This is a genomic window from Mesorhizobium sp. WSM4844 (assembly GCF_055811775.1).
The window spans coordinates 127,517-242,859 of record NZ_JBVVQB010000002.1 but is presented as its reverse complement, the minus strand read 5'-3'; the positions used below and the strand labels follow the sequence as shown (position 1 = coordinate 242,859).

Annotated in this window: 97 protein-coding genes, 1 tRNA gene and 2 pseudogenes (1 of these 100 cut by a window edge); 60 read left to right on the top strand and 40 right to left on the bottom strand. The window is 63.7% G+C overall.

The window, feature by feature from the left end:
- Nucleotides 1–264: the 5' portion of a sodium:solute symporter family protein gene (locus AC0L2A_RS03310; protein WP_473607493.1), read on the bottom strand. It extends 1,602 nt beyond the left edge of the window; the window shows 264 of its 1,866 coding nt (coding positions 1–264); its start codon is at nucleotides 262–264; the stop codon falls past the left edge of the window.
- Between the two features lie 14 nt (nucleotides 265–278).
- Nucleotides 279–533 carry a DUF4212 domain-containing protein gene (locus tag AC0L2A_RS03305; protein ID WP_473517142.1) on the bottom strand — a complete coding sequence of 85 codons (255 nt, stop codon included), beginning with the start codon at nucleotides 531–533 and terminating at the stop codon, nucleotides 279–281.
- Nucleotides 534–835: 302 nt separating this feature from the next.
- On the opposite strand from AC0L2A_RS03305, the gene AC0L2A_RS03300 reads away from it, so the two are divergent.
- Nucleotides 836–1,468: a hypothetical protein gene (locus AC0L2A_RS03300; RefSeq protein WP_473607491.1), complete on the top strand. Its 633-nt coding sequence runs from the start codon at nucleotides 836–838 to the stop codon at nucleotides 1,466–1,468.
- 6 nt (nucleotides 1,469–1,474) lie between these two features.
- Here the strand turns inward: AC0L2A_RS03300 and AC0L2A_RS03295 are convergent, their stop codons facing one another.
- Nucleotides 1,475–3,625 carry a DUF294 nucleotidyltransferase-like domain-containing protein gene (locus AC0L2A_RS03295; RefSeq protein WP_473607490.1) on the bottom strand — a complete coding sequence of 717 codons (2,151 nt, stop codon included), beginning with the start codon at nucleotides 3,623–3,625 and terminating at the stop codon, nucleotides 1,475–1,477.
- Between the two features lie 271 nt (nucleotides 3,626–3,896).
- Here AC0L2A_RS03295 and AC0L2A_RS03290 point away from each other — a divergent pair, with 271 nt between their 5' ends.
- The 3 genes from AC0L2A_RS03290 to AC0L2A_RS03280 all read left to right on the top strand — a co-directional run bounded on the left by AC0L2A_RS03290 (nucleotide 3,897) and on the right by AC0L2A_RS03280 (nucleotide 5,716).
- The gene (locus AC0L2A_RS03290) at nucleotides 3,897–4,289 is read left to right on the top strand and encodes a hypothetical protein (protein WP_023800517.1); all 393 of its coding nucleotides are present in this window, start codon (nucleotides 3,897–3,899) and stop codon (nucleotides 4,287–4,289) included.
- Between the two features lie 201 nt (nucleotides 4,290–4,490).
- Complete coding sequence (locus tag AC0L2A_RS03285) at nucleotides 4,491–4,646, top strand: hypothetical protein (RefSeq protein WP_473607489.1); 156 nt, start codon at nucleotides 4,491–4,493, stop codon at nucleotides 4,644–4,646.
- A gap of 131 nt (nucleotides 4,647–4,777) precedes the next feature.
- Nucleotides 4,778–5,716 carry an LLM class flavin-dependent oxidoreductase gene (locus AC0L2A_RS03280; RefSeq protein ID WP_473517180.1) on the top strand — a complete coding sequence of 313 codons (939 nt, stop codon included), beginning with the start codon at nucleotides 4,778–4,780 and terminating at the stop codon, nucleotides 5,714–5,716.
- A gap of 52 nt (nucleotides 5,717–5,768) precedes the next feature.
- Here the strand turns inward: AC0L2A_RS03280 and fhuB are convergent, their stop codons facing one another.
- The 3 genes from fhuB to AC0L2A_RS03265 are packed head-to-tail and all read right to left on the bottom strand — an operon-like array spanning nucleotide 5,769 to nucleotide 10,835.
- Nucleotides 5,769–7,775 carry a Fe(3+)-hydroxamate ABC transporter permease FhuB gene (gene fhuB, locus AC0L2A_RS03275; protein ID WP_473607487.1) on the bottom strand — a complete coding sequence of 669 codons (2,007 nt, stop codon included), beginning with the start codon at nucleotides 7,773–7,775 and terminating at the stop codon, nucleotides 5,769–5,771.
- The gene (locus AC0L2A_RS03270; RefSeq protein WP_473607486.1) at nucleotides 7,772–8,653 is read right to left on the bottom strand and encodes an ABC transporter substrate-binding protein; all 882 of its coding nucleotides are present in this window, start codon (nucleotides 8,651–8,653) and stop codon (nucleotides 7,772–7,774) included. Before AC0L2A_RS03270 ends, fhuB begins: the two co-directional genes overlap by 4 nt.
- A 7-nt stretch (nucleotides 8,654–8,660) precedes the next feature.
- Complete coding sequence (locus AC0L2A_RS03265) at nucleotides 8,661–10,835, bottom strand: TonB-dependent siderophore receptor (RefSeq protein ID WP_473607485.1); 2,175 nt, start codon at nucleotides 10,833–10,835, stop codon at nucleotides 8,661–8,663.
- Nucleotides 10,836–11,065: 230 nt separating this feature from the next.
- On the opposite strand from AC0L2A_RS03265, the gene AC0L2A_RS03260 reads away from it, so the two are divergent.
- The 4 genes from AC0L2A_RS03260 to AC0L2A_RS03245 are packed head-to-tail and all read left to right on the top strand — an operon-like array spanning nucleotide 11,066 to nucleotide 14,300.
- Nucleotides 11,066–11,857 carry an ATP-binding cassette domain-containing protein gene (locus AC0L2A_RS03260; RefSeq protein WP_473607483.1) on the top strand — a complete coding sequence of 264 codons (792 nt, stop codon included), beginning with the start codon at nucleotides 11,066–11,068 and terminating at the stop codon, nucleotides 11,855–11,857.
- Between the two features lie 29 nt (nucleotides 11,858–11,886).
- Nucleotides 11,887–12,855, top strand: a complete 969-nt coding sequence (gene exbB, locus AC0L2A_RS03255) for a tonB-system energizer ExbB (protein ID WP_473607482.1) — start codon at nucleotides 11,887–11,889, stop codon at nucleotides 12,853–12,855.
- Between the two features lie 15 nt (nucleotides 12,856–12,870).
- Nucleotides 12,871–13,329 (top strand): TonB system transport protein ExbD, encoded by a 459-nt coding sequence (gene exbD / locus AC0L2A_RS03250; RefSeq protein WP_473607480.1) that lies wholly within the window; start codon nucleotides 12,871–12,873, stop codon nucleotides 13,327–13,329.
- A complete protein-coding gene (locus AC0L2A_RS03245) occupies nucleotides 13,329–14,300 on the top strand; it encodes an energy transducer TonB (RefSeq protein ID WP_473607479.1) in 972 nt (323 codons plus the stop codon). The genes exbD and AC0L2A_RS03245 overlap by 1 nt, the downstream gene beginning before the upstream one ends.
- 50 nt (nucleotides 14,301–14,350) lie before the next feature.
- Here the strand turns inward: AC0L2A_RS03245 and AC0L2A_RS03240 are convergent, their stop codons facing one another.
- Nucleotides 14,351–15,601, bottom strand: a complete 1,251-nt coding sequence (locus tag AC0L2A_RS03240; protein WP_473607478.1) for an ATP-binding protein — start codon at nucleotides 15,599–15,601, stop codon at nucleotides 14,351–14,353.
- Nucleotides 15,598–16,323, bottom strand: coding sequence for a response regulator (locus AC0L2A_RS03235; protein ID WP_473607534.1), 726 nt, complete (start codon nucleotides 16,321–16,323; stop codon nucleotides 15,598–15,600). Before AC0L2A_RS03235 ends, AC0L2A_RS03240 begins: the two co-directional genes overlap by 4 nt.
- A gap of 229 nt (nucleotides 16,324–16,552) precedes the next feature.
- Between AC0L2A_RS03235 and AC0L2A_RS03230 the strand changes: the two genes are divergently transcribed.
- The 21 genes and pseudogenes from AC0L2A_RS03230 to AC0L2A_RS03130 form a co-directional block, all read left to right on the top strand.
- Nucleotides 16,553–17,461 (top strand): hypothetical protein, encoded by a 909-nt coding sequence (locus AC0L2A_RS03230; RefSeq protein ID WP_473607477.1) that lies wholly within the window; start codon nucleotides 16,553–16,555, stop codon nucleotides 17,459–17,461.
- Between the two features lie 32 nt (nucleotides 17,462–17,493).
- A complete protein-coding gene (locus AC0L2A_RS03225) occupies nucleotides 17,494–18,666 on the top strand; it encodes an efflux RND transporter periplasmic adaptor subunit (RefSeq protein WP_473607476.1) in 1,173 nt (390 codons plus the stop codon).
- A complete protein-coding gene (locus AC0L2A_RS03220) occupies nucleotides 18,663–21,794 on the top strand; it encodes an efflux RND transporter permease subunit (RefSeq protein ID WP_473607475.1) in 3,132 nt (1,043 codons plus the stop codon). Before AC0L2A_RS03225 ends, AC0L2A_RS03220 begins: the two co-directional genes overlap by 4 nt.
- A gap of 126 nt (nucleotides 21,795–21,920) precedes the next feature.
- Nucleotides 21,921–22,103, top strand: coding sequence for a hypothetical protein (locus tag AC0L2A_RS03215; RefSeq protein ID WP_473607473.1), 183 nt, complete (start codon nucleotides 21,921–21,923; stop codon nucleotides 22,101–22,103).
- Nucleotides 22,104–22,278: 175 nt separating this feature from the next.
- Entirely contained in the window at nucleotides 22,279–22,611 is a 333-nt protein-coding gene (locus tag AC0L2A_RS03210) for an ArsR/SmtB family transcription factor (RefSeq protein WP_077380823.1), read from the top strand.
- A gap of 16 nt (nucleotides 22,612–22,627) precedes the next feature.
- Entirely contained in the window at nucleotides 22,628–23,134 is a 507-nt protein-coding gene (locus AC0L2A_RS03205) for an arsenate reductase ArsC (protein WP_287122344.1), read from the top strand.
- A 4-nt stretch (nucleotides 23,135–23,138) separates the two neighbouring features.
- A complete protein-coding gene (locus AC0L2A_RS03200) occupies nucleotides 23,139–23,828 on the top strand; it encodes an aquaporin (RefSeq protein ID WP_287122346.1) in 690 nt (229 codons plus the stop codon).
- Nucleotides 23,825–24,247, top strand: a complete 423-nt coding sequence (arsC, locus tag AC0L2A_RS03195; RefSeq protein WP_473607472.1) for an arsenate reductase (glutaredoxin) — start codon at nucleotides 23,825–23,827, stop codon at nucleotides 24,245–24,247. Before AC0L2A_RS03200 ends, arsC begins: the two co-directional genes overlap by 4 nt.
- Entirely contained in the window at nucleotides 24,222–24,968 is a 747-nt protein-coding gene (arsH, locus tag AC0L2A_RS03190) for an arsenical resistance protein ArsH (RefSeq protein WP_473607471.1), read from the top strand. Before arsC ends, arsH begins: the two co-directional genes overlap by 26 nt.
- Before the next feature lie 87 nt (nucleotides 24,969–25,055).
- Nucleotides 25,056–25,376: an ArsR/SmtB family transcription factor gene (locus tag AC0L2A_RS03185; RefSeq protein ID WP_473517155.1), complete on the top strand. Its 321-nt coding sequence runs from the start codon at nucleotides 25,056–25,058 to the stop codon at nucleotides 25,374–25,376.
- A gap of 50 nt (nucleotides 25,377–25,426) precedes the next feature.
- Entirely contained in the window at nucleotides 25,427–26,815 is a 1,389-nt protein-coding gene (locus AC0L2A_RS03180; protein ID WP_473607469.1) for an NAD(P)-binding domain-containing protein, read from the top strand.
- Nucleotides 26,812–28,077 (top strand): MFS transporter, encoded by a 1,266-nt coding sequence (locus AC0L2A_RS03175; protein ID WP_473607468.1) that lies wholly within the window; start codon nucleotides 26,812–26,814, stop codon nucleotides 28,075–28,077. Before AC0L2A_RS03180 ends, AC0L2A_RS03175 begins: the two co-directional genes overlap by 4 nt.
- A 214-nt stretch (nucleotides 28,078–28,291) precedes the next feature.
- Nucleotides 28,292–29,791, top strand: coding sequence for a helicase HerA domain-containing protein (locus AC0L2A_RS03170; RefSeq protein ID WP_473607466.1), 1,500 nt, complete (start codon nucleotides 28,292–28,294; stop codon nucleotides 29,789–29,791).
- Nucleotides 29,792–30,276: 485 nt separating this feature from the next.
- Nucleotides 30,277–31,401, top strand: a complete 1,125-nt coding sequence (ampH, locus tag AC0L2A_RS03165) for a D-alanyl-D-alanine-carboxypeptidase/endopeptidase AmpH (protein WP_473607465.1) — start codon at nucleotides 30,277–30,279, stop codon at nucleotides 31,399–31,401.
- 315 nt (nucleotides 31,402–31,716) lie between these two features.
- Nucleotides 31,717–32,265, top strand: a complete 549-nt coding sequence (locus tag AC0L2A_RS03160) for a sugar dehydrogenase complex small subunit (protein ID WP_091592345.1) — start codon at nucleotides 31,717–31,719, stop codon at nucleotides 32,263–32,265.
- Complete coding sequence (locus AC0L2A_RS03155) at nucleotides 32,262–33,875, top strand: GMC family oxidoreductase (protein WP_473607464.1); 1,614 nt, start codon at nucleotides 32,262–32,264, stop codon at nucleotides 33,873–33,875. The genes AC0L2A_RS03160 and AC0L2A_RS03155 overlap by 4 nt, the downstream gene beginning before the upstream one ends.
- 5 nt (nucleotides 33,876–33,880) lie before the next feature.
- On the top strand, nucleotides 33,881–34,705 hold the full coding sequence (coxB, locus tag AC0L2A_RS03150) for a cytochrome c oxidase subunit II (RefSeq protein ID WP_473607462.1): 825 nt from the start codon (nucleotides 33,881–33,883) through the stop codon (nucleotides 34,703–34,705).
- Nucleotides 34,702–36,276 carry a cytochrome c oxidase subunit I gene (locus tag AC0L2A_RS03145; RefSeq protein WP_473607461.1) on the top strand — a complete coding sequence of 525 codons (1,575 nt, stop codon included), beginning with the start codon at nucleotides 34,702–34,704 and terminating at the stop codon, nucleotides 36,274–36,276. Before coxB ends, AC0L2A_RS03145 begins: the two co-directional genes overlap by 4 nt.
- Nucleotides 36,273–37,079: a cytochrome c oxidase subunit 3 gene (locus AC0L2A_RS03140; protein ID WP_473607459.1), complete on the top strand. Its 807-nt coding sequence runs from the start codon at nucleotides 36,273–36,275 to the stop codon at nucleotides 37,077–37,079. Before AC0L2A_RS03145 ends, AC0L2A_RS03140 begins: the two co-directional genes overlap by 4 nt.
- 800 nt (nucleotides 37,080–37,879) lie before the next feature.
- Nucleotides 37,880–38,314, top strand: coding sequence for an FKBP-type peptidyl-prolyl cis-trans isomerase (locus AC0L2A_RS03135; RefSeq protein ID WP_473607458.1), 435 nt, complete (start codon nucleotides 37,880–37,882; stop codon nucleotides 38,312–38,314).
- Between the two features lie 103 nt (nucleotides 38,315–38,417).
- A pseudogene (locus AC0L2A_RS03130) lies at nucleotides 38,418–38,702 on the top strand (ATP-binding protein); the annotation flags it as partial.
- Between the two features lie 147 nt (nucleotides 38,703–38,849).
- Here AC0L2A_RS03130 and AC0L2A_RS03125 read toward each other — a convergent pair.
- The 8 genes from AC0L2A_RS03125 to AC0L2A_RS03090 all read right to left on the bottom strand — a co-directional run bounded on the left by AC0L2A_RS03125 (nucleotide 38,850) and on the right by AC0L2A_RS03090 (nucleotide 51,558).
- Nucleotides 38,850–42,038: a sacsin N-terminal ATP-binding-like domain-containing protein gene (locus tag AC0L2A_RS03125; protein WP_473607456.1), complete on the bottom strand. Its 3,189-nt coding sequence runs from the start codon at nucleotides 42,036–42,038 to the stop codon at nucleotides 38,850–38,852.
- Nucleotides 42,035–44,794: an ATP-dependent helicase gene (locus AC0L2A_RS03120; protein WP_473607455.1), complete on the bottom strand. Its 2,760-nt coding sequence runs from the start codon at nucleotides 44,792–44,794 to the stop codon at nucleotides 42,035–42,037. The genes AC0L2A_RS03125 and AC0L2A_RS03120 overlap by 4 nt, the downstream gene beginning before the upstream one ends.
- Before the next feature lie 225 nt (nucleotides 44,795–45,019).
- On the bottom strand, nucleotides 45,020–46,000 hold the full coding sequence (locus tag AC0L2A_RS03115; protein WP_023800493.1) for an ABC transporter permease: 981 nt from the start codon (nucleotides 45,998–46,000) through the stop codon (nucleotides 45,020–45,022).
- A gap of 256 nt (nucleotides 46,001–46,256) precedes the next feature.
- Nucleotides 46,257–47,225: an ABC transporter permease gene (locus AC0L2A_RS03110; protein WP_473607454.1), complete on the bottom strand. Its 969-nt coding sequence runs from the start codon at nucleotides 47,223–47,225 to the stop codon at nucleotides 46,257–46,259.
- On the bottom strand, nucleotides 47,222–48,760 hold the full coding sequence (locus AC0L2A_RS03105) for a sugar ABC transporter ATP-binding protein (protein ID WP_473607452.1): 1,539 nt from the start codon (nucleotides 48,758–48,760) through the stop codon (nucleotides 47,222–47,224). Before AC0L2A_RS03105 ends, AC0L2A_RS03110 begins: the two co-directional genes overlap by 4 nt.
- Before the next feature lie 210 nt (nucleotides 48,761–48,970).
- The gene (locus tag AC0L2A_RS03100) at nucleotides 48,971–50,005 is read right to left on the bottom strand and encodes an ABC transporter substrate-binding protein (RefSeq protein WP_473607451.1); all 1,035 of its coding nucleotides are present in this window, start codon (nucleotides 50,003–50,005) and stop codon (nucleotides 48,971–48,973) included.
- A gap of 46 nt (nucleotides 50,006–50,051) precedes the next feature.
- Nucleotides 50,052–50,966, bottom strand: coding sequence for a sugar phosphate isomerase/epimerase family protein (locus AC0L2A_RS03095; protein WP_473607450.1), 915 nt, complete (start codon nucleotides 50,964–50,966; stop codon nucleotides 50,052–50,054).
- A gap of 516 nt (nucleotides 50,967–51,482) precedes the next feature.
- Nucleotides 51,483–51,558, bottom strand: a tRNA-Ala gene (locus tag AC0L2A_RS03090).
- Between the two features lie 161 nt (nucleotides 51,559–51,719).
- Between AC0L2A_RS03090 and AC0L2A_RS03085 the strand changes: the two genes are divergently transcribed.
- The 3 genes from AC0L2A_RS03085 (at nucleotide 51,720) to AC0L2A_RS03075 (ending at nucleotide 53,502) form a co-directional block, all read left to right on the top strand.
- A complete protein-coding gene (locus AC0L2A_RS03085; protein WP_473485835.1) occupies nucleotides 51,720–52,007 on the top strand; it encodes a YggT family protein in 288 nt (95 codons plus the stop codon).
- A gap of 11 nt (nucleotides 52,008–52,018) precedes the next feature.
- On the top strand, nucleotides 52,019–52,333 hold the full coding sequence (locus AC0L2A_RS03080) for a DUF167 family protein (RefSeq protein ID WP_473607448.1): 315 nt from the start codon (nucleotides 52,019–52,021) through the stop codon (nucleotides 52,331–52,333).
- Between the two features lie 179 nt (nucleotides 52,334–52,512).
- The gene (locus AC0L2A_RS03075) at nucleotides 52,513–53,502 is read left to right on the top strand and encodes a DUF2806 domain-containing protein (protein ID WP_473607447.1); all 990 of its coding nucleotides are present in this window, start codon (nucleotides 52,513–52,515) and stop codon (nucleotides 53,500–53,502) included.
- Between the two features lie 81 nt (nucleotides 53,503–53,583).
- On the opposite strand, the gene AC0L2A_RS03070 is transcribed toward AC0L2A_RS03075, so the two are convergent.
- From AC0L2A_RS03070 to AC0L2A_RS03045, 6 genes are all read right to left on the bottom strand, one after another.
- Entirely contained in the window at nucleotides 53,584–55,638 is a 2,055-nt protein-coding gene (locus AC0L2A_RS03070; RefSeq protein ID WP_473607446.1) for a M3 family metallopeptidase, read from the bottom strand.
- A gap of 95 nt (nucleotides 55,639–55,733) precedes the next feature.
- Nucleotides 55,734–56,144, bottom strand: coding sequence for a nuclear transport factor 2 family protein (locus AC0L2A_RS03065; RefSeq protein WP_473607445.1), 411 nt, complete (start codon nucleotides 56,142–56,144; stop codon nucleotides 55,734–55,736).
- 9 nt (nucleotides 56,145–56,153) lie between these two features.
- A complete protein-coding gene (locus AC0L2A_RS03060) occupies nucleotides 56,154–56,798 on the bottom strand; it encodes a carbonic anhydrase (RefSeq protein WP_473607444.1) in 645 nt (214 codons plus the stop codon).
- Nucleotides 56,799–56,952: 154 nt separating this feature from the next.
- Complete coding sequence (locus tag AC0L2A_RS03055) at nucleotides 56,953–57,729, bottom strand: DUF429 domain-containing protein (RefSeq protein ID WP_473607442.1); 777 nt, start codon at nucleotides 57,727–57,729, stop codon at nucleotides 56,953–56,955.
- Nucleotides 57,726–58,610, bottom strand: coding sequence for a pyridoxal kinase PdxY (gene pdxY, locus AC0L2A_RS03050; RefSeq protein WP_473607440.1), 885 nt, complete (start codon nucleotides 58,608–58,610; stop codon nucleotides 57,726–57,728). Before pdxY ends, AC0L2A_RS03055 begins: the two co-directional genes overlap by 4 nt.
- Before the next feature lie 7 nt (nucleotides 58,611–58,617).
- A complete protein-coding gene (locus AC0L2A_RS03045) occupies nucleotides 58,618–58,845 on the bottom strand; it encodes a hypothetical protein (RefSeq protein WP_473607439.1) in 228 nt (75 codons plus the stop codon).
- Between the two features lie 162 nt (nucleotides 58,846–59,007).
- Between AC0L2A_RS03045 and AC0L2A_RS03040 the strand changes: the two genes are divergently transcribed.
- The 5 genes from AC0L2A_RS03040 (at nucleotide 59,008) to ppa (ending at nucleotide 62,421) form a co-directional block, all read left to right on the top strand.
- A complete protein-coding gene (locus tag AC0L2A_RS03040; protein ID WP_473607438.1) occupies nucleotides 59,008–59,640 on the top strand; it encodes a LemA family protein in 633 nt (210 codons plus the stop codon).
- Nucleotides 59,641–59,656: 16 nt separating this feature from the next.
- Nucleotides 59,657–60,505 (top strand): TPM domain-containing protein, encoded by an 849-nt coding sequence (locus AC0L2A_RS03035; protein ID WP_473607533.1) that lies wholly within the window; start codon nucleotides 59,657–59,659, stop codon nucleotides 60,503–60,505.
- An 8-nt stretch (nucleotides 60,506–60,513) separates the two neighbouring features.
- On the top strand, nucleotides 60,514–61,152 hold the full coding sequence (locus AC0L2A_RS03030; protein WP_473607436.1) for a TPM domain-containing protein: 639 nt from the start codon (nucleotides 60,514–60,516) through the stop codon (nucleotides 61,150–61,152).
- A 117-nt stretch (nucleotides 61,153–61,269) separates the two neighbouring features.
- Entirely contained in the window at nucleotides 61,270–61,776 is a 507-nt protein-coding gene (locus tag AC0L2A_RS03025) for a GNAT family N-acetyltransferase (RefSeq protein ID WP_023800479.1), read from the top strand.
- A gap of 111 nt (nucleotides 61,777–61,887) precedes the next feature.
- Nucleotides 61,888–62,421 (top strand): inorganic diphosphatase, encoded by a 534-nt coding sequence (gene ppa, locus AC0L2A_RS03020; RefSeq protein WP_023800478.1) that lies wholly within the window; start codon nucleotides 61,888–61,890, stop codon nucleotides 62,419–62,421.
- Between the two features lie 238 nt (nucleotides 62,422–62,659).
- Here ppa and AC0L2A_RS03015 read toward each other — a convergent pair whose 3' ends face one another.
- The gene (locus tag AC0L2A_RS03015) at nucleotides 62,660–63,253 is read right to left on the bottom strand and encodes a hypothetical protein (protein ID WP_473607435.1); all 594 of its coding nucleotides are present in this window, start codon (nucleotides 63,251–63,253) and stop codon (nucleotides 62,660–62,662) included.
- 45 nt (nucleotides 63,254–63,298) lie between these two features.
- Nucleotides 63,299–63,898 (bottom strand): TetR/AcrR family transcriptional regulator, encoded by a 600-nt coding sequence (locus tag AC0L2A_RS03010; RefSeq protein WP_027154597.1) that lies wholly within the window; start codon nucleotides 63,896–63,898, stop codon nucleotides 63,299–63,301.
- Between the two features lie 82 nt (nucleotides 63,899–63,980).
- Between AC0L2A_RS03010 and AC0L2A_RS03005 the strand changes: the two genes are divergently transcribed.
- Nucleotides 63,981–65,264 (top strand): MFS transporter, encoded by a 1,284-nt coding sequence (locus AC0L2A_RS03005; protein WP_473607433.1) that lies wholly within the window; start codon nucleotides 63,981–63,983, stop codon nucleotides 65,262–65,264.
- 279 nt (nucleotides 65,265–65,543) lie between these two features.
- The gene (locus AC0L2A_RS03000; RefSeq protein ID WP_473607432.1) at nucleotides 65,544–67,112 is read left to right on the top strand and encodes an alkaline phosphatase D family protein; all 1,569 of its coding nucleotides are present in this window, start codon (nucleotides 65,544–65,546) and stop codon (nucleotides 67,110–67,112) included.
- 252 nt (nucleotides 67,113–67,364) lie between these two features.
- On the opposite strand, the gene AC0L2A_RS02995 is transcribed toward AC0L2A_RS03000, so the two are convergent.
- Nucleotides 67,365–67,640 carry a hypothetical protein gene (locus AC0L2A_RS02995; protein WP_128168604.1) on the bottom strand — a complete coding sequence of 92 codons (276 nt, stop codon included), beginning with the start codon at nucleotides 67,638–67,640 and terminating at the stop codon, nucleotides 67,365–67,367.
- 200 nt (nucleotides 67,641–67,840) lie between these two features.
- On the opposite strand from AC0L2A_RS02995, the gene typA reads away from it, so the two are divergent.
- Nucleotides 67,841–69,670 carry a translational GTPase TypA gene (typA, locus tag AC0L2A_RS02990; RefSeq protein ID WP_473492470.1) on the top strand — a complete coding sequence of 610 codons (1,830 nt, stop codon included), beginning with the start codon at nucleotides 67,841–67,843 and terminating at the stop codon, nucleotides 69,668–69,670.
- A 61-nt stretch (nucleotides 69,671–69,731) separates the two neighbouring features.
- On the opposite strand, the gene AC0L2A_RS02985 is transcribed toward typA, so the two are convergent.
- Nucleotides 69,732–70,358 (bottom strand): DUF1062 domain-containing protein, encoded by a 627-nt coding sequence (locus tag AC0L2A_RS02985; RefSeq protein WP_473607431.1) that lies wholly within the window; start codon nucleotides 70,356–70,358, stop codon nucleotides 69,732–69,734.
- Nucleotides 70,359–70,754: 396 nt separating this feature from the next.
- On the opposite strand from AC0L2A_RS02985, the gene AC0L2A_RS02980 reads away from it, so the two are divergent.
- Entirely contained in the window at nucleotides 70,755–71,369 is a 615-nt protein-coding gene (locus AC0L2A_RS02980; protein ID WP_023800471.1) for a LysE family translocator, read from the top strand.
- 9 nt (nucleotides 71,370–71,378) lie between these two features.
- Here AC0L2A_RS02980 and AC0L2A_RS02975 read toward each other — a convergent pair whose 3' ends face one another.
- Both AC0L2A_RS02975 and AC0L2A_RS02970 read right to left on the bottom strand, forming a co-directional pair.
- Nucleotides 71,379–71,702 (bottom strand): YciI family protein, encoded by a 324-nt coding sequence (locus AC0L2A_RS02975; protein WP_091592503.1) that lies wholly within the window; start codon nucleotides 71,700–71,702, stop codon nucleotides 71,379–71,381.
- Between the two features lie 159 nt (nucleotides 71,703–71,861).
- Nucleotides 71,862–72,029 (bottom strand): annotated as a pseudogene (locus AC0L2A_RS02970) (peroxidase-related enzyme); the annotation flags it as partial.
- Nucleotides 72,030–72,165: 136 nt separating this feature from the next.
- Here AC0L2A_RS02970 and AC0L2A_RS02965 point away from each other — a divergent pair.
- Complete coding sequence (locus AC0L2A_RS02965) at nucleotides 72,166–76,974, top strand: NAD-glutamate dehydrogenase (RefSeq protein ID WP_473607429.1); 4,809 nt, start codon at nucleotides 72,166–72,168, stop codon at nucleotides 76,972–76,974.
- A gap of 91 nt (nucleotides 76,975–77,065) precedes the next feature.
- Nucleotides 77,066–78,511, top strand: a complete 1,446-nt coding sequence (locus AC0L2A_RS02960; RefSeq protein ID WP_473607428.1) for an MFS transporter — start codon at nucleotides 77,066–77,068, stop codon at nucleotides 78,509–78,511.
- A 140-nt stretch (nucleotides 78,512–78,651) separates the two neighbouring features.
- Here the strand turns inward: AC0L2A_RS02960 and purH are convergent, their stop codons facing one another.
- The 4 genes from purH to htpX all read right to left on the bottom strand — a co-directional run bounded on the left by purH (nucleotide 78,652) and on the right by htpX (nucleotide 84,622).
- Nucleotides 78,652–80,268: a bifunctional phosphoribosylaminoimidazolecarboxamide formyltransferase/IMP cyclohydrolase gene (gene purH, locus AC0L2A_RS02955; RefSeq protein ID WP_473607427.1), complete on the bottom strand. Its 1,617-nt coding sequence runs from the start codon at nucleotides 80,266–80,268 to the stop codon at nucleotides 78,652–78,654.
- A 91-nt stretch (nucleotides 80,269–80,359) separates the two neighbouring features.
- Nucleotides 80,360–82,084: a heparinase II/III family protein gene (locus AC0L2A_RS02950; protein ID WP_473607425.1), complete on the bottom strand. Its 1,725-nt coding sequence runs from the start codon at nucleotides 82,082–82,084 to the stop codon at nucleotides 80,360–80,362.
- A 133-nt stretch (nucleotides 82,085–82,217) separates the two neighbouring features.
- The gene (locus AC0L2A_RS02945; protein ID WP_473607424.1) at nucleotides 82,218–83,618 is read right to left on the bottom strand and encodes an RsmB/NOP family class I SAM-dependent RNA methyltransferase; all 1,401 of its coding nucleotides are present in this window, start codon (nucleotides 83,616–83,618) and stop codon (nucleotides 82,218–82,220) included.
- On the bottom strand, nucleotides 83,609–84,622 hold the full coding sequence (gene htpX, locus AC0L2A_RS02940) for a zinc metalloprotease HtpX (protein WP_091592400.1): 1,014 nt from the start codon (nucleotides 84,620–84,622) through the stop codon (nucleotides 83,609–83,611). The genes AC0L2A_RS02945 and htpX overlap by 10 nt, the downstream gene beginning before the upstream one ends.
- 123 nt (nucleotides 84,623–84,745) lie before the next feature.
- On the opposite strand from htpX, the gene AC0L2A_RS02935 reads away from it, so the two are divergent.
- A complete protein-coding gene (locus AC0L2A_RS02935; RefSeq protein WP_287063409.1) occupies nucleotides 84,746–84,985 on the top strand; it encodes a DUF1674 domain-containing protein in 240 nt (79 codons plus the stop codon).
- Between the two features lie 180 nt (nucleotides 84,986–85,165).
- Here the strand turns inward: AC0L2A_RS02935 and AC0L2A_RS02930 are convergent, their stop codons facing one another.
- Nucleotides 85,166–85,831, bottom strand: a complete 666-nt coding sequence (locus AC0L2A_RS02930) for an HAD-IA family hydrolase (protein ID WP_128173621.1) — start codon at nucleotides 85,829–85,831, stop codon at nucleotides 85,166–85,168.
- A 172-nt stretch (nucleotides 85,832–86,003) separates the two neighbouring features.
- On the opposite strand from AC0L2A_RS02930, the gene AC0L2A_RS02925 reads away from it, so the two are divergent.
- The 3 genes from AC0L2A_RS02925 to AC0L2A_RS02915 all read left to right on the top strand — a co-directional run bounded on the left by AC0L2A_RS02925 (nucleotide 86,004) and on the right by AC0L2A_RS02915 (nucleotide 90,275).
- The gene (locus AC0L2A_RS02925) at nucleotides 86,004–86,873 is read left to right on the top strand and encodes a transglutaminase-like domain-containing protein (RefSeq protein WP_128181402.1); all 870 of its coding nucleotides are present in this window, start codon (nucleotides 86,004–86,006) and stop codon (nucleotides 86,871–86,873) included.
- A 340-nt stretch (nucleotides 86,874–87,213) separates the two neighbouring features.
- Nucleotides 87,214–88,575 carry a pilus assembly protein TadG-related protein gene (locus tag AC0L2A_RS02920; protein ID WP_473607423.1) on the top strand — a complete coding sequence of 454 codons (1,362 nt, stop codon included), beginning with the start codon at nucleotides 87,214–87,216 and terminating at the stop codon, nucleotides 88,573–88,575.
- A gap of 431 nt (nucleotides 88,576–89,006) precedes the next feature.
- A complete protein-coding gene (locus tag AC0L2A_RS02915; protein WP_023800100.1) occupies nucleotides 89,007–90,275 on the top strand; it encodes an SAM-dependent methyltransferase in 1,269 nt (422 codons plus the stop codon).
- 60 nt (nucleotides 90,276–90,335) lie between these two features.
- Here the strand turns inward: AC0L2A_RS02915 and acs are convergent, their stop codons facing one another.
- Nucleotides 90,336–92,291: an acetate--CoA ligase gene (gene acs, locus AC0L2A_RS02910; protein ID WP_473607421.1), complete on the bottom strand. Its 1,956-nt coding sequence runs from the start codon at nucleotides 92,289–92,291 to the stop codon at nucleotides 90,336–90,338.
- A gap of 305 nt (nucleotides 92,292–92,596) precedes the next feature.
- Between acs and AC0L2A_RS02905 the strand changes: the two genes are divergently transcribed.
- On the top strand, nucleotides 92,597–92,869 hold the full coding sequence (locus AC0L2A_RS02905; protein ID WP_027154578.1) for an usg protein: 273 nt from the start codon (nucleotides 92,597–92,599) through the stop codon (nucleotides 92,867–92,869).
- 150 nt (nucleotides 92,870–93,019) lie between these two features.
- On the opposite strand, the gene AC0L2A_RS02900 is transcribed toward AC0L2A_RS02905, so the two are convergent.
- Both AC0L2A_RS02900 and AC0L2A_RS02895 read right to left on the bottom strand, forming a co-directional pair.
- Nucleotides 93,020–94,054, bottom strand: a complete 1,035-nt coding sequence (locus AC0L2A_RS02900) for an aldo/keto reductase (protein ID WP_473607420.1) — start codon at nucleotides 94,052–94,054, stop codon at nucleotides 93,020–93,022.
- 40 nt (nucleotides 94,055–94,094) lie between these two features.
- Nucleotides 94,095–95,273, bottom strand: coding sequence for an MFS transporter (locus AC0L2A_RS02895; RefSeq protein ID WP_473607419.1), 1,179 nt, complete (start codon nucleotides 95,271–95,273; stop codon nucleotides 94,095–94,097).
- 137 nt (nucleotides 95,274–95,410) lie between these two features.
- On the opposite strand from AC0L2A_RS02895, the gene AC0L2A_RS02890 reads away from it, so the two are divergent.
- Entirely contained in the window at nucleotides 95,411–96,319 is a 909-nt protein-coding gene (locus AC0L2A_RS02890; protein WP_473607417.1) for a LysR family transcriptional regulator, read from the top strand.
- Between the two features lie 49 nt (nucleotides 96,320–96,368).
- Here AC0L2A_RS02890 and AC0L2A_RS02885 read toward each other — a convergent pair whose 3' ends face one another.
- Both AC0L2A_RS02885 and AC0L2A_RS02880 read right to left on the bottom strand, forming a co-directional pair.
- A complete protein-coding gene (locus AC0L2A_RS02885; protein WP_473607416.1) occupies nucleotides 96,369–97,418 on the bottom strand; it encodes an aldo/keto reductase in 1,050 nt (349 codons plus the stop codon).
- A 217-nt stretch (nucleotides 97,419–97,635) separates the two neighbouring features.
- Complete coding sequence (locus AC0L2A_RS02880) at nucleotides 97,636–98,298, bottom strand: YggS family pyridoxal phosphate-dependent enzyme (protein WP_473607415.1); 663 nt, start codon at nucleotides 98,296–98,298, stop codon at nucleotides 97,636–97,638.
- 146 nt (nucleotides 98,299–98,444) lie between these two features.
- Between AC0L2A_RS02880 and leuS the strand changes: the two genes are divergently transcribed.
- Together leuS and AC0L2A_RS02870 are read left to right on the top strand one after the other, a co-directional pair.
- Nucleotides 98,445–101,069, top strand: a complete 2,625-nt coding sequence (gene leuS, locus AC0L2A_RS02875; protein ID WP_473607413.1) for a leucine--tRNA ligase — start codon at nucleotides 98,445–98,447, stop codon at nucleotides 101,067–101,069.
- Nucleotides 101,056–101,643: an LPS assembly lipoprotein LptE gene (locus AC0L2A_RS02870; RefSeq protein ID WP_473607412.1), complete on the top strand. Its 588-nt coding sequence runs from the start codon at nucleotides 101,056–101,058 to the stop codon at nucleotides 101,641–101,643. The genes leuS and AC0L2A_RS02870 overlap by 14 nt, the downstream gene beginning before the upstream one ends.
- A 127-nt stretch (nucleotides 101,644–101,770) precedes the next feature.
- On the opposite strand, the gene fsa is transcribed toward AC0L2A_RS02870, so the two are convergent.
- Nucleotides 101,771–102,424: a fructose-6-phosphate aldolase gene (fsa, locus tag AC0L2A_RS02865; RefSeq protein ID WP_236384724.1), complete on the bottom strand. Its 654-nt coding sequence runs from the start codon at nucleotides 102,422–102,424 to the stop codon at nucleotides 101,771–101,773.
- 189 nt (nucleotides 102,425–102,613) lie between these two features.
- On the opposite strand from fsa, the gene AC0L2A_RS02860 reads away from it, so the two are divergent.
- The 7 genes from AC0L2A_RS02860 (at nucleotide 102,614) to AC0L2A_RS02830 (ending at nucleotide 110,920) form a co-directional block, all read left to right on the top strand.
- Nucleotides 102,614–104,797: a primosomal protein N' gene (locus AC0L2A_RS02860; protein ID WP_473607411.1), complete on the top strand. Its 2,184-nt coding sequence runs from the start codon at nucleotides 102,614–102,616 to the stop codon at nucleotides 104,795–104,797.
- Between the two features lie 292 nt (nucleotides 104,798–105,089).
- Complete coding sequence (locus AC0L2A_RS02855) at nucleotides 105,090–105,485, top strand: AGROH133_08824 family phage infection protein (protein WP_287323507.1); 396 nt, start codon at nucleotides 105,090–105,092, stop codon at nucleotides 105,483–105,485.
- Between the two features lie 246 nt (nucleotides 105,486–105,731).
- Nucleotides 105,732–106,292, top strand: coding sequence for a F0F1 ATP synthase subunit delta (locus tag AC0L2A_RS02850; protein ID WP_473607410.1), 561 nt, complete (start codon nucleotides 105,732–105,734; stop codon nucleotides 106,290–106,292).
- On the top strand, nucleotides 106,292–107,821 hold the full coding sequence (atpA, locus tag AC0L2A_RS02845) for a F0F1 ATP synthase subunit alpha (RefSeq protein WP_023800086.1): 1,530 nt from the start codon (nucleotides 106,292–106,294) through the stop codon (nucleotides 107,819–107,821). Before AC0L2A_RS02850 ends, atpA begins: the two co-directional genes overlap by 1 nt.
- A gap of 34 nt (nucleotides 107,822–107,855) precedes the next feature.
- Nucleotides 107,856–108,740, top strand: coding sequence for a F0F1 ATP synthase subunit gamma (locus AC0L2A_RS02840; RefSeq protein ID WP_473607408.1), 885 nt, complete (start codon nucleotides 107,856–107,858; stop codon nucleotides 108,738–108,740).
- 73 nt (nucleotides 108,741–108,813) lie between these two features.
- Complete coding sequence (atpD, locus tag AC0L2A_RS02835; protein ID WP_027154564.1) at nucleotides 108,814–110,397, top strand: F0F1 ATP synthase subunit beta; 1,584 nt, start codon at nucleotides 108,814–108,816, stop codon at nucleotides 110,395–110,397.
- Between the two features lie 115 nt (nucleotides 110,398–110,512).
- Complete coding sequence (locus tag AC0L2A_RS02830) at nucleotides 110,513–110,920, top strand: F0F1 ATP synthase subunit epsilon (RefSeq protein WP_027154563.1); 408 nt, start codon at nucleotides 110,513–110,515, stop codon at nucleotides 110,918–110,920.
- 224 nt (nucleotides 110,921–111,144) lie between these two features.
- On the opposite strand, the gene AC0L2A_RS02825 is transcribed toward AC0L2A_RS02830, so the two are convergent.
- A complete protein-coding gene (locus AC0L2A_RS02825) occupies nucleotides 111,145–112,629 on the bottom strand; it encodes a mannitol dehydrogenase family protein (RefSeq protein ID WP_473607407.1) in 1,485 nt (494 codons plus the stop codon).
- Between the two features lie 176 nt (nucleotides 112,630–112,805).
- On the opposite strand from AC0L2A_RS02825, the gene uxaC reads away from it, so the two are divergent.
- A complete protein-coding gene (gene uxaC, locus AC0L2A_RS02820) occupies nucleotides 112,806–114,215 on the top strand; it encodes a glucuronate isomerase (RefSeq protein ID WP_473607406.1) in 1,410 nt (469 codons plus the stop codon).
- A gap of 36 nt (nucleotides 114,216–114,251) precedes the next feature.
- A complete protein-coding gene (locus AC0L2A_RS02815; protein ID WP_027154560.1) occupies nucleotides 114,252–115,229 on the top strand; it encodes a TRAP transporter substrate-binding protein in 978 nt (325 codons plus the stop codon).
- Nucleotides 115,230–115,343 lie beyond the last annotated feature (114 nt).

The following is a 115,343-nucleotide window of genomic DNA, read 5'->3' as shown; positions in this document are numbered from 1 at the left end:
GTTGTAGAGCGCCGGTACGCGACGCCCGGCGACGTAATATTCGCCGACGTGCATGGTGCGGCTCAGGATGCCGATCACCGCGTAGATGACGATGGTAAAGCCCATGAACAGGTAGCCGATTACAACATTTTCGACGCCCATGGCGCTCAAGATGGCCATCAAGATGATGAAGGCTATGAAGCCGCCGGTGTAGATGCCGTAGATGCGGCCGAGATTGGAGGTGAAATCGCCTCCGCCTGCGGTGGTAGATGTCGTGTTAGCCATTGACGTTCCCCCGATCAATCTTCATGGACGCCATGCTCTTCGTCGATCGCGTTCTGGCGCCGTGCGAACCAGAACAGCATGACGACGAAGGCGATGAGCGAACCCTGAGCGGCCATGTAGAAGCCGAGCGGAAAACCAAAAATGACGATGCTGTTGAGTTGCTCCACGAACATGTGGATGACGTAACCGAAGAATACCCACAGGCCCAGCATGGTGAACATGAGGCCCTTGGTCTTGTTCCAATAACTTACGCGGTCTGGCGTCGCCATAGCTTGAACCCTCCCTTGGTTGGCAGCTTGCGAACCGTCTTGACCGCAAGGCGCCGTTTAACGCTTGCCTCTTCCGCTGACGCGGAAGCCCTCCGGCATATGTCGCGGCCAGGTATAGAATCAGCCGACCGTAACTTTGTAGGAGTATCACTTCTTGTCGCGCCTGTTCATACGACTTTAGAATCGGTGAGAGGACTGGAGAATCGGTGAGAGGACTTGAATCGGTAAGAGGGCTGGCGGTGCGGCGTCGCGAGGGCTAAACGGTCAATATCGGTTGGAAACAAGACCGAAGGGAGAGCGCCATGGGCCTGCTGAACAATTTGTTGCCCGAGTTCCTGCGCAAGCCGCAGCCGATCGTCAGCGTCGGCGAACTGGCTGACTTCATGGATTCTCGCGCCGCCTTCCTGGCCCAGAAAAGCATCGTCGAGTTCTGCCGCGTCAGGGCAGGAGTCTACTGGCAGAAGCTGTTCAGCGAGAAGGAGTTCCAGGCGGCGCTCAACCATTCACGCTGGCGCGCCTACCCTGCGTGTTACGCCATGATGGCGGAAATGGTGGAGGGTGCGCTGCGCGAACCCGCCGGCTTGCGCCAGCGAGGCCTGCCAGCGGCGCTGGAAAAAGTCGCCTTGGCAAGCTTCTCCAAATATGCCGTTCCGGCGGGCTCGCCCGCCACTTTCTGGGAGGACGCCGCCGAGCTTACACATCAGCGCCTCGCCGCCACCCAGATCGGCCCGCCGCGCCCGGTGCGCGAGATCCCCGAGCCCCTGGCGCGAACGGTTTTCGAGATGGTACCGATCCACCCCAATCTGCTGACCAACGACTACGACTATATCTTCAACTTTCTGAGAATGAATCTTCTGCGCGCGCATGAGGATTTCCTGGTGCAGGCCGACCGCAGCGCCCTTGTCGATGAACTGCTTGGCGCCGCGCGCAGCTGAGTTTGTTTACTGTCCGAGCGTCGCCGGCGATGCGAACATCAGGTCCCGCACCAGGTCGGGTGCCGACTGAAGGCGCTTGATGAGTGTCTTGAGATGCGCCTGCTGCTCGCGCGCCAGCGCATTGATCTCGACGCGGTTGGATACCGGTATACCGGAGTAGATGTCACGCGTCTGCTGAGCGAGCAGCAAGCCGACCAGCATGGCGTGGCCGGCCAGCATCGCCTCCATGTCGGGCCCGCCGCCAATATCCAGGGCGATCAGTCGCTCGAGCCGGGCACGCGTGCTTCGCTCGCGGATGCCGTGGCGAATTGCAAGCGTGCGTGCGGTCGCGACGATTGGAAAAAGGCCATGCTTCTTGATGTCCAGCCGGCCATTTTCAAGCTGAAGGCCGCCAAAGACAGTGAAGGGATTGCCGGTCGTCATCTGCTCGCCGAGCAGCTTCGCGAACACCGGCTCGGCGTGGGCGCGGTCATACGCATATTCGACGAACTGCGCGGCCAGCGTCGTGTCGCCATGCACCGGTCGCAGGTCGTAGACGATATCGACGTTGAGCAGGTCCTCAGGCCGCAGGCGGCGAACCCAATCCTCGACGCGCCCCTTCCAGCTGGAGAGGCTACCGCGGAATGCGGCATTCGAGGCCATTACCCCGCCTTTGCAATACGGCACGCCTGAGATGTCGAGCATGTCGGCGAGCCTGGCCCCGAGATTCTTGAACCAGCGATCTTCGGGCCCATCCGGCTCGCCATCTGCAAAGACGATTGCGTTGTCCTGGTCGGGGGCCATCAGGCTTTCGCCACGGCCGCCTGAGCCGAGCACGAGCACGGCGTAGGTGCAGGGCGGCGGGCCGTGGCCTTCGATCTGCATCTGCTGTTCGGCAAGCACGGCGGCGCGGCGGGTAAGCGAGCAAAGTTCGTCGCTGATGATTTCCGCCACCACGCGCGGGTCGATTGCTTCGCCGAGGAGCGAACGTACCACGCCCGGCAGCATCGACCAACTGGCCGCCAGTTCGGCGGCATCCCTGGCATGTTCGATCGTGTCGTCGAGATCGATGGCAGCGGCGGCGCGGAGCCTCAACAGGTCGCGCGCCGAAAGCACGCCGACCAGCATGCCACCGTCGTCGCGGACGGCGAGGTGGCGGACATTCAGCCGATCCATGCGGCCGATCGCCCGGTAAGCGAAGGCGGCGGCGCGGATGCTTATCAGCGGTCGCGTTGCGATGTTTCCGACCGGCATGTCAAAAGCCAACTCGGCGTCGGACGACATGCGGCGCAGCAGGTCACGCTCGGTAACGATGCCATACGCCTCGATCGGTTGATCCGGCGTTCCACGCTCGGACACGAGGACCGAGCTGATCTTGCGCTTGACCATGAGGTCGATGACCTGCCTTGTCGGTTTGGTCGACTTCACCACAATTGGCGGGCTGCTCATGAGGCTGCCGACGCGATGGCGATAGGCATAGGGATCAACCGGCTGAAACGCGGGAGCCTGGGGTCGCGACACCGGCTCGGCCCAGCCGGCGCGATGGCCGGCTTCGAGAGCGTCCGAAAGGGCAAGGCAGGCAACCTCGGCCTCTCCAAGTGTTCGGATGTTGCGCTTGCGCAACTCCGGAATCAACGCGGCAAAGATGTCTCCGGCCGCAATCGCATCGCCCAGAGCCGAATGCCGGCCGGTTATCTCCAGGCGAAGCCATCCGGCGATCGTTTCCAGCGAATGGTCTGCCAGATTGGGATTTGCTATGGTTGCAAGAAGCCGGACGCACAGCGCCCGAGGCTTTTTCCAGGGCAAGCGGGCGCGTCGGCATTCGCGCTCCAATACCGCCAGGTCGAAGCCGATCGAATGGCCGACGAGGATGCGGTCGCCGACGAACTCCTGGAATTGTGCCCATGCATCCGGGAAGCTGCCGGCTCCGTCAACATCGGCATCGGTGATGCCGTGGACGAGCGAAGCCTCGGACGGGATTGCTTCACCGGGATCGATGAGGAGATCGAGCTGAGTTTCCCGGATGACCTTGCCATGCGCGATGCCGATCGCGCCAATCTGGACCAGGCGCGCCTTGGTGGCGTCGGGCCCGGTTGTTTCGGTGTCGACGGCGGCAGCCGCAATTGCTATCAGCGGTGTCGCGCCGCTCGCCGGCTTCAATTCCGTCTCCTTCGGCATAGCCAATAGCCTTCCTCTGCCGGATGTCTCGCCCAGACAACGCCTGTCCGAGGCAGCGCCTGTCGATGCCGGAAAGGTTCGATTCTGCTTTGCCATGCAACATAGAGCGCGCCGGCGGGCCGCGTCGATGGCCGAAGTCAGGCTATGGCGTTCGCAATGTTGCGCGGGGGAGTTGCGCGCCTGCACGTCCAGGCGGCACATTCGCCTTAAAGTGATTTGATACGGTCGCAGCGCTCGCACATTGTCGGCGAGCTTGCTGCCGAGGGCGCCGATGGATGAGATCAGGCGGGTTGCTGTGGGGTGCATCGGGCGCGCCGTCATGTTCGGCTCGCTTGCCATTGGCTGTGTCATGGTCGGATTCTCCTTCAACCCGGTGTCTGCATTTCGCTCCGGCGCGTTCCTCACGCTGACCATGGTTCTGGCGCTGATGTGGAAAGCCACGACCGCAGCCTTCAAAAATCCCAAGCACACCGAAGTCTGGCTCTACCTCGATGAGAAATCGCGCCCAGCCGATGCCTCGGCACGACGGGTGTTCGGCACCATCATGGGCGACGTTTACAGACTCTACGCCCGGATCGCGCTCGGCGTCGCGGTCGGGTTCTTCCTTGTGTCGCTCGTGCTGATGCTGTTCGGCCTGGAAGCTTACAGGCCGCCCGCCAACTAGGCCGCCGCTCCGCCCAATCCCTGCCCGCCCGCACGACCGGGCGTTTTGCCATCGAGCGATCGACCTCGGAAAGTGCCGCGCTAAGCAGCAAACAAACCAAATTGTCCTCAGGTTGAAGAAAAACATTCTAAGGATCGCTGGAAAATAGCACTCGACAAAGTCTACTGATTTAATAGATTAATTGCCGAGACGGAGGTCGATATGTCCTATTTCCAGAACGCCCACGCTGCCCGCAAAGGCCAAAGGCTCGGTTCTGACCAGACTTGGCGGCCAGCCTATGCGGGCGCCTTTGCCTATCTCGTCTTTGCCCTTGCGTTCGTGTTCACCGGGGCGGTCGTTCTGGGTTTTGTTCCCTGACTATGGAGCCCGCGAGTCATCGGGCCTGACTAAAGGGATAGCTGTCTGCCGTTTCGCGATATCGGAGTTGAATGAACCGAGTCCCGGTGCGCTTTCGCGCGCTTGACCCCAACGTGATGGAGGAGATGGCAATGCCGTTCGAGTTCACGCATGTTCCCGGTAAAACTCACCCGGCCGACCCAACCGCGCCGTTTTTCTACGATTTCGCGGAAACCGCGACAAAGCTGTCGCTGATCGAGGACATCGGTTTCCAGAAAATCGTCGTCGACGATCCGGCTGGGCTGCTGACCAATATGGATATTGCCGCCCGGGCGCTGGACCGCACTTCTTCGCTCGAGATCGTTCTCACGCATTGGGCTGGTGTGATCGACCCGACGGTGGCGGCACGGCAATTGGCGGCCCTCGACGCGAAAAGCGGCGGTCGGCTGTCGCTCAGGATGCTCAGCGAGCCGCTGAACGACGACGATGCCGAAACGCGTCCGGTCGGTCATACGGTCGTCTGGCAGCGCGTCGATGAATATCTGGTGCTGCTGAAACGGTTGTGGTCGAACGACAGGCCGTTCGACCATGAAGGCGCCTTCTACAGCGTCAGCGGCGGCTATGTGCCGCGCAAGGGGCCGCGTAGCGCCGGCGTGAGCGTCCGCATGGGGGGACGGTCCGGAACGGCGCTCAGGGTCGCCGGGCGGCATGCCGATGTCTTCGAGCTGACGCCGGGTTCGCTCGACGAGATCCGGCAACTGATGGAGCGGGTGCGCAATGCCGCCGCCGAACACGGTCGGGCCGGCAAGCTGCGTTTCGCGCTTCCCGTCCGGATCCGTTCGGAGGGCAACGCTTCCGGCCAGAAGGCGGTCGAATTTGTCGGACCGCCGGCACAAGTCGCGCTTTCCCTGCTTCCTTATGCTGCCCTGGGAATCGAGGAATTCATGATCGTCGGCGTCGACAGGCCACGCGAGATCGCAATGGCTGGCCGTGAAACGATCGCGCTGCTGCGCAACACTCTGGCGCGCCGCGAGGCTCCACCGCCCGGGGCGTTTGCGCCTCGCGTGATCCGCGAAGCACGCGCCGGCTGAGCGCGTACTATGCGCTTTGTGGCCGCCAACCCGAAGCGCGTGGCGGGGCCGCTCATTGCCGGCCTTTCCACATCAGCACCATGAAGTAAGGCCCGCCAACCAGGGCAGCTAGCAAACCCGCAGGAATCTGCCACGGGAAAATCAGCATCCGGCCGGCCCAGTCGGCGGAAACAAGCATCATGCCGCCAAGCATCGCCGATGCGAAAAGCTGCGGCAAGGCGCGTCGAAAGCCGAGCATGCGGGCCAGGTGCGGCGCCATCAATCCGACGAAGCTCAGCGGCCCGATGACCAGCGTGGCTATTGTCGTCGGCACCGAGATAAGCACCAGGAGCACGACCCGCACGCGAAACAGGCCAAGCCCGAGCCCGCGCGAGGCGGCTTCTCCAAGCGGCAGGATTTCCAGCCAGCGGCTGGTGAGGGGCACGATGGCGAGCAGAGCAGTCGCCGCCACGGCGGCGATTGTGGCATCGGCGGCGGTGGCCCGGTAGGTGGAGCCGGACAGCCAGCCGATCAGCGTATCGAGCCGAGGATCGCCGCTGGCGAGCATCACCGCCGAGAATGCCGACGCCATCGTCGCCACGGCGATGCCGGAAAGCAGCAACCGATCAGGCGCGAGGGGCTGCTGGCGGCCGGTCGGCGAAACCATCGCCAGGCTGACCAGCGCCCCGACGAGGCCGGCCGCGATCATCGCCGGACGGTTGACACCAGAAGTCGCGACGAAGAGCAGCAGTATGCCTAGCGAGGCGCCGCCTGAGATACCCAGCACCTCGGGCGCCGCCATCGGATTGCCGGTCATCCGCTGCATCAGCGTGCCGACCACGCCCAGCATCATACCCGCGCAAACCGCGACGACGATGCGAGGCGCCCTGAGCGGCAGCAGGTCGGCAAGTTCGGCGGCCGAGGCCACGTGCCAGCCGGTCGCGCCTCGCCCGACAACAAGCGCGGCGCAGAGAAGAAGCGCCATCGCGATGAGCCCGAGCAGCAGATAGGCCCACCCGCTGCGCCTGCGCACGGAAGCCAGCATGGTGCCGTCCCGGTCCGGGCTGGTGCGCAATTTCGGCAGGAGAAGAAACAGCAGCGGCGCACCGAGGAAAGCAGTCGCCACGCCTGCCGGGATTTCGGAGGTAAACGGCAGGACCTGCACCAGCCGGTCGGTCAGCCACAACAGCATGGCGCCCGCAAGCGGCGCCCAGATCATGCGCTGGCGCAGGGTCCGTGCGCCGGCGAGCCTGACCAGCGCCGGCGCCGCAAGCGCCACGAAGCTGATGACGCCGACGGCTGCGACCACCATGCTGCTCAGCCCGACGGCGACGGTCATCCCGGCCAGCCGTGTCACTACGGGTTTCGTGCCGAGGCTTTCGGCTCCCTCGTCGCTCAGGTCGAGAAGCCGCAGTGGCCGGAGCAGAAGGAAGGCAGCAATGCCGGCCGTCGCCAGCCATGGCGCGAACCCGAGCACCACGGCATCGCCGTTCTGGATCAGCGAACCGCTCTGCCAGATGAAGAGTTCCTCGGAATATTCGCGGTTGGCCGCCATCAGCAGGGCGCTCGCCGAACTGCATGTGAGGCTGACCACCAGGCCGGAAATGATGATTGCGACCGGCGAGAAACTCCGGCCCCGGGCCAGAGCCAAAACCGCCAGCGTCGACAGGGCGCCGCCGGCGAGCGCCACCCATTCGCGACCTTGCTCCAGCAGCCACGGCGCGTAGAGCGTGGCGATCGTCAGGGCGATGGTGGCGCCTGCATTGGTGCCGATGGTCGTCGGCTCGGCGAGCGGATTGCGCAGCAGTTGCTGGAGCAGCGTGCCGGTCAGGCCGAGCGCCGCGCCGGCCAGCAGGCTGATCGCCAGACGCGGCAGGAAGGCATGCCGGTAAAGCAGCTGCCGCGGATCGGCAAAGTCGGTCGCCCCGAGCGACTGCCACCACATGTCGGCGGGTAACAGGCGCAAAAGCCCGGCAGCGGTGAGATAGGCGGCGAGCATCGCCGGCACGCCGACGAGGGCGACGAGCATCCCTGCCTTGAAACGAGCACGATGGCCGGCCGTGGACTGCATGATGGTCATGCCCGGGCCAAAAACGTCGCAAAACGGGTAGCGGCGGCTAGCCCGCCAAACGGCCATACCGGCGGGATTGTCCTGACGTTGCCGCCTTTGACGCAGGGAAGGTTCGCCCAGAGGCTGCTCTGGTCGATCCTGATCTTCACATGCGGCGGGATCGGATCGAGCGAAATCACGCGGGCCTCGCCGATCGCAACCAGCTCTTCGATGCCCAGCATGGAAAAGCCCCAGCTATCGGTCGGCGCCGTCCAGGCGTTGGTGAGGCTCAACCTGTCGAGCACGTCCTGGAACAGACTGCCCTTGCCGTAGACACGGACGTGACGATCGTCGAACATGCTGACCACCGCGAGCGGCTGGTCTGCCCGCCCTGAAAACTGTGCCCTGATCTGGGCGATTGCCGCCGCCGTTTCCTGGACAAGGCGCAGAGCCTCAGCCTCGCGGCCGAGCTGTGAGCCAAGTTTCAGCGTCTCATTCTCGGCCTGGCGATAAGGCGCTTCGGTGCCATCGTAGAAGGGCACCGTATGCAGCGGCGCGATCCGCCTGAACGGAGCTTCGTCCAGCCCATAGCCATAGGCGCCGGTGATAAGATCGGGCTTGAGTTCCAGGAGCAGTTCGAGATTGGGCTCGCCGCGCGAGCCGAGATCGAGGCAGCCGGCAGGAAGAGCCGGTCCCCCGACCCAGTCGCGGTAACCTTTTGAGTCGGCGACCGCCACCGGGCCGATCCCGAGCGAGATGACCATCTCGGCCGAGGTCCATTCGAGGCAGGCGATGCGCGGCGGCGGAGCGGCATGCGCCGGGTCGCCGCGCAGGCCTAGGCTCGTCGCGGCCAGGCCGGCCAGGCACCGGCGCCGCGTCAGTGGCGCCAATTGGGTCCGGGCCTGCACGCGCGGGTCACCATGTGTACTTCACCGAGCCGTTGATCCGGCGACCCTCGCCATAAAAGCAGCCGAAGCTTTCCGCGTAGCAGGAGGCGACATAGCGCTTGTCGAACAGATTGCTGACATTGAGGTTCAACTCGGCGTTCCTCCATTCGTAGTGGAGTGCGGCATCGACAAGCGTGACTGCCGGCACTTTGAAAGTGTTGGCGTCGTCGCCGAAGGTCGAGCCGACATAGCGGATGCCGGCGCCGAGCCCGAAGCCTTCCAATTTGCCGCTGCCGACGGTGTAATTCGCCCACAGCGAGGCCGCATGCTCCGGCACGCCGAATGGGGTGTTGCCCTCATCGCTGATTGTCTCGCCACTATCGTCATCGACGGTGATCGAGGTGGCCTTGGTGATCTCGGTGTCGAGATAGGTATAGGCCGCCCGGAAATCGAAGCCTGAATCGAGGCTGGCAACAGCTTCCAGCTCGATGCCGCGCGAGCGGATCTCGCCGGTCTGGAAGATATCGTTGGGCGCGCCAACACCGCCATAGCGCACGACATTCTGCCGCGCCAGGTCGAACGCCGAAACGGTGACGAAAGCGTTCCAGCCGACCGGCTGGTATTTCAGCCCGACCTCGTACTGCTTGCCGGTTTCGGGCACGAGCGGATTGCCGTTGCTGTCGGGGCCGGACACCGGCTGGAACGATTCGGAATAGCTGACATAAGGGGCAAGGCCATTGTCGGCTAGATAAAGCAGACCGGCGCGGCTGGTGAAGGCGTTGTCCTTCTGGCGAGGATCGAAAGCGCCGGCCAGATTGTCGTGGACTTTCGCGTCGGCCCAGTCCTGGCGGCCGCCCAGCGTCAGCCGCCAGTTGCCCAGCTTGATCTGGTCCTGCGCGTAGAGGCCGACCTGCGATTGGGTGGTGTCGGTATCTGTATAGGGCGTCATTTCGCCGACCGGATAGCCATAGACCGGGTCGAAAATATTGAAATGATCGTCGATCATATCGTTGCTGGCGGCATAGTCGCGGTAGGTGTAGCGCTTATAGTCGAGGCCGAGAAGCAGCGTGTGGGCGAGCGGCCCGGTGTCGAAATCGGCCTGCGCCTGATTGTCGATGGTCACGCCGCTGAGCCTGCTGCCGCCGGCATCGGCATAGCGGGAATAGTCGCCCTCATCATTCAGAAGCCCACCGCCGAAGACGCCTTCCTCATAGTGCTTCAGATAGACGTAGCGGGCATGCTGGCGAACCTGCCATGTCTCGTTGAGGCGGTGATCCAACTCGTAACCGATCGACGCCTGGTCGTTGTCGTAGGTGTCGAAGCCCGGTTCGCCGACGAACATGCTGTTCGGCAGGTATTTTCCGTTCCTGCCCGGCCTGATCGTGCCGTATGCCGGCAGATACTGCATCGCCCAGCCGGACCGGTCGCGCTGATAGTTGGCGAGGATGGTCAGGCTAGTATCGGCATCGGGCTGCCAGGTCAGCGCCGGCGCGATGAAGATGCGGTCGTCCTCGACGAAGTCTGTCTGCGTATCGCCGGTGTGGGCGGCGCCGGTGAGGCGGAACAGCAGCGACTTGTCGGCGTTGACAGCCCCGCTGAAGTCGAACTTTCCTTCATAGCGGTCGAAGCTTCCGGCGCCGAGCTCAACCTCGCGGAGGGTCTCCTCGGTCGGACGCTTGCTAACATAGTTGATGATGCCGCCAGGACTTGCCTGGCCGTAAAGAACCGATGCCGGCCCGCGCAGGATTTCGTAGCGTTCGGCGCCGTAGGAATCGAGCGCCGTGAACAGCGTGAAATTGCTTTCCTTGAGCTGCAGCCCGTCCTTGTAGAAGACGCCGCTGGAGTTCGAAATGCCGCGCATCTGCAAGCCGTGGCCACGATTGTCGGTGCCGTAGAGATTGCCGGTTGCGCCTGGCGTATACCGCAGCGCGCTGTTCAGGCTGTCCACCGCCTGCGCTTCCATCTGGTCTTTGGTGATGACCGATATCGACTGCGGCGTCTCGATCAGCGGTGTTTCGGTCTTGGTAGCGGTGGAGCCCTGGGTGGCGACATAGCCGTCGACCGTCCCAAAGGCGCTTTCGACGCGTTCCTGAATATTGATCGGGTCGAGAGTGGTGGTCGCCTCCTGCGCGACGGCGTGACCGCCGCCAAGCAGCACCGGCAGCGACATCGCCGCGACCAGCAGGTTTCGGCGCGCAGTCACTTCGCTTTGAGTTCTTCCGCGACCTGAACCAACGACCATCTCGGCGCGCTCCACATTTCGTGTTTCGACGCAAATCCGGCGCGTCGCGACATTTTGTTGACTCAAAAAGTCATCTTCATTGTTGACTAGTAAACTCATGTTTCATAGTCAACCGGACATCGGCGCCCGCAAACCGGATTGCCGAAAACCGGATTTCGAAATGCGCGCAAAGCTGGAGTGAGGCCGAGACCGTGGCAGGAATTCATGCCCAGACTGCCTTCCATGTCGAAGCGGTGCGGTTCGCTGTCGGCGAGCGGACGCTGCTCGGTCCGGTTACACTCGAGTTGCAACGCTCGCGCGTCTATGGGCTGATCGGGCACAACGGCTCGGGCAAGTCGACGCTGATCAAGCTCCTGGCGCGCCAGCAGCCGGCAAGCTCGGGCGGCATAACCTTCGCGCAGCGGCCGCTGGTGCAATGGGGCGCGCGTGAACTGGCGCGCGCGCTCGCCTATCTGCCGCAGACGACGCCGGCGGCGACCGGCCTGACGGTGCGCGAACTGGCGACGCTCGGCCGCTATCCCTGGCATGGCGCGCTCGGTCGTTTCGGGCATGAGGACAGGCGCCATGTCGAGGAGGCGCTTGTCCTGACCGATATGGCTGACTTCACCGACCGGCTGGTCGACGAATTATCCGGCGGCGAGCGCCAGCGCGCATGGCTGGCCATGCTGGTGGCGCAGAATGCCGGCGTCATGCTGCTCGACGAGCCGATCTCGGCGCTCGACATCGCCCATCAGCTCGAGGTGCTGGGGCTGGTCAGGGACCTCAGCCGCAAGCGCGACCTGTGCGTCGTCGTCGTGCTGCACGATCCCAACATGGCGGCGCGCTACTGCGACGAATTGATCGCGCTGAAGGACGGCAGGCTGCTGACGCGCGGCACGCCGGACCAGATCATGCAGGGCGACGTGCTCAAAGGAATTTTCAGTGTCGAGATGGGCGTGTTTGCGCACCCTGTCACCGGCCAGCCCATCGGCTATGTGCAATGAGGCCACTCTTGAGAATAAGGAAGAAGCCCTTGTCCAGACATGGTTTGTTCGCGGCGTTGCTCGCATCCGCCATCCTGTCGGCCGGCGGCGCAGCCGCCCAGGAGCAACCGGGCGCAGCCGCCCAGGAGCAACCGGGCGCAGCCGCCCAGGAGCAACCGGGCGCGGCGCCGGCTCCAGTGCCTGGGCAGGCTGCGCCAGACGCCGCCGCGCCACCGGCGACGCAGCCCGGCGTGACAACACCTATCGAGACAACGCCTACCGAGACTGGCCCTTCGACGGCAACGTCCCTGACCCTGCCGCGTGACCTGTCGCCATGGGGCATGTTCATGGCGGCCGACATCGTCGTGAAAGCGGTGATGATCGGGTTGGCTTTTGCGTCCTTCGTCACCTGGACGATATGGCTGGCCAAATCGCTGGAGATCCTTGGCGGCAAGCTGCGCGCCCGCCGCGCGGCACAAGCGATCGGCAATGCCGCGACGTTGAACCAGGCCGGGCGCGCGCTTGGCCATAATAACGGTCCTGGCGCCCTGCTGGTGCGGGCAGCCGAGGAAGAGACCGCGCTTTCGGCCGGCTCGCTCGACCATGTGTCCGGCGACGGGTTGAAGGAACGGGTGACCTCGCGCCTGTCGCGCATCGAGGCGGCGGCGGCGCGGCGCATGTCGCGCGGCACCGGCGTGCTGGCGACAATCGGCTCGACCGCGCCCTTCGTCGGCCTGTTCGGCACCGTCTGGGGCATCATGAACGCCTTCATCGGCATCTCGCAGGCGCAGACCACCAACCTCGCCGTCGTTGCCCCGGGCATTGCGGAAGCCTTGCTGGCCACGGCGATGGGCCTTGTCGCGGCGATCCCGGCGGTGGTCATCTACAACGTCTTCGCGCGATCGATAGCCGGCTACAGGCAGATCCTCGCCGATGCGTCGGCAGGGGTCGAGCGGCTGGTCAGCCGGGATCTGGATTTCCGCACGGTCGCGCCGGCAAAGCAGATGGCCGCGGAATGAACACGGAGCGACGCCATGGCGGCTAGAATTCGAGAGAACATCGACGGCGATCTCGAGGAAAACCACGAGATCAACGTCACGCCGTTCATCGACGTGATCCTGGTCCTGCTGATCATCTTCATGGTCGCGGCGCCGCTGGCGACCGTGGATGTCAATGTCGACCTGCCGGCCTCGACCGCAACTCCTGCGCCTCGACCGGAGACGCCCCTGTTCCTGACGCTGAAGAACGATCTCAGCCTGGCGATCGGCAACGACAGCGTGCCGCGCGCAGCCTTCGCCGCTGCGCTGGTCGACAGGACAAAAGGCGACAGGCAGACGCGCATCTTCCTGCGCGCCGACAAGGCGGTCGGCTATGGCGAGCTGATGGAGGTGATGAACCTTTTGCGCGGCGCCGGCTATCTGAAGATCGCGCTGGTTGGCCTCGAGACCGCGCCCGGCGATGCCGCGGCGCCGCAAGTCGGAACCGGCCAATAATGTCGCCGGCGGCCGCCCTGCCGATGGCCGATCAGCGGCGTTTCGGCGCGCGCGAGATCGCCTGGTGGGCGGGCGCGGCTGCGCTGGTCCTGATGGCGCATGCCGCGGTCGGCTATGCGATGCAGAGCTGGCGCCCGGCCGAGCCCGATGGCGGGCCGCCGCAGGCGCAGGTGATCGAGCTGTCGCCAATGGCGCTCACGCCGGCCGAGCCGGCGCCGATATCGGATGAGATAGCGCCCGATCAGCCGGACCCGGCCGAGGAGCCCGAGATAACCGAAACGGAGCCTCCGCCCGAACCGCCCGTCGAGCAGGCCGAGCCGGTCACCGAGCCGTCGGAGGCCGCTCCGGCCGACACGGTCGAGCCGACCCCGCCGACAGTGGCCGAACGGGTCGACCAGCCGCCGCTCGAGGAGGTCGTGCCCGAAATTGCCGAAGCCGTCACGCCGGAAGTGGTCGTTCCGCTGCCGCAGCCGAAACCGGTCGACAAACCCGTCGAGGCCAAGCCAAAGAAACAGGCAAAGACTGAGGTAAAGGAGCCGGCTGAGGTTAAGGCGAAGAAGCCTGTCAAAGAAGCCAAAAAGCGTCCGAAAAAGGAAAAGGCCGCATCGCCGCGGACGACGGCCAGTGTCGCTGCGACATCCGCAGCCAGGGCGGCCGCCCCGAAATCGACCAAGGCAACGGCTGCGAGACGCGGGGACGCCAAGAAGTGGAACTCGCAACTGACAAGGTGGCTCAATCGGCACAAGCGCTATCCGAGGGCCGCGAAAGCCCGCCGTTCGGAAGGAACTGTGAGCGTCTCCTTCATGGTGGCCGGCTCCGGCCGAGTGACGTCCGTTCGCATCACCGGTTCGTCCGGCGACCCTGATCTCGACCGCAGTGTACTCGACCTGCTGCAGGGCGCTACAGTGCCGGCGCCGCCAGAAGGCGTTAGCTCACGCGTCAATGTGCCGTTGAGGTTCGACCTGCGGTAATCAGACGATACAGCGATGCCCTGCATTGAGAATGGCGCTAAACGGCTGAGTCAGGAAACAGTTTCGAAGACCACCCTCTGGGAAAGGCCGCCGCCGGTGCGGTTCTCCAGCGTGATGGCGCCGCCGTAGCGTTCGATGATTTCCTTGGCGATGGCGAGGCCGAGGCCGGCCCCCGGAATGGACTGCCTGCGGCCGGGATCGACGCGAAAGAAAGGCTCGAACGCCTTGCCGAGCAGTTCCGGCGGAATGCCGGGCCCGCGATCGGCGATGGTGAGGGTGGCGCGGTTGTCAGCTGCGGACAGCGAGATGCTGCAGCCCTTGCCATGCGTTGCGGCATTGACGATCAGATTGCGCAGTGCGCGGCGAAGGCCGAGCGCACCCGCCCTGACCGAGACCTTGTCGAGATGGCCGATCGAAACGGCGTGACCTAGCGAAATCATCTCGGCCTCGATGTCACGGACCAGTCTTTCGAAGTCGACCGGTTCGACGGCATCCTGGTCGACCTCCTCGCGCACCAGCCGGATGGCGCTGTCGGCGATGCGGTCGAGCTCCTCAAGATCGTGCAGCCATTTTTCGCGTTCTTCGTCCGCCAGGAACTCGGCACGCAGTCGCATGCGCGTCATCGGTGTTCTCAAATCATGGCCCGCCGCGGCGACGAGGCGCATGCGGCTTTCCATGGCCGATTTGAGCCGGGTCGAAAGCTGGTTCAGCGCACGCGCGGTGGCGCGCACCTCGCCGGAACCCTTCTCAGGCAAAGGGGCAAGAATGCCGTCCGGCCCGATGCGCGCTGCCGCGGATTCCAGCATGACTAGGGGCCTTGTCAGCACGGTCGCGAAGTAGAGCGAAACGGCGGTGGCGCCAAGCACGATGAGCGTAATCCAGCCGGACAAGACCAGCCAGCGGTCGGCCGGCGGCGAGAAGTCGGGAATATCGAGGGCCATCCAGCGGCCGTCCGGGAGTTGCACCGAGGCAACCATGCCCAGTTTGCCTTCGACCCGCACGACGATAGCGGGAAACGCTGCCCCGCTGTGTTCCAGCGCTCGGTTGAGAAAACGTGTTGCGCGCTCGTCCTTCTCACCTTTTGTCGGCTGATCTGCGAGTTCGAGTTTGACGTCGTCTGCCTGCGCAACATGGCCGGGAAGCGATTGCGCCAGCAGCAGGATCTGACGGGCGACTGGTTCTATCGTGGATTCAGGGTTGGGTCCACGCACGACGCTGACGACCGCCAGTGTCGCCAGAGCCACCACACCGACGATCGAGGTAACGAGAAGCAGCGCGATCCGCGCTCTGAGCGAGGTCACGACGACGCGTCCACGGTCTCGACGCGGACGGTCAACTGATAACCGCCATTGCGCACCGTCTTGAAAAGAGGCGCTGCGGCATCCTCGCCAAGCTTGCGCCTCAGCCGGCTCATCAGCACGTCGACGGAGCGATCGAGCGGCTCACGCTCGCGCCCTTGCGTGAGATCGAGAAGCTGGTCGCGCGACAGAACGCGGCCTGGTCTGTCGACAAAGACGTGCAGCAGGTCAAACTCCGCACCGGTCAGCTCGATCGTCTCGCCGTTCGCATTGGCGACGCAACGGATTTCCGGCTCCATCGTATAGCCGGCGAAGCGATAGATGCGGGCCATGGCGGGCGCTGCCTGCTCCTGCGCCGAGCGCCGCAGCACGGCGCGGATGCGGGCGGTCAGCTCACGCGGGTTGAACGGCTTGCCAAGGTAGTCGTCGGCGCCAAGCTCCAATCCGATGATGCGGTCGACATCCTCCTTCAGCGCCGTCAGCAGGATGATCGGGATGTGTGGTTTGCTGTCGCGCAGGCTGCGGCAGATATCGAGCCCTGAACCGTCGGGCAGCATGACGTCTAGCACGATCAGGTCGAACTGGCCGGTGGCCAGCCTGTGCTCGCATTCGCGCCGATCCGCCGCCACCGAGACGCGAAATCCCTGGCCGTCGAGATAGCGCCCTAGCAGCGTCCTTATCTCGCGATCGTCGTCGACGACAAGGATTTGCGGTTTTGACTGTATTATCTGCCTGGTGTCGTTTGGCCGTTCGTTGCCGTTACAGGGTCGATTATAGGGAGAGCCACCGGCGCGCGGCACTGAAAATTGCAACCGAATGTTTCCGACAGGCAGGCGGAAACATTCGGAAACAAATCTTCCCTTTCCGGAAACCTTCGGCAACAGCGCGAAGCAAACGCGAAAAGGTCGCCTCCTATCCTCTCGCCATCCGAAGCATGTGGGAAAGGATTACATCATGCAAAGCAGACTTCTTGCTCTCGGCCTCTTCTCCGCCGCGCTCATTCATCCGGCGCTGGCGCAGCCCACCGACCCTGTCACCGGACCTGGCGGGGAACCGCAGGTCGCGGCAATGCAGAGCGGGCCGGATGACAGCCCGATGCCGTGGCCCGGCCAGCACCGGCCGATGCGGCCTGGTCCGGACGGCTTCGGCCGGCAACATATGGGGCCGCCGGAATTCAGGCTCGCAGTCCGACTTTCCGCGCTCGAAACCCGGATCGGCGTCAGGACCGAGCAGCTCGACGCATGGCGCGACTATACCAGCGCGCTGCAGGCGACGCTGACACGGCCCGATCATGGACCGAATGGTCCCGGCAAGCGCGGTCCCGACACGGGAGGCCCCGGCAGCAATAGCGATCAGGGTCCCCGCGATCCTTTCGCTTTCCAGGAAAAGCTGGCTGACGACCTTACCGCTCGCGCTGCCTCGGCGGCAAAGCTGAAGGAAGCAATCGCAGCACTTCGCGCCAAGCTGACGCCCGAACAACTCGAAATCCTTGCTTCGGCGGATAGACCTCATGGACCACCCCGCGGCCCATGGGGCAATCCGCCGGATGATGCAGCCGGCCCCGGAGGCCTGCCCAATCCTGGCAGGCAGCTCCCGCCACCCCTACCCCGGACGGACGAGCAAACTCTGACCGGCTGCACCGGCCGGTCCGCTGACCTTCCCCGTTGCCGGGCCGGCCGGCACCTTATGAAAGAGAATTTCCATGTGGGAGATGTTCTTGATACTGCGGCTGCTTATGGCGGCCGCGCCCGAGCAGCATCGCCGCGGTTCGGCCACGACGCTTCGGTCGCTGCAGGCCTTCACCGGCGGGACCAGGCTTGTCTTCGGCACCTGGCGCCTTTCGCTCGGTGTTCCCACGCTTGAGAAAACCAGTTCAACGAACGCCGAGAAGACCGATGGCCGCTAGATTGTCGCGCAAGAAATACCTGCTGCTTTTCGCCGTCATTCTCGCCATCGCGATTGCCGCCATGCTCAAGGCCTATGGGCGCAGCAATATCGATGCGAATGGGGCCGATGCGACTGCAGACAAGACACCCGCGATCGCGCAGGCCGCCTCGCTGACAGTTTCGGTCGAAAAGGTGCGCAAGGATGAAATCGCCTCAGTGATTACCGCCACCGGCACGGTTCAGGCACGGCAGGAAGCCACGATCGGCTCGCAGACGAGCGGCCTGCAACTGACCGAGGTTCTCGTTGACGAGGGCGACCACGTCAGCAAGGGCGATGTGATCGCGCGCCTCGATGATGCGGTGCTGAAGGCCCAACTCGCCGAGCAGAAGGCAACCGTCGAGCAGGCGCGCGCCACGCTGGAGGCAGCCGAGACGGCGTGGGCGCGCGCCCAAAAGCTCATCACCAGCAATGCGATCAGCGCCGAGACGGCCGAAGAGAGAGCAACCACGGTCAAGATCAGCCAGGCGCAACTCGCCCAGGCTCAAGCGGCGGCGGACAACATCGCCGCGCAACTCGCGCGGGCCGAGATCCACGCCCCCTTTGACGGTTCGGTGTCCACCAGGCCCGCGGTGGCCGGTTCCATCGTTCAGTCCGGCACGGAACTGATGAAAATCATGCGTGACGGCAAAGTCGAGGTTGCCGTCCAGGTGCCCGAGAAGGATCTGCCCGCGATCGCGACTGACCAGGCAGCGACAATTACCGACGCCGCCGGCAAGATGCTTTCCGGCAAGGTCAGCTCGATCGCCGAGAAGGTCGACGGCACCACAAGGCTGGGCACCGTCTATGTCGTGCCGCAGGACAACTCAGGGCTCAGGCCTGGCATGTTCGCCCGAGTCTCGATCGCTACGTCTTCGGCGGAAATCCTGAATATCGCGGAGAGCGCGCTGACATGGCGCGATGGCAAGCCGAACGTCTTCGTCGTCGGTGAAAGCGGTAAAGTTGCGGCCCGCTCCGTTGCGACCGGCAGCCGCAAGGCCGGTCGCGTCGCCATTGTGTCTGGGCTGACCCAAGGCGAGAGCGTCGTCGTCTCTGGAGCCGGCCTGCTCGATGACGGCAATCTCGTCCGCGTCGCGGCGGGCGATGCCGGCCAGGCCGCATCAAACACGGAGACGGTGCGATGAACGCGATTTCCTCCTGGTCGATCCGCAATCCGGTTCCGACCATCGTCTTGTTCCTGTCGCTGACGATTGCCGGCCTCTATGGCTTCATGCAGCTCAGAACCAACAACATGCCTGACATCGACTTGCCGACCGTCACCGTCACGGTGACGCAGGCGGGTGCTGCGCCGAGCGAGATGGAAGTCCAGATCGCGCAGGTCATCGAGAATGCCGTGGCGAGCCTGGATGGCGTCGACGACGTCTCGACCTCGATCAGCGAAGGCTCCTCAGTCACCTCAGTCGAATTCACCCTCGACACCGAACCCGAAACGGCCACCAACGACGTGCGCAACGCGGTCTCCAGCGTCCAGTCCAGCCTGCCTGCTGCTGCCGTCGCGCCCGTCGTGACGAAGGTCAATGCATCAGGCAATTCGGTGCTGACCTATGTGGTCGAGGCGCCGGCCATGTCGCCCGACGCGCTGAGCTGGTACATCGACAACGACGTCGCCAAGGCGATGTTGGGCGTTGATGGAGTGTCCAAGATCACCCGTTCGGGCGGCGTCGACCGGGTGATCCGTGTCGAGCTCGATCCCGACCGCCTTGCCGCGCTCGGCATCAGCGCCGGCGATGTCAGCCAGGCGCTCGCTTCCATCAACGTCAACCAGCCAGGCGGCCGCACGACGATCGGCAGCCAGGAGCAGTCGGTCCGCACGCTGGCCAGTGCCTCGACGGTCGAGGCGCTGGCCGATACACGCATCGCACTTGTGGGAGCCGGCGACGTCAGGCTGTCCGACCTCGGCAAGGTGGTCGACAGCTGGGAAAAGCCGCGCCAGTCCGCCTATCTAGACGGCAGAGAGGTCGTCGCCTTCAACATCTACCGGTCGGTCGGTTCGAGCGAGATCGACGTGGTCAAGGCCGCGCGCGCCGCGATCGCCGAAATGGGCGCGAAGACAAATGCGGTGAAATTCACCGAGGTCACCTCGTCCTCAGGTTTTGTCCAGGAAAGCTACGATGCCGCGTTCGAGGCGCTGTGGCTCGGCGCGCTGCTCGCCATCGGCGTTGTCTGGCTGTTCCTGCGTGACATCAGGGCGACGCTGGTGTCGGGGGTCGCCATGCCGCTATCGCTGATCCCGACCTTTGCGGTGATGGCGGCGTTCGACATTTCGCTCAACAATATCACCTTGCTCGCTCTGTCGCTGGTGGTCGGCATCCTCGTCGACGACGCCATCGTCGAGATCGAGAATATCGTGCGCCATATGCGTCAGACCGGCGCCACAGCCTATCAAGCGGCGATCGAGGCCGCCGACGAGATCGGCCTCGCCGTGGTGGCGACCACCGCCACAATCGTCGCCGTCTTCCTGCCGGTGGCCTTCATGCCCGGCATTCCGGGAAAATTCTTCGTCAGCTTCGCCGTCGCCGTCTGTGTGTCGGTGCTGTTCTCGCTGCTGGTGGCACGCATGCTGACCCCGCTGATGGGCGCCTATCTGGTGCGCGCCGGCGGCGACAGCGAAGAGGATACGCCGGCCTGGGTGCCGACTTATCTCTGGCTGCTGCACGAGGCGCTCGACCACCGCTGGATCACGCTTGTTGCCGGCATCGCCTTTTTCGCCGGCTCATTGGCGCTGGCGACGCAGCTGCCGACCGAATTCATGGCGGCAACGGATCGCGGCCGCTCGATGATCTCGGTCGAGCTGCAGCCGGGATCGACGATCGAGCAGACGACGGCCGCGGTGCAGGACATCACCAGACGCCTGCAGGGCGAACCGGCGGTCGACAGCATTTTCGCCACGATCGGCACGGCGGCCGAGTCGGGCGGCGGGCCGAACCGCGGATCGACATCGGCCGAAGTGCGCAGCGCCAATGTTACCGTCAATCTGAAGCCGCGCGACGAGCGGACTGTCAGCCAGCAGGAATTCGAGGCCGGGGCCTCTCCGAAGCTCAACGACATTCCCGGTGCCCTCATCGAGTTCGGCGCAGACGGCTTTTCGGGCGCCAAGGTGTCGATCACGCTGGTAGGCGACAATGGCGATGCGCTGCAGAAGACCAGCGATGCGCTGATCGACCAGATGAAGTCGGTTCCCGGCCTCAGCAATCCGACATCGACGGCTGCAACGACGAAACCCGAGCTGATCGTGCGCCCCGACAGCGCCAAGGCGGCCGAGCTTGGCATCACCCCGGCCGAGATCGCCCAGACGGTGAAGATCGCCACCGTCGGCGATACCGACACCAGCCTGCCGAAATTCAATCTCGGCGATCGCCAGGTGTCGATCGTCGTGACCTTGCCCGACGGAGCCATCGACGACCCTTCGAAGCTCGCTGTCCTGCCGTTGACCGGCACCAAGGGCACCGTGCCGCTTGCCGCGATCGCCGACATCAGCTTCAACGCCGGGCCCAACAGCATCGCGCGGGTGGATCGCAGCCGCAGCGCCACCGTCGAGGCGGATCTTTCCGGCATCACGCTCGGCGACGCGACCTCGGCCATCCGCGCCCTGCCGGCAATGCAGAACCTGCCCGCGGGCGTGCGTGAACTGGCGCGCGGCGACGCCGCCCGCATGCAGGAGCTGTTCAGCGGCTTTGCCACGGCGATCGCCGCCGGCATCTTGCTGATGTACCTGACGCTGGTGCTTCTGTTCCGCAGCTTCGTGCAACCGGTGACGATCCTGGTCGCGCTGCCGCTGTCGGTCGGCGGTGCGCTCGGCTTTATGCTGATCACCGGCAAGGCGCTTGGGCTTTCGACGCTGATCGGCCTGTTGATGCTGATGGGGATCGCGGCGAAGAACTCGATCCTGCTGGTCGAGTATGCGCTGATCGCCGAACGGGAACGCGGCATGAGCCGCTTCGAGGCGCTGATCGACGCCGCTCGCAAGCGGGCGCGGCCGATCGTGATGACGTCGGTCGCTATGGGCGCCGGCATGCTGCCGATCGCGCTCGGCCTCGGTGCCGATGCCGAGACGCGGGCGCCGATGGCCATCGCCGTCATCGGCGGGTTGCTGTCCTCGACCGTGCTCAGCCTGGTCTACGTGCCGGTGGTCTACACCTTCATGGACGATATCCAGCGCTTCCTCGGCCGCCATCTGCGCAAGCTGCTGGTGGAACGGTCCGGCGCGGACGAAGCAGCTGATCTGCCGGGCGCCGGGACTGGAAGCGGGTGATCGACACGCTGATCACGAAACCCGCCGCCGTTCCTTCGCCGCATCACCGTCGAGCTTACCACGCGCTGGCGGGGGCGCCGGCGGATTGCCGCGTGGCAAGCAACAGTCAATCGGATTTGAGGGTAGATGTATGAAAATGAAGCAACCGCAACGCTCACCCGCGCCATGGCGCAAGTCGGCATGTCAACGGCGGCGGATGTTGCGAAGGCGATGGGGCAGGCAAGCAGCACGGAAGCCGATGTTCCGACCCTGGAAGCAAGCAGAGCGATGCATCGGTTGGGATGGCATGATCGACACCGCGAAACCTGAGATCGGCGACGTCAAGGCCGGCCCACGCCTGGCTTCGAAGCCTATGACGCAGAGAAGAATGCGCCATATTTCCGCGCGCTGGACATTTGCGGGTGAAGATGATGAGCCGCTTGCCTCTGTCATCTGGTTGTCACATACCCGCCATATACATCGATAATTCCGGATTCTAGGATACATGGATAAGAACACCGCTCTTCTCGCATTGGCAGCGCTTGGCCAGGACACCAGGCTTGAAGTGTTTCGCCTGCTGGTGCGGGCGGGCGCGGACGGTGTGCCAGCCGGCGAGATCGCCGCGCGCCTCGGTGCGGTGCAGAACACCATGTCGGCGCATCTGAAGGTCCTCGACCATGCCGGCCTGGTCCGCGCCGAGCGCGACGGCCGGACGATCCGCTACGTCGCCGACATGACCGGCTTTCGCGATCTGCTTGCCTATCTCATGGAGGATTGCTGCAACGGCGCGCCGGAGCTCTGCCAGCCGGTCATTCAGGCCGTGACTTGCAACTGCTAGAAGGGAGGACCACCCCATGAATGATCCATACAACGTGCTTTTCCTGTGCACCGGCAATTCGGCACGGTCGATCCTTGCCGAAGCGATCCTCAACCGTGTCGGCGCCGGCAAGTTCAGGGCCTATTCGGCCGGATCGCACCCGAAGGGAGAGGTCCATCCCTACGCGCTCCAGCTGTTGAAAACCCTCAACCACGACACGTCCTTCGCCCGCTCGAAAGACTGGCAGGAATTCGCGGCTCCTGGCGCCCCCGAGATGAATTTCGTTTTCACCGTCTGCGACAACGCGGCCAATGAAGCCTGCCCGGTCTGGCCGGGACAGCCGATGACCGCGCATTGGGGCGTGCCCGACCCGGCCGCCGTGGACGGCACCGACGCCGAAAAGCATCTGGCCTTTGCCGAAGCCTATCGCATGCTCAACAACCGGATCTCGATCTTCGTCAGCCTGCCGATGAACACGATCGACAAGCTCGCCCTGCAGAAACGGCTCGATGAAATCGGCCGCGATCTGCCGAAGGCCGGCTGACATCATGGCGGCTGACCTGTCCCGCCGCATCGTCGCGGAAGCGCTCGGCACGGCAATGCTGGTCGCGACGGTCGTCGGCTCCGGCATCATGGCGGATCGTCTGACGGACGATGTGGGTCTCTCCCTGCTCGGCAACACGCTGCCGACTGGAGCGATTTTGGTGGTGCTGATCACCATACTCGGACCGATTTCCGGGGCGCATTTCAATCCGGCGGTGACGCTGGTTTTTGCGCTGCGGCGCGAAATCGAAGCGAACGCTGCACTGGCCTATGTGATCGCCCAGATTGCCGGCGGCATCGCCGGAACGCTGCTGGCGCACGCCATGTTCGAACTGCCAATTCTCCAGATCTCGCAAACCGTGCGGACCGGAAACGGACAATGGATTGCGGAACTGGTGGCCGCCTTCGGCCTGGTCTTCACCATTCTCGCCGGTCTTCGCTTCCGTTCGGATGCCATTCCATGGCTGGTCGGCCTCTACATCACCGCGGCCTATTGGTTCACGGCCTCGACCTCGTTTGCCAATCCGGCAGTCGCCATTGCCCGGGCGGTTTCCAACACCTTCGCGGGCATCCGGCCGATAGATCTGCCGGGGTTTATTGTCGCCGAGCTGCTGGGCGCGCTGCTTGCGATGGCGTTGGCAGGTTGGCTGCTCGCTGAACCCAAGCCAATCAGACAGATGAGAGCCGCGAAATGACCATCACCATCTACCACAACCCCAACTGCGGCACCTCGCGCAACACGCTCGCCATCATCCGGCAGTCCGGCGAAGAGCCTGAGGTGATCGAGTATCTGAAAAATCCGCCGTCGCGTGAACGGCTGGTCGAGCTGATCGCGGCGATGGGGATGACGCCGCGCCAATTGCTGCGCGAGAAGGGCACGCCTTACGCCGAGCTCAATCTCGGCGATCCCAAATTGACCGACGACGAGATCGTCGATTTCATGCTGGCGCATCCGATCCTGATCAACCGGCCGATCGTCGTGACGCCGCTTGGCACCATGCTTGCTCGGCCGTCCGAAGCGGTTCTCGACATCCTGCCCAATCCTGAGATCGGGCCGTTCGCCAAGGAAGACGGCGAAGTCGTCATCGATGCGCAGGGCAAGCGCGTTGCCTGACCTAGTGCTAGACGACTCGCTTCCGAACGTCGACGAAGACCAGTTCCGGCCGATCGACCTGCCGGCGCTGCTCGACGTGCCGCGGTCGATCCACAAACCTCGCGTGCTGATGCTCTACGGCTCGCTGCGCGAGCGGTCCTATTCGCGGCTTGCGACGGAGGAGGCAGCTCGCATTTTGCGCCGCCTGGGCGCCGAGGTGCGCATCTACAATCCCGCCGGCCTGCCGCTGCCGGATTCGACCTCGGCCGACCACGCCAAAGTCCAGGAGCTGCGAGACCTGTCGATCTGGTCGGAAGCGCAGGTCTGGTGCTCGCCGGAGCGGCATGGCTCGATGACGGGAGTGATGAAGGCGCAGATCGACTGGCTGCCGCTCTCGGCCGGCGGCGTCAGGACGACGCAGGGCCGCACGCTGGCGGTGATGCAGGTGTCTGGCGGCTCGCAGAGTTTCAACGCCGTCAACCAGCTTCGTATCCTCGGCCGCTGGATGCGGATGGTCACCATCCCCAACCAGTCGTCGGTAGCCAAGGCTTTCAACGAGTTCGACGAGGCCGGCCGCATGAAGCCGTCGTCGTACTATAACAGGATCGTCGACGTGATGGAGGAGCTGATGAAGTTCACGCTGCTCTTGCGTGATCGGTCCGCCTATCTCGCGGACCGTTATTCCGAGCGCGTCGAAAGCGCCGAAGAAGTCGCCAAGCGGGTCAACCAGCGGTCGATGTGAGGCGGGTGTGCGATACCGGTATACGATTAATTCGATGATGTTCGAAATAGTATTGACGGGACGTCGTCTCAGCGCTACCTTATTTCCATGAAACTCGAACAAGCAGCAAAACAGCTTGAAGCACTCGGCAATCCGACGCGGCTCAAGCTTTATCGCACGCTGGTGCGGGCAGGCGAAACCGGGCGACCGGTCGGTTATCTGCAGGAAAGCCTTGGCATCGCTGCGTCGACGCTGTCGCATCATCTGCACCGGCTCATCCTGACCGGCCTGGTCTCCCAGGAACGCCAAGCAACGACGCTGATCTGCCGGGCCAATTACCCTGTCATGAACGATCTCCTTGGCTTTCTTGCCGACGAATGTTGTGCCGATGCCGCATGCGGCCCGGCTGTCGGGGAGGCGGCTGCATAACTCTTTTTTGACTGGTATTTCTATAATCCTAGAAACATAGAAGGGGTGTCATGGTTTCTGAAAACGATCTCCCGATCGCTATCATCGGCGGCGGACCTGTTGGTCTGGCGGCGGCCGCCCAACTGGTCAGCCGTGGCCTTCCGGTTAGGGTTTACGAGGCTGGTTCTTCTGTCGGCTCGAACCTTCGGGATTGGGGTCATGTCCGGGTTTTCACGCCATGGCGTTATTGTGTCGATGCGGTCGCCCGAAAACTTCTCGAGAGCCATGGCTGGCAAATGCCGGAGCCGGAGGCGTTCCCCACCGCGGATGAGATCGTCGACCAGTATCTCGCGCCGCTGGCCAAGCTTGCCGAACTGGCGCCGTCGATTGAGACCAATGCCTGTGTTGTCGCCATTTCCCGCTGGGGAGCCGACAAGGTGTTGAGCAAGGCGCGGGAGACGCGGCCGTTCATGCTTGTGGTCGAAACCGCGGAAGGCACGCGCCGGGACAGCGCCCGTGCCGTGATCGATGCATCCGGCACCTGGCAGACGCCGAACCCGCTCGGTGCGGGTGGCTTGCCGGCCGAAGGTGAGAGGGAATTTGGCGACCGCATCGCCTACGGCATCCCAAATGTTCTCGGCCGCGACTGTCATCTCTATGCAGGTCGCACGACATTGGTGGTCGGCGCCGGCCATTCCGCTGCCAATGCCTTGCTGGAATTGGCGGAGCTTGCGCAAACCGAACCGGGCACTTCGGCACTATGGGTGACACGCGGCACCGACCTTGTCCGCATCTATGGCGGCGGCGATGCCGACGCCCTGCCGGCGCGCGGCGAGCTTGGTTCGGATGTCCGGGAGCTCGCCGAGAGTGGCCGGGTGCGGCTGGTGACCGGCTTTGCGATTGTTGCTATCCGTGAGGTCGACGGCCGCCTCGCTGTCGAAGGCCAGGCAAAGGACGGGTTGCGCACGCTCGACCCCGTCGACAGGATCATTGCCGCGACGGGGCAGCGCCCCGATCTTGCCTTGACCCGGGAGCTTCGGCTGGACCTCGATCCGTGGCTCGAAGGCGTCAAGGCGCTCGGGCCGCTCATCGATCCCAACGAGCACTCATGCGGCGATGTCCCACCGCATGGCCATCGCGAACTCAGCCACCCCGAGCCCGATTTCTACACGGTCGGCGTCAAAAGCTATGGCCGGGCGCCGACATTCCTGCTGCTGACCGGCTATGAGCAGGTCCGCTCGGTCGCCGCGGCGATCGCCGGCGACATGGCTGCCGCCGATGCCGTGCAGCTGGTGTTGCCCAAAACCGGCGTCTGCACGGTGCCGGTGTCACTTTCAGGCTCGTCGTCCCAGGGTTGCTGTGGCGGACCAGCGCCGGCAGCTGTCGATGCCTGTTGTGCCGACGATGCCAAGGCAAAGGCGAGCGGCAAGTCGGGCTGCGGCTGCGGCGTCGCGGCATGAGTCTTTCACAGCCTACGCGCAGTCGCGGCACGATCATCGCCGCGCTCGGCATGACGCAGATCATGGCGTGGGGGTCTTCCTATTATCTCCCGGCGGTGATTGCGCCGGCCGTTGTGGCCGACACGGGTTGGCCTCTGGCATGGGTTGTCGGAGGCCTGTCCCTCGGCCTTTTCGTCGGCGGGCTGATTTCTCCACGCGTGGGTAGCTCGATCGAACGGCATGGCGGCCGGAATGTGCTGGCCTTCAGCGCCGCATGCATCGGGATTGGTCAGATCGGATTGGCAATTGCTCCAAGTTTAGCGGCCTACATCGTTGCCTGGCTTGTTATCGGCCTTGGGATGGGGGCTGGGCTCTACGATGCCGCCTTTGCGACCCTGGGCCGACTATATGGCCATGGCGCGCGCTCCGCCATCACCACGCTCACTCTGTTCGGCGGCTTCGCAAGCACGGTTTGCTGGCCGCTTTCTGCTTTTTTAATGGGAGAGATCGGATGGCGAGGGGCATGTCTGGTCTATGCCGCCGTGCAATTGCTGGTCGCTCTGCCGCTGTATCTCCTTATCCTGCCGCGTGGCGTCGCCCGGCCCGCCAGCCAGTCTGATCAGAAGACAGTCGTGGCTTCTGTGCCTGTGACGAGGTCGACGCCGGTTATGGTCATCCTGGCGACGACTATAACGCTCGCGGCGGTCATATCCTCGACCCTCTCCGTCCATCTTCTAACTGTCCTTCAGTCGACTGGCATGGCGCTGGCCGCGGCGGTGGGACTGGGCGCGCTTGTCGGTCCGTCGCAGGTCGGCGCTCGCGCAATCGAGATGGTCGTTGCCCGCTACCACCATCCGATATGGACCAAGGTCGTATCAGTCGGATGCGTGGCGATCGGGGTGTCGGCTCTCTGGATGGGAATGCCGATCATCCCGCTGGCCTTGGCGTTTTACGGTGCCGGCATCGGCCTGGAATCAATTGCCCGAGGAACATTGCCGCTGGCCCTGTTCGGTGCCTCCGGCTACGCCAGGCTTATGGGTCGTCTGGCCATGCCAAGCCTGATTGCTCAAGCCGCCGCCCCTTCCGTGGGCGCGCTGCTGGTCGAACAGCTCGGTGCGCATGGCATGCTTGCCGTCCTGTCGGCACTTGCCCTGGTCAATGCGGTGTTGGTCGGCGCGCTCGCGCTGCTGCTTTTCCGGCCTCGAGCGCCGGGTCTGTTCCTTAATCGCGTACCATGCTCGGCGGCCGGCCGTGCAAACGATGTCCAGCATGCGAGGCGATGACGCCGATCTTCATTCGCCGTGATCGCCCGTCCCAGCCTCGCTTGAGCGCTGGCGCCAGAAACATCGTCGTGAGCCGGTCGATATGCGTCTGATGGTTGCGCTCCATCCAAGCAGACAGCAGCGTCGAGCTGTGCGCAACCCGAAACCGCCGGCCATCGGCGCTCGACGGGCTGTGATGCGGTTGATAAGCCCTCTCCCTAAGGAGAGTCGAGACATGACCGTTGCGATCGAGATGGGCCACACGACCGCAGGCGCCCCGGCGGCGCTGGATCTTGAGGAGCTGCTGGCGACGCGCCTTTTGGTGCAGGGCAATTCGGGCTCCGGCAAATCCCATCTGCTGCGCCGGCTGCTGGAGCAGAGTGCCCCTTGGGTGCAGCAGACCATCATCGACCCCGAAGGCGACTTCGTCTCGCTGGGCGACCGGTTCGGCCATTTGGTGATCGATGCCGAGGAGCATACCGAGCGCGGCCTGCAGAGCGCCGGCGAGCGGGCGCGCATCCACCGCGTCTCCACGGTGCTCAATCTCGAGGGGCTCGACGCCGAGAACCAGATGCGCCGCGCCGCCGCCTTCCTTGGCGGGCTTTTTGAGGTCGCCCGCGACCACTGGTACCCGATGCTGGTGGTGGTGGACGAGGCGCAGCTGTTCGCGCCGGCTGTGGCCGGCGAGGTTTCGGACGAGGCGCGCAAGCTCTCGCTTGGCGCCATGACGAACCTGATGTGCCGAGGCCGCAAACGCGGGCTTGCCGGCATCATCGCCACTCAGCGGCTGGCCAAGCTGGCCAAGAATGTCGCCGCCGAGGCTTCCAATTTCCTCATGGGCCGGACTTTTCTCGATATCGACATGGCGCGCGCCGCCGACCTTTTGGGCATGGATCGGCGCCAGGCGGAGGCTTTTCGCGACCTGGAGCGCGGGCAATTCATGGCGCTCGGCCCGGCGCTGTCGCGCCGTCCGCTCGGCTTGCGCATCGGCCCGACCGACACAAGTCCGCGCAATGGCACGCCGCGGCTGATGCCGCTGCCGGAAGCAGCCCTTGAGGACGCACGCGCCATCATCCTGGCAGCCCCGCCGCCGGAAACTGTCCGGCCGCAGCGCCGGTCGTCGCCGGACCTTCTCGATCAGCTGATGGCGGCGAAGTCGGCGGCGCTGGAAATCCGCCCCGAACCGGCGGAGCCGCCGATCAGCGCCGAGGATTTGGCGGAGCGGCGTGAGCGCGTCGACCGTGTCCTGCGCGCCGTTCTGGCGCAGCCCGACGCGGGCTTCCGGGTCATCGGCGTGCTTTATCAGGAGTTCGTGGTCCGCTGCCGGATAGAAGGCCTCGCCTCGGTGGTGCCGGACCTGCCCGCCTTTCGCCGCATGCTGACGCGCGCCCGCGCCGGCCTCGGCTCCGACATGGCAGGGGATGACGCCTGGCAGGACGTCTCGGCGCGCGCCTCGCTGCTGCCCGAGGATATGCAAGGCGTGTTCATGATGATCGCCCGCGCGGCGAAGGAGGGCTGGCCCTGCCCGAGCGACGCGGCGATCGCCCGCGCCTACGGCTCGCACTCGCTGCGCCGCGCCCGGCGCCTGCTGACCTATATCGAAGAGCAGGGGCTGATCGTCTGCCAGCTCGACGGGGTTGGAAGGCGGACGGTGACGCTGGTGGAATTGGCCTGGGCGACGGCGCCAGGGGATCCCGGTGCTGCGGAGGTGGAGCAGGGGCGTTTGGCTGTGTGAGGCGGCGGCCGAGCGCGCAAGGGAAATGCCACGCATCAAGGCGATGTATCGCCAAGCGGCAGGTACAGCGGCGAGTCTTTTTTGCGGAGATAGGGCCTTGGCCCGCCACAGCTCTTCTGCCCGGTCTTCATCATACGACGACTGGCGCGACGCAGATCCGCCTATTGTAAATTGCTCGACGCTACAGCACTCCCTCCTGCCGACGGCGCTTCACATATCTTCTAAATTACCCGCGGGTCGGTTTGCTAATGAAGAGATCAGCCCCGATCAACTGACGAATGACAAGAAATACGGCATGACTGTAGCGCAAATAGCCGCCGAAACTACGCTACCGCCGCCGATTACCCCCTTCGGTTCATTCTGTTGACATCCCCTGCTTCTGGAGAGATGGTAAGATACTACGCGGCGGCCCTTTTTCCGAAGATTTTATTCTGCAGCTTCATCAAAGGATTTCGGCAATGCGTTTGTCTCGATCGCGCCGACTTATGGCCATCGCTTTGACGGCAATCGCAGCCGTTCCCTCTTCTGGACATGCCGAGGACAAGCTGCTGACGGAAGCGGTGCAGTTCAACGGTACGATCCTGTATCTCTCCACCGAAGTGCCTGGCCTGATCTTCGGCGCCGTGCGCAACGGCGAGACGGCCTTGGCTGGTTTCGGCAAGATTGCCGACGGGAGTGAAAAAGTGCCCGACGGCGACACAATGTTCCGCATCGCATCCGTGAGCAAGGTGTTCTGCGGCAGTGTGCTTTCCTCGCTGGCGATCGACGGCAAGGTACAGCTCACCGACCGGCTGCAGGATCGCCTCGGCTGGGACGTCACGCTCCCTGAGAAGGATGGCCGCGCCCTCCGGCTGATCGATCTCGTCGCGCAAGCTTCCGGCCTTCCGCGGGAGGTGCCAGTGGCCGATGCGCCCCCCTCCGACCCCTTCTCTACGAACACCAAAGAGGCGCAGATTGCCGCCCTCAAGGACAATCCGCTGCTGTTCGCGCCGGGCACCGCCGTTCTCTATTCGAACTTCGGATACGACCTCCTTGGAGCGGCGCTCGCGAATGTCTCTGGAAAGCCTTATGTCGAGCTCCTTCGGGAGCGTGTCCTCGATCCTCTCGGCATGAAAGACACGGTTTTCAACGCAAGGCCGGAGGACGAGCCGCGCCTGATGCAGGGCCATAACTTCGACGGCAGCGCCATGCCCATCGTGCCGACGAGCACAGCCATGGAGTGCGCCGGTGGATTGTACTCGACCGCGGACGATCTGCTGCGCTGGATGAACTGGCATGTCGAGAACAAGCCTTCTGCGGCCGATGCCGAGTTGCGGCTTTTGAACCACGCGGCTTTTTTGTACCGGGACGGGCTCGCGTCGGTGGTGGGGCTGGATGACGGCGGCCCGATGGACGCCATGGGTCTCGGATGGGTCGTCATGCTCCCCACCGAGCATAGCCCGCTCATCCTCCAGAAGAGCGGCGGCCTGCAAGGGATGTTTCTCTATGTTGCGATTGCACCGACACGCGGCGTCGGCGCTTTCTTCGTCATGAACCAATTCAATGCCGCCGGCTTCATGGCGGGGGTCAAGACGACGAACGATCTCGTCGCAGAGATCGCTCCACGCTGATTTTCGCACTGATCGGGGAACGTGCGCGATGATTAACGCTGTGGAGGGCCTGACGGACCGCATGTTTGGTGGCAAGGCAAGCTCGACATCGGCTATTTCCGGCCGACGGCTTAGCTATCCCCTCCTGAGGACGACCACCGCATGGATTCGCGTGCAAGGTCGGGCCCAAGCGGCGCTTTTGATCTCAAATGTGGAGCTCTCTGGCTCGACTGTTCTGAGCTTGAAAGGGTCGATTGACCAATCTCAGATTGAGCCGTAGCTTCAGATAAGCGTGCGGCCTCGTTGTTTCAGCAGAGGCTCGCCTTGAGGGTACCGATGGCTGGCAGTGACGATGCGCGTCTGCCCAAGCAGGTAGGTCAGCCGGCGCCGCATCATTCTGCGCCGGCAACAGTGCGGCGACGGGAGCTTCTGATTGCCGTCTCGACGCTCGCCGCATTCTTCGGATTGCCCGCCGCGGCCCGTAGCCAGGTCGCGTTGAGCAGCGCGATCGACCTCGGCGCGTTTCGCGAATTGACAGGCATACTGACGGGCATGTCGCCGAGCGACGCCACGCTGCCGGAATTGTTCCTGCAGGCATTCTCGGCTGACGCCGCCGATCTCGGAAAACTGCATGCGATCGTGACGGAACAGCCCGAGACAGAATGGGACAGCGCGGTTGCGTCGGCGGGGCTGAAACCGCTGTCGGAATCGCTCATCCAAGCCTGGTATACGGGTAGCATCATGCACGGCTCGGAAGAACGCGTCCTTACCTATCTCGATGCGTTCGTCTGGCATGCCTGCGGTTACACCAAGCCGCCGACGCGATGCGACACGAATTTTGGCGCGTGGGCGAACGCACCGCCGCCCGGACGGTTTTCCGAATGACCGCGCCGGCGTCCGCCGATGTCGTGTTTGTCGGTTCAGGCGTAGCCGCGGCGCTTGCCGGCGCGGCTATCGCGAAAGCAGGCTTCAGCGTGCTGTTCCTCGAGGCGGGACCGCGCGTCGATCGCGGCACCGCTGTGACACGATTCCAGTACTCGTCCGCGAAGGGCCAGAACTCGCCTTACCCCGACCAGCCCTATGCGCCGCAGCCGGAAGAATCCGACTTCTCCGCCTACTATGTCGAGGCTGGGCCGGACACCTTTAGGGGACAGCAGGCGAGGATCGTCGGCGGCACCACGTGGCACTGGGGCGGGCTCGCCGCGCGGTTCCGGCCAAACGATTTCAAGATGCGCTCGAAGTTCGGCGTCGGCGTCGATTGGCCTATCGCCTATGGCGACATGGAGCCGTGGTATCAGGCCGCCGAGGAAGAGATCGGCGTCGCGGGCGACGACACCGCCGATTTCGGCGCGCCGCGCTCAAGGTCGTTTCCGATGCCACCGATCCCCATGACCTATGCCGACAAGCAGGTCGGCATCGCTGCCAAGGCGCTCGGCTACTCGGTGTTGCCATTTCCACAGGCGCGCAATTCGGTGTGGCGGGATGGCCGCCCGCAATGCTGCGGCAATGCGAGTTGCGTGCCGATCTGCCCCATCCAGGCGAAGTACGACGCGACGCATCATCTCGCCATCGCGGAGCGCGCCAGCGCGCATGTCGAGCCGCAGGCCGTGGTGCACGAGCTAGTCGTCGGTCCGGACAAACGCATTGCCGAAGTGCGTTACCGTCGCCCAGATCGCAGCGAGGGCAGCGCGACCGGAAAAATTGTGGTCATCGCGGCGCATACCATTGAGACGCCAAAGCTGCTACTGCTTTCGACGGGAGACAATGCGCCGACGGGCGTGGCGAACAGTTCCGACCAGGTCGGCCGCAATCTGCTGTCGCAGATCGATGTCGGCATTCAGGGACTGACCAGGGATCCCGTGTTCACCTATCGCGGACCGGTCTCGACCGGTGGCATTGCCGAGCTTCGGGACGGCGATTTCCGCAACGAGCGTGCGGCCATCGGCATCTCGCCTTCCAACGAGGGCTGGGCGCGGGCGGTCGGTCCGTTCCAGGCTGCGACGACCTTCATCAAACAGGGCCTGCGCGGCGATGCGCTGAAGGCGGCAGTCCGTTCGCACGTCGCGCGGGAGCTGATCATTGGCAGCTCTGCCGAAATACTTCCCAATCCGGACAATCGCGTGACGCTGAGCAATCAGATGGACGGGATCGGCATTCCGCGGCCGAACATCGCCTTCAAGTCTGACGACTACACGGCGCGCGGGCTGGCGGTCGCGCGCGATGTGCAGAACAAGCTCATGGCTGCACTCGGCGCCACGCAGATCAAGCAGCTCGGCCCGATCGCTGACAGCGCGATCATGGGCGGCACGACACGCATGGGAGATGACCCGCTCACCTCGGTCGTCGACAGGGACCTGAAGAGCCACGACCATCCAAACCTCTACATCGTTGGCTCGTCCGTCTTCCCGTCCATCACGGCGAATGCGCCCACGCTCACCATTGCGGCGCTCAGTGCGCGCCTCGGCGCGCATCTCATCTCCCTGCTGAAGGCGTAGATGTCATGCGCGGGCGGGGCACTGTTTTCCTCGGTTTTGTCTCCGCAATGATGCTCGACGCACGGCACGGCTTGGCGCAGGCGCCGGCGAACTGGCAGACAAGTTTCGGCGTCTCGGCCTCGGAGACGAAGGAGCGGATCGTTGCGCTGCACGACCACATATTGCTGATCGGCATCTGCATCGTCGCGCTCGTCGCCATGCTGATCGGTTTCGCGCTCTTGCGCTTCCGGGCGAGCCGGCACCCCACGGCGTCAAAAGTCACGCGCATGCCCTGGCTGGAATTCGGCTGGACGATCGCGCCGGTGCTGGTGCTGGGCGCGATCGCCGCGCCGTCGCTCCAGCTGCTCGCCTATGAGAGCGATATTCCCGACGCACAGTTGACGATAAAGGCCAGCGGCCATCAGTGGTTCTGGCGTTATTCCTATCCCGACAATGGCGGCTTCGCATACGATTCCATCATGTTGCCGCCGGCCTCCGTTCCGGCCGGTGAACCGCGTCTGCTAGCGGTCGACAATCGCATGGTTGTCCCGGTCGGCGCTGTCGTGCGCATACAGGTGACATCGTCGGACGTCGTGCACTCCTTCTTCATGCCGGCACTGGGCCTACAGATTTACGCCATGCCCGGGCGCCTCAACGAAACCTGGACACGCGTCGAGAAGCCGGGCGTCTATTACGGGCAGTGCAACCAGATCTGCGGTCTGAACCACTCCTTCATGCCGATCGCGATCGAGGCCATGGCGCAGCCTGATTTCGACGCCTGGGTGCGGGACGCTGCAACGCGATATCCGGTCGTCAGCGCCGCGACTATATCAGCGCAGGTGGCGAAATGAGCGCCACCGAACATAGGCCCGAGTGCCGGTCGATTGCGGCCTGGCTGTTCACCACCGACCATAAGGCGATCGGCACGCTTTATCTCGGATTCGCGATCATGGCGGGGACGCTGGGCGGCGCGATCTCGGGCTACATGCGGCTCGAACTGGCGCAGCCGGGCATGGACTATGTCGTCAACGGCCAGGCCTGGAACGCGCTGATCACCGCGCATGGCCTAATCATGATCTTCTACATGGTGATGCCGGCGTTGATCGGCGGCTTCGGCAACTGGTTCGTCCCGCTGATGATCGGTGCGCGCGACATGGCCTTTCCGGGACTGAACAGTCTCGGCTTCTGGTTGCTGCCGCTGTCCTTGATCATGCTGATCGGGTCGCTGCTGGTCGGCGACGGAACGGGTACCGGCTGGAGCCTCTATCCGCCGCTGTCGGGCATAGACGGCCAGCCCGGACCGTCGGTCGACATGACGATCCTCGCGCTGCACTTGGCCGGCATTTCTTCTGTGATCAGCGCGATCAATTTCGTCACTACCATCCTTAACATGCGCGAGGATCGCTTGCCGCTGTTCGGCATGCCGCTGTTCGTGTGGTCGATCCTGATTTCGTCGCTCATGCTGCTTCTCGCCATGCCGGTGCTGGCGGCCGCGCTGGCGATGCTGCTTGCCGACCGCAATTTCGGCGGCGCCTTTTTCGATCCAGCCGGCGGCGGAGACCCGATGCTGTTCATGAACCTCTTCTGGTTCTTCGGCCATCCGGAGGTCTATATTATGATCCTGCCGGCCTTCGGCATCATCAGCCAGATCGTCTCGCGGTTCTCAGGTCGCCCGATTTTCGGTTATCCCGGCATGGTGCTGGCGATGGCATCAATTGCGGCGCTGGGTTTCATCGTCTGGGCGCACCATATGTTCACCGTCGGTGTCGGCTTCGCGCCGCGTGCCTTCTTCACGCTGGCCTCGATGGTGATCGCGGTGCCGACCGGCATCAAGGTGTTCGCCTGGATTGCCACTATGTGGGGCGGGTCGATCCGCCTCACCGTGCCGATGCTGTGGGCGCTGGGCTTCATCATCATGTTCACGGTCGGCGGCACGACGGGGATCGTGCTTGCCAATGCCGGCGCGGATCAAGTGCTGCACAACACCTACTACGTCGTCGCGCATTTCCACTATGTGCTGAGCCTCGGCGCGACCTATGCGATCTTCGCCGGCTTCTATTACTGGTTCCCGCGCATGACCGGACGCATGTTTCCGGAGTGGGTTGGACGGTTGCATTTCTGGTGCTTCTTCATCGGCACCAACGTTCTGTTTTTCCCGATGCATTTCCTCGGACTGGCAGGAATGCCACGGCGCATCGCGGATTATCCGGACGGTTTCTTGGGCTGGAATATGATTGCGTCGCTCGGCGCTGTGCTCGCGCTCGCCTCCACGCTGCTGTTCCTGGTGATGCTTGCGGTCTCGCTGCGGCGTGGCGCGCCGGCCCCGCGCGACGTGTGGGGTCCGGCTTTCACGCATGAATGGGATGACGATCCCGGGATGGCGCGTCCGCGTGGCACGGCGGGCGCGGAGGCAGGCGCGTGAGCAAGACTGTCACCGAGGTCGGCGGCACGGATGGCCGATGGCCTGTCGCGATTGCTGTCTCGCTGTTCCTGCTAGCGTGCGCCGGTCTCGCGCTCTTCCACCCGTCGCTGTTCGGCACGCTGGCCGGCAGCATCGCGGTACTCGGTCCGCTCGTGATCGCGGTGGGGCTTCTGCCATTGTTCGTCGCTCTGACAGCGTGGTCGCGGGCGACGAGTGGTGAGCGTGCGAATGGTCCGCAAAACACCTTTGGCCCGAGGATCGCGATCATCGCCTTAATCGCGTCCGAGGTAGCGTTCTTCGCCGCCTTGTTCGCTGTCTACCTACGATACGCGATCTATCCGGGGATCGCGGGGTTCAGCTCATGGCCACCTACGCCGATGCGCCCCGACGACCCTTGGGGCGGCCCGCTTCTCAACACAGTGATCCTCGTCGCGTCGGGGGTCTGCGTCGCAGCGGCGCATGACTGGCTTCTGAAAGAGCGATGGCAGGTTTCGGCTATCGGGCTTACCGTGGCGATCGCGCTCGGCGGCGTGTTCGTCGGCCTTCAGCTTCGGGAATTCAGCCTCGCCTCGGTGGGATTCCGCGACGGTGTCTATCCCTCGATCTTCTTCCTTACGACTGGCTTCCACGGCCTGCACGTCGTTATCGGCATCTTGTTGCTGTCGATCGCCGCATATCGGGTGATCCGCGCGCGCTCAGCCGGCGGCGCCGGCTTCATCACGACGGCGGCATCCTGGTACTGGCATTTTGTCGATGCGGTGTGGCTTCTGCTGTTCGCCGTCTTCTACGCCTGGGCCAGCTAGGAGCGTACCGACGCGACGTCGACTAGCATCGGCATTGCTGAAACACATATCCGGGAGCCGGCTGAGGGCGGCCTTCGCGGTTCAAAGTTGCATAGAAGCAAACTCAAAAGCACCCAGAAGAGCTGCCTTTGGCGGAAGTGACCTTACTCCATAGTCGATCAGTTTCCTGCAGGATCAAGTAGTTCGGCTCCCGTCCTCGATCATCAATCGACCAAGCATATCTCAATCTGTAGTTGCAAAAGAATTGCGGCCGTGGTTTTGCCTAAAGGCAAGTTGCGTTTCAGGATGAGGGCCGCAATGGCAGAGGGTCATTCAATTGATCACGAACTTGCCGTAAAGGCGGTGGCGTCTTCCGTGCACGATGCCATAGCGACTCGCCATGGCTTGCGCGGCTGGAACACGAGCCAGGTGACCGGCGACGGCACCGGGCGATCCTAATGCCGAGGAGGCGGAGCAGGGGAGGTTGGCTGTTGAAGGTTGATGCGCTTGGGCGAAAGCTGACGTCGCTCAACATCAGCAAAACGCCAAAAGCCGCCGGGGTGGGTGGCCGATCAGAGTCTTCGCAATCTCTGTCGCCACGACATGCTCGAAAAATGCGCGCCCCAGATCCTTGGCGAACAGATCCCCGTCCTCCTCCGCGACCTGTCTTACGCATGGGGCTCAATCGGCATTGTGGGTTTACATCGGCAGACAAGCCCCTAGTTTTAGAGTTTCGCGCCGCGCACCTTAGTGCGCGGATGATCGAAAACGGGACCGTGAACTCTGGCCGGTCCCTCAAAAACTCCCAAAGGATGACTGCCATGACACAGGCCAAGAATGGCGACACCGTGCGCATCAATTATACTGGACGTCTAGCCGACGGCACTCAATTCGATTCTTCCGGCAGCGAACCGCTGCAATTCAAGCTCGGTGAAGGGCAAGTGATCCCCGGCCTTGAGACCCATGTCGAGGGCATGGAGGTCGGTGCGAAAAGCACCGTCACCGTTCCCGCCGACGCCGCCTATGGCCCCCACCGCCCCGAAGCGGTCATGAGCGTCGACCGCGCCAGGGTGCCGGACAACATCAACGTCGATATCGGTACTCGATTGCAGGCCAGAACCCCCGAAGGGCGCCCCATGCAGGTGACGGTCGTCGGCGTCGACGACGCCAGCGTCAAGCTCGACGGCAATCATCCGTTGGCCGGAAAGAATCTGGTGTTCGACGTTGAACTGGTCGAGATCGTTCAGGCGGCGTAGGGTATCCCTGCGGCCAAGGCCGTGGTGGCTATGATTTCGAGTGACGGACTTCCGCCGGGCGGTTTGTGCCACCTGCCGCCCTGCTTTCCGCGCTTAGGCGATCGCCAAAACCGTGCCCGAGGATATGCAGGGCGTGTTCATGATGATCGCCCGCGCGGCGAAGGAGGGCTGGCCCTGCCCGAGCGACGCGGCGATCGCCCGCGCCTACGGCTCGCACTCGCTGCGCCGCGCCCGGCGCCTGCTGACCTATATCGAGGAGCAGGGGCTGATCGTGTGCCAGCTGGACGGGGTTGGAAGGCGGACTGTGACGCTGGTCGAACTGGCCTGGGCGACGGCACCGGGCGATCCTAATGCGGAGGAGGCAGAGCAGGGGAGTTTGGCGGTGTGAGGGGGATGGCAAGCGCTAAGAAAGCGCCACTCATCAAGCCGTGGCCACAGCCGCTGGTGGCAGCCCGCCTAGCTACAACGTTCTGGTGAACGGTTCCGGCCCGGCGACACGTCAACGTGAGACTGTCAGCCCCCAGATAACCCCATATTACTCAGCGGCAGCCGCAAGATCCTCGGGCGCTATTGTCGCTATCGCCTCCCAGCCGCGGTCGAACGTGAAGGTGCCCGTTGCGCCATGCGGATTGCGGATCTTGAGCACCCGCGCCTGCGTGGTACCGGCGCGTTCAACCACGTACAACCAGAACTGATCACCGCAGCGGCGAGCCTGCTCCATCTGGGCGTTCGAAATGCCGACTGGCCGGTCGGCGAGAGTTCCCTTCATTGCCTTTACCTCGATCCATCGCTCGGGCTCGCCCGCGATGTCCTTCTCGACCAGATCAAAGCCCTTGTTGCCTAGCGGCGTCCTTTCGAGAACTGGTTCGAGACGCAGGATGAGTCCGATCGCCGCCTCTTCGAGATCCATTCGCTGCTGATGCGTCAACCGGTCGGGATCGGCCTCATCGCCTTCGGGGCGCGTACCCACATAGGATATGAACTCGCGCGTGCCGCCACCGGAGCCGCCGCCCTGACCACGAGAGGCGCCACCGCCGCCGGAGCCACCATCACCTGGTCCACTGTTCGAATTGCCGCCCCCTTGCCCCCCAGAACCGCTGCCGCGGCCCTGCCCGGAGGTGTCGCCGCCAGCGCCGGATCTGTCTCCCCGCCCGGAGTCTTCATCGGCCCCGTCGTCCTGGTCATCGACGTTGACGTCATAATCTTCGGAGTCGTTGGCGGTGGCCTCGTCGTCCGCAGGCTCCTCCCGGAGGCGCTCGCGAAGTTGTTGGAGGTCGGTAACCCCGAGCCGCTTGAGTTCATCCAGCACATCGGCGTCGATCCCCACTTCCCGGGCAAGGGCGGCGATCGCCGGGGGCTTGAAAGCGATCCGTGTCTCGAGAACGGGATGCGAAGGCCAACCAAGTTCTGCGAACAGGATCTCCGAAGGGCGTCGCAGCTCCCCGGTATGATCCGGTATCCATGCAGTCTCATTCAAGCGGCGCAGGAACTTCGCATCGACAGATGTCGAGCGTGTCTGCATGTACGTCCAGCTGTAGGTCACCGACGTTACCGACGGACCACGACGATCCACGAGTTCGGACACGGCCTCCCAAAGTAGACGCGCGCGGTCCGGGCGCTTTTCTGTCGGCAGCGTGGGCAGAAGTTCGAGGAGTTCCTCGAGGCCAGCCACGTCCACGTCCTGGATCCGTTGTTCCGTGCTGGCACCTTCCCACCCTGCCGCGCGACGTGCCGCCAACCGCTCGCTCTCGGTCAGGTCGCTTGCGTAGCTCTCGGTCCGCAAGATGCGGGTGGCCCCGGCTGCGTCCAACATATCGCGCACTTTTTCACCGCGCAGGCACTCGAAAGAGATGTCGAGGAGGTGGACTCCCTTTACACCCTTGAAAAGGTTCGTCATACGCGCGGCGGCGAGATAGACTTGGGCAGGCTTGCAGATGAACCGCTTCCCGGTGGCGGCCTCCTTTACCATGACGATATTGGCCGACTTCAGTGCTCCGATTAGCTTGTCCCGCTGCGCCTGCGAGTCCGTGTCGAAAGCCCGCAGCATGCGAGCGATGTCTTCGGCATAGTTCGTAGTGTCAACCTTTTCCTTCTTGTAGCCGGGCAAGAGGTTGAGGATCACGTCGTCCACTGGGTCGGGCTTGGTGAGGCCGGCACTTTCGAGGAACTTGCGTGTCCGTGAGGTATGTAGCGAGGCGCGCAGCGTCGGGAAGCCCGTCTTTTCACCGGTCGGCAGGAAGACCTGCCGGACACCGTTTTTCGTCAGCGGTACGTGACTTCCGCTCTCGAGCCGGTACAGGGCGATGTCACGAGCACGCCCGCGCATCAGGGATGGCTGGGACGCGAGCAGTTGATAGAACCGCACCATCCAGGTGTCGGACTGTTCCTCAAGGAAGCTGTCCTGAAGACGCGCGAGCATCTGATCGAGGGTGAGTTCGGTGACCTTGAGCTCCTGCATGAGGAAATTTCGCAGCTGCGGCGCCCGATCCGTAGTGATCTCGGCGGAAGCCCAATAAACTAGGCCCTCGCTTCCGAGCAGTGTCTCCAGTTGCCGTGGACCAAACAGATCCCTGACGTCCTGGGCTCGCGCAAGCCGAAGTTCCGCCGCGCTGGCGAACTTGCCTGCCGCTGTGGGCAGCAGTCGTTTGGTTCGGAGCGCTTCGACCATGCGTTCGTACAAGGGTGAAAAGAGCCCGCTGTCGAGCTTGGAACGATCGAGAGGAAGCGTACGCAGCGTCGCAACCGTCAGCAGGTCTACGGATTGCAGGTGCATGAGTGCATCAACCAGCAGATCGGCGGTTATACCAGCGAGCTTGATGTTCCAGGGCTTGTCGGCGGGAACATTGTCGCGGCTGGGCGTGGTCTGGTAAGGTCCCTGGATGAGAAACCCTGTGTAGGTCGGCAGCACGGTCGGAAAAAACACGATGAGGCGCGCGTCGGAAACGGGCTGCACGACTCGCTCCCCATCCTGAAGCACGACGTGGAAGGCCAGTTCCGCCTGCCCCACGACCTTTTCCTCGTTCTCCACGTCCCGGGAAAAGAGCAGGTATTCCTCACGGCTTGTCTCGCCATCATTTGCGGTGAAGAGCGTCACTTCCCGCATGAGACCAGCGCCGGCCGCCTCGCGCCCGTAGCTTCCGGCGCCTACACCCTCGACGGACCAGACGATTTCATCGACATACTTGAGGAACAGCAGCGCCTCGCCGCCGAGCGCGCGCAGGCCCTCTGCGATCTCATCGAACGCGGAAGGGTCGTCGGCATCGAGCGGCAGCAAGATAAGAGTCTCGTCTGCATCGCGCGCACGAGCGGGGATCGCCTGTGGCAAGACGTAATCGGCGATCGAGAAGGCTTCCGAACCTGAATGTATTTCGGGTCGCCTGGTAAAAGCGTAGACGGACTTGAACCCGATCCCGAACCTGCCGATCGAGGTGACGTCCTTGGTACTTGCGTTGATGCCGCACACTCCCCGGACGTCTGCCTCGTTGAACGGCGCGCCGAAATGGGAAATACGAAGTTCGTTTGAGCTGAGGGTGAAGTTGACTGCCCTCGACCCAACCCAGCCAGGACGTCGCCGTAGCGCATCCTCTGCGTTCTGCAGAACTTCGTAGATGAAATGCGTCCGCTTGTCATAGCGGTCCTCGAGCAGCATCTTTCCAATGCGTCCGATCGCCCGACCGTACTCCTCCCGGTTTTCCTTGCGGAGAGCGGCGTAGTCCATGGTCATTGCGGATTCCTCACGCCATCGGCAGCGGAACAGAGACGGCCGAAATCGCATGTGGCGCAGCGTGTCGCCTCCGGAGCCGGGGCGAAATCATTGTCGCGCAGTGCCTGCGCGGTGCGGTGAATCCGCTCTGTGACGTCCCGAATTAGGTCATTGTCAACAGACCTAGCCTTGCGCCGTTGATGGTCGAGCTCATAGGTTTCGACGAAATCTGCGTCTCTCCCAGTCAGTTCGCGATAGCCGAGCGCGTAAATGTGAAGCTGGGCCTCGGTCAGCGCTTCCGCCTGTGCGCGTTCGTTCGATTTGAGATCGACAATTGCCACATCGCCGCTATCCCTGCGCCGCACGAGATCGATCCGCCCTGCCACGGACACCCCGTTCCCAAGGTTGAGCTCGATGGCCTTCTCGCTAAACTCGAGGTGTGGGAACTCGCTCTGCCGGGCGTCGATATAGGCGGCCACGGTTCGCATCGCGGCCTCCCGCATCGTGTCCCTGAGGCTGGGATAGGCATACGGGACGCGCAGATGCCGATCCACAAGCCCGTCGACCCATGACGCATCAACGGTCTCGCCCGCGATCGCGCGCATATGGAGCTCGGCCAGCGCGTCGTGCAACGACTTTCCATAGCCGAGTGCCTCGTCGAGTGGGGCGTTAAAGCCGTACAGGGTTCGCATCTTGAACTGGTAGGGGCACTCGAAAAAATAGCGCATGTCGGAAAAGGAAAGCCGGACATCGGCGATCGCCGAGCGGGCCTGCGGCACTCCTCGCGGCCGGCCGCTCAGATCCTGCGGCGTGCGTCGGACGTAGCGAGACTCGAGTACGTCGTACCAGAAGATCGAAGGCTTGACGTTGCGCTTGCTTCCGGGGGTGGGGGCGGTGGTCATGTGGAGATGCTTTTGGCTCCGGGTGACCGCCACATAGAACAGGCGCCGCTCGTCCTCATCCGAGCCCAGGTAGCGGTTCTGTCCTTCGACGCTCTGCGCCGGGACAAGATGCCAGACCGACATGCCGCCCCGGCCAGCCGGCGGAAACCTGTTCTTCACAAGCTGCGGGACGAACACAGCCGGCCACTGCAGCCCCTTTGCGCGGTGAATTGTGAGAATCTGGACGGCATCGACGGCAACGAGGCGCTCCTCTGTGCCGGTCGACTGGTCATAGACTTGCTCCGCCTGATGGCGAAGGAAGCCAGCAAACGACTCATATTTCTGTACTGGGCGAGAATGGAAGTAGATGGCTTCGAAGTCAGAGATCGCCTGACTGAACTTGGCAAGATTGTAGAAGACAACCTCGCCCCGCCCTCCGGGTACCATCTCTTCTCGGAGCCCTAGGCGCTCCAGAAAGCCAATGAACTGGCGCTGGATATTATAGACGGAGAAGCGGACGTCCTCGTCTTCGGTCGCCATACGGGTCCGCGTGACCTCGGCTTCCTGTACCGCCTGTTCGATCAGTGACGGTTCAATGCCGAGATTTGCCGCAGTCCAGGCCGCGACAACATCCACAACCTCTGCCTGTCCTGCCATCAGGTAGAATAGCTGGCGCGCGGCTTCGGCCTCTGGCGTGTCGAATAAGCTCCCCAGGCCGACAGACACCACGGGGATGCCTTCGCGTTCGAGAGCGGCCCGAATCGGTTCAGCCATTTTTGTAATACGGATAAGTGCGGCCATATCGGACCAGGATATTGCGCGATAGTTGTCCCCTTCTCGAATCATCGTTCCATGGAGTGCGCGGCAGGTTCGGGCGACATAATCCGCTTCCTCTTCGGGAGAGGAAAACTGCAGAGCAACAATGTCACCGGCTTCATAAGTCTGCCGGTCGGCTGAACGCATCGTTTTTGCAAGGCGCACAGGGTTCTTCTCGATCACCAGCCGCGCGACGTCAGTGATCCCGGGGCTCGAGCGGAAATTGTCCTCCAAGCGGATCGATCGGGCGTCGTAGCGCGCCTCAAACGTAAGGATGTTACGGGCGTCGCTGCCGCGCCACTGATAGATTGTCTGATCATCATCACCGACCACCCGAACTGCGGCACCGAGCGCATGAAGCTGGCTGACAAGCTGCTCCTGAATCGGGTTCACGTCCTGATATTCGTCGACGATCACCACGCGCAGCCGCTCGGCAAGCCGCGCTCGAACCGCCGAGTCGGAAGTGATCGCCCGCACAGCCTCCTGCAGGATCGAAGAATAGTCGAGGTAACCCTTCTCGTGGAGCAAGGCGCTATAGCTATCGAGACCATCGGCGATGCTTATCTGCTGGAGTGCCGCACGATCCACCTGCGCTTCGCGCAGCAACCCGAGCGCGTCGATATAGACCCGTGTATCGATGTAGCGCCGCAATTGCCGGCCCTGCAGCGTCGACGTAGCAGTCAGACCGCATCGGGCGGAACTGCGATCGACGAACAGGGTCTGCTGCGTTTCGTTCAGCACATCGTACTTGAGGAACTGCGGAACCTCGGAACGGAGCAGCTCTAGGCAAAACCCGTGAATAGTTCCGATATACATCTCGGCAGCGCCGACCAGTTCAGACATCGCTTCTGCGCACCGCTCGATGGTGCGCTGGCGCAGCTCAGCAGCCGCTTTCTCTGTGAAGGTGAACGCAATGATGTTGCGGGGGAGCAGGCCAGCCCCACCCACGTCGATGGGGGTGAGCAATCCCGCGATGTGACGGGCAACTACTTCCGTCTTGCCGGAGCCTGCACACGCGATGAGTTGCAGATTGCCTTCGCGGTGCCGAACTGCTTCTAGTTGCGCTTGGGTAAGCGACATTTGATTCCCCCCACACTCCGCTAAGCATGATCAAGTTTGAGTGGATCGCAATCGAAATCCTATCATTCCGACTCAAAGCTGATGTAATTTGAGGTTTTCGGATAATATCTCGGCGTTGCGCGATAACGTGCAAACCATCAGCGAGCGGTGACCGCAACGTGACCTAGCACTAGTTTGCGGCAACGTCCGCTCCGGGTCAAAGCAGCCATTCACCCCAGCTTCCCCCTACCGATCCTCAATAATCCGCAAATACGCCGCGGTCACAAACAGCACGATCAGCCCGAACAGTATCCGGCGCGCGCCTTCGGGCATCTGCAGGATGGTCAGCAGCGTCGTCAGCACGGTGAGGATCAAGGCGCCGATGATGGTGCCGGTGTAGCCGCCGCGGCCGCCGAAGATCGAGGTTCCGCCGATCACGGCGGCCGCCACCGAAGGCAGCACCAGCGGTTCGGCCAGCGACAGCGACGGCGCCTTGATCAGGCCGATATAGAGCAGGCCGGTGATGCCGGCGAGCACGCTGGAGATGACGTAGAGCGCAGTGATGACCTGCCAGTAGCGGACGCCGGACAGGCGTGCTGCGCCTTCATTGTCGCCGACTGCGTAAAGCAGGCGGCCGAAGCCGGTGCGGTTCAAGGTGAAGACGATGAGGACGGCGATGGGCACGAACAACAGCAGCGCATTGGGCACGCCATAGGTGAGGCCGGTGCCGAGCCAGGCCAGGAAGGGCGGGATCTTGGCGCCCGACGCGATGACGGTGCGCTGATAAACCTGCAGGCAGCCGGTGCCGATCAGGCTGGTGCCGAGCGTCATGATCAGCGGGTGCACGCGAAACACGCCGACGCCGATGCCGTTGACCAGGCCGATCAGCACCGCCGGCACCAAGGCGATGAGGATCGCCACCGCCGGGTCATGGTTGACGACCTGCGTCGCCATGATGAAGGCGCTCATCGTCGCCACGGTGCCGACCGACAGATCGATGCCGCCGGTCAGCATGGTCATGGTCTGGCAGCCGGCCAGAATTGCCAGCGGAATGGCGAATTTGACGGTGTTGGCGAGCCAGCGCTCGTTGACGATGCCGGGGCGCAGGATCTGCAGCACCACCACCAGGATGACCAGCAGGATGATCAGCGGGATAAGCGGCCGGTCGGCCATGAAGCGCTTGAGGCGGCGGCCGAAGGGGACGGGTTGGATCGCGGTTGTGCTCATGAGGTTGCTCGCGATTGGGGTGGCGCGATGCCGGGAGAGGATGGTGCTCTACGGCGCCCCCCTCTGTCCTGCCGGACATCTCCCCCACTTGGGGGGAGATCGGACGGCGCGACGGCTTTCGCCAATTGTCGACGTTGCAAGAATGAGCGAGGCGCCGAAGCTGCCAATCTCCCCACGTGTGGGGGAGATGTCCGGCAGGACAGAGGGGGGCGCCGTGGATCGCCGACTCCGTAAACCAGCCTTACGCCATTGCTCATCATTGCCGCCCCTTCATCGTAATAAAGGCGCCGAACATGACGACGGCGACCATGATCGCGCCCTCGATGATGGCGGTGACGTTGGGATCGATGGCCAGCAGCGTCAGGTCGGTGCGCACCAGCCGCAGCACGAAGACCGCGACGATCGGGCCGAGCAATCCGCCCTTGCCGCCGCCTAGTGCGACGCCGCCGAGCACAACCGCCGCCACGCTGGCCAGAAGATAGGGGCCGGGAATAGGGGCGCCGATGCCTGTGCTCATGGTCAGGGCAAGCCCGCCCATGGCAGCGAAAAGCCCCGACAGGGCATAGGCGATGATTTTGGTGCGCGCGACAGGCACGCCGCAGCGAAACGCCGCGAGCTCGCTGCTGCCGATGGCGTAGATCGACAGGCCGAGTTTGGAGCGCTTGAGCGGTATCCAGATGATGCAGAGGCAGACGACGAGGAGCACCAGCGCCTTCGGTATCCAGGCAGAGATTTCGGGCAAGCCCGGGATCGCGACCGTCCCGACAATGGTCGCCCGCAGCCATTCGGCGACCGCGCCGCCGGGCGCACCGAGCACCAGCAGCGCCGCGCCCTGCAGCACGAACAGGGTGGCCAGCGTGACGACGATATCGGGCACGCGGGTGACGACGATCAGCATGCCGTTGACGGCGCCCAGCACCAGCCCCATGGCCAGCACGAACGGCACGACGAAAAGCGCGTATTCCTCGCTGGCGCCGTCCATCATCGAGGCGGCGGTGACGCTGGTCAGCGCCATCATGGCGCCGACGGAAAGATCGATGCCGCCGGCGATGACGACAATCGTCTGAGCGGCGACGGCAAAGGCGTAAGGCAGCACCGCGCGCACCAGCGAGCCGAAATCGCCGCTGCCATAGCCCGGCTGGATGAGCCTGGTGATCACCAACAGGACCACGAACAGGACGAGCAGGCCGGCGACCCAGCCCTGACGGCGGACGAGGCGGGTCAAGGTTTCGCCACCGGGTTCGAGTGGATATCGGCAAGGATGCCGACGTCCACCTTGGCGCCGCGCGGCAAGCCGTAAGCGGCGCGCATCAGCGCCGGCTCGTCGGCGAGTTCGACGGGGAAGACGTCGACGACGCGCCCGCCAAAGATGACGATGACGCGATCGCAGACACGCTGTACCTCCTCGAGCTCGGATGTATAGAACAGCACCGACTTGCCTTGGTCGGCGAGTTCGCGCAGCAGCTTGTAAATCTCCTGCTTGGTGCCGACATCGATGCCGCGCGTCGGGTCGAAGCAGAGGATGGTCTGTGCTTCGGCGGCGATCCAGCGGGCGATCGTCACCTTCTGCTGGTTGCCGCCGGACAGCCGCTGCACCTCGCGCTGGGCGCGGGTGTCGATCTGCAGACGCTCGATCGCGCTGACGACGCTGGAGCGTTCCTGCGCCATGTTGATCGGTCCCCAGTTGCGCAAGGCGGCGCTGAACGGGAGCGCGATGTTTTCGCGCACCGAGCGCTGCATGGTCAGCGCCTCGGTGCGGTCGCCGGGCACATAGGCGATGCCGGCGCGGATCGCATCCGCCGGATGCGCGAATTTCACCGGCAGCCCGTCGACTTCGATGGTGCCGCCGGACGGCCGGATCGAGCCGGCAAGCGCGGCGAACAGCTCGTCCTGGCCTTGCCCCTCGAGCGCGACGACGCCCGCGACTTCGCCGTTCACCAGATCGAACGAGACGTCGTTGAGCTTGGTGCCGACACGAAGGTTCGCCACACCGAGGCGCGGACGGCTATCCCCAGGCGAAGCGGCCTGGCCCGCCTGGCGCGCCGCCACGCGCGTCTTTTCGATCCTGGCGCCGAGCATCATCTCGACGATGCGCTCCTCGACGCCCGGCTCGATGCCGACGACGCCGACGGTCTCGCCGTCGCGAAGCACGGTGGCACGGTCGCAAAGCGCCGATATCTCGACGAAACGGTGGGAAATGAAGATCACCGAACGGCCGCTGTCGCCCTGGCGGCGAACGACCTCAAGCACCTTTTCGGCAAGGTTCGCCGGCAGTGCCGCGGTCATCTCGTCGAGCAGCAACACGTTGGGCTCGACCGCCAGCGCCCGCGCCAGATCGAGCACGCGCAGCACGGCAAGCGGGATGTCGCGCGCGGTGTCTCGGATGTCGAGGTCGGGAATGCCGAGTTCGCGCACCCAGGCGCGGAACGGCTCGACCGGCGTGTCGGTCAGGCGAAGATTGGAGGCGACGTCGAGATCGGGGATCAGCGACGGTTCCTGATAGACGGGAAGCAGGCCGGCGCGGCGCGCATCGGCAGGCGAGCGCACGTCGCGCGCCTCGCCGCGGATCAGGATATGCCCGGCATCGGCGCGGATGGCGCCGGTCAGGATTTTGACCAACGTCGATTTGCCGGCGCCATTGGCGCCCATCAGGGCGTGAACCTCGCCCGGCAGGACCGACAGCGACGCGTTGCGCAACGCCACCACGGCGCCGTAGGTTTTTACGACGCCGGTGGCGTCGAGGAGGGGGTTGGTGGTCAAAATCGTGCTGCTCTCGATTTAGTTTGTCCAAAACGGCGACCCTTCCCTTCTCCCCTTGTTGTGGGAGAAGGTGGCCTCGCGAAGCGAGGTCGGATGAGGGGTGCTCCAGGGAACACCAACGTCTCATTCCTTCCAGCACCCCTCATCCGTCTCGGCGCTGCGCGCCGATCCACCTTCTCCCACAAGGGGAGAAGGCAGAAGCGTGGCTCGTTACTCGCCCGGGCCCTTGCAGGCGATGATCTGCTCCTTGGTGTAGGTGGTCCACTCCGGAATGGAGATCGAGACCGGCCATTCCGGGCTCAGCGACGGATCGGCTACGCTCTTCAGCTTGGCCTTGCCCTCCGCGGTGGCGTTCTCCCACAGCTGCGGCTCGACCAGCACGGTCTGCTCCGCCGGCTTCTTGCCGTTCAGTATCTGCAGAGCCAGCGTCACGCCGGCACCGCCGATCGAACCGGGATTGGTCACCGCCGCGCCGACGAGGCCTTCGACCGAATTCAGCTGGCCGACGAAGCCGGCATTATCGGCGCCGACCACCGGCACCAGCGGCGTCTGCGACTCGACCAGCGCGTCGACGATCACATTGTCGATGCCCGAGGTCCAGATGCCGTTGAACGGCGCTCCGGTGGCGATGAAGTCGAGGATCTGCTGCTTGCCCTGGTCCTGCTGCCAGCCGGTGAAGACCTCATGCACGACCTTGACGTCGGGGAATTCGGCAAGCGCCTTCTTGAAACCCTTGTCGCGGTCGCTGTCGGCCGAGGCGCCGGCGGCACCACGCATATAGACGACGTCGCCCTTGCCGCCGATCTGCTGGAACAGCCATTTGGCGCCGAGATAGGCGTACTGTTCCTGGTTGTTGGAGATGATGTAGGCCGAAGGCTCGGTGACCGCCTGGTCGACGGCGACGACGACGATGCCGGCCTTGGTGGCCTCCTCGAGCGCTGACTTGATGCCGGCGGGATCGGCCGGGTTGACGACGATGGCGTTGACCTTGGCGCTGATCAGGTTGCGGATGTCCTCGAGCTGGCCGGCGGCGTCGGTGTTGCGATGGGCGATGTTGAGCTTGGTGACCTCGCCGGAGGCAAGCGCCTGCGCCTTGATGGCGCAGATCATCTCCTCGCGCCAGCCATTGCCCTGCACCGTGTTGGAGACGCCGATCGTGTATTTGGCTTCAGCGGACGAGACGCCCGCCGAAGCCAGAAACGCCGCGCCGGCAAGCAGCGGGATCATTGCCAGATATTTTTTCATTTCAGTCTTCCTCCACCTTGTTTTTCAGTTCAGTTCGAACAGGGGTTCATTTCACGAAGGGGCGCAGCATGTCGCGGGCGAGCAGAAAGCCGCGCTTGACGTCGTCGTCGCTTCCCTCAAAGCGCCGGTCCTCGTGTTCGATGATGATGGCTCCGTCGTAGCCGGCGCGGTAGAGGCCGGAGAAGATCACATTCCAGTCGACATCGCCAAGCCCCGGCATGCGCGGCACCTGCCAGCCCATGCCGGCCGAGAGGATACCACGCTCGTAAAGCCCATCATGATCGATCATCAGGTCCTTGGCATGGACATGCAGCATGTACGGGCCGAATTCCCTGATGAAGCGGGCCTGGTCGATCATCTGCCAGACCAGGTGCGACGGGTCGAAGTTCATGCCGACGTCGCCGCCCCATGCCTCGAGGATGCGGCGCCAGATATAGGGCGAATAGGCGATGTTGTGGCCGCCCGGCCATTCGTCGTAGCTGAAGATCATCGGGCAGTTCTCAAAAGCCAGCTTGACGCCGTTGTCGCGCGCATGGGCGATGATATCGGGCCACAGTTCGAGTGCCTCTTGCCAGTTGGCGTCGATGGTTTTTGCAGCGTCGCCGCCGCAGAAGGTGTTGACGACAGGCACGCCCATATGGCTCGCCAGCACGATCACCTTCTTCAAATGATCGACGACGGCCTTGCGGTGGGCGGCATCGGGATGCAGCGGATTGGGATAAAAGCCGAGGCCGGAGATCGACAGGTTCTCTTCCGCCAGTGCGGCGGCGATTTCCTTGGCCTGCGAGGCTGAGGTCGAGGCGGCGTCGATATGGCTGGTGCCGGCATAGCGCCGGGCTGCGCCTGAGGATTTCGGCCAGCAGGCGACCTCCAGCGCCTCGAAGCCGGCAGAACTTGCCCAGTCGGCGACCTCGCCGAGCGGGGTATCGGCAAACGGTGCGGTGAGCAGTCCGAGCTTCATATTGCCCTCCCGTGGTTCACGACCGGCCTACTATGCCGATTGTGCAGGCCGCTTCAACCGTGTCGCCGCCGGCAATGCGCAAACCTGTCAGACGAATGCCATCGGATCGTCGCAGAGCAGGCCATCGTGAGCGGCTGTGACAGCCGTGCGGAACGGCTGGATTTAGTTAGGCGTCTGACGACAGCAGGACTTCCCTTGGCTGGGCGCCAGCCCACTCCGGCAACGACCTGATTTTGCTCTTGTGGGGCGATTTCGGTCGAGCTAATGATGGGTTGGGCTTAGGGGTTTGAAGTGACTGACATCATCACATTCGTGGTAGCTGGCGCGTGGGCGGCAGTTGGATTTGGCGTGATCTGGTACGTCAGAACGAGACCGCCTATCCCTGAAGGTCACGAGGACCCCGATCTGAGGGAATGGCTTGATGGCCAGGTTTAAGCCCCAAGCTCAAAGCCCGCCAGAGCGCGTTCGGGATGCCGGTGCAGCTATCTTCTTGATTTTACTGAGGTAAAAATCCGCTGGTGGAGCTGAGGAGGATCGAACTCCTGACCTCGTCATTGCGAACGACGCGCTCTCCCAGCTGAGCTACAGCCCCGTCCAGCGGAATGGGCGCATTTATCGGGCGCGGCGGTTTCCTGTCAAGACGGCGTTTTGCCCAAAGCCGGGCGGCCAGCCACCGGCCCTGCCGTGCCGCGAAGCTGGCTCTTGCCGCCTCCGCCTGCAATGGCTACATGTCGGCAACAATCGGAGACCGGCATGATAGCCCTCATTCAGACCATTGTCCTGGCGCTTGACATTTATTGGTGGATCATCATCGCTTCGGCGATTTTCTCCTGGCTCTACGCCTTCAACGTCGTCAACTCGCGCAACCAGTTCGTCGATAGCGTCAGCAACATGCTGTTCCGGCTGACCGAGCCGGCGCTGCGGCCGATCCGCCGCTTCCTGCCCGATCTCGGCGGCATCGATATTTCGCCGATCATCCTGCTTCTGATCCTGTTCTTCCTGCGGCAGTTCCTGCTCACCACGGTGTTGCCGCTGGTCTGACCCGGCGTTCTATGAGCACCTCGTTTCGCCTGCGTAACGATGGCGTCGACCTGTTCGTCCGGCTGACGCCGAAAGCGGCGATGGACAGGCTCGAAGGCATCGAGATCCCGGCAGACGGGCGAAGCCATCTGAAGGCCCGCGTCCGTGCCGTGCCGGAAAACGGCGCCGCCAACCAGGCGCTCGAACGGCTGGTCGCCAGGGCGCTGGGCGTGCCGCGATCGGCCGTCTCGGTCGCCGCCGGCGGCACGGCCCGGCTGAAGACGCTGCGCATATCAGGCGATCCGGCTGCGCTGGCGAAAACCATCGAGGCGCTCAGCATCGCCTGAGAAGACGGCCTCAACGACGCTGAAGCCAAACCTGCCAGGCAAAGCGGCTACCAAGCTTTTGTCGGCTAGGAACTGGAAAGCAAGGCCGCGTCCTCAACGTGGATCGCAAATGACTAGCTTGTTGCCTTACCGCGCGCGTGATTGTCTATGATCCGCCGGCTTGTGCCGTTGGAGGGAAAATGACAGACGATCGGAAAGACGATGTCGGGTTAACGATATCCGCCACCTCGACATCCCTCACAGTCTCGGTGCGGTCGAGATTTTTGCGAGCATGGGACCACCTGTTTGGAGCCAAGGCTGATCTTAAAGGTTTGGCAGCCGAGCGAGAGATATTGCTTGCAAGAGCGAGGCAGGTCCAAGAGGTGAAAATTCTTGATGAACTGGGCGACATCGCTGTTGAGCGCCTAAGGTCCGATCCCTCGCTCGCAGAAGCCCTAATTGACTCGCATTTCAACGGAGCCATGCGGGAGCAGGTCAACATGGCCGCCTCTTTTGGGAAGGCAGAGGAGCAGGCTGTACTGCTCCCCCCGCCATCAAAGCCCGCAGCTGCAGATTCTCAGGGCGACGAGATCGACGAAGATTTCCTCAATTTTTGGGGTCATTTTGCGAAGAATGCATCCAGCGAAAGGATGCGAACTTTTCTGGGCCGCATTCTGGCGGGCGAAATCCAGCAGCCCGGAAGTTTCTCGCATAGCACTTTAAGAGTCGCTGCCGAACTTGACGCTAGGACGGCCACCCTTTTCAGAGACGAGGTCAATCTACGGGTAGAGACTTCGCTGGTTCGAGAGCTGAGCCCGCTTGATGTTAAAAAATACATCAGCTTGGAGGATGCCGGCCTAATCAGTGGCGTGGGAACGGCGCTGACCCAATCATTCGTTACGACCGTACCCGGCAAAGTTCAATTCATCTTCGGCCCTAATAGGCTGACGATGGATCTCAAACAGGTGGAGGCCACCAGATTTAAGGTCCCCGTCTATGTAATAACGAAGGTAGGAATGGAACTTGCCGCAATTTTGCCGCAGGATCACGAGCAAGCCCTTCGACTATTCGCTAGAGCGTCCGACGGCGAAGTTTCTAGCGCAAAGCTCTGGAGGAAGGTGGAGGACCGCTGGGTGCTGATTGAGATCTTGAAGCAGTCAGACCAGCCTGCCGAGGCAGCGAACAGCTAGAGAGGCCTACCGGACACTCGGTGGCGGCCTCGTCGCGCTGTTGACCCGTTCAAAACTTATTTTAAGGGCCGAGGCCGGTCTCTACACCAGCCCGCGCTTGATCATCATCGCTTCGGGCGACGGCATCTTGCCGCGGAAGGCGGTGTAGAGCTCTTCCGGGTCTTTCGAACCGCCGGCGGCATAGATGTTTTTCCTGAGCCGCTCGGCCAGCGCCGGATTGAACAGGTCGCCCGTCTCCTCGAAGGCGGCGAAGGCGTCGGCGTCGAGGACCTCCGACCACATGTAGGAATAGTAGCCGGCCGAATAGCCGTCGCCGGCAAAGATGTGGCCGAAATGCGGGGTGCGGTGGCGCATGGCGATGGTGTCGGGCATGTTGAGCTTCTCGAGCGTTTCGGCTTCGAAACGAAGCGGCTCCTCCGGCGCATCCGGCCGCGCGTGGTAGGCCATGTCGACCAAGGCCGAGGCGGTGAACTCGACCGTGGCGAAGCCGGCGCCGAAGGTGCGCGCCGCCAGCATCTTGTCGACCAGCGCCTTCGGCATCGGTTTGCCGGTCGTCACGTGAAGCGCATGCTTTTCCAGCACAGCCGGCACGGTCAGCCAGTGCTCGTAGAGTTGCGAGGGCAGCTCGACGAAATCGCGGCTGACCGAGGTGCCCGCGACCGACGGCCAGGTGACCTCGGTCAGCATGCCATGCAGCGCATGACCGAATTCGTGGAACAGGGTTTTGGCCTCATCGACCGACAAAAGCGCTGCCTCGCCCTCCGGCGGCTTGGCGAAATTCATGATGTTGTAGATCACCGGCCTGGAGCCATCGCCAAGCTTGTAGCCGGACTTCAGCGCGCTCATCCAGGCGCCGGAGCGCTTTGAGGGCCGCGCGAAATAGTCGGCCAGGAACAGCCCGCGCTCGCTGCCGTCGGCATTCCTGACGATGAAAACGCGCGCGTCCGGATGCCAGGTGGCGATGCCTTGCTTCTCCTCGAAGCCGATGCCGAACAATTTTGTCGCCACGTCGAAACAGGCATCGATGATGCGGTCGAGCTGCAGATAGGGCTTCAGCTCGGACTCGTCGAAGGCAAACTTCTCGGCGCGCAGCTTCTCCTGATAGAAGCGCCAGTCCCAGGCGGCGAATTCTTCGTTGCTGCCGGCCTCGGCCGCCAGCCGGTGCAATTCGATCTGATCGCTTGCCGCCTTTTCCAGCGCCTTTTCCCAGACCGGGTCGAGCAGCTTATGCACCGCCTCCGGCGTCTTTGCCATGGTGTCGTCGAGCTTCAGCGCGGCATAGGAAGCGTAGCCGAGCAGCTTCGCCTTTTCGGCGCGCAGTCGCAGCATATCGCGTACCACGGTGGTGTTGTCGGTGGGGCCGCCGTTCTGGCCGCGCATGGTGAATGCGCGGAAGGCGATCTCGCGCAGGTCGCGGCGTTCGGAGAAGGTCGAGAACGGCTCGTAGATCGAGCGCGACAGGGTGACGGCATAGCGGCCCTTCTGGCCGCGCATCTCGGCGGCCTCGGCCATCGCGCTTTTCAGGAATTCCGGCAGGCCGGCAAGGTCGGCCGCGTCGAGGAACAGCGCCCAGTCGCGCTCGTCGGCAAGCAGGTTCTGGCCGAAAATCGTGCCGAGCGACGACAGCTCCTCATTGATCGCCGCCAGCCGTTTCTTGCCCTCGGCGTCGAGCCTGGCGCCGGAACGGACGAAATTTTTCCAGGTCTTTTCCAGCACCCGCAGCGTTTCGCCATCGAGTTTCAGGGCGTCGCGGCGCTGGTAGAGATCGTCGATGCGGGCAAACAGCCTCTCGTTCATCGAGATCGCCGAGAAATGCCGCGACATCTTTGGCGAGATGTCGCGCTCAAGCGCCTGGATCGCCTCGTTGGTGTGGGCGCCGGCCCGGCACCAGAAGATCGACGAGACATGGTCGAGCGCCTCGCCGCCAAGCTCGAGCGCTGCAAGCGTATTCTCGATGGTCGGGGTCTCGGCATTGCCTGATATCGCCTCGATCTCGGCCTCATGCGCCGCCAATGCCGCATCGAAAACCCCGGAAAAATCGCCGTCGCCGATGCGGGTGAAATCGGGCAGGCCGAGCGGTCCTTGCCAGGTGGTCAGCGGATGGGCGGCGAGGTCGACGGCGGACGGCATGGGCAAACTTTCGTAAGTGAGGGGCTTTCGCTGCGTGGCGGGATGAGGCGGATCGTCACCGATGTAAGGCGCCGGCTTGCCGCACGCAATATCGCGGCTGGTCAGTAGCTGTCGCAGTTTTCGGCGATCGCCGCCTGCGAGCTGGCAGTGATGCGGTTGTCGGCGATCGCGAAGGTTTCCTGCATCAGCACGTCGTTGTTGGGGAAATCATAACAGGCGATCACCGTGGTGACGCCGCCCTCGGTCTTCTCGATCCGATGCCGGATTTCAGCCCCGGCGACTGCGCCCTCCCAGTCGTCGATGGAGGCGATGAATTCCTGCTTGGTCTGGACGACGCCGAGATCGTCGAGTTTTATCCGGACGTGGTCGGCAAGCAGGTCCGACAGTTCCGTGCGATCGGCGACCAGCAGCGCCGCATACCAGCGGCCGATGAGCGCACCGTCGTCGGCGCCGGCGGATATGACTGAAAACAGCAGCGCCGCTGCGGCCAAAGCGATCGAACGGCATGCCATGCAACCCTCCTAAATCATCTCCGGCCGCTCGAAGTCGCCGGTGTCCTTGTTCATCACCCAGAGTTCGCCGGTCGAGATGTCGAACCAGGCGCCGTGCAGCGACAGCCGTCCCTTGCCTTCCAGGATCGAGACGCAGGGAAAGGTCCTGAGATTGGCGATCGAATAGCGGATCGAAATGCGCTCGAGCGCGGTCTGCCGCTCGGTCGCCGTCATGAAGGTGCTGGACGAAACGGTCTCGGCCGCCGGCGCAATCAGGCTCATCCACTTGCCGATGAAGTCGCCGGGCGACAACGGCGCGGCGGTACTGTCGAGCGCCGCGCGGATGCCGCCGCAGCGGCCATGGCCCATCACCACGATGTTCTTGACCTTGAGGCTCTGCACGGCGAACTCGAGCGCCGCCGAGGTCGAGTGGAACTGGTCGTCGGGCGCATAGGGCGGCACCAGATTGCCGACATTGCGCAGCACGAAGAGTTCGCCGGGGCCAGCGTCGAAGATCGCCTCGGGTGCCGCGCGGGAGTCGCAGCAAGCAATGATCATCGTTTCGGGGGCCTGGCCCTCGCGAGCAAGCGAGCGATAGCGTCCGCTTTCGGCGAGATAGCGGCCGTTCATGAAATTGCGGTAGCCGGTGAGCAGATGGTCAGGGAGATGAGGCATTGGCGGCGTCTGGAGCCTTTCCGGGTTAGGCGGCAGCTCTTTGGGTCAGAAAGGCTCTAGCGGCAAAAGCCGGTCGCGAGCAATGCCGAATCGCGAAGGACGTGGTTGCCATTCGCCAATGCGATTGCCTTGCCGATAGACGGGACCAAGAAATTCACGCCCAGATCGCCACAGGGATGCCAAATCGGTCGGCGAGCGGCGGATCCGGAAATGGCCTTGCCTCGCCGCTGGCGATGCGGCCGGCGATCAGCATCATCGCTGCGGCGTCGAGAAAGTCGTCGGCAGCAGCGCCTCGCGGCGGCGTCCGGTCGAGAAAGCCCCTGACATAACCGTGCCGGCAAAGCAGCGCCTTGCGTTCCGCCATGCCGGCCGGGTTGACGGTGCCCTTGATCTTCTTCGGCAAACGCATCGCCTGGTCGTCGTTCAGCCGGCAGAAGGCGACTTCCGGATGCGATTCGAAGACTCGGCGGCGCAGTTCGGGACGCGCGATCAGCACGGCATCGATCTCGCGGATCTTGGCAAAAATGCCAAAAGCCTGGATCGAGACGCCGCGCGGCGGATTGGAGGTCGCCTTGGCCACTTCGCTTGCCTGGCGATGCGCGGCATGCCACGCGTCGATCGTAGTGAAGCCGTCCGTATGCGCGTAAAGCGCCGCACGCGAGGGGATGGCGAAGACACTCGATTGCCTGTTGCCAAGCAGCGGCCGCACCAGAGCTTCGGGCCCGCGGCCGCCCTTTTGCGAAACATCGGGCAGGCCGATCGGCATGTCGACGGCGACGGTCGCATCGGCCGGCAATGCGTCGAGCAGTGCTGCGAAGCTTGGAAAAACGGCTGCCGAGGGAGCTGCGCCCGGGTTACGAGGTGTCGAACCGGGATCGCGGCGAACGGCGATCCAGCCGGCCTTGCAGCCGTCGACGCCGACGACGGTCACGCTCTTTTGTCCCGCCCCGGATGCAGGAGATGGCGAAGCTGCACCATGGCCATCGGGTGCGACAGGCTCTGGGCGTCGGTTTCGAGCTGCAATTCGTCGCCGCCGCGCTTGGCGGTGCGCGCCAGGATCTCGTAGACCGCCGCCGTGGTCGACTGCAGTGCCTTGATGGCCGGCTGACCGGACAGGATGCGCGCCAGATAGACGGCCGCCGTCAGGTCGCCGAGCCCGTTGGGCGGCTTGTCGATGAGGCGATGCTCGGCGAGCAGCGCCTGGTTGCCGTTGAGCAGCAGATTGCCGGTGCCGCCGGCCATCATCGCCGGCGCCGACGTGACCAGCATGGTCGACGGCCCGGCATGAAGGGCGGCCGCCATCACAGCTTTGAGGTCGGGCAGCGGCGCTCCCGCCATCCATTCCAGCTCGTAGCGGTTGGGCGTGGCGATGTCGGCAATCGGCACCAGCCGGTCGCGCATGGCGATGGCGGTCGTCTCCGGCACATAGAGCCCGCCCGAATCGCCCATCACCGGGTCGCAGATATAGACGGCGTCCGGCGTCTTCGCCTTGACCGCGCCGACCAGCGAGGCGACGGCGTCGGCCTGGCCGCCTTCGCCCAGATAGCCGGACAGCACCGCGCCGACCTCGCCGAGCCATGGCGCGCGCTCGAGATCGGCCATCAGCGCCCTGAATTGATCGAGCGGCGGCACGATGCGCGTCGCCCGTCCATGGCCCGGATGCCAGGGCAGGATGACGGTCGGCACCGCCCACACCGGAAACCCCAGCGTCTCCAGCGCAAAGACCGCGGCGCGGTTGCCGACCGAGCCGCGCGCGACATGGCTGGAAATGACGATGACCGCGCGCGGCGCGTCGTATTCTTCGGTGCTCACGAGGTTCCTAACCCTGGATGATGAAAAGCACGAGCCAGATCAACAGGCCAATGCCGACAATGAGCCCCAGCGCCCGGCCGATGCGCGTGCCCCAATATTCGATCGGGTCCGCCCGGTCGGCGTCTGCTGCAGTGACGTGATCGCGCGCGCCCTTGGCCGAGGCCGGGTCGGTTTCACTTGCCACGCGCTCGATGATGCGGCGCGATTCGTCGTCGCTGTCCTGGCGTCCCGCCATGGCTATGCCCTGTTTTCGCAGCGACTTTAACCTGTTCGCCCGGCCAGTTACAGGGCCTGACAGTGAATGACAAAGCACCAGCAGCGCCCCAGGTCGAGGTCATGTTCTTGCGCGCGGATTGTGGTAATGCTTCGCCCGTCAGTCTTGTTGAGGGATTTTTCCATGCCTGCCCTTTCCTCCCCTTTCGTCTTCCGCAACCTGCCAGCCTTGCTGATGATGGCGATCGTGCTGCCGCTGCTGGCCGGCTGCGGCTACAACACAATTCCGACGGCGGAGGAAAACGCCAAGGCCGCATGGAGCCAGGTGCTGAACCAGTACCAACGCCGCGCCGATCTCATTCCCAACCTGGTCGAGACGGTCAAGGGCTATGCGGCGCATGAGAAGGATACGCTCGATGCCGTGGTCGAGGCGCGCGCCAAGGCGACGCAGGTGACGGTGACGCCCGACACGCTGAGCGATCCGGAAGCGGTCAAGAGATTCCAGGACAGTCAAGCCGGCCTGACCAGCGCGCTGTCGCGGTTGCTGGCAGTGGTGGAGAATTATCCCGACCTCAAGGCCAACCAGAATTTCCTGGCGCTGCAGGCGCAGCTCGAAGGCACCGAGAACCGCATCTCGGTCGCCCGCCGCGACTATATCGAGGCGGTGCGGGCGTATAATCTGACGCTGCGGACCTTCCCGTCGGTGATTTGGGCGACCCTGTGGTTCCGCGACAATCAGCCGTTCGCCAATTTCACCATCGAGGAAGACAAGATGCAGACGCCGAAGGTCGATTTCGGCACGCAGCAGGGCGGGTGACGAACAGCTGGTGAGCGTGGTCCCTATTAGCCTTGCACTCCGTCGGGGGGCGCGACGGAACGCCAGCCTGGCATTCCTGTTCATCGCCCTAAGCCTTCTCTTCCTCCCCCACGCCACCCTTGCCGCCGAATTGCCTGCCCTGACCGGGCGGGTCGTCGACAATGCCGGCATCATCGACGCCGCAACCGAGGCGGCGCTGACCCGCAAGCTTGCGGATTTCGAGGCCGAGAGCTCTGACCAGATCGTCGTCGCGACGCTTCCTGGCCTCGACGGCGAGGAGATCGAGCCCTACGCCAACCGGCTGTTCCGCGCCTGGAAGCTCGGCCAGGCCGGCGAGGACAATGGCGTGCTTTTGCTGGTCGCCAAAGACGACCGCAAGATGCGCATCGAGGTCGGCTACGGGCTGGAAGGCACGCTGACCGACCTGCACACCAGGCTGATCATCGAAAACGACATGGTGCCGGCCTTCCGCGCCGGCGATTTCTCCGGCGGCATAATGAAGGCCGTCGACGACATGGTCATGGTGCTGGAAGGCAATCCGGAAGAGCTGGAAGCGCGCGGGACCCGCAACCAGCAGCCGCCGTTCAACACCGACGATCTGTTCTTTGCGATCTTCATAAGCATCTGGGCGATCATCTTCTTCGGCAGCATCGCCGCCTCCATCCTGCCGCCGATCTTCGGCCGGAAGATCGGCCCCGGTCGCTATCGCTGGCTGGGCATGATTTTCGAGCCGGGCCGGCAATCGTCTGGCGGCTGGTCGTCCGGCGGGGGAGGCTGGTCGTCGGGCGGAGGAGGCTCAGGCGGTGGCGGCTTTTCGGGCGGCGGCGGCTCGTCCGGTGGCGGCGGATCTTCAGGAAGCTGGTGAGACACGACATGGCAACTCGACCGATCAGCCCCAAGGACCATGACCGCATCGCCAAAGCGATCCGCGTCGCCGAATCGAAGACCGACGGCGAAATCTACTGCGTGGTCGCCTATGCCAGCGACGGCTATTTCTTTCCGGCGGCCTTCATGTCGACGCTGGCGATGCTCGTCGTCAGCCTCGCCGTCAGTTACGGGCTGGAAGCGTGGTGGCTGTCGATCCGCGTGCCGCATTTCGTCATCGCTCAGCTTCTGGCGATGGCCTCGGTGCTTGTGCTGTTGTGGGCGCTGCCCGGCTTGCGCATCCACCTGGTGCCGAGACGGCTGCGTTACCAGGCCGCGCACGCCAATGCGATAAAGCAGTTCCTCGCCCGCAACGTCCACCGCACCACGGCGCGCACCGGCGTGCTGGTCTTCGTTTCGATTGCCGAGCACTACGCCGAAGTGATCGCCGACAGCGGCATCGACAGCCGCGTCGGCCAGCATGTCTGGGACGGCGTCGTCCGCGACCTTACCGCGCATGCCCGCGACGATCGTCTCGCCGACGGCTTCATCAAGGCGATCGAAGCGACGGCTGCGGTGCTGGCCGAGCATTTCCCGGTTTCTTCCGGCGACAGCAACGAGCTCGACGACCATCTGGTCGAAATCTGAGTCGCTACGAACGGTTTTTTCAGCACTCAACGGCACGTCTATCGTCTGTGCGAAAGCTTGGGAGCCGGCTGACCGGACTCTTGCAATCGGGCGATCCGGGTTTATGGTTAACCAATCATGAAGACGCTGAGCATCGACATCAGGAAAGCCGAGCCGCGCGACGCAAGCGCCATCGCCGACGTGCACCTGCTGGCCTGGCGCGGCGCCTACTCCGGCATCATCCCGCATCGCACGCTGACATCGATGATCAACCGCCGCGGCGCCGACTGGTGGGCGAACGCCATCCGCCGCGCCGCCACCGTCCTGGTTGTCGAGATCGGCGGCAAGGTTGCCGGCTACGCCACGATCGGCAAGAACCGCGCCCGCGAGCTCAAGCAGCAGGGCGAGATCTACGAACTTTACGTGCGCCCGGAATATCAGGGCATCGGGCTCGGCAGCCGGCTATTTTCGGCAGCACGGGCGCGACTGGCAGACCACGGGCTGAAAGGCATGGTGGTGTGGGCGCTGGAGGACAACCAGAACGCGCTCACCTTCTATGCCGGCGCCGGCGGCCGCGACGTCGCCGAGGGCGTCGAGGTTTTCGAGCAGAAGGCTCTGAAGAAGGTCGCCTTCGTCTGGGAATGACGGCTCGACACGCCTCTCGCCAGCACCCTCAGCCGATTTCAGTACCATTCGCCGCATTGCACCATGCGTCGCTGCCCGCTATCGGTTTCCAATCGAAAGAGGGACAAAGCCATGCGTATCGAAGCCATCGCCATCGGAAAGAACCCGCCGGAGGACATCAACGTCATCATCGAGGTGCCGATCGGCGGCGAGCCGATCAAGTACGAGATGGACAAGGAGGCCGGCACGCTGTTCGTCGACCGCTTCCTGCACACCTCGATGCGCTATCCCGGCAATTACGGCTTCGTGCCGCACACGCTGTCGGGTGACGGCGACCCGATCGACGTGCTGGTCTGCAACACGCGGGCGCTGGTGCCGGGTTGCGTCATCAATGTGCGGCCGATCGGCGTGCTGGTGATGGAGGACAATTCCGGCCTCGACGAAAAGATCATCGCGGTGCCGTCGCCCAAGCTGACGCTGCGCTACGAGAACGTCACCGAATACACGCACCTGCCCGACATCACCCGCCAGCAGGTGCAGCACTTCTTCGAGCACTACAAGGATCTCGAACCCGGCAAATGGGTCAAGATCGAGGGCTGGCACGACGCCGCCTACGCCAAGAAGATGATCGTCGAGGCGATCGAACGGGCCAAGGCAAGCAAGTAGCCGAACGCCTGAAGTTGCGAGCAAACTGCTGGCGTAGCGCCGCCCCGCTGCCGGCACCTTCTCCCCGTGAACGGGGAGAAGCCCGCTGACCTCGACCTTGGCGCCCATTCAGCAACGGTGGTAATTGGCGAAACCATTGATGGCTGCGTCTTTCTGCCCATCACTATACGGGGAGAAATGCCCGGCAGGGCAATGAGGGGCAGCGCTGACCGACGTTACTTTTCAATGCGACGCGCTCCTAATTGTCGATGCGGCCGAAAGCGGGTGCGTTGCCGATAACCACGCGCTTGTCCTTGCCGCAGGCAAAGGTCCGCGCCTTCTCGTCGGCGAGCTTGCGTGCCTGGTCGTTGGCGCCGGGGTTGCCGGTGGCCAGCACCAGGCCGACGGTGCAGCCTTCATAGGTCTCCGGTTGGCCGACCTTGGCGACGATCAGCACGTCGGTCGGCTTGTTCTCCACCTCGGGATTGCTGATCGAGCGCCGATGAATGACCGCAAACGGGACGGCGCGATCGCCGTTCGTCTCGATGCGCCACTCGAGTTTGGATGCCGCCGTGTTGAAGGCGACAAAACTTTCCCAGACTGCGGTCATGTCGCTGGGCGGAAAACCATAAAACAGCGATTCCCGCGCGTCGTCGTAGGCGATCAGCACCGGGTAGCCGCGATAGCCCGAACAGGCGAGACTGGCCCAGTCGCCGTCGCCTTCCTCCGCCTGCGCGTAGGTCACGCAGTCCTTCTTCCAGTCGAGATCGGTGTAGGCACTGGAAATGGCGCCGGCCCGGGCAGGCTGGCAGAGACCGGCGAGGGCAAGCGGGATCAGCAAAAGAGCACGCATCGCGGGCAACTCCGTTTCGGGGCTGCCGCACGGTATCGTCAAACGCTATTTCTTCAAGCTCGCTTCGATCAGCAGGTCGGCATTGCGGGCCACAGACTTCGCCGGTCCGCCGGCCCCGAACAGCTGACCGCTGATATAAGCGCCCTCGATCAGGAGCAGCAGCCCGTCGCCCAGCGTATCGGCGTCGCCGGCACCCATCGCCGCCGCCATGGCGCGCAGGCGTCGGCGCAATTCCTGCTTGTTGGCCTCGCTCACCACCCGCGCCGGGTGGCCGCGTTCGGGATATTCGACGGCCGCATTGGTCATGCCGCAGCCGCGATAGTCGGGTTTTTGCGTGCGCTTGCCGATGCGGGTCAGGAAGGCGGCGATCTGCGCGCGCGGATCGCCGGGATGGGCAGCCACCGCCGCGTCGAAGCGGGCCCAGAACTCGAGGTCGTATTGCCGCAGATAGGACGCGGCCAATTCGTCCTTGGAGGGAAAGCTGCGATAGAGGCTGGGCTTGGTGACGCCGGCGCGCCGCACGATCTCGTCGACGCCGATCGCCCTGATGCCTTGCCGGTAGAACAGGTCGCGGGCAACGCGAAGGATTTTTTCGCCCGCGCGGGGCCGTTCATCCGCTTTGATCGCTGGTTCAATGCTTTTCATTCTTGGACGTGCCGTTGCCTGCTTGACAATGTTACCGATCGGTACGTATGCTCCCATGCATTGAAACGTACCGGTCAGTAACATGATAGCTCGATCCCGCCCGTTTGGCCAGCGCTATGCTTTCGTCGTGGTCGCCGTCATTTTCCTGTGCCTGCTGATCGCGGCGGGCCTGCGGTCGGCGCCGGCCGTCATGATGCTGCCGCTGGAGGAGAGTTTCGGCTGGCGGCGCGATGTCGTCTCGCTCGCCGCGGCCATCGGCATCTTCCTCTACGGCCTGACCGGGCCGTTTGCCGCGGCACTGATGGAACGGATCGGGCTGCGCCGCACGCTGCTGGCGGCGCTGGTGCTGATGTCGGGCTCGACGGCGCTCAGCCTGTTGATGACCCAGCCGTGGCACCTGCTTCTCACCTGGGGCGTATTCTCCGGCGTCGGTTCCGGCGCGGTCGCCACGGTGCTCGGCGCCACCATCGTCAATCGCTGGTTCAAGACCAATCGCGGCCTGGTGATGGGGCTGATGTCGGCCTCGGCCGCCACCGGCCTGCTGGTGTTCCTGCCGTTGCTCGCCGCGCTCGCCCAGTCGGGCGGCTGGAAGCCTGTCGCCATCGCCATTGCGGTCGCCACCGCCTGCCTGGTGCCGCTGGTCTGGCTGCTGGTGCCGGAACGGCCGTCCGCGATCGGCATGGTGCGCTACGGCGCGGACGTCGACGACGTGCCGCCGGTTCCGCCGGCCTCGCAGGGCAATTTCCTCACCCACACGTTCAGCACACTGCGTCGTGCCGCCGGCACGCGCGTGTTCTGGTATCTGTTCGCCACTTTCTTCATCTGCGGCTTCACCACCAACGGACTGGTCGGAACGCACCTGATCGCGTTTTGCGGCGACATGGGCATCGGCCAGGTGCAAGCCGCCGGCCTGCTGTCGCTGATGGGCATCTTCGACCTGATCGGCACGACGCTGTCGGGCTGGCTCACCGACCGTTTCGACCCGCGCAAGCTGCTCGGCGTCTATTATGGCATCCGCGGCCTGTCGCTGATCTATCTGCCTTATTCCGGCTTTTCGTCGACCAGCTTGATCATCTTCGCCGTGCTCTACGGATTGGACTGGATCGCCACCGTGCCGCCGACGCTCAGGCTGTCGAACGAGGCGTTCGGCGACCGCAGCGGGCCGATCGTCTTCGGCTGGATCGTCGCCGGCCATCAGGTGGGTGCAGCGGCGGCCGCCTTCTTCGGCGGCACCATGCGTGAATTGCAGGGCAATTACGAAACTGCCTTCCTCATCGCCGGCATGACGGCAATAGCCGCAGCCTGCATCTCGCTGTTGATCAACACCAGCCGTCCGGCCTTCGAGCCGAACCCGCAGGCGGCTTGAGCTGTGACGGTCGAGCGCTAATCTCCCCCCTTGAGGGGGAGATGGCCGCGAAGCGGCCAGAGGGGGTCGGTCCGACCGGGCTCGGCCCCTTATCGCAGACGCAGGAGGTTGGCGCTCCACGCGACACGACCCCCTCTGTCGCCTTCGGCAACATCTCCCCCTCGAGGGGGGAGATTCGCCAGCCTGTTGATCGTCAGAAAACCTTCATGGTTTCGAGATGTGCGTGAAACATTGAGGCTGGACCTTGGCGGCGACGTTTAAGCCATCCAGGAGACAGCCATGAACAAGATTTCGCGCCGCGCTTTTGTCACGTCGGCGAGCGCCGCCGGCCTCGTCGGCGTATCGGGCCTCGCGCTTCCCTATTATTCGCGCGCCAATCAGCGGCCCGCCTTCACCCATGGCATCCAGTCGGGCGATGTCGACGCAACCAGCGGCGTGGTGTGGACGCGGACCGACCGCCCTTCGCGCGTCATGTTCGAAGTCTCGTCGACGGAGAATTTCGCCAATACCTTGCGCCTTGCGCCGCTCGATACGTCGCCGGCCAGCGATTACACGGTAAAGCGGCTGCTCACCGATCTTACCTCCGACCAGGACATCTTCTACCGCATGGTCGCGGCCGATCTTGCCGACATCAACGCCGTCTCCGAGCCGATCGTCGGCCGCTTTCGCACGGCGCCGGCCTCGAAACGCGACATCCGCTTCGCCTGGTCGGGCGATACCGCCGGCCAGGGCTGGGGCATCGACGACACCGGCATGAAGACCTATGCCACGATCGGCAAGCATACGCCCGACTTCTTCCTGCATTCCGGCGACACCATCTATGCCGACGGCCCGATGAAGGACGAGGTCGAGCTGCCCGGCGGCAGCAAGTGGAAGAACAAGGTCCTCATCGACGAAAAGCGCAAGGTTGCCGAGACGCTGGACGAGTACCGCGGCCAGTGGAAGTACAACATGATGGACAGACATGTGCTGGGGCTCAACGCCATCTGCCCGACCTTCTATCAGTGGGACGACCACGAGGTGGTCAACAACTGGTCGGATTCGAAGAACCTGAGCGCCGACGACCGCTACTCGGAAAAAAACATCCATGTGCTGGCGGCACGCGCGGCACGCGCCTTCCACGAGATGACGACGATCCGCTACGAGCCGTCGGAACCGGGCCGCGTCTATCGCAAGATCGCCTACGGGCCGCTGCTCGATGTGTTCTTCCTCGACATGCGCTCCTATCGCGGCGCCAACGGTCCTGGCATGCAGGATACGGTGACGCCGCAATCGCGCATCCTCGGCGAACAGCAGATGAAGTGGCTGAAGCGCGAACTGGCAAACTCCAACGCGACCTGGAAAATCATTGCCGCCGACATGCCGCTTGGTCTCGTCGTCTGGAACGACGCCGCCAACAAGGCCGGCGCCGAGGCCGTCAGCAATGGCGACAATGGCCCGGCCAAGGGCCGCGAACTGGAAATTGCCGACCTCCTTCGCTACATAAGGAATGCCGGCGTCACCAACACCGTCTGGCTGACCGCCGACGTGCACTACACGGCGGCGCATTACTACAATCCCGACAAGGCGCAGTTCCAGGACTTCAATCCGTTCTGGGAATTCGTCTCGGGTCCGCTCCACGCCGGCACCTACGGACCCAATGATTTCGACATGACCTTCGGCCCGGAGCTGAAATTCATCAAGGCGCCAACCGCCGAGCAGGGGCAGAACCTGCCACCCTCGGCCGGCCTGCAGTTCTTCGGCCTCGTCGACATCGATGGCGCCACTGAACGGATGACGGTGCGGCTGATGGATCGCGACGACAATGAACTCTACAAGGTCACGCTCGACCCGGTGCATTCGGCGTGAGGGGACTGGGTTCAATAATGGCCAAAACGCAGGCGGGACAGCGCCCCCCTCTGTCCTGCCGGACATCTCCCCCACATGGGGGGAGATTGGCAGCTTGGGCGCTCCGCTCGCGCCTGCAACATTGGAGGTTGGCGAAAGCGGCGGCGACGTCCGATCTCCCCCCTCGTGGGGGAGATGCCCGGCAGGGGAGAGGAGGGCGTGAAGGATCGCAGCGGAACGGTATCTCGGGATGACTACCGCCGTCGGCGGTCGTCAGTCCGGATAGCAAACGGTCGGAATATTGGGCCAAACAGCGCTGTCGCAGTTGGCGGCCTCCTGCCTTTGCTTGAAGGCGGCGCTGACCGGCCCGGTCACCACCGGGTCGACGCCATCGGGAGCGTCGGCAAACAACTGCTCGGCCGTTCGGGTGTCGGACGGCGGGGCAGGCTCCTTCGACGTCGCGGCCGACTGTGCCACGCCTGCCGCAAGCAGAACGGCGAGGGCAGCCCATGCGAGGATTGGCCGGTATCTGATGCCCGTTTTGCTCATGAAATTTGAACTGTCCCGACCGTGAAAGGTTCCGCTTTGGTTAATAATTCAATTTCACACCAAGACGCTTAAGATTTGGTGACCATGTATTTGGTGGCACGCCTCCTCTTTCGCAATTGCGAAAAACCCTGTATGAGCCGCCCAACCGAAAGAGGCAGCGCCTTTTGGCCTGCTGCCTGCAACGCTCCCGAGACCACAACATGAAAATTCGTAATATCGCGATCATCGCGCACGTCGACCATGGGAAAACCACCCTCGTCGACCAGCTCCTGAAACAGTCCGGTTCGTTCCGCGACAACCAGCGCGTTGCCGAACGCGCCATGGATTCGAACGACCTCGAAAAGGAACGCGGCATCACCATCCTGGCCAAGGCGACCTCGGTCGATTGGAAGGATACCCGCATCAACATCGTCGACACCCCCGGCCACGCCGATTTCGGCGGTGAAGTCGAGCGCATCCTGTCGATGGTTGATTCGGCCATCGTGCTGGTCGACGCCGCCGAAGGGCCGATGCCGCAGACAAAATTCGTCGTCGGCAAGGCGCTCAAGGTCGGATTGAAGCCGATCGTCGTCATCAACAAGATCGACCGGCCGGACGCCCGCCACGTCGAGGTGGTCAACGAAGTGTTCGACCTGTTTGCAGCGCTCGACGCCACCGACGAGCAGCTCGACTTCCCGATCCTTTACGGCTCGGGCCGCGACGGCTGGGTCTCGGAAAACCCCGAAGGCCCCAAGGACCAGGGTCTGGCGCCGCTGTTCGACCTCGTCATCGAGCATGTGCCGGCGCCGACCGTCCATCCCGGCCCGTTCCGGATGATCGGCACCATCCTGGAGGCCAATCCGTTCCTTGGCCGCATCATCACCGGCCGCATTGAATCCGGCACGCTGAAATCCAACCAGGCGGTCAAGGTGCTGCATCATGACGGCACCCAGGTTGAAACCGGCCGTATCTCGAAGATCCTGGCTTTCCGCGGGCTCGAGCGCCAGCCGATCGACGAGGCGCAGGCGGGTGACATCGTCGCCATCGCCGGCCTGTCGAAGGGCACCGTCGCCGACACGTTCTGCGACCCGTCGGTGACCGAGCCGCTGCATGCGCAGCCGATCGATCCGCCGACTGTGACGATGTCGTTCCTCGTCAACGATAGCCCGCTGGCCGGCACCGAGGGCGACAAGGTGACCAGCCGCGTCATCCGCGACCGCCTGCTGCGCGAGGCCGAAGGCAATGTCGCGCTGAAGATCGAGGAATCGCCTGACAAGGATTCGTTTTTCGTCTCCGGCCGCGGCGAATTGCAGCTTGCCGTGCTGATCGAGACGATGCGCCGCGAAGGGTTCGAGATTGCCGTGTCGCGGCCGCGCGTCGTCATGCAGAAGGGCGAGAATGGCGAGTTGCTCGAGCCGGTCGAGGAAGTCGTCATCGACGTCGACGAGGAACATGCCGGCGTCGTCGTGCAAAAAATGTCGGAGCGCAAGGCCGAGATGGTCGAATTGCGCCCGTCAGGCGGCAACCGCCAGCGCATCGTCTTCCACGCGCCGACGCGCGGCCTGATCGGCTATCAGTCGGAACTGTTGACCGATACGCGCGGCACAGCAGTCATGAACCGGCTGTTCCATGCCTACGAGCCTTACAAGGGGGAGCTGCCGGGCCGCACCAACGGCGTGCTGATCTCCAACGAGCAGGGCGAGTCGGTGGCCTATGCGATGTGGAACCTGGAAGACCGCGGCCCGATGGTCATCGATCCGGGCGTCAAGGTCTATCAGGGCATGATCATCGGCATCCATTCACGCGACAACGACCTCGAAGTGAACGTGCTGAAGGGCAAGAAGCTGACCAACATCCGCGCCGCCGGCAAGGATGAGGCGGTGAAGCTGACGCCGCCGATCCGCATGACGCTGGAACGCGCGCTGGCCTGGATCCAGGACGACGAGCTGGTCGAAGTGACGCCGAAGACCATCCGCCTGCGCAAGCTCTATCTCGACCCGAACGAGCGCAAGCGTTTTGAGAAGTCGGCGAAAGTGGTCGGCGCGGCGTAAGGCCATTTCTTCTCAGCGATTGTGAGGAAGGGAGCACGCGCGTGCTTCCTCCCATTTTACTTTACCGGCCGGCAGCCGAGATGATGGCCTCGCGATCGGATTCGCGGGCCAGATCGATGCGCATCACCGTTCCCGCCCGAGCCGGCTTGCGCAAGGCTTTGGCACCATCCGGATCAACGACCAGCAGTCTCTTCGCGTCCCAGGCCTGGAGCCGCGATCGCGAGATGTCGAGTTCACCGGCGAGCAACCGGTCGAGCCGCAGCGCTGTCGGCATTTCGAGCCTGAGCTGGAGCCCTAGAGCGGTGGTGTTTTCCGGCCTCTCCCCGAGCACCTGCTTGTGAACGGCGGCTTCAGGAAACTCCTCGACGCGCCCGACCCTGCTTCGCAGTGCGACAGCATCGAAAGCATGGCGACGCGCCAGGGCCGGGTCGTTGCTTTCGAGTGCCTGCAGCAGCGCAGACTCGATGTCGCGGCGGTTGCACCGCTCCAGAATACCGAAATTCCAGGAATTGTCGCAATCGACGCAGCGATAGATCAGCCACGCATCGATGCGTTTACCGTTGGCGTTGACGCGGAATTTCCCGCTGCTGTGGTAAGCCTTCAGGCTGTTGCAGCGGTTGCAGTTGATGTGCGGTCGAGGTGCGGTTTTGGGTGCGATCGTCCAGCGGATACGCAGTGTCGAAGACATGCCGAAAAGCCCTTCCCGTCGGGAAGTTCGTCAGATCGGCGATGTCGAGATGCCCATGCGGGCACGGCGTGGCGAGAGGCTGCGGTGGTCGGGAATCAGATGTCGCGGGTGGCAAAACGCGACAGCGGTTCAGCAGTGCCAAACCGGTCTCGAACCGCCGCCCTGAGGAACACATGATATGAAACAGACGCTGCGAATGCGGCGCCATGCATTGTGTCGGGGGAGTTGACGAGACCGGCGGTTACGTAGGCAAAGTGAAGCTCGAAATTGTGTCGGGACGAAACTTCTAGCCGCGCGGTGTCAAGCCGGCAAGCCTCTTCCTTGACCGATGCTACCGCCGGTGGAACACTTCCGCTACAATTGAACCGATCAACGTCTCAAGCAAAGATCCCGGTCATGCACGTCACCTCGCTTTTGATCTTCGCCGCCGCCCTTTTCGTCGCCGCGGGCTCGCCGGGCCCCTCGATTGCTGCCCTGGTGGCGCGGGTCATCGCAAAGGGCTTTCGCGACGTGTTTCCATTCCTGCTCGCCATGTGGATCGGCGAGGCCATCTGGCTGTCGCTGGCGGTGTTCGGGTTGGCGGTGGTGGCGCAGACCTTCCATCTTGCCTTCGTCGTGCTGAAATGGGTCGGCGTCGCCTATCTCGCCTACCTCGCCTGGAAGATGTGGACGGCCCCAGTCGAGGCGCGCGAAGGCGAGATGCCGCGCGAGGAGTCGGCCGTCAAACTGTTCTTTGCCGGCATGGCGGTGACGCTCGGCAACCCCAAGATCATGATGTTCTACCTGGCGCTGCTGCCGACCATCATCGATCTCGCCTCAGTGACGGTCGTCGGCTGGATCGAGCTGACGCTGACCATGGCCGTGGTTCTGGTCGCCATCGATCTGGCCTGGGTGCTGGCGGCAGCGCAGGCGCGAAAACTCTTGAAGAGCAGGCGGGCGATGAAGATCGCCAACCGCGTCAGCGCCACCACCATGGCCGGTGCCGCGGCGGCGATTGCGGCTCGATCCTGAGCCGGTGCGTCAGCCCATTTCGATGATCGGCGCGATCTCGACGCTGAAACCCGGGTCCTTCAGGATAGGACAATCCTTGGCCTTGGCGACGGCATCGTCAATGTCGTTCGCTTCGATGATTGTGTAACCGGCGGTCGGATTGCTGCCGCCATTGTTCTCGACTTTGCCGCCGGGCAGCACGGTCTTCGACATGCCGACCGGATTGCCACCGTCGACCACGGCCGAGCCAAGCTTGCCGTACCAGCCGTTCCAGGCATCCATCGCCGCTTGCCGTTCGGCCTCGTCGGTCGGCATCTTGCCGGAGCCGTGATAGACATAGAGAAATTTCGCCATGTTCTCCTCCGTTGATCTTCCGTTGATCGGCGGGCGTCGAACCGACATGCGGTCACGCCGCAGGGCGATCATCGGACCAAACCGAAAAACAAGCAACGAGAATGCGAATCACTAATGTGAGGTCCGGTTGGCTCGCAACCGCCATGCTCTCACCGCGCCATCGCGTGGTATGTCGGTGAAGGCGCGCAGCTTCGTCTCATCGAAAGCGTAGGCCAAAAGCACGTTGGGAACGAGACCGAGCTTCTCCTCGCATTTGGCGAAATAGGCTTTCGTCGCTTCGCTCAGTTCCGCAGGCACGAGGTCAGGTGCGATGATTTTGTCTTTCATGGCGGATTTTCTCCTCATTTTCGGTGACCCACCGGCGAATCCCGACATTTCGTCGCAAGCGGTCAAACCTTTGTCGCCAAATATCGGTCATCTGCTACCATAGTCGCAAAACATATGACGGGAGGGATTTAGCGACATGGCCGGCCTGAAATCTGCAAGCCAGTTGAAAAAGATAAGCACGGCCAAGGGCAGCGAGAAACCCGGCAGGCTTGCCGATTACCTGCTGGCCCGTGCGCCGGCCGAAGATGTCGCCGCCTATGAGGTCACCGCCCTCGAACGCGCAGCCGATCTCGCCGGACGCGCCGTCGCCAGGCACAAGAAGGGCGATTGCGTCGTCGCCATAGAGGTTGATTCCGGTGTCGTGCGCCAGGGCAGGCCGATGACGGTGATCACCGTCGTCAACGACAACATGCCGTTCCTGTTCGATTCCATCCTCGGCGAGATCACCGAGAGCGCCGGCGAACCGCTGCTGGTTACCCATCCGGTCATCGTCGTCAGGCACGGTAAGAGCGGCGTCGACGAAATCCTCGGCGATGGCGGCTTCGCCAAGGGCGATCACAGTCATGAACGGCTGAGCGTCATCCACGTCCATATCGGCCGTCTTTCGTCCGAGCAGGCCGAGGCATTGGCTGACCGGCTGAAGAAAATATTGGGCCAGGTGCGCGCCGCCGTCACCGACTGGAAGCCGATGCTGGCCCGCCTCGACCAGGCAATCTCCGAGTTCCGCTACGCTCCGGTGCCGCTCGACAAGGCCAACGTCACCGAAGCGATCGCCCTCCTCGAATGGCTGCGCGACGACAATTTCACCTTCCTCGGCATGCGCGAGTTCAAATATACCGGCGGCGAGAAGAGCGGCACCCTGGAGCGCACCGAAAAGCCCGGCCTCGGCATCCTCTCCGATCCCGACGTGTTGGTGCTGCGGCGCGGCACCGAAGCGGTGTCGACGACGCCGGAAATCCGCGCCTTCCTGCACGGGCCGGAACCGCTGATCGTCACCAAGGCCAATGCCAAATCGTCGGTGCACCGCCGCATCTATCTCGATTACATCGGCGTCAAGACCTACACCGCCAAGGGCGTGCTTGCCGGCGAGCTGCGCATTGTCGGCCTGTTCACCTCGACTGCCTACACGCGCTCGGTGATGAAGATCCCCTATCTCAGGTCGAAAGCCGAAACCATCATCGCCAAATCCGGTTTCAACCCTGAAGATCACTCCGGCAAGGCACTGATCAACGTGCTGGAGAGCTATCCGCGCGACGAGCTGTTCCAGGTTCCGGTGCCGATCCTGCGCAAGCACGCCGAAGCCATTCTGGGGCTGATCGAGCGGCCGCGCGTCAGGGCGCTGGTGCGCGCCGATCAGTTCGACCGTTTCGTCTCGATCCTCGTTTTCGTGCCGCGCGACCGCTACGACAGCGTCGTGCGCGAGAAGATCGGCACCTATCTGAAGACGATGTTCCAGGGCCGGCTTTCGGCCTACTACCCGGCCTTCCCGGAAGGCGGGCTGGCTCGTGTCCACTTCATCATCGGCCGTTCCGGCGGCAGGACGCCGAAGGTCGACCAGGCGACGATCGAGGCTGCGATCCGCGCCATCGTGCGGACCTGGGACGACATTCTGCGCGAGACCGCCGAAGAGACCGGCGCCGACGCGGCGCTCACGGCGATCGCCTCGCGCTTCTCGGGAAGCTATCGCGACAGCTTCTCGCCGGCGGAGGCGTTGGCCGATGCTGGTCGCATCGCCAGGATCAGCGCGGCCAATCCGATCGCCATCGACTACTATCGTCATGCCAACCAGGAACCGCATCAGGCGGCGCTGAAGATCTATCACCATGGCAGCCCGGTGGCGCTGTCGCGGCGGGTGCCGGTGCTGGAGAACATCGGTTTCCGCGTGATCAGCGAGCGCACCTTCGAGGTCGGGGACGAGGCTTCCGGTATGATCGATAGTGATCAGCCGGGCATGGTCTTCATCCACGACATGGAGCTCGAAAACAGCTACGGCAAGCCAATCGACCTTGGCGATCGCGGCGCGCTGTTCGAAGACGCGTTCCTTTCCGTCTGGCGCGGCGACATCGACAATGACGGCTATAACGGCCTTGCCCAGACCGCCGGCCTGTGGTCGGGCGAGGTTTCCATCCTGCGCGCCTACGGCCGCTATCTGCAGCAGGCCGGGATCCCGCAAAGCCAGGATTTCATTGCCGCCGCACTCAACCGCTATCCCGAGATCGCGCGTGGCCTGCATGAGCTGTTCGTCGCTCGCCTCGGACCGACGGCGCAGACGGAAGGGGTGGTCGCGGCCAGGCACCTCAAGGCCAAGGTCAGGGATGCGCTGGAAGAGGTTCCCAACATCGATGACGACACCATTATCCGTCGCTACCTCAACCTGATCGAAGCCTCGCTGCGCACCAATCATTTCGTTCCCGATCTGAAGAAGAAGGGCCAGTCGCTGGCGATCAAGCTCGACTCGCAAGCGATCGACGGCCTGCCGGCGCCGCGGCCGTGGCGGGAGATCTTCGTCTACGGCTCCGAGGTCGAGGGCGTGCATCTGCGCTTCGGCCCGGTCGCCCGCGGCGGCCTGCGCTGGTCGGATCGCGCCCAGGACTACCGCACCGAGGTGCTCGGCCTGGTCAAGGCGCAGCAGGTCAAGAATGCCGTGATCGTGCCGGTTGGCGCCAAGGGCGGTTTCTATCCGAAGAAGCTGCCAATGGGTGCCGGTCGCGACGCCATCTTCGAAGCCGGCGCGTCCGCCTACAAGAATTACGTCTCCAGCCTGTTGTCGATCACCGACAATATCGGCCTCGACGGCGTCATTCCGCCGGATGGGGTCGTGCGGCGCGACCAGGACGACCCGTATTTCGTCGTCGCCGCCGACAAGGGCACCGCAACCTTCTCCGACACCGCCAATGCCATCAGCGAGAAGCATGGCTTCTGGCTCGACGACGCCTTCGCCAGCGGCGGCTCGGCCGGCTACGATCACAAGAAGATGGGCATCACCGCCAAGGGCGCCTGGGAAGCGGTCAAACGGCATTTCCGCGAGATGAACCGCGATATCCAGACCACACCCTTCACCGTTGTCGGCGTCGGCGACATGTCGGGCGACGTGTTCGGCAACGGCATGCTTTTGTCCGAGCAGACCCGGCTGATCGCCGCTTTCGACCATCGCGACATCTTCATCGATCCAGCTCCCGACATGGCAGCTTCGATGGCCGAGCGCCGGCGCATGTTCGCCCTCGCCCGTTCGAGCTGGCAGGACTACGACAAGACAAAACTGTCCGAAGGCGGCATCATCGTCTCGCGCAGCCAGAAATCGATCACGCTGCCGCCGGCCGCGGCCGCGGCGATCGGCCTCGGCAAGACGACCGCCTCGCCGGTCGAGATCATGAGCGCCATCCTCAAGGCGCCGGTCGACCTTTTGTGGTTCGGCGGCATCGGCACCTATCTCAGGGCATCGACGGAAACCAACCAGGACGCCGGCGATCGCGCCAACGATGCCATTCGGGTGACTGCGCTCGAAGTGCGCGCCAAGGTCATCGGCGAGGGCGCCAATCTTGGCGCGACGCAGCGGGCCCGCATCGAGTTCGGGCTGAATGGCGGGCGCTGCAATTCCGACGCCATCGACAATTCGGGCGGCGTCAACTGCTCCGACGTCGAGGTCAACATCAAGATCGCGCTGGCTTCCGCCATGCGCAAGGGGGCGCTGACTCGCCCAGCGCGCAACAAGCTTCTCGCCGAGATGACCGACGAGGTAAGCGCGCTGGTGCTGTCCAACAATTACGAGCAGACGCTGGCGCTGTCCCTTGCCCGCAAGCGCGGCCTTGCCGATATCGCCCATCAGAGCCGTTTCATGGCAGCGCTCGAGGCGCGCGGCCTGCTCGACCGCAATGTCGAGGCTCTGCCGTCGCCGGCAGCCCTTGCCGAGCGCGAGGCGCGCGGCGAGCCGCTGACCAGGGCCGAGCTCGGCGTGCTGTTGGCCTATGCCAAGATCGTGCTGTTTTCCGACATCGTCGCCAGCGACGTGCCGGACGATCCGCATTTCGACCGTGACCTGATGGGCTATTTTCCGGACCGTATGACGAAGAAATTCGCGGCCGAAATCCATGGCCATCGCCTGCGCCGCGAAATCATCGCCCGTGTCGTCGCCAATGATCTGGTCAATCGCGGCGGCCCCCCCTTCGTCAACAGGCTGCAGGAAGCAACCGGCCGCAGCACGGCCGACGTGGTCCGGACCTTCGCTGTGGTGCGCGACGGCTTTGGCTTGCCGGCGCTCTATCGCCAGATCGACGCGCTCGACAACCAGATCGACGGGCAGGTGCAGCTCGACCTTTATCAAGCCGTCAGTCGGCTTACCTATGTCGCCAGCGGCTGGTATCTCAAGAACGATACCAGCACCGCTCCGCTGGGCCAACGGATCGCCGAATTGCAGAACGCCCGCAAGGCACTGGAGCCGAAGCTCCCTTCGCTGCTTCCGGCCTTCTCGCGCGAGCGGATAGAGGAGCGACGGCATGGTCTGGCCAAGGGCGGCGCGCCCGAACAGCTGGCAGAACATCTGGCGCTGACCGATGTGGTCGGCGTCGTGCCAGACATCGCGCTGACGGCCCGAACGGCCAACGCCGACATCATCGCCGCCGCCAAGGCGTTTTTCGCGGTCAGCGATGCCTTCCGCATTCCGCGCGTCGAGGATGCGGCGCGCTCGATCGCGCCGTCCGACTACTACGATCAATTGGCGCTTTTCCGCGCCACCGACATGATCGGCGCAGCCAGGCGCGGCATCGCCGTGGCGGCGCTCACCGGCCATGCCGGGGCGGCGGACCCGGTGGCGGCATGGCTGGAGGCCGGCGGCGAGAGGGTCGGGCGCATCCGCGAGCGGCTGCAAGCGCTGACCGAGGGCGGCGACATCACCGTGTCGCGGCTGTCGGTGGCATCGGGGCTGATCAGCGACCTGACGGCGCTGTGAGAAGTCTTCCACATCGCGCGCGATTGCCGGCAGGAACTGCGCTATAGAGCGAAACGGTGCCCCTCGAGGGGCGCCGTTCGTGGGAGGGCATATGGCCGAAATAGCAGTGCAGCGAGCGCCGGAACGCGGCATCTGGGGATGGATGCTGTTCGACTGGGCAGCACAGCCGTTCTTCACCGTCATCACCACCTTCATCTTCGGTCCCTATTTCGCTTCGCGCATGGTTCTGGATCCGGCTGCCATGCAAGCTGCCGAGGCAGCCGGTCCAGCCGCAGTTGAAGCTTACGTCGAATCCCAGCATCTACTTGGCCTGACGGTCTGGGGTTGGAGCATCGCCGCGGCGGGACTGGTTATTGCCGTTTTGTCGCCCATACTCGGCTCGATCGCAGACCAGACCGGCCCGCGAAAGCCGTGGATCGCGTGCTTTGCTGCGATCAAGATCACGAGTCTTTGTTTGCTCTGGTTTGCCGCGCCGGGCTCAAATCTGTTTCTTATCGCGGCTTTGTTTTCGCTGGCGTCGGTGGCGGCGGAATTCTCGACGGTGTTCAACGATTCGATGATGCCGCGCCTGGTTCCGAAGAGCGAAATCGGCCGCATCTCGAATATGGCCTGGGGTCTTGGCTATCTCGGCGGCATGATCGCGCTGATCTTCGTCGTCGCCTTCATGGCGGGTTTGCCGGAGACCGGCAAGACGATCGTCGGTCTCGACCCGCTCCTCGGTCTCGACCCGATCTTCGGCGAAGACGCTCGGGCGACCGGACCACTGTCGGCTGGCTGGTACTTGCTGTTCATCCTGCCGATGTTCTTCTTTACCCCGGATGCCGCCAAAGGCATTCCGATCGGGCCGGCGGTGCGCGAGGGGATGTCGGAGCTGAAGTCGACACTGGCCGAAGTGCGCCAGCGCAGCGGCATCTTCCGCTTCCTGGTCGCCCGCATGATCTATCAAGACGGCGTCAATGCGCTGCTTGCGCTGGGAGGACTTTTCGCGGCAGGGATGTTCGCCTGGTCGATCACCGAGATCGGCCTGTTCGGCATCATCCTCAACGTCGTTGCCATCGTCGGCTGCTGGATCGCCGCCCGTCTCGATACGGCCCTCGGCTCCAAGGCCGTGGTGATGATTTCGCTGGTTATGCTGTCTGTCGCGACAATCGGCATCGTCTCGACCGGACCGGGTTTCACGCTGCTCGGGATGCTACAGCTCTCCACCGCCGATTCGGGCGGCCTGTTCGGCACGGCGGCGGAAAAGGCCTACATTCTTTACGGCTTGCTGATCGGCCTTGCCTTCGGGCCAGTACAAGCCTCGTCACGCTCCTACATGGCGCGTAGCGTCACCGCGGCCGAATCGGGCCGCTATTTCGGCATCTATGCGCTGGCCGGACGGGCGACCAGCTTCCTCGCGCCGTTTCTGGTGTCGACCATAGGCTGGGTAAGCGGTTCGCAACGGCTCGGCATGGCTGTAATCGTGCTGTTCCTCGGCGTCGGCCTGGCGATCCTGGTCCGCACGCCGTATCCGGCGGACAACCGGCCGGCGGAGTGAGCTTACCCTCCCCGTTGTGGGGAGGGTCGATCCGCGAAGCGGAGCGAGGTGGGGGGCGGCGCTGCCCCCACCCCGTCTCACGAACTTTGCTTCGCAAAGATCGTTCGCCGACCCTCCCCACGAGGGGGAGGGTGAGGCGCCTAATGCCTGAAATGCCTGACGCCGGTAAACACCATGGCGATGCCGTGGGCGTCGGCGGCGGCGATGACATCGTCGTCGCGCATCGAGCCGCCCGGCTGGATGACGGCGGTGGCGCCGGCTTCGATCGCCGACAGCAGCCCGTCGGCGAACGGGAAAAAGGCATCCGAGGCGACGACAGAATTCTTGGTCAGCGGCTCGGCCAGGCCGGCTGCCTCGGCCGCGTCGAGCGCCTTGCGCGCGGCGATGCGCGAGGAATCGACGCGGCTCATCTGGCCGGCGCCGATGCCGACGGTGGCACCGTCCCTGACATAGACGATGGCGTTCGACTTGACGTGCTTTGCGACGCGGAAAGCGAATTTGAGATCGGCCATTTCGGCCGTTGTCGGCGCCCGCCGGGTCACCACTTTCAGGTCGAGGTCGTCGACCACCGCATTGTCGCGGCCCTGGACGAGCAACCCGCCGGAAACGGATTTCACAGTGGAGCCGGCCGCGCGCGGATCGGGCAAGCCGCCGGTGACCAGCAAGCGCAGATTCTTCTTGGCGGCCACGATGCGGATTGCTTCTTCGGCAGCGGCGGGCGCGATAATGACCTCGGTGAAGGTTTTGACGATCTCTTCGGCGGCCTCGGCATCGAGGGTGCGGTTCATCGCGACAATGCCGCCAAAGGCCGAGACCGGATCGCAGGCAAGCGCCTTGGCGTAGGCCGCCTTCAGCGAAGCGCCCTCGGCGACGCCGCACGGGTTGGCGTGCTTGATGATGGCGACGGTGGCGGAGCGGGCCGGATCGAACTCGCCGACCAGTTCGAAGGCGGCGTCGGTGTCGTTGATGTTGTTGTAGGAAAGCTGCTTGCCCTGAAGCTGGCGCGCCGTCGCGACGCCCGGTCGCTTGTCGCCATCGACGTAGAAGCCGGCGCTCTGGTGCGGGTTCTCGCCGTAGCGCATCACCTGGTCGAGCCTGCCGCCGAAGGCGCGCCAGGTGGGATGCTCGATCTCCAGCGCTTCGGCGAACCAGCCGGAAATCGCCGCATCATAGGTGGCGGTTCGGGCGAAGGCCTTGGCCGCCAGCTTCTTGCGGAAATCCTGCGAGAGCGAGCCGAAATTCATCTCAAGCGCGTTGAGCACCGAGGCATAGTCCTCGGGGTCTGTGACGATGGCGACATAGGCGTGGTTTTTGGCGGCGGCGCGGATCATCGCCGGGCCGCCTATGTCGATGTTCTCGACGATCGAGGCGTAAGCGGCGCCGGAGCGGCGGACATCCTCGAAAGGGTAGAGATTGGAGACGACGAGATCGATTGGCTCGATGCCATGATCGCGCATCGCCGCGGCGTGTTCGGGATCGTCGCGCACGCCAAGCAACGCACCGTGCACGGACGGATGCAGGGTCTTGACGCGGCCGTCCATGATCTCGGGAAAGCCGGTGAGTTCGGAGACGTCGCGCACGGCCAAGCCTGCCTCGGCGATCGCCTTTGCCGTGCCGCCGGTGGAGACCAGCTCGACGCCGGCCGCGGCCAGCGCCCTGGCGAAATCGATGAGCCCGGTCTTGTCGAAAACGGAAAGCAGCGCGCGACGAACGGGAACGAGGTCGGGCGCGGGAATGTTCTTGGCGGCGACGGCCATGGGCTGGCGGCCTTTCACGGCTGGTTGGGACAGTGTCCGCGCGCCGTAGCACATGAGGCCTGGAAATCAAACTGCGGGACTGACCGCAGTCTCAGCTTTTTGCCGGATGACCGGCGATGGCCGTCCGTGTCAGTTGCCAATGGACTTCGGAAATCTCTGACGCCTTGAAGGCCAGCACGATCTGCCGGCTGCGGCGCGGGCCGCCAAGACCGGCGAAATAAATGGATTCTTCGACCTCGGGCGCCACCTCGGTGCAGGTGAACACCCATGTGTCGGCTTCATCGGCGGTCAGCACCAGACGGTCGTGCTCGTCCTTGAGCAGGCCTATGTCGGGATGGATGTGGAAGCGCACGGTGACGAAATCGCGGCCGTTGTTGCGGATCGCAGCATTGCCCGGCCGCAGAAGGCGATCCCTGCCGGCGAGCACATTGCCGTTCGTCGACAATTTCAGTTCGCGCTCATGCAGCAAGCCGAAGCGCGCGACATAGCCGTCATGGCGAGCCAGAAAACCCTGTGTGCCTTGCTGGTCGGTGCGCTTGCAAGGCACATGCTGCGGGCCGCCGATCAGCGGCGTGCCGAGCAGATCGTTGACGCGCAGCGAGTGGCTGAAACGCGCTGACGAGGTGTCGTTGATGGTGGCTGTTGAATGGGCGGCTGTGGCGCGGGCAAGCGGCCGGAATTCGGCAGCGCCATAGGTGTCGACGCCGGCGTTGACAATATAGTGGCGGCGGCCGGAAGACAGCTCGAAGGAAAGGCATCCGGCGTGCGCCGCGTTGGAAACATCGATGCGCGGTGGCGGGCCGGTATCGGCGATCACGGTGACGCCGCCCATGGAGAGGCGCTCGTAGCCCGAATGCGGTGCGTGCAGCAACGGCGCGCCGGCGGTGTCGTCGTGGCGCAGAATGGTGGCGATGCGGTCGTGGATGGTCGCGCCCATGCCGTTGAAGCGGGCGAGGCTGCCGTCCTGGTGGCGAAAGAATCGCAGCGCCGGCAGCATGCGATCGATGGCGCCCATCAGCGCCGCCGGCGGCGTTTCGGCCTGATTGGCATAGGTCTGGCGCAGCGGCAGAAGGTCGGCGAGGATTTCAAGCACGGCCATCGGATTGCGGGAAATATGGCCGCCATCCGGCAGAATCTGACGGTCGAGCTCCTCGGCGAGGTTGCGGGTCGCGCCGCGCAGCGCCGACGCCGGCGCCGGTAGCGACAGAGCGGCAAAGGCAAGCGCGATGCGGGCGCGCAGCCTGTCCTTGCCGTCCGGCATCTCGCGTGCCATCGCCCTGAGATAGCGGATCTGCATGGCCAGCGATTTCAGGAAGGCCCGGTAGAAGGGAAATTCAGCACCCTGCAGCACCACCGAGGAATGCTGCAGCCAGGCAATGACGCGCTTGGCCGTCGTGCCGGGCTCCCAGGCGACACCGGAAATATTGCTGCCATGGATGGTGATCCAGTCGGAGACCAGCGCGCGGGCATTGGCGGCGGCAAGCTCGGTGCCGGCGGCGCGCATATGGCGCAGCCAGCGAAAGCCGTGCAGGGCCTTTCGCCAGCCGGGATTGGCCACCGCAATCTGGAAGGGCGACTTGCCGCCGGTCTCTACCAGATGTCCCGAGAGCGGATAGCGGCCATAATAAATCTCAAGCGCAATCTGCCGGTCGGCCAGGCGCAGGTCCGGCGGAGCGATCAACACGCGTTCCGGTGTGCGGCCGGAGTAGCGCCAGCGATGGATCGGCCCGCCACGCAGGCGCCGGCGCGTCTTGCGCCAGAACTCCTTCGCGACAAGCGTCCATAGACGTGTCGTGCTGCCGGCAGCGATCGCCAAAAGCCCTCCTCATAGCGCCCAATCCGAAGACAAGCTTATATGATTCAAGAACTTATGCGAAGGCGAATTCCACGGAGGCCTTGAAATTCAGCCTGTTTTCCGCAGGATTCTTCCTAAAACAGTCTTCAAATTTTCAGCGTTGGCCGGCCCTGCGCATGCGGGCGGCGAAGAAGCCATCCAGGCCGGACCGTTCCGGTGAGCCGAGCTCCAGATCTGCGGGCGTGGTGCGCAGCGTGCCCTGCGGCGTCAGGAACGGATCGATGCCGGCGATCTCGCCCGGGCGGAGCGGATCGTCGACAATGTCAGCCGTCCCGGCGAGGAAGGCGCGGTGAAGCGCCTCGCCTTCGAGCGGGTCGAGCGAGCAGTTGGAAAAGACGATGCGCCCGCCAGGCCTGACCAGGCTGACGGCGCGGGCGAGCAGCCTGCGTTGCAGATCGGCGAGTTTTTCGATGTCGGCCGCCGTCTTCGTCCAGGGCACGTCGGGATGCCGCCGCACCGTGCCGGTCGAGGAGCAGGGCGCGTCGAGGAGGACGGCGTCGAACAGTTGTTCCGGCTCGTATTTGAGCAGATCGGCCTGGACAACCTCTGCGGACAAACCGAGCCGTTCGAGATTTTGCGAGAGCCGCGCCAACCGGTTCTTCGAGGAATCGATCGCGGTGACCGTGGCGCCGCCGAGAATGAGCTGAGCGGTCTTGCCGCCGGGGGCGGCGCAGAGATCGGCGACGCGCAAACCCCTCACGTCGCCGAAAAGCCGGGCCGGAAGGCTGGCGGCGGCATCCTGGACCCACCAGGCGCCGTCTTCAAAGCCGGGCAGTTCAGTGACCGAGGCGCTGAGTTTCTCCACGCGCACAGTGCCGGTCGGCAGCACGATGCCGCCGAGCCGCTCGGCCCACAGCGCAGGATCGGTCTTGACCGTGAAGTCGACCGGCGCCTCGTATCTGTGGGCGGCGAGGATTTGCCTGGCTTTCTCAGTACCATAGGCGGCTTTCAGCCGGTCGGAAAACCATTTCGGCGCTTCGTCGGTGGCGGCAAGCGCTGCAGCCAGCTCGGCCTGCTTGGATCGCGCCAGCGTGCGCAGCACGCCATTGACGAGACCGGAGAAGCGCACCGTGCGCGGATCGGACTTGGCGTGGGTCACGGCAAGATCGACTGCGGCGCTGTCGGGAATATCGAGGAACAGGATCTGCGCCGCTGCTACATGCAGAATATGCGAAAGCGCGGTGGCGTTGGGTGGCAGCGGCTTTTCCAGGCGGCGGGCCAGCAACCCTGATATGGTCATGCGGAAGCGCAGCGCAGTGACCAGTATGGCGCGCACCAGCGCCCGGTCACGCAGGTCGAGCGCCTTGTATTGCGGATGGCCGTTCTCGTGGTCGGTCAGCCCGTCCAGCGGCGTCCTCGCATCGATGACGGCGGCCAGCAATCGTGCCGCGGCCTTGCGCGCGGCCAGGCCCGCAACAGGTTCGCCGGGGCTCGCTGCATTGTTTTCATGATCGCCTGAAATTCGGTGCCGGCGTTTCGCTTCGCTCACGACCACGGACCCTTGGGTCCGGTCGGATTGCGGCCCCAGGGATTGGACTTCGGCCTGGCCGGTTCAGCCGGCTGCTCAGCTTTCTCCCACGGGCCCGATGGCCGCTGTTCGTCTGCCTGCCGCGGCATCGGCGTTTGCGGCCGCGCGGAGGCGGATGCGCCACCGGCCATGTCCTGCGCCATCGCCTGCAGGGCGGCAATGCGGTTGTCGGTGCTCGGGTGGGTCGAAAACAGGCTGTCCATGCGCTCGCCGGAAAGAGGATTGATGATGAAGAGGTGGGCAGTTGCCGGATTGCGCTCGGCATCCGGGTTGCGGATGCGTTCGGCGCCGCGAGCGATCTTGTCAAGGGCCGAGGCAAGCCAGAGCGGCTGTCCACAGATTTCGGCGCCGCGCCGGTCGGCCTCGTATTCGCGGGTGCGGCTGACCGCCATCTGCACGATCATCGCGGCAAAGGGCGCCACGATCATCGCCACCAGCACACCGATAATGCCAAGGGAATTGTTGTTGTCGCGGTTGCCGCCGAAAAAGAAGGCGAAATTGCCGAGCATCGAGATCGCGCCGGCAAGCGTGGCGACGATCGTCATGGTCAGCGTGTCGCGGTGCTGCACATGGGCGAGCTCGTGCGCCATCACCGCCGCGACCTCTTCGTGCGACAGTTGCTGCAACAGTCCGGTGGTGGCGGCGACCGCGGCATTCTGCGGGTTGCGGCCGGTGGCGAAAGCGTTGGGCTGCGGGTTGTCGATCAGATAGGTTTTCGGCATCGGCAGGCCGGCCTGTCTGGCGAGGCTCTGCACGATGGCGTAATATTCCGGGGCGTTCCTTTCGTCGACCTCGACGGCGCGGTTCATCGACAGCACCATCTTGTCGGCGTTCCAATAGCTGAACAGGTTCATCGCGGCGGCAATAAGCAAGGCGATCACCATGCCGCCCGATCCGCCGATCAGATAGCCGACGCCCATGAACAGCGCGGTCATCGCTGCCAAAAGCATGGCGGTGCGAAGTGTGTTCATTGTCTGCTCCGTTTCTGCCGGCCTTTCGGAAAAAGGGTCGATCCTTGTCGGCTCATCGCTATATGATGGGAAACGTGTGGCCCTGTTTCAATTGGGGCCGGTTTCAATCGCCGGGAATATCGCATGATCGACGAAGCCAATATATCAGGCGAAACCAGCAATGCAGACGCCGGCCCCGGTCACGACGTGCCGCAAAGGACGCTGACACCGGCAGCCCGCCGCGCTTTGGCGGAAGCGGAAGCACGGCGCGAACACTATCGCCAGCAGGAAGCCGCGATGCCCCGGGAACTCGGCGGCCGTGGCGGCAGGGAACCCGGCCGCTATGGCGATTGGGAAGTGAAGGGCCTGACCAGCGATTTCTAAGGGCCAGCGATTTCTAAGGGTATGTCGATATTCAGGTGATGCCGGCCTGCGAACAGCGGATTCCTGCGCTTCTCACGGACCTGAAAGTCCGCTCCGTTCCGGTTCTCGGAACCCACCTAGTCTGGTCGCTTCGCGCCCGTCTTCGACTCCGGCTCGGCCTGACCTGAATCTCAACATACCCTAAGCCGCAGCGCGCTCCGCGCCGAGGACAATCCAGCCGCGGTCGTCGACGGTGACGCCGATCCCCTCATAACCGGCGATCGCAGCATGCGGCGTTTGCAACGGATGCTGGTGCGTGGCGCTGATCACCACGACGGTGGCTCCCGCGGCCTCGGCCGCCGCTATCCCGGCGGGCGCATCTTCGAAAACGAGGCAGTCGCGCGCGTCGACGCCCAGCCGCTCGGCCGCCAGCCGGAAGCAATCCGGCGCCGGCTTGCCGCGGGAAACGTCCTCGGCCGCGACAAGGGTGGCGGGAAGCGGGATGCCGGCGGCTGCGATGCGCAGCAGAGCCAGCTCGCGCGGCGCCGAAGTGACGATTGCCCAGCGCTCGGGTGGCAGCGACGCCAGAAACGCCGCGGCGCCGGCGATTGGAAGGATGCCGTCGATATCGGCCACCTCGGCCTGCAGAAGCGCATCGGCTTCACGCATCGGGTCAACGCCTGGAAGCGCCAGCCGAGCGATGGTCTCGATCGCCCGCACGCCGTGGATCGTTGGCAGGAATGCGGCAACGTCGAGATCTTGCCGGCGTGCCCAATCTGCCCAGACCCTTTCTGCCGCGGCAATCGAATTGACCACCGTGCCGTCCATATCGAACAGCAAGGCTGCGAATTTTCTGCCTGCGAACATCTGCTATCCCAAGTTGTTTCGGAAGGAACCAAAGCCTGTCGATCGACCGTAACGTCGCACCGGCGGCATGGGAAGGCACGAGATCGCCTTTTTCGACAGACCAGGGAACCACGGCCGGCCATCTCGCGTTAATCCAATCGTCTTCCACGACACTCACAAGAGGGGAACCGCAATGCTGATTCGGCTCGGCTACGAAATCGCCATTGACTGTGCTGAATCCACCCCGGTGATTTCGCTGCTCGAGATCCACAAGCAGCGCCAGGCCGACATCAAGCGGCAAACGCGCGTGCTGACCTCGCCTTCCGTCCCAACCAGGCTCTATCACGATCTTTATGGCAACACCTGCCGCCGCTTCACCGCGCCTGGCGGAGGCTTTCGCATTCTTTACGACGCAGTCGTCGAGGACAGCGGCGAGACCGACGAGGTCAACACGCTGGCCAGGGAAGTGCCGGTGGCGGAGTTGCCCGACGAGGTGCTCTGTTATCTGCTCGGCAGTCGCTATTGCGAAACCGATCATCTCAGCGATCTGGCCTGGCAGGTTTTCGGGCCTGTTCCATCCGGCTGGGCCCGGGTGCAGGCGATCGTCGACTATGTCCACAACCGTCTGTCGTTCGGCTACGGCTATGCGCGCCCGACCCGCACGGCGGCGCAGGCGCATGAGGAGCGCGTCGGCGTCTGCCGCGACTTCGCTCATCTGGCGATCACGCTCTGCCGCTGCATGAACATCCCAGCCCGCTACGTGAACGGTTATCTCGGCGACATCGGCGTGCCGGTCGACCCGGCACCGATGGATTTTTCGGCGTGGCTGGAAGTGTTCCTCGACGGCAAGTGGTACACGTTCGACCCCCGCCACAACATGCCGAGGATCGGCCGCGTCGTCATCGCGCGCGGTCGCGACGCGACCGACGTGCCGCTGCTGCACAGTTTCGGCCCGCACCGGCTCAGCCTGTTCAAGGTCTGGACCTACGAGCAGGAAAGCAATCTGTTCAACCCGCCCCATCGCGGCGTCGACAGGACGGCCAGCGCGCAGATGCTGGCATAGAAGCGCGCAAGCGCGAACGGCGCGTCCGGCTGTTACGATCACCCGGCTGTCCTACGGATATGATGCGCCTGATCCGCTTCGGCACAGACCCTCTGTGCCGGATCGGGATCGAGCTGTTGTGCTCCACGGCAGCGGTCGGGATCATGGTAAGCGCTTGGTAAACGAAACTGCCGCAGCGGCTTGTCGTTTACCGTCTATTTACCTTGCCGCATTTCGAAACTAAGCAAAAACAATGGTTTGACGATGAGCCGCCGGCTTTTGCTGCGATGACGACGCCGTCCGGCCGGAATCCTGCAATGCGGCCCTCACACGGCTCGAGTCGTGGCGAATGGAGGCGAGCATGCGGCGTTTTGGGGGTCTTGTTCACGCGATCGGCGGCTTTGCCGGAGATCGAAGCGGAAATTTAGCGGTTCTGTTCGGCATGGTCGCGTCGGTGCTGGCGCTTGGCGTCGGCTTTGCCGTCAATGTTTCGCAGCTCTACAACACCAAATCGAGCTTGCAAGGCGTGGTCGATGCGGCGGTGACCTCGACGGCACGCGACCTGACCACCGGCGTCATCAACGAGGCCGACGCCAACAAGTCGGTGCAGGCGTTTCTCGATGCCAACAGCCGAGCGGGCATGCTGCAGACTGATCGGATCGTCCTGGACACATTGACCATCGACAAAATCGCCAAGACGGTTCAGGCGGAGATCCATGTCGATCTTGGCCTCTATTTTCCAATCTTCGGCATGGGCGACATGAAGCGCATTGCCGCATCGACGACGGCAGTCTATTCGGACAAGACGATCGAAGTGGCGATGATGCTCGACGTCACAGGTTCAATGGCCGGCCAGAAAATAATCGACCTGAGGACGGCCGCAGCGAACGCGGTCGACAGCTTCCTGGGCGGTCAGGACCCCGCCAACCCCCGAGTGCGAGTCTCCATCGTGCCCTACGCCAACTCGGTGAATGCCGGCGCGCTTGCCGGCAGCAGCGTCTACGTCGAAGCCTCGACCAGCCAGCGCAAGCAGGCGCCCGGCAATGGCGCTATACAGTATGTCTCCGGCTTAACGCGTCCGGACAATTGCGCCACCGAGCGCAAGGGCACCTATCAATATTCGGATGTAGGTCCCGACATCAGCATGATCAATCGCGATTACCTGTTGTCGTTCTTCGCCTGGCCGACCGGCACGGCTGCCTGCCCGGTCGCCGCGTTGAAGCCGCTGACGGCGGACGCCGTGGCGCTCAAGAACGTCATCAAGAACTTTGTCGCATCGGGCGGCACCGCGGGCCATATCGGCGTGCAGTGGACCTGGTACATGCTTTCGGAAAACTGGGGCAGTGTGATGAACGCGTCGCAGCGGCCGGCCAAGGCGGATCCGAAAAAGGTCGCCAAAATCGCGATCCTGATGACCGACGGCGAGTTCAACCTGTCCTATTTCGATGCCAGCACTGTCGGTGAGGTCTACAATGATGCCGGCAAGGAACCGACCCGCACGGCAGCCAAGACGCTCTGTACCGCCATGCGCGACAAGGGCATCGAAATCTTCACCATCGGTTTCGATCTCAACGAGGAGAATGCCCAGGCGACACTGCAGAATTGCGCGAGCCCGGATACCGGCAAGATCAAGCACTTCTATCAGGCCGCGAACGGGACGGAACTCAACCAGGCTTTCCAGGACATAGCGCGCAACATCGAAAGCCTGGCATTGACCAAATAGAGGGCATTGACCCGGCAGGATCCGGACAAGGAAAAGGCCGCCGCTTCTTTCGAAGCCGGCGGCCTTCCGTGTTTCCGTCCATGGCGCGGCTCATGGCAGCGACGTGACTTAAAGTGCTGGAGCGTCCTTTGCGCATCCAAAGGACGCGCGGCGCTCCAAGCGTCGCCAGCCGCGCATCTCGCGCCTTAACGGGAAGACTGCTTCCCGAAAGTGCAATCCGCTGAGGCCACGTTCTGGAAAACGAAATCACTCGACATCGGATCACCTCCTTTCGATTTGTTGAACACGCCCTCATGATGGGGTGTCGATCTGCAAATGGCAAGGCGCCATCGTGAAAATGCGGTGGGGGCTTGCCGCTAACTGCTTGCGACTATCCGATCGGACAGGCAATGTCGCTGCCGGACCGCCAAGGGCTGAGCAGGAGGAACGAAATGGAGGCAGCCGAGAGAGCCGCACGGATCGTTCGAACGGTTATCGAGACGTTGAAGCCGGGTTTCGCGGTCAAGCTGTGGAACGGCGAGCGGATCGGCCCCGCCACCGGCCCCGTGGTCACCATCAACGACCAGGACATCGTCTGGCAGGTGATGCGGCGGCCCAACCTCTCGACGCTGATCGAAATGTGGATTTCCAAGACCATCGACGTGGAAGACGGGTCGCTGTTCGATTTCTACGCTCTGCCTGCGCAGGGCAAGCTCAGGGCGAAGCTCAAGTCGTTGCCCAAGCTCGCGGTCCTGCGCGACCTGCCAGCCGTGCTGTTTTCGCGAAAACAGATGACGGCGCGGACCGACCTTTCCGGGCGCAACCCCTTCGTCAGCGGATCGAACAGGCAGGCAATCCAGCACCACTACGACATTTCGAACGCCTTCTACCGGCTCTTCCTCGACGAACGCATGGTCTATAGCTGCGGCTATTTCACCGATTTCGCCAATGGCATCGACCAGGCGCAGAAGGACAAGCTCGATCATATCTGCCGCAAGCTGCGGCTGAAGCCCGGCGAAAGGCTGCTCGACATCGGCTGCGGCTGGGGAGCCATGCTCATCCATGCCGCGAAAAATTACGGCGTCGTCGGCCATGGCGTCTCGCTGTCGGAAGCCCAGACCCAGCTCGCCCGCGAGCGCATCCGTGCTGAGGGACTGGAGGATCGCATCACCATCGAGATAAAGTCCTATGCCGAGCTGTCCGGCTCCTTCGACAAGATCTCGTCGATCGGCATGTTCGAGCATCTGGGGCTGGCCAACCACGCCGCCTATTTCTCGACCATTCGTCGCCTGCTCAAGCCGGGCGGCATCTATCTGCATCACGCCATCACCCGGCGCGACAAGGGTAGCATCAAGAAGACCTTGCGCAAGGGCCCGGAATTCAAAGCGCTGATCAAATACATCTTTCCCGGCGGCGAACTCGACACGATCGGCATGACGCTCGGCAATCTCGAAGCGCACGGCTTTCTTGTCTACGATGTCGAGAATTTGCGCGAGCACTACGCCCGCACCTGCCGTCTGTGGGCCGAGCGCCTCCACGCACGCTTCGATGAAGCGATCGCCGAGGTCGGCGAAGCCAAGGCGCGCCTCTGGCTGCTTTATCTCACCGGCTGTTCGATCACTTTCGAACGCGCCTCGGCGCAGATTTTCCAGACCGTCGTCACCAAGCGCGCGCGGGGCCCGAGCGGACTGCCGCCGACGCGGGCGGACCTTTATCGGTAGAGCGGGGAGCGAGCCGATCTCATCCGATCGGGTTTCCGCCGAACGTCGACCGGATGTTTCTTATGCCCGCTTGTTCTGCCGGTTGGCGATGAGGTCGTCGACGACCGCCGGGTCGGCCAGCGTCGAGGTATCGCCGAGCGCGGCAAAATCGTCCTCGGCGATCTTGCGCAGGATGCGACGCATAATCTTGCCCGAGCGGGTTTTCGGCAGGCCCGGAGCGAACTGAATCTTGTCGGGCGTGGCGATGGCGCCGATGTCCTTGCGGACGTGGGCGACAAGTTCCTTGCGCAACTCCTCGTTCGGCTTCTCGCCAGCCATCAATGTGACGTAGCAGTAGATGCCCTGGCCCTTGATGTCGTGGGGGTAGCCGACGACGGCGGCTTCGGAGACTTTCTCGTGCGAAACCAGCGCGGATTCGACCTCGGCCGTGCCCATGCGGTGGCCGGAGACGTTGATGACGTCGTCGACGCGGCCGGTGATCCAGTAGTAGCCGTCGGCGTCGCGGCGGCAGCCGTCGCCGGTAAAATACTTGCCCTTGTAAGTCGAAAAATAGGTCTGCACGAAGCGCTCGTGATCGCCATAGACGGTACGCATCTGGCCCGGCCACGAATCGGCGATGCAGAGATTGCCGCTGGCAACGCCTTCCAGCACCTTGCCGTCGCCGTCGACCAGTTGCGGCTTGACGCCGAAGAACGGCTGCGTCGCGGAACCTGCCTTGAGCGGGGTGGCGCCGGGCAGCGGCGTGATCAGGATGCCGCCGGTCTCGGTCTGCCACCAGGTGTCGACAATCGGCACCTTGCCGTTGCCGACGACATCGAAATACCACTCCCAGGCTTCCGGGTTGATCGGCTCGCCGACCGTGCCGAGCACGCGCAGCGATTTGCGCGAGGTTTTGGTGACATGGGCGTCGCCGGCACCCATCAGCGCGCGCAAAGCCGTCGGCGCGGTGTAGAAGATGTTGACCTTGTGCTTGTCGATGACCTCCCAGAAGCGGGATTGCGACGGATAGTTCGGCACGCCTTCGAACATCAGCGTGGTGGCGCCGTTGGCGAGCGGCCCGTAGACGATATAGCTGTGGCCGGTGACCCAGCCGACATCGGCGGTGCACCAGTAGATGTCGCCGTCGTGGTAGTCGAAGACATATTGGTGGGTCATCGAGACATAGACGAGATAGCCGGCGGTGGTGTGCAGCACGCCCTTCGGCTTGCCCGTCGAGCCCGATGTGTAAAGGATGAACAGCGGGTCCTCTGCCTTCATCTTCTCCGGCTTGCATTCCGCCTTAACCGTCGCGATCTCGTCATGGTACCAGACGTCGCGTCCGGCCACCCAGCCGGTCTTGCCGCCGGTGCGGCGCACGACGACGACCTTTTCGACTTTCGTTCCGGCCTTGGCGGCGATCTCGATCGCCTTGTCGGTGTTGTCCTTCAACGGGATCGGCTTGCCGCCGCGCAGGCCCTCGTCGGCGGTGATGACGAAGCTTGATTTGCAGTCGTCGATGCGGCCGGCCAGCGCGTCCGGTGAGAAGCCGCCGAAGACCACCGAATGGATGGCGCCGATGCGTGTGCAGGCAAGCATCGCATAGGCGGCTTCCGGGATCATCGGCATGTAGATGGTGACGCGGTCGCCTTTCCTGACGCCGTGCTTCTTCATCACATTGGCGAGCCGGCAGACATGCGCGTAGAGCTCGTTATAGGTGATCTTCCTGTCATCGTAGGGATTGTCGCCTTCCCAGATGATGGCGGTCTGGTCGCCGCGCTTCTTCAGATGCCGGTCGATGCAGTTCCAGGAAACATTGGTCTGGCCGTCCTCGAACCATTTGATCGAGACCTTGCCGTCGAAGGAGGTGTTCTTGACCTTGCTGTAGGGCTTGAACCAGTCGATGCGCTTGCCGTGCTTGCCCCAGAACTTGTCCGGGTTCTTCACGCTGTCGGCGTACCATTTCAAATAGGTGTCATTGTCGATCAGTGCGTTCTTCTTCCACGCCGGCTGGACGCGATGGACATGAACATCGGACATATCTTTGCCTTCCTCCCGAAAGGCCGCCCGGCTTGCTCGCCGAGCGGCATCGCGGCGAAGCGGCCGCGAATTCGCGCGCATTATTAACAGTTCCGCGGTGACGGCAACATTAGACGTTGGATTCGCGCGGCGGGATGCCGCAGAGGTCGTTTTCGCCACTATCAGCACTCGACCACGATCGCTGCTAACTGCATGTTTTTGTGTCGTAAATCCGGCCTTTAACTACGAAATATCAATAGACGATTAAGCAAATAGCGCGCACAATTTCAAATTGGGAGGAAAGGAGAATCAACCAGGGGACCGCGATGCGCGACCATTCCGAAATGGACCTGATGCTCAAGGGCTACGGCTTGACCACGGCCAAGATCCTTTATCATTTTCCCGATCACCCGCATCTGCTGCAGAGCTTCATCTGGCAGGACTACGACATCGCTCCGAAATTTCCGGTGCTGATCCGGTTCATCGAATTCTGGCAGACCAAGCTCGATGGTCCGCTGCATTCGGTGAGCTATACGCACCAGAAGCTGATCGCGCCCAATGAGTGGCGGAAGCTCGATGGCGAGTTCGTGCTGCATTAGGGCAACGGCGCAGGATGTTCTGGCGGGTTGCTTGCATGATGGATTCCGCATGCCTTGGTGATTGGCGGAAACATCTCGGAGCTTCGGTTGGGGAGGCTTCGGCTAGTCCCGAATGTTTATGATGGTTACCCGAACGAACGATCGCGACTCTCAGACCGCAGGCGGGCTCAGCCGGGCAAAACCCTCCTGCCGGCGATACGGAAAATACGGATAGGCTGCGGTCACCGCGCTTGCTGCGTCGAGCTTCTTGATCTGGTCTGATGTCAATGACCAACCGACGGCACCAAGATTCTGGCGCAGCTGTTCCTCGGTGCGCGCGCCGATAATGACGGAGGCGACTGTCGGCCGCTGCAGCAACCAGTTGATGGCGATCTGCGGCACGGTCTTGCCGGTTTCCCTGGCCACGGCTTCGAGCGCATCGACAACCCTGTAGAGCAACTCGTCTTCGACCGGCGGCCCGAAACTTGCGGTGTCGTGCAGCCGGCTTTTTTCCGGCAGTGGCTCGCCGCGGCGGATCTTGCCGGTCAGGCGGCCCCAGCCGAGCGGGCTCCACACCAGCGCGCCAACGCCCTGGTCGAGGCCGAGCGGCATCAACTCCCATTCATAGTCGCGGCCGACCAGCGAATAGTAGACCTGATGGGCGACGTAGCGCGGGTAGCCGTGCTTGTCCGCCAGGCCGAGCGATTTCATCAGTTGCCAGCCGGAAAAGTTGGAGACGCCGACATAGCGCAGCTTGCCGGCGCGCACGAGACTGTCCAGCGTCGACAGCACCTCCTCGATCGGTGTTGCGGCGTCGAAAGCATGCAGCTGCAGCAGGTCGATGTAATCGGTGCCGAGACGCTTGAGCGCGTCCTCGACCGCGTTGATGAGGCGCGAACGGGAGGACCCGGCATCATTGGGTCCGTCGCCCATCGGCAGCGAGGTCTTGGTCGAAATCAGCACGGCATCGCGGCGGCCCTTGACGGCTGCGCCGAGCACTTCCTCGGAGGCGCCGTTCGAATAGACGTCGGCGGTGTCGAACAGGTTGACGCCGGCCTCCAGGCAGATGTCGACCAGCCGCCGCGCTTCCGTCGCATCGCTGTTGCCCCAGGCGCCGAACAGCGGCCCCGAGCCGCCAAAGGTTCCAGCGCCGAACGAGAGCGCCGGAACCTTCAGGCCCGAGGCGCCAAGACGTCGATAATCCATCTTTTTCTCCTGTGATGTCTAAGGTGGTTTCGTCGGGTTGCTACGAGCGGGCAGATGCCGGCTCGCCAAGCGTCGGGCGATCGAGGCGCAGCGCCAGCCACGCCACGGCGAGCGCCGAGAGCGGCAGCAGGGCGGCGACCCAGGTGATGGCGCCAAGGCCGGGGCCATGCGCGATGACCATGCCGCCGAGCCAGGCGCCGGCGGCGTTGCCGAGGTTGAAGGCGGCGATGTTGAAGGACGAGGCGAGGCTCTGGCCGGCGCCTTCAGCCTTTTCCAGCACCCACATCTGCAGCGGCGCTACGGTGGCGAAGGCGGCGGCGCCGAGCAGGCCGACATGGATGACAGCCATCGCCCGGCTGTGCAGGGCGAAGGTCATCGTTCCGAGCACCAGCGCCAGCACAACGAGACTGCCGAGGACGGAAGGAACCAGCCAGCGGTCGGCGAACTTGCCGCCGGCGAGATTGCCGGCGATGAGGCCGCCGCCGAAAACAAGCAGGATCGGCGACACCGCCGCTTCCGCAAAACCGGTGATCTCGGTCAGCAGGGGGGCGATATAGGTGAAGACGGCGAAGACGCCGGCATAGCCCAGCACGGTGACGGCGAAGCCAAGCAGAACCGGAGCGCGGCCGAGCACGGCGAGATCGCCGCGCAGGTCGCTCCTCTCCAGCGCTGCCGGGCTGCGCGGCACCAGCAGGAGAATGATGGCGAAGGCGACGATGCCGACCAGGGTTACAGCCCAGAAGGTCGCCCGCCAGCCGAAGGCCTGGCCGAGCCAGGTGCCGAAGGGCACGCCGAGGATGTTGGCGATGGTCAGGCCGGTGAACATCAGGGCGATCGCCGAGGCCTTCCTGTTGGGAGCGACCAGCCCGGTCGCAACCACCGCACCAACGCCGAAGAAGGTGCCGTGGGCGAAGGCGGTGAGCACGCGGGCAGCCATCAGCGTCCAGTAGTCGGGGGCCAGCGCGCAGGCGAGGTTGCCCAGCGTGAAGACCGCCATCAGCGCCAGAAGCACGGTCTTGCGCGGCCAGCGGCCGGTGGCGATCGTCAGCAGCGGCGCGCCGATGACGACGCCCAGCGCATAGCCGGAGATCAACTGGCCGGCGACCGAGATCGAGACGCCGAGATCGGTGCTGACGTCGAGCAGCAGGCCCATAATGACGAATTCGGTGACACCGATGCCGAACGCACCGGCGGCGAGAGCATAAAGTGCAAGAGGCATTGCGGTTCCCACTCCGATGACAGCAGTTTTGACGACAGGACGCCGTGTCCTCCTGCGCCCCGACCCGGAAGATCGTGTTGCCATGTGCTGTGAACCAGACTTGCGTCGGGCACATTGTCTGTGAAATAGATTCACGAATGGCGAGGCCCGACATCAACCGCTCCGGCGAGATCGAAGTGTTTGTCCGTGTCGTCGAAGCGGGCAGTTTTTCGGCTGCGGCGCGGATGCTGCGGATGACGCCGTCGGCGGTGAGCAAGCTGATTGCGCGGCTTGAGGCCCGGCTTGGCGCGCGGCTGATCAGCCGTTCGACTCGCAAGCTCCAACTGACACCGGAGGGAGCGGCCTTCTTCGACAGCGGCATGCGCATCCTGGCCGACATGGCGGCAGCCGAGCGCGAGGCGGCGGCTGGTGCTGCGCCGCGCGGCCGGCTGCGGGTCAACAGCTACGTGCCGTTCGGGCAGCACCGTCTGATCCCGCTGTTGCCGCGCTTTCTCGAACGCTATCCGGAAATCGCCATCGATCTGGTTTTGACCGACAATGTCATCGACCTGATGGAGGAGCGCGCCGATGTCGCCATCCGCGCCGGGCCGCTCGGCGAATCACGTTTGGTGGCGCGCAAGCTCGGACAGAGCCGGCTGGTCGTCGTCGCCGCGCCATCGTACATCAGGACGCATGGCGCGCTCCAAACGCCGGCCGATCTCGATCACCACAACCGGATGGGCTTCTGCTTCATGCGCCATGTCGACGGTTGGCCCTTCGTCGGTTCGGCCGGCGAGACCCTCATCGTCCCGATCACCGGAAACGCGCTGGTCAGCGACGGCGAGGCGATGCGACTGATGGCGCTTTCGGGCACTGGGATCGCCCGGCTGGCGTGCTGGCATGTGGAGCCCGACATCGCCGCCGGCCGGCTGGTCCCGCTTCTGGAGGACTTCAACCCCGGCGACGAGGAGCTTACCCACGCTGTTTACGTCGGCCAGGGCAAACATTTGCCGGCCCGAGTGCGGGCCTTTCTCGACTTTCTGGTCGAGACGGTCCGGCTGAGCTGAGCCCAAGAAAGATCGGGAGCCCGCCGGCTCCCGAAATCGAAGATGAGATTTACTTCTTCTCCGCAAAGGGCGCCGGACGCCGGCCAGCCGCCTGGCGCTCGAGCATCCAGCCCGGATATTCGGATGGCAGCGCGCTGACTTCGTCGAGACGAGCAAGATCGTCGCTGTCGAGCTTCAACGCGGTGGCGGCAAGGTTCTGTTCGAGTTGCTCCATGCGGCTGGCGCCGATGATCACGCTCATCACGAACGGCTTGGCCAAGACATAGCCAAGTGCCACCGTGGCGACGCTGACGCCGTGCTTGCCGGCGATCTCGCGCATGACGGCGACCGCCGCCCAGGCGCGGTCTTCATTGACCGGCGGGAAATTGAAGCTGGCGCGGCGGCCCTCGCCATTGCCAGGCGCGCCGGGTCCGTATTTGCCGGAAAGCAGCCCGCCCGCCATCGGCGACCAGACCATCAGTCCAAGCTTCTCCTCGTTGAGCAGCGGCACGATCTCGCGCTCCAGATCGCGGCCGGCGATCGAATAGTAGGACTGGACCGTCTCAAAACGGGCAAAGCCCTTGCGTTCGGCGATGCCCAATGCCTTGGCGATGCGCCAGGCCGCCCAGTTCGAGACGCCGACATAGCGGACCTTGCCGCTGGTAACCAGATCGTCGAGCGCCCGCAGCGTCTCGTCGATCGGTGTCACCGCGTCGGTGCCGTGAAGCTGATAGAGATCGATATGGTCCAGTTGCAGCCGCTCGAGACTGCCGTCGACCGAATCCATGATGTGGCCGCGCGAGGAGCCGCGCTGGTTGGGGCCGTCGCCCATGGCGCCATGGACTTTGGTGGCGATGATCACGTCCTGCCGCTCGATGCCGAGATTGCGCAGCGACTGGCCGAGAAATCGTTCCGATGCGCCGAAGGAATAGACATCGGCCGTGTCGAAGAAATTGATGCCGGCGGCGAGCGAGCGCTGGACGATCCTGTCGACGCCATCCTGGTCGAGGCTGGCGATCAGGCCCCATTGGTTGTTTTGGTCGGCGGCGCCGAAGGTCATGGTGCCGAGACACAGTTCGGAGACAAACATCCCCGTGTTTCCAAGTTTATTGTAACGCATGGTGCGGCTCCGGAAAGTTTTGGAATGACCCGGTCGATATAGGAACGATACGTTTCGTTTCTACTTGTTGGCGTAACGGCCGGGTGGTTCTGGACCAAGCTCCGCGACCGACGATCCGGTGCAACGGGAAACAGGTCAGATTGTCCAAGGATCGAGGACCGTCACCCCGCGCCCGACTATATCAAGGCTGATCGCTAAACTGGCGCTAAAATGCCCGCTAGCGGCTGCCGAAGATCGCCGAGCCGACCCTGATGCTGGTTGCACCGAAGGCGATCGCGGTTTCGTAGTCGCCGGACATGCCCATCGAAAGCGCCTCCGCCCCTGCCTCCGTGCTGAGCTTTTCCAGCAGCGCGAAATGCGGGCCGGGGTTCTCATCGGCCGGCGGAATGCACATCAGGCCTTCGATGGCGAGGCCATGGACCTCGCGGCAGCGCGTAACGAAGGGTACGGCTTCGCGCGGCTCGATCCCTGCCTTTTGCGGTTCCGAGCCGGTGTTGACCTGAACGTAGAGTTTTGGTGACCGGCCTTGCCTGGCGATTTCCTTGGCGAGTTCGGCGGCGATCTTCTCGCGATCGACCGTCTCGATGACGTCGAACAGGGCGACTGCTTCCTTCGCCTTGTTCGATTGCAGCGGACCGATCAGGTGCAGTTCGATGTCGGGGAAGGCTTGCTTCAGCGCTGGCCATTTGGCTTGTGCTTCCTGGACGCGGTTCTCGCCGAAGACGCGCTGCCCGGCGTCGATGACCGGGCGGATATCGTCGGCGCTGAAGGTCTTCGAGACCGCGACCAGCGTCACCGCGCCGGCTTGCCGTCCTGCCTCGCGCTCGGCGGCGGCGATCCTCGCCTTGACCGTGAAAAACTGTTCGACGGCGCTCGCCATGCCTATATCCTGACTCTGGTTTTTGTCCTGGCCGGGGCGTCGCAGTTGACGGGTCCGGCAATCCATGGTGAACACCGCGACGACATTTCCTGAGCCGCCGGGCATGTCCGGCTGTTCGCGCATGCTTTTTAAGTGAAAAACACCCAATGGCAACCGAACGATACAATCCGCGCTCATCAGAGCCCAAATGGCAGAAGGCCTGGGACGCCAAGAAGCTGTTCGAGGCTGACAACGACGACCCGCGTGCGAAATACTACGTGCTCGAGATGTTTCCGTATCCGTCGGGGCGCATCCATATCGGCCATACCCGCAACTACACGATGGGCGACGTGGTGGCGCGCTACAAGCGGGCCAAGGGTTTCAACGTGCTGCACCCGATGGGCTGGGACGCCTTCGGCATGCCGGCCGAGAACGCGGCGATGCAGAACAAGGTCCATCCCAAGGACTGGACCTATCAGAACATCGCCGCCATGCGCGAGCAGCTCAAGGTCATGGGCCTGTCGCTCGACTGGGCGCGCGAATTCGCCACCTGCGATGTCGACTACTACCACCGCCAGCAGATGCTGTTCCTCGATTTCGTCGAGAAGGGGCTGGTGACGCGCAAATCCTCCAAGGTCAACTGGGATCCGGAGGACATGACGGTGCTTGCCAACGAACAGGTCATCGACGGACGCGGCTGGCGCTCCGGTGCGCTGGTCGAACAGCGCGAGCTGACGCAGTGGTTCTTCAAGATCACCGACTATGCGCAGGACCTGCTGGACTCGCTGGAAGGCCTCGACGAATGGCCGGAAAAAGTCAAGCTGATGCAGGCGAACTGGATCGGCCGTTCGGAAGGCCTGCTGATCCGCTGGCCGCTGGCCACTCCAGTTGACGGCGAAGATGAGCTGGAGGTCTACACGACGCGGCCCGACACCATCTTCGGCGCCTCCTTCATGGCGGTCGCAGTTGACCATCCGCTGGCCAAGACGGCGGCCGAAAACAATCCGGCGCTGGCCAAGTTCATCGACGAGGTTCGTCACATGGGCACTTCGGTGGCGGCGCTGGAAACGGCCGAAAAAAAGGGCATGGATACCGGTATACGAGTCGTCCATCCGTTCGACGCGAACTGGACGCTGCCTGTCTATGTCGCCAATTTCGTGCTGATGGAGTACGGCACCGGCGCCATATTCGGTTGCCCGTCCGGTGACCAGCGCGACCTCGACTTCGCTAACCGATATGGCCTGCCGGTCATTCCGGTGGTGATGCCGGAAGGCGAGATCCAGGGAAACTTCCAGATCATCGACGAGGCCTATGTCGGCGACGGCGTGATGATCAATTCGCGCTTCCTCGACGGCATGAAGCCTGATCAGGCGTTCGACGAAGTGGCCAAGCTGCTGGAACAAAAGACCATCGGCAACCGGCGGATGGCCGAGCGCAAGGTCAACTTCCGCCTGCGCGACTGGGGCATTTCGCGCCAGCGCTACTGGGGCTGCCCGATCCCGATGATCCATTGCGAGGATTGCGGCGTCGTGCCGGTGCCGAAGGCGGACCTGCCGGTCAAGCTTCCCGACGACATCGAATTCGACCGGCCGGGCAATCCGCTCGACCGCCATCCGACCTGGCGGCACGTCAAATGCCCGCAATGCAGCAAGGATGCGCGCCGCGAAACCGACACGATGGACACGTTCGTCGATTCGTCGTGGTATTTTGCGCGCTTCACCGCGCCCCGGGCGAACGACCCAACCGATCCCAAGGCAGCTACCGAATGGCTGCCGGTCGACCAGTATATTGGCGGCATCGAGCACGCCATTTTACACCTGCTCTATTCGCGTTTCTTCACCCGCGCCATGCGTGAGACCGGCCATGTCGACCTCGCCGAGCCGTTCAGGGGCCTGTTCACGCAAGGCATGGTGGTGCACGAGACCTATCGGGTCGGCAGTGGCGCGAACAGCCGCTGGCTTGCGCCCAGCGAGGTGCGGCTGGAGGACGTCGATGGCAAGCGCCGCGCCATAGAAATCGCGACCGGCGAAGAGGCGGTGATCGGCCCGCTCGAAAAAATGTCGAAGTCGAAGAAGAACACGGTGAGCCCCGAAGAGATCACCGACGGCTACGGCGCCGACACCGCGCGCTGGTTCATGCTGTCGGACTCGCCGCCCGAACGTGACGTCGAATGGACCGACGAGGGCGCCGCCGGCGCGCACCGCTTCATCCAGCGTATCTGGCGCCTGGTGTCGACAGCCGCCGAATCGCTCGCCGGAATCCAGCCGGCAGCGGCGAAGCAGGGCGAGGCAGGGACTGTTTCCAAGGCCGCGCACAAGATCCTGAAATCGGTGGGCGAGGACATTGAAAAGCTCGCCTTCAACCGCGCCATCGCCCGCATCTACGAACTCGCCAATGCGCTCAACACGCCGCTCAACGAGGCGGCCGAAGGCAAGGCCGATCCGGCGCTCAAGGCTTCTTGCCGGCAAGCCGTCGACATCCTCGTGCATTTGATTGCGCCGGTCATGCCACATCTGGCCGAGGAATGCTGGCAGGCGCTCGGCGGCACCGATCTGGTCGCCGAACGGCCCTGGCCTGTCTTTGATCCGTCGCTTGTCGTCGACAGCGAGATCGTGCTGCCGGTCCAGGTCAACGGCAAGAAGCGCGGCGATTTGACAATTGCCCGCGACGCGGACCAAGGTGCCGTCGAAAAAGCGGTTCTGGCTCTCGACTTCGTGCAGAAAGCGCTCGAAGGTAAGGCACCGCGCAAGGTGATCATCGTCCCGCAGAGGATCGTCAATGTCGTTGCCTGATCCGAGGAAGACAGAAGTGACGCATTTGCTGCGCCGTGCCGCGCTGTATGGGCTGGTCGCTTCGGTTGCGCTGGTTTCGGCCTGCACGGTGCGCCCGCTCTATTCGAGCGCGCCGCTGTCGGCCGGTTCGCAAGTTGGCGCTGCCGCCGAACTCGGGTCCATCTCGGTCAAGCCGGTCAACACTCGCTACGCCCAGCAGGTCCGCAACAATCTGATTTTCGCGCTCGGCCAGGGTGCGGGCGAGCCGGCGTCGCCCGCCTATTCGCTCGATCTCGGCGTTACCGAACTTGTTGAATCTGCTGCAAAGGTGCAGGTCACGACCGATGACGACGAACCAACCGCGGGCACGGTGACACTGACCGCGAATTATGTGCTGACCGAGGCCAGGACCGGCACGACGATCGCGACCGGCAAGCGCTCGATAGCGTCGTCCTTCGACCGGCCCCGTCAGGAGTTCGCCTCCTACCGGGCGCAAATCGACGCCGAGAACCGCGCGGCGCGCGAACTGGCGGACCTGCTGCGCCTGTCGATCGCCCAGGCTCTGGTCAAGCACGGCAAGACGGTGGCGGGTTAGCGCCGTTCGGCCTGGATCGAGACGTTCCGGCTACCGCCGAGGCCTGATTGCTGGCGCAAAAAAAGGCCGATTGCTCGGCCTTTTTTACGGGAACACGGCGTTTTGATTTCAGCCGATCTTCTTGATTTCAGCCGATTGTCTGGCCGGTCTTGGCCCAGTCGGCGAGGAACTGCTCCAGGCCCTTGTCGGTCAGCGGGTGCTTGACCAGCGCCTTCAGCGTGGCCGGCGGCGCGGTGATGACGTCGGCGCCGATCAGTGCGGCCTGCTTGACGTGGTTCACCGTGCGCACCGAGGCGGTCAGGATCTCGGTCTGGAAATCATAATTGTCGTAGATGGTGCGGATATCGGCGATCAGCTCCATGCCGTCCCAGCCGCTGTCGTCGATGCGGCCGACGAAGGGCGAGATGAAGGAGGCGCCGGCCTTGGCGGCGAGCAGCGCCTGGGTAGCCGAGAAGCACAGCGTGACATTGACCATGCGGCCGTCCGAGCGGATGTCCTTGCAGGCCCTCAGGCCGTCGAGCGTCAGCGGCACCTTGATGCAGACGTTGTCGGCGATCCTGGCCAGGATCTTGGCCTCCGCCATCATGTCCTTGTATTCGGTGGCGACGACTTCGGCCGAGACCGGGCCCTTGACGATCTCGCAGATCTCTCTGGTGACTTCGGCGATCTTGCCGCCGGATTTGAGGATCAGCGAAGGATTGGTGGTGACGCCGTCGAGCAGCCCCAAATCGTTCAGTTCACGGATTTCCTTGACATCGGCGGTGTCGACAAAAAATTTCATGACGGTCTCCTGAAGATTTTTATCGCATCGGCCCGAAAATCGAATCGATTTTCGGAAGCACGATGCGAGGTTTAAAGTTCTAGAGCGTACTTTGTGCGTCCGGATGGACGCACGTCGCTCTAGTGCATGTCATGCACCTCTGGGGGTCGGACTTTGATCTAGACGAAAGTCGGGGCAAGGTCACGCCTCATGATCGAAGATTCGCCCTTTGTCGCGGCCGCACCGGTGCTGGTGCCGATGCCCGCCGAGCGGCCCTACACCTATGCCGTGCCCGCCGGCATGCGCGTGGTGCCGGGCTCGATCGTACGCGTGCCGCTCGGTCCGCGCCAGGTTGCCGGCATCGTCTGGGACGGCGCCGTCGAAAAGGTCGATGCCAAAAAACTGCGCTCGATCGAGCAGGTCTTCGACTGCCCGCCGATCGACCGCGCCATGCGCCGCTTCGTCGACTGGATTGCGCAATACACGCTGTCGCCGCCCGGCATGGTGGCGCGCATGCTGCTGCGGGCGCCGGAGGCCTTCGACCCGGAACCGTGGATCGAAGGCCTGCAACGCACCTTGGCCAGACCCGACCGTGTGACGGATGCGAGGATGCGCGTGCTGGAGACAGCCGAAGGCGGGCTCGCCTGGACGCGGTCCGGGCTGGCGCATGCGGCCGGCGTGTCGTCGACGGTCATCGACGGGCTGAAGGCGCAAGGCGTCTTCGAGACCGTCATGATCCCGCCGCGACCGGTGGTCGCAGCACCCGACCCAGGCTACGCCCAGCCATCGCTGATGCCGGACCAGCGCGATGCAGCCGAGATGCTGCGCAGCAATGTCGCGGCCGGCGCATTCGGCGTCACGCTGCTCGACGGAGTGACCGGATCGGGCAAGACCGAGGTCTATTTCGAGGCGGTGTCGGCGGCGCTCGACCGCGGCAAGCAGGTGCTGATCCTGCTGCCGGAGATCGCGCTGACCCACGCCTTCCTCGAGCGCTTCCAGGAACGGTTCGGCGCCAAGCCGGCCGAATGGCACTCGGACCTGCCGCCAAGGATGCGCGAGCGTGTCTGGCGGCAGGTGACGGAAGGTGGCGTGCGCGTCGTTGCCGGCGCGCGTTCGGCGCTGTTTTTGCCGTTCAGGGAGCTTGGGCTGATCGTCGTCGACGAGGAGCACGACCCCGCCTACAAGCAGGAAGACCGCGTCTTCTACAATGCCCGCGACATGGCGGTGGTGCGCGGCCACATCGGCGGCTTTCCGGTCGTGCTCGCCTCGGCGACACCGTCGGTCGAAAGCCGGGTCAATGCGAGCCAAGGCCGCTATAGCAGGGCGGTGCTTTCGGCGCGCTTTGCCGAGGCGGCGCTTCCCGACCTGAAGACGATCGACATGCGCCGCGCCCCGCCGGCACGCGGCGGCTTCCTGTCGCCGGTGCTGCTTGGCCATATGCGCCAGACACTGGAGAAGAAGGAACAGTCACTGCTGTTCCTCAACCGGCGCGGCTATGCGCCGCTGACGCTGTGCCGGGTCTGCGGCCATCGCTTCGGTTGCCCGGTCTGCTCGGCCTGGCTGGTCGAGCACCGCTTTCGCGGCCAGCTCGTCTGCCACCATTGCGGGCACAATGAGCGGCGGCCCGAGGCCTGCCCGGAATGCGGCACGCTCGACCATCTGGTCGCCTGCGGGCCGGGCGTCGAGCGCATCGCCGAAGAAGTCGTCGCGCATTTCCCCGACGCCCGCACCATCGTCCTGTCGTCCGACCTGATGGGCGGCGTGCGGCGGCTGAGGCTGGAGCTTGAAGCCATCGCAAATGGCGAGGCCGACATCGTCATCGGCACGCAGCTCGTCGCCAAGGGACACAATTTCCCCAACATGACACTGGTTGGCGTGGTCGACGCCGACCTCGGCCTGGCCAATGGCGATCCGCGCGCCGCCGAGCGCACCTTCCAGCTGCTCAGCCAGGTGACCGGCCGCGCCGGCCGCACCGGCAAGAAGAGTCTTGGCCTGCTGCAGACCTTTCAGCCCGACCACCCGGTCATGCGGGCGATCGTCTCCGGCGACGCCGAGGCTTTTTACGAGCGCGAGATCGCCGAGCGCGAGCGGGCGGTGCTGCCGCCTTTCGGCCGGCTCGCCGGCGTCATCGTCAGTGCTGCGACGCGGGCGGAAGCGGAGGGCCATGCGCGGGGTTTGCGGCGCGCCGCACCTCAGGCCGCCGACCTGTTCGTGCTCGGCCCGGCCGAGGCGCCGCTGTCGCTGATCGGCGGCCGCCATCGCTTTCGCCTGCTGATCCAGGGCGAACGGCGCGCCGACATTCAGGTGTTCATTCGCGCCATGCTGGCCGAGGGACCGAAGCTGCGGGGCTCGGTGCGCGTGCAGGTCGACATCGACCCGCAGAGCTTTTTGTGAGGCGTTTGGAGTTAGCCTAGTCAGCCGCAGGCGGGTCTTGCAATATATTCCAGCACCACACCTCGAGCGCCTCACTCCCTGTGTGGTCTCATGTGGTCATAATGCTTAGCGTTCCAAAAAGTAGGAACAGCCCGTCATGAAGCTCTTCGTACGACGCGCATCCATACCGAGGCGGCGGTCGTGTTCGTGTTGGACTGATGCGCGCCCGTAATTCGTGACGCGCATCTGGCGCATGTCTCTTGCTTCGCTAGAATGCCAGAAATTTCGAAACAGCCATTTGCGAGGGGACAGTATGGAATTTGCGTTTCCGTGGCCGATGAGCCAGGGCGAGTGGCTGGCGTGGTCGAGCGCCGTCGTGACTTTGCTGTTCGGGCTGATGTTGTTCCTGGCGCCGGCACTGGCTTTCCGGATACTCAGACTGCAGGTCAAGCCCGAAAAGGCGGCGGCGATCGCCGAAGGGCGCGGCAGGATGTCGGGCTTCTATCTCGGCGTCGGCCTGTGCTGCATTCTGCTTGCGCAACCGCTGCTCTACATGGCGCTTGGCTTTTCCTGGCTGTTCACCGCCTTCGGCCGCCTGCTGTCGATGATGTCGGATGGCGCCAACACGCCCTTCAACTGGGTTTCCATCGTGGTGGAACTGGTGCTGGCGGCGCTGCCGCTTGCCTTCGCCTTCGGCTTTGTGCCTTGAATCAAAGGCTAATTCGGGACCGGCGGTCGAACCGCGCCGCCGGATGCGACAATAGTGCCTGAAAACCATGCCGGGCGACGCATTGCGGTCTTAAAATGCCTGTGCTAGACGGCAATCGACTTTCGGCCGGGGATAGCGGAAGCCGCGTCTTCGTGCTTGGAAAAATGCAGTAAGGTCAAAGATTTAGCCAGAGTTTTCGCTCGCGCCAATAATCTGCGGCCTGTCAGACAAGAGAAAAGACGGTCCGTGGCCCAATCGTCATCGCCAATCTCAGGTGTCGCAGAGCGCTATGCGGGTTCGCTGTTCGAGCTCGCGCTCCAGGCGAATTCGGTCGGCCAGGTCGAGGCCGACCTCAACAGTTTCGCGGCGATGCTCGAAGGCAGCGCGGATCTGACCCGCCTGATCAATAGCCCGGTGTTCTCCAGCGAGGACCAGGCCAAGGCCATTGCGGCGATCGCCGACAGGGCAGGGATCACCGGCCTCACCGGCAATTTCCTGCGCGTCGTCGCCCAGAACCGCCGGTTGTTCGCCATTCCCGGCATGATCAAGGCATTCCGCCAGATCGCCGCCGAGCATCGTGGCGAGACCGCCGCTGAAGTGACCTCGGCGCATGCGCTGACCGACGCCCAGCAAACCGAGCTGAAGGCGGCGCTGAAAAGCGTTGCCGGCAAGGATGTCGCGATCACCGTGACCGTCGATCCGTCGCTGCTCGGCGGGCTGGTGGTCAAGATAGGCTCGCGCCAGATCGATACGTCGCTCAAAACCAAACTCAATTCGCTCAAGCTTGCACTGAAAGAGGTCGGCTGATGGACATCCGCGCCGCGGAAATTTCCGCAATTCTGAAAGACCAGATCAAGAATTTCGGCAAGGAGGCCGAGGTCTCCGAAGTCGGCCAGGTTCTGTCCGTCGGTGACGGCATCGCCCGCGTCTATGGCCTCGACAATGTCCAGGCCGGCGAGATGGTCGAGTTCCCCGGCGGCATCCGCGGCATGGCGCTCAATCTCGAAGCCGACAATGTCGGCGTCGTCATCTTCGGCGCCGACCGCGACATCAAGGAAGGCGATATCGTCAAGCGCACCGGCGCCATCGTCGATACGCCGGTCGGCATGGGCCTGCTTGGCCGCGTCGTCGATGCGCTCGGCAACCCGATCGACGGCAAGGGCCCGATCCAGGCGACCGAGCGCAAGCGCGTCGACGTCAAGGCGCCCGGCATCATTCCGCGCAAATCGGTGAACGAGCCGATGTCGACCGGCCTCAAGGCCATCGATGCGCTGATCCCGGTCGGCCGCGGCCAGCGCGAGCTGGTCATCGGCGATCGCCAGACCGGCAAGACCGCGATCATCCTCGACACCATGCTCAACCAGAAATCGGTGCACGAGCACGGCCCGGAAAAGGAAAAGCTCTACTGCGTCTACGTCGCCGTCGGCCAGAAGCGCTCGACCGTTGCGCAGTTCGTGAAAGTCCTCGAAGAGCGCGGCGCGCTCGATTATTCGATCATCATCGCCGCCACCGCTTCCGATCCGGCGCCGATGCAGTTCCTGGCGCCGTTCACCGCCTGCACGATGGGCGAATATTTCCGCGACAACGGCATGCACGCGCTGATCAGCTACGACGATCTGTCCAAGCAGGCCGTCGCCTATCGCCAGATGTCGCTGCTGCTGCGCCGCCCGCCGGGCCGCGAAGCCTATCCGGGCGACGTCTTCTACCTGCATTCGCGCCTGCTGGAGCGTGCCGCCAAGCTCAATGACGACAATGGCGGCGGTTCGCTGACGGCTCTGCCGATCATCGAGACCCAGGCCAACGACGTGTCGGCCTATATCCCGACCAACGTCATCTCGATCACCGACGGCCAGATCTTCCTGGAAACCAATCTGTTCTTCCAGGGCGTCCGCCCGGCGGTCAATGTCGGCCTGTCGGTGTCGCGCGTCGGCTCCTCGGCGCAGATCAAGGCGATGAAGCAGGTCGCCGGCTCGATCAAGGGCGAGCTCGCGCAGTACCGCGAAATGGCGGCCTTCGCCCAGTTCGGCTCCGACCTCGACGCCGCGACGCAGCGCCTGCTCAACCGCGGTGCACGCCTGACCGAACTCCTGAAGCAGCCGCAGTTCTCGCCGCTCAGGGTCGAAGAACAGGTCGCGGTGATCTTCGCCGGCGTCAACGGCTATCTCGACAAGTTGGCGATCGACCAGGTCAGCAAATTCGAGCATGGCTTGCTCAGCCACATGCGCTCGGCCGGCAAGGAGGTGCTCGACGGCATCCGCAAGGAGAAGGCGCTGTCGGACGATCTGCGCGCCAAGCTGAAGGCGGAGATCGACACCTTCGCCAAGACCTTTGCTTGAACGACGGCCGGACGGACGGGATCAGGTTTGAAGCATGCCTTCACTAAAAGACCTTCGTAACCGTATCGCCTCGGTCAAGGCGACGCAGAAGATCACCAAGGCGATGCAGATGGTCGCCGCGGCGAAGCTGCGCCGCGCGCAGGAGGCGGCGGAAGCAGCGCGCCCCTATTCGGAGCGCATGGGCGCGGTGCTGGCCAACATCACCCAGGCGATCGGCGGCGGCGGCGAGGCCCCGGCGCTGATGACCGGCACCGGCAAGGACGACGTGCATCTGCTCGTCGTCTGCACCGCCGAGCGTGGTCTGTGCGGCGGCTTCAATTCGCAGATCGCACGCCTTGCCCGTGATCACATCCGCAAGCTTTTGGCCGACGGGAAACAGGTCAAGATCATCTGCGTCGGCAAGAAGGGGTTCGACATCCTGCGTCGCGACTATGCGGCGCTGATCCTCGAGCGCGTCGACTTGCGCGAGGTGAAGACGCTGGGCTTCGTCAATGCCGATGGCATTGCCAAGAAGGTCATCCAGCTCTTCAACGAGGGCGGCTTCGACATCTGCACGCTGTTTTATTCGCAGTTCAAATCGGTGATCAGCCAGATCCCGACAACCCAGCAGATCATCCCGGCAGGTGTTCCTACCGCTGCCGCCGAGGCGACGGACGGCGGTAGTGCCGTCTATGAATACGAGCCGGAGCCGGGCGAAATCCTCTCCGATCTCATTCCGCGCAACATTTCCGTCCAGGTTTTTCGCGCTCTGCTCGAAAACGCCGCCGGCGAGATGGGCGCCAAGATGAGCGCCATGGACAATGCGACGCGCAACGCAGGCGACATGATCAACAAATTGTCGATCACCTACAACCGCCAGCGGCAGGCGCAGATCACCAAGGAATTGATCGAAATCATTTCGGGCGCCGAGGCGCTCTAGGCGCGCTCGCATGAAGGTCAGCGACCTTCAGGCGGATCGCGTGAGAAACAAAGAGACGAAAAGGGTAAAGACGATGGCGAAAGCAGCGACCCCCCAGAAGGCGGCCCCGAAGACCGCCGCGACGGCGGCAGCACCGGCAAAGGCTCCGGCAGCCGCAGCGAAGGCGGCTCCGGCCAAGAAGGCGGCAGCGCCCGCCAAGGCTGCCGCGGCGAAGGCGCCGACCGTTGCCATCAACAAGACCGGCCTGGCCGGCAAGGTTCGCCAGGTCATCGGCGCCGTTGTCGACGTGCAGTTCGGCGAACATCTGCCGGCGATCCTGAACGCCCTGGAAACGTCCAATGTCGGCAATCGTCTCGTGCTCGAGGTGGCTCAGCATCTCGGCGAGAACACGGTGCGCTGCATCGCCATGGACTCGACCGAAGGTCTGGTTCGCGGCCAGGACGTCTATGACACCGGCGCGCCGATCACCGTGCCGGTCGGTCCGGGCATGCTCGGCCGCATCATCAACGTCATCGGCGAGCCGGTCGACGAGGCAGGCCCGGTCGACGGCATCGAGATGCGCTCCATCCACCAGCCGGCGCCGACCTATGTCGAGCAGTCGACGGAAGCACAAATCCTGGTCACCGGCATCAAGGTTCTCGACCTGCTGGCACCCTATGCCCGCGGCGGCAAGATCGGCCTGTTCGGCGGCGCCGGCGTCGGCAAGACGGTGCTGATCCAGGAATTGATCAACAACGTCGCCAAGGCGCATGGCGGCTTCTCGGTGTTCGCCGGCGTCGGTGAGCGCACCCGCGAAGGCAACGATCTCTATCATGAGTTCATCGAGTCCGGCGTCAACAAGAAGGGCGGCGGCGAAGGATCCAAGGCGGCGCTCGTCTATGGCCAGATGAACGAGCCGCCGGGCGCGCGCGCCCGCGTCGGCCTGACCGGCCTGACTGTTGCCGAATATTTCCGCGACCAGGGCCAGGACGTGCTGTTCTTCGTCGACAACATCTTCCGCTTCACGCAGGCTGGCTCCGAAGTGTCGGCGCTGCTCGGCCGAATTCCTTCGGCCGTGGGCTATCAGCCGACGCTGGCCACCGACATGGGCGCGCTGCAAGAGCGCATCACGACGACGACCAAGGGCTCGATCACCTCGGTGCAGGCGATCTACGTGCCGGCCGACGATCTGACCGATCCGGCGCCCGCGACCTCGTTCGCCCACCTCGACGCGACGACCGTGCTCAACCGCGCGATCTCGGAAAAGGGCATCTATCCGGCCGTCGATCCGCTCGATTCGACCTCGCGCATGCTCGACCCGATGGTCGTAGGCGAAGAGCACTACCAGGTCGCCCGCCAGGTGCAGTCGATCCTGCAGCGCTACAAGTCGCTGCAGGACATCATCGCCATCCTGGGCATGGACGAGCTGTCGGAAGAGGACAAGCAGACGGTGGCCCGCGCCCGCAAGATCGAGCGCTTCCTGTCGCAGCCCTTCTTCGTCGCCGAAGTGTTCACCGGCGCGCCGGGCAAGCTGGTCGATCTCGCCGACACCATCAAGGGCTTCAAGGGCCTCTGCAACGGCGACTACGACCACCTGCCGGAAGCCGCCTTCTACATGGTCGGCGGCATCGAAGAAGCGGTCGAGAAGGCACAGCGCCTGGCGGCCGAAGCGGCGTGATTGGTGAATGGTCAATAGTGAATTGTGAATGGGGAGCAGCGGACAGGAAATCGAGGCTTAGTGAAGGTCTTTCGGACCATTCACCATTCACCATTCACCATTCGCTGAGTTGATCATGCCTGAAGCTTTCAAATTCGAACTGGTCTCGCCGGAGCGCCTGCTGGTTTCCGAACAGGTCGAATCCGTCGTCATTCCGGGCGCCGAAGGTGAAATGACCGTCATGGCCCATCACGCGCCGGTCATGACCACGATCAAGCCCGGCGTCGTCACGGTAAAGACCGCGGAAGGCAAGGCAGAGCGCTACGTCGTGTTCGGCGGCTTTGCCGACATTGTTCCGGCCGGCTGCACGCTGCTGGCAGAATCGGCTGTAGCCGTCGGCGACATCGACCGCGCCGACCTCGCCCGCCGTATCCAGGAAGCCAGGGAAGACGTCGCCGACGCCAAAGACGACGAGACGCGCAGCAAGGCCGAGCAGTTCCTTAGCCAGCTCACCACACTCGAAGGCGCGATTTTGCCGGCATAGAGGGCAGGCGCCACTTCCCTTCTCCCTTGTGGGAGAAGGTGGATTGGCGCGCAGCGCCAAGACGGTTGAGGGGTGTTGGAAGAAATGAGGCGTCGGCGTTCTCGGGAACACCCCTCATCCGACCGAGCTTCGCTCGGCCACCTTCTCCCACAAGTGGAGAAGGTAAGTGGGCGGTCGGCCCATTAGCGAATCTACCGCGGCGCATGGCGCGTTTCAGGGCGGCCTCATGGCCTCTTAGTGACTATCCCCAGCGCTGTGAAAGCAGCAGCCACGCCGCCCTGGCGCAGGCGTTCGAGATGGGCGGCCGCGAGGTCGATCAGCGTCAGGCGCTCGGCACCGCCCTTGGCGAAGCCGGCCAGGTCGAACACCGCCACCACCGCTTCGCCAGCCGACAGATGCCGAGTGTCAAGTGCGGCCAAAGCCAGGTCGAGCGGGTCGGTGAAGTGGTTTTCCGGCAAGGCTTTGCCGCGCGCCTCGCAAGCCGCGATCCAGGCGGCGACCACCAGCATCAGATAGGCGGGCGGGGCACCGTCACTCATCCGCTCCATTGCCGAGGCAATGATGCGCTGGGGCAGTTTCTGGCTGCCATCATTGGCGATCTGCGCCGTCCGATGGGCGAGCGCGGTGTTCGAATAGCGCTTGGCAAGCTGGGCCGTGTAGTCGGTTGTGTCGAGCCCGGCGTCCTTCGGCAGTGTCGTGATCGCCTCGGCCCACAATCCGTCGACAAATTGCTGGATCGCCGGATCGGCGAAGGCGCGGTCGACCGTCTCAAAGCCGCTGAGCAGGCCAAGATAGGCGATCGCCGAATGCGAGCCGTTGAGCAGGCGCAGCTTCATGTCCTCGAACGGCCCGACGTCACCGACCATGGTGACCCCGAACCTTTCCCAGGCCGGCCTGCCCGCCGGGAAATCGTCTTCGACCACCCATTGGCAGAACGGCTCGGTCATGACAGGCCAGGCGTCATCGACGCCGAGCTGGCCTGATATCCGTGCCCGGTCGGCATCGGTGGTCGCCGGCACGATGCGATCCACCATGCTCGACGGAAACGCCACCTCATCGGCGATGTGGCGGGCGAGATCGGTACCGCGCAAAGCGGCGAATTCGACCAGCAGCCGGCGCAGCGTGGCGCCGTTGGCCGGGAGATTGTCGCAGCACAGCACTGTGAATGGCTGGATACCGGCGGCGCGGCGGCGCGCAAGCGATTCGGCCAGAAAACCATGCGCCGTCCGCGGCATTTGCGGGTTGGCCAAATCGTGGACGATGTCGGGATGGGCTGTGTCCAGTCCGCCACCCGCCGCCCTGAGATAGGCTTTTTCGGTGATCGTCAGTGTGACGATGGCGGTGCGCGGATCGGTCAGCGCGGCCAGCACCGCACCGGGATCTTCCGGCGCCACCAGCATCGACAGGATCGAGCCGACGACGCGCAGGCTTTCGCTGTCGCTGCTCCTGACCGCCAGCGTGTAAAGTCCGTCCTGCGGCGCCAGCGCGTCGCGTGTGTCGGCGCTTCGCAGCGAGACGCCGACAATGCCCCAATCCGTCTCTCCTGCCGCCAGGCAATCGTCGACATAGGCTGCCTGATGGGCGCGGTGGAATGCGCCGACGCCGAGATGGACGATGCCGGGTACGACACGGTTGCGGTCGTATCCGGGGACCGCGACCGAGGCCGGCAATGCCTGCCGCGTGCTGTTGGAAAGGCGTCTGTCTGTCATCGTGCGATGGGTCTGATCGAGCTCGTGCCGGGCGTGGCAGGCATGCGGCGTAACATCCGTTTCGTTCCCGCACAATGGGCTGACGTTGCGTTAAAGTCATCATACAACAATCTATTTTTTGTATGTTGACATTATTTCTTTCCGACCCTACCGATGGCCGGGATGGGAGGAACGACGTGGCCGCATTGACCGATCCGGATCTGCTGTTTCCGTCGGAGGCGCGTCCGCTGTCGCTCGCCCGCGATCTTTACGCAGCTGTCAAGGATCTGCCGATCGTCAGCCCGCACGGTCACACGGATCCGCGCTGGTATGCGCTCAACGAGGCGTTTTCCGATCCGGCGCAATTGCTTGTTGTCCCGGACCATTACATCTTCCGCATGCTGTTCAGCCAGGGCGTCCGGCTCGAGGATCTCGGCGTGCCAACGCTCGACGGCTCACCGGTGGAGACCGACGGCAGAACGATCTGGCGGCGCTTCGCCGAGCACTATTATCTGTTCCGCGGCACGCCGACGCGGCTGTGGTTCGACCATGTGCTTGCCCATCTGTTCGGCATCGAAGAGCCGCTGACGGCCGCAACCGCCGACGGCCATTACGACACGATCTCGTCTTTGCTGCAGTGGGAGAATTTTCGCCCGCGAGCCCTGTTCGAGCGCTTCAATATCGAGGTCATCGCGACGACCGAGGGCGCGCTCGACGATCTCAGATGGCACCAGATGATCCGCGACAGCGGCTGGGAGGGCCGCGTCGTCACCGCCTACCGGCCGGACGCCGTCGTCGATCCCGATTTCGAAGGCTTTTCTGCCAATCTCGATCGACTCGGCGACATCACCGGCTGCGATACCGGCAGCTGGGCCGGCTATCTCGATGCGCATCGCCAGAGAAGGGCCTTCTTCAAAAGTTTTGGCGCGACCGCGTCGGATCACGGCCATCCGACGGCAGAGACCGCCAATCTGTCGGATGCTGCCGCGCAGGAGCTGTTCAACCGCATCCGCCGGGGTTCGGACGACGAGCGTGAGCGAAAACTGTTTCGCGCCCAAATGTTGACCGAGATGGCCAAGATGAGCCGCGACGACGGGCTGGTCCTGCAGATCCATCCCGGCTCCTGGCGCAATCATTCGCCTGCCGTCTTCCACAAGTTCGGCAGGGACAAGGGTTTCGACATCCCGACCAGAACCGACTATGTGACGGCGCTGAAGCCGCTGCTCGACTGCGTCGGCCTGGAGCGCGACCTTGCAATCATCCTCTTCACGCTCGACGAGACCAGCTACGCGCGCGAACTGGCGCCACTCGCCGGCGTCTATCCTGCGCTGAAGCTCGGGCCGGCCTGGTGGTTCCACGACAGCCCGGAGGGCATGCGCCGGTTCCGCGAGATGACCACCGAGACAGCCGGCTTCTACAACACCGTCGGCTTCAACGACGACACCCGCGCCTTTCCATCCATCCCGGCTCGCCACGATGTGGCGCGTCGGGTCGATTGCGCCTTTCTTGCGCGTCTCGTCGCCGAGCACCGGCTCCGCGAGGACGAGGCGCACGAGCTGGCGCTGGAACTTGCCTATACGCTCGCGAAAAAGGCGTACCGGCTCTAACGGCGCTTGCCGCCATCGTTCAAACGGGAGGAACCAATGCTGCATTTTTCTAGACTGGCGGGAGCTACGCTACTGGCCGCCGCACTGATGGCCGGAACGGCAAGCGCCCAGACGGTCCTGCGCTCGTCCGACACGCACCCGGACGGCTATCCGACGGTCGAGGCGGTCAAATATTTTGGCGAGCTTGTGAAGGAGCGCACGGCCGGCCGCTATTCGGTCGATGTCTATCATTCCGCGCAACTCGGCGAGGAAAAGGACACGATCGAGCAGGTGCGCTCCGGCGTGATCGACCTCAACCGCGTCTCGATGGCGCCGTTCAACGGACTCATCCCCGAAACCACCGTGCCCTCGCTGCCCTACATCTTCCGCTCGGAAGACCATATGCACAAGGTCATGGACGGACCAGTCGGCGACCAGATCGCGGCGGCGTTCGAACAGGTCGGGCTGGTGCTGCTCGCCTTTTATGACGGCGGCGCGCGCTCCTTCTACAATTCGAAGAAGCCGATCAACTCTGTCGCCGATATGGCCGGCTTGAAATTCCGCGTCATCCAGTCCGACATCTTCGTCGACATGGTGGCCGCACTCGGCGCCAACGCGACGCCGATGCCGTATGGCGAGGTGTATTCGGCGATCGAAACCGGGGTCATCGACGGCGCGGAGAACAATTTTCCGAGCTACGACACCGCCAAGCATGCGGAAGTCGCCAAGCACTATTCGCTCGACGAGCACACGATGGTGCCGGAAGCCTTTGTCATGGCGAAGTCGAGCTGGGACAAGCTGACGCCGGAAGACCAGGCGATCTTCAAGGCGGCCGCCAAGGAAAGCGTCGCCAAGCAGCGTGAGCTGTGGGCCGCCAAGGTCAAGGAATCGCGTGCCAAGGTCGAGGCGGCCGGTTCGCAGATCACGACGCCGGACAAGCAGGCCTTCATCGACGCGATGGGACCGGTCTACGAAAAGCACGTCAAGGACGACAAGCTGAAGGCGATGGTCGAAGCCATTAGGGCCGTTCAGTGATCAAGCGGCGGGGGGGGGGGGTACCCCCCCCCCCCCCCAGGGGGGGGGCACCCGGGCCCCACCCCCCCAACCAAACCCCCGCCCCGGCGGCCAGCCCGCCGGGGGTTGGGGCCG

Coding starts and splice junctions, on each gene's coding strand:
- ppa (WP_023800478.1), top strand. CDS start 61,888: ATGCGTATCGAAGCCATCGCCATCGGAAAGAACCCGCCGGAGGACATC.
- AC0L2A_RS02900 (WP_473607420.1), bottom strand. CDS start 94,054: ATGGATTATCGACGTCTTGGCGCCTCGGGCCTGAAGGTTCCGGCGCTC.
- AC0L2A_RS02840 (WP_473607408.1), top strand. CDS start 107,856: ATGCCTTCACTAAAAGACCTTCGTAACCGTATCGCCTCGGTCAAGGCG.
- atpD (WP_027154564.1), top strand. CDS start 108,814: ATGGCGAAAGCAGCGACCCCCCAGAAGGCGGCCCCGAAGACCGCCGCG.
- AC0L2A_RS02960 (WP_473607428.1), top strand. CDS start 77,066: ATGGCCGAAATAGCAGTGCAGCGAGCGCCGGAACGCGGCATCTGGGGA.
- AC0L2A_RS03180 (WP_473607469.1), top strand. CDS start 25,427: ATGGTTTCTGAAAACGATCTCCCGATCGCTATCATCGGCGGCGGACCT.
- AC0L2A_RS03085 (WP_473485835.1), top strand. CDS start 51,720: ATGATAGCCCTCATTCAGACCATTGTCCTGGCGCTTGACATTTATTGG.
- AC0L2A_RS02925 (WP_128181402.1), top strand. CDS start 86,004: ATGCTGATTCGGCTCGGCTACGAAATCGCCATTGACTGTGCTGAATCC.
- AC0L2A_RS03040 (WP_473607438.1), top strand. CDS start 59,008: ATGCCTGCCCTTTCCTCCCCTTTCGTCTTCCGCAACCTGCCAGCCTTG.
- purH (WP_473607427.1), bottom strand. CDS start 80,268: ATGGCCGTCGCCGCCAAGAACATTCCCGCGCCCGACCTCGTTCCCGTT.
- AC0L2A_RS02880 (WP_473607415.1), bottom strand. CDS start 98,298: ATGGCGAGCGCCGTCGAACAGTTTTTCACGGTCAAGGCGAGGATCGCC.
- AC0L2A_RS03100 (WP_473607451.1), bottom strand. CDS start 50,005: ATGAAAAAATATCTGGCAATGATCCCGCTGCTTGCCGGCGCGGCGTTT.
- htpX (WP_091592400.1), bottom strand. CDS start 84,622: ATGAACACACTTCGCACCGCCATGCTTTTGGCAGCGATGACCGCGCTG.
- AC0L2A_RS03245 (WP_473607479.1), top strand. CDS start 13,329: ATGTCGCCGGCGGCCGCCCTGCCGATGGCCGATCAGCGGCGTTTCGGC.
- AC0L2A_RS03200 (WP_287122346.1), top strand. CDS start 23,139: ATGGCGGCTGACCTGTCCCGCCGCATCGTCGCGGAAGCGCTCGGCACG.
- AC0L2A_RS03060 (WP_473607444.1), bottom strand. CDS start 56,798: ATGCCTCATCTCCCTGACCATCTGCTCACCGGCTACCGCAATTTCATG.
- AC0L2A_RS03205 (WP_287122344.1), top strand. CDS start 22,628: ATGAATGATCCATACAACGTGCTTTTCCTGTGCACCGGCAATTCGGCA.
- AC0L2A_RS03175 (WP_473607468.1), top strand. CDS start 26,812: ATGAGTCTTTCACAGCCTACGCGCAGTCGCGGCACGATCATCGCCGCG.
- AC0L2A_RS03280 (WP_473517180.1), top strand. CDS start 4,778: ATGCCGTTCGAGTTCACGCATGTTCCCGGTAAAACTCACCCGGCCGAC.
- AC0L2A_RS03210 (WP_077380823.1), top strand. CDS start 22,279: ATGGATAAGAACACCGCTCTTCTCGCATTGGCAGCGCTTGGCCAGGAC.
- AC0L2A_RS02995 (WP_128168604.1), bottom strand. CDS start 67,640: ATGAGCAAAACGGGCATCAGATACCGGCCAATCCTCGCATGGGCTGCC.
- ampH (WP_473607465.1), top strand. CDS start 30,277: ATGGCCATCGCTTTGACGGCAATCGCAGCCGTTCCCTCTTCTGGACAT.
- AC0L2A_RS02895 (WP_473607419.1), bottom strand. CDS start 95,273: ATGCCTCTTGCACTTTATGCTCTCGCCGCCGGTGCGTTCGGCATCGGT.
- AC0L2A_RS02855 (WP_287323507.1), top strand. CDS start 105,090: ATGGAATTTGCGTTTCCGTGGCCGATGAGCCAGGGCGAGTGGCTGGCG.
- AC0L2A_RS03215 (WP_473607473.1), top strand. CDS start 21,921: ATGTATGAAAATGAAGCAACCGCAACGCTCACCCGCGCCATGGCGCAA.
- AC0L2A_RS02930 (WP_128173621.1), bottom strand. CDS start 85,831: ATGTTCGCAGGCAGAAAATTCGCAGCCTTGCTGTTCGATATGGACGGC.
- atpA (WP_023800086.1), top strand. CDS start 106,292: ATGGACATCCGCGCCGCGGAAATTTCCGCAATTCTGAAAGACCAGATC.
- AC0L2A_RS03185 (WP_473517155.1), top strand. CDS start 25,056: ATGAAACTCGAACAAGCAGCAAAACAGCTTGAAGCACTCGGCAATCCG.
- arsH (WP_473607471.1), top strand. CDS start 24,222: ATGCGCAGGGCAAGCGCGTTGCCTGACCTAGTGCTAGACGACTCGCTT.
- leuS (WP_473607413.1), top strand. CDS start 98,445: ATGGCAACCGAACGATACAATCCGCGCTCATCAGAGCCCAAATGGCAG.
- AC0L2A_RS03045 (WP_473607439.1), bottom strand. CDS start 58,845: ATGGCGGGACGCCAGGACAGCGACGACGAATCGCGCCGCATCATCGAG.
- typA (WP_473492470.1), top strand. CDS start 67,841: ATGAAAATTCGTAATATCGCGATCATCGCGCACGTCGACCATGGGAAA.
- coxB (WP_473607462.1), top strand. CDS start 33,881: ATGCGCGGGCGGGGCACTGTTTTCCTCGGTTTTGTCTCCGCAATGATG.
- AC0L2A_RS03135 (WP_473607458.1), top strand. CDS start 37,880: ATGACACAGGCCAAGAATGGCGACACCGTGCGCATCAATTATACTGGA.
- AC0L2A_RS03155 (WP_473607464.1), top strand. CDS start 32,262: ATGACCGCGCCGGCGTCCGCCGATGTCGTGTTTGTCGGTTCAGGCGTA.
- AC0L2A_RS03305 (WP_473517142.1), bottom strand. CDS start 533: ATGGCGACGCCAGACCGCGTAAGTTATTGGAACAAGACCAAGGGCCTC.
- AC0L2A_RS03145 (WP_473607461.1), top strand. CDS start 34,702: ATGAGCGCCACCGAACATAGGCCCGAGTGCCGGTCGATTGCGGCCTGG.
- AC0L2A_RS03300 (WP_473607491.1), top strand. CDS start 836: ATGGGCCTGCTGAACAATTTGTTGCCCGAGTTCCTGCGCAAGCCGCAG.
- AC0L2A_RS02830 (WP_027154563.1), top strand. CDS start 110,513: ATGCCTGAAGCTTTCAAATTCGAACTGGTCTCGCCGGAGCGCCTGCTG.
- acs (WP_473607421.1), bottom strand. CDS start 92,291: ATGTCCGATGTTCATGTCCATCGCGTCCAGCCGGCGTGGAAGAAGAAC.
- AC0L2A_RS03120 (WP_473607455.1), bottom strand. CDS start 44,794: ATGTCGCTTACCCAAGCGCAACTAGAAGCAGTTCGGCACCGCGAAGGC.
- fsa (WP_236384724.1), bottom strand. CDS start 102,424: ATGAAATTTTTTGTCGACACCGCCGATGTCAAGGAAATCCGTGAACTG.
- AC0L2A_RS02920 (WP_473607423.1), top strand. CDS start 87,214: ATGCGGCGTTTTGGGGGTCTTGTTCACGCGATCGGCGGCTTTGCCGGA.
- AC0L2A_RS02885 (WP_473607416.1), bottom strand. CDS start 97,418: ATGCGTTACAATAAACTTGGAAACACGGGGATGTTTGTCTCCGAACTG.
- AC0L2A_RS02915 (WP_023800100.1), top strand. CDS start 89,007: ATGGAGGCAGCCGAGAGAGCCGCACGGATCGTTCGAACGGTTATCGAG.
- AC0L2A_RS02870 (WP_473607412.1), top strand. CDS start 101,056: ATGTCGTTGCCTGATCCGAGGAAGACAGAAGTGACGCATTTGCTGCGC.
- AC0L2A_RS02860 (WP_473607411.1), top strand. CDS start 102,614: ATGATCGAAGATTCGCCCTTTGTCGCGGCCGCACCGGTGCTGGTGCCG.
- AC0L2A_RS03230 (WP_473607477.1), top strand. CDS start 16,553: ATGCAAAGCAGACTTCTTGCTCTCGGCCTCTTCTCCGCCGCGCTCATT.
- arsC (WP_473607472.1), top strand. CDS start 23,825: ATGACCATCACCATCTACCACAACCCCAACTGCGGCACCTCGCGCAAC.
- AC0L2A_RS03030 (WP_473607436.1), top strand. CDS start 60,514: ATGGCAACTCGACCGATCAGCCCCAAGGACCATGACCGCATCGCCAAA.
- AC0L2A_RS03095 (WP_473607450.1), bottom strand. CDS start 50,966: ATGAAGCTCGGACTGCTCACCGCACCGTTTGCCGATACCCCGCTCGGC.
- AC0L2A_RS03125 (WP_473607456.1), bottom strand. CDS start 42,038: ATGACCATGGACTACGCCGCTCTCCGCAAGGAAAACCGGGAGGAGTAC.
- AC0L2A_RS02935 (WP_287063409.1), top strand. CDS start 84,746: ATGATCGACGAAGCCAATATATCAGGCGAAACCAGCAATGCAGACGCC.
- AC0L2A_RS03170 (WP_473607466.1), top strand. CDS start 28,292: ATGACCGTTGCGATCGAGATGGGCCACACGACCGCAGGCGCCCCGGCG.
- AC0L2A_RS03225 (WP_473607476.1), top strand. CDS start 17,494: ATGGCCGCTAGATTGTCGCGCAAGAAATACCTGCTGCTTTTCGCCGTC.
- AC0L2A_RS03220 (WP_473607475.1), top strand. CDS start 18,663: ATGAACGCGATTTCCTCCTGGTCGATCCGCAATCCGGTTCCGACCATC.
- AC0L2A_RS03010 (WP_027154597.1), bottom strand. CDS start 63,898: ATGAAAAGCATTGAACCAGCGATCAAAGCGGATGAACGGCCCCGCGCG.
- AC0L2A_RS03065 (WP_473607445.1), bottom strand. CDS start 56,144: ATGGCATGCCGTTCGATCGCTTTGGCCGCAGCGGCGCTGCTGTTTTCA.
- AC0L2A_RS02825 (WP_473607407.1), bottom strand. CDS start 112,629: ATGACAGACAGACGCCTTTCCAACAGCACGCGGCAGGCATTGCCGGCC.
- AC0L2A_RS02985 (WP_473607431.1), bottom strand. CDS start 70,358: ATGTCTTCGACACTGCGTATCCGCTGGACGATCGCACCCAAAACCGCA.
- fhuB (WP_473607487.1), bottom strand. CDS start 7,775: ATGACCATCATGCAGTCCACGGCCGGCCATCGTGCTCGTTTCAAGGCA.
- AC0L2A_RS03075 (WP_473607447.1), top strand. CDS start 52,513: ATGACAGACGATCGGAAAGACGATGTCGGGTTAACGATATCCGCCACC.
- AC0L2A_RS02965 (WP_473607429.1), top strand. CDS start 72,166: ATGGCCGGCCTGAAATCTGCAAGCCAGTTGAAAAAGATAAGCACGGCC.
- AC0L2A_RS03025 (WP_023800479.1), top strand. CDS start 61,270: ATGAAGACGCTGAGCATCGACATCAGGAAAGCCGAGCCGCGCGACGCA.
- exbD (WP_473607480.1), top strand. CDS start 12,871: ATGGCGGCTAGAATTCGAGAGAACATCGACGGCGATCTCGAGGAAAAC.
- AC0L2A_RS03005 (WP_473607433.1), top strand. CDS start 63,981: ATGATAGCTCGATCCCGCCCGTTTGGCCAGCGCTATGCTTTCGTCGTG.
- AC0L2A_RS03080 (WP_473607448.1), top strand. CDS start 52,019: ATGAGCACCTCGTTTCGCCTGCGTAACGATGGCGTCGACCTGTTCGTC.
- AC0L2A_RS03015 (WP_473607435.1), bottom strand. CDS start 63,253: ATGCGTGCTCTTTTGCTGATCCCGCTTGCCCTCGCCGGTCTCTGCCAG.
- AC0L2A_RS02975 (WP_091592503.1), bottom strand. CDS start 71,702: ATGGCGAAATTTCTCTATGTCTATCACGGCTCCGGCAAGATGCCGACC.
- AC0L2A_RS03295 (WP_473607490.1), bottom strand. CDS start 3,625: ATGCCGAAGGAGACGGAATTGAAGCCGGCGAGCGGCGCGACACCGCTG.
- AC0L2A_RS03160 (WP_091592345.1), top strand. CDS start 31,717: ATGGCTGGCAGTGACGATGCGCGTCTGCCCAAGCAGGTAGGTCAGCCG.
- AC0L2A_RS02890 (WP_473607417.1), top strand. CDS start 95,411: ATGGCGAGGCCCGACATCAACCGCTCCGGCGAGATCGAAGTGTTTGTC.
- AC0L2A_RS02905 (WP_027154578.1), top strand. CDS start 92,597: ATGCGCGACCATTCCGAAATGGACCTGATGCTCAAGGGCTACGGCTTG.
- AC0L2A_RS02815 (WP_027154560.1), top strand. CDS start 114,252: ATGCTGCATTTTTCTAGACTGGCGGGAGCTACGCTACTGGCCGCCGCA.
- AC0L2A_RS02980 (WP_023800471.1), top strand. CDS start 70,755: ATGCACGTCACCTCGCTTTTGATCTTCGCCGCCGCCCTTTTCGTCGCC.
- AC0L2A_RS03285 (WP_473607489.1), top strand. CDS start 4,491: ATGTCCTATTTCCAGAACGCCCACGCTGCCCGCAAAGGCCAAAGGCTC.
- AC0L2A_RS03290 (WP_023800517.1), top strand. CDS start 3,897: ATGGATGAGATCAGGCGGGTTGCTGTGGGGTGCATCGGGCGCGCCGTC.
- AC0L2A_RS03000 (WP_473607432.1), top strand. CDS start 65,544: ATGAACAAGATTTCGCGCCGCGCTTTTGTCACGTCGGCGAGCGCCGCC.
- AC0L2A_RS03115 (WP_023800493.1), bottom strand. CDS start 46,000: ATGAGCACAACCGCGATCCAACCCGTCCCCTTCGGCCGCCGCCTCAAG.